At 42.0% G+C, this 115,343-nt stretch carries 109 protein-coding genes (1 of these 109 running past the window's edge); 45 read left to right on the top strand and 64 right to left on the bottom strand.

The features are described 5' to 3' along the window. From JEY82_RS16235 to JEY82_RS16225, 3 genes are all read left to right on the top strand, one after another. A protein-coding gene (locus tag JEY82_RS16235) for a DUF748 domain-containing protein (RefSeq protein WP_304087535.1) crosses the window boundary here: on the top strand, nt 1-2,123 show its 3' portion. Its footprint begins 1,555 nt before the window's first position; only the last 2,123 of its 3,678 coding nucleotides appear in the window; its start codon lies beyond the left edge, outside the window; its stop codon occupies nt 2,121-2,123. A 29-nt stretch (nt 2,124-2,152) separates the two neighbouring features. Beyond that, the gene (locus JEY82_RS16230) at nt 2,153-2,323 is read left to right on the top strand and encodes a hypothetical protein (RefSeq protein ID WP_304087533.1); all 171 of its coding nucleotides are present in this window, start codon (nt 2,153-2,155) and stop codon (nt 2,321-2,323) included. Between the two features lie 105 nt (nt 2,324-2,428). Then, on the top strand, nt 2,429-2,908 hold the full coding sequence (locus JEY82_RS16225; protein WP_304087531.1) for a hypothetical protein: 480 nt from the start codon (nt 2,429-2,431) through the stop codon (nt 2,906-2,908). An 88-nt stretch (nt 2,909-2,996) separates the two neighbouring features. Here JEY82_RS16225 and tkt read toward each other — a convergent pair whose 3' ends face one another. From tkt to JEY82_RS16190, 7 genes are all read right to left on the bottom strand, one after another. Beyond that, entirely contained in the window at nt 2,997-4,979 is a 1,983-nt protein-coding gene (gene tkt, locus JEY82_RS16220) for a transketolase (protein ID WP_304087529.1), read from the bottom strand. A 90-nt stretch (nt 4,980-5,069) separates the two neighbouring features. Then, nucleotides 5,070-5,501, bottom strand: a complete 432-nt coding sequence (gene rpiB, locus JEY82_RS16215; protein WP_092158227.1) for a ribose 5-phosphate isomerase B — start codon at nt 5,499-5,501, stop codon at nt 5,070-5,072. A 144-nt stretch (nt 5,502-5,645) separates the two neighbouring features. Further along, a complete protein-coding gene (locus JEY82_RS16210) occupies nt 5,646-5,969 on the bottom strand; it encodes a hypothetical protein (RefSeq protein WP_304087526.1) in 324 nt (107 codons plus the stop codon). Nucleotides 5,970-5,990: 21 nt separating this feature from the next. Continuing rightward, entirely contained in the window at nt 5,991-6,803 is an 813-nt protein-coding gene (locus JEY82_RS16205) for a hypothetical protein (RefSeq protein WP_304087524.1), read from the bottom strand. Then, the gene (locus JEY82_RS16200; RefSeq protein WP_304087523.1) at nt 6,800-8,554 is read right to left on the bottom strand and encodes a tetratricopeptide repeat protein; all 1,755 of its coding nucleotides are present in this window, start codon (nt 8,552-8,554) and stop codon (nt 6,800-6,802) included. Before JEY82_RS16200 ends, JEY82_RS16205 begins: the two co-directional genes overlap by 4 nt. Beyond that, nucleotides 8,551-9,339, bottom strand: coding sequence for a hypothetical protein (locus JEY82_RS16195; protein ID WP_304087521.1), 789 nt, complete (start codon nt 9,337-9,339; stop codon nt 8,551-8,553). The genes JEY82_RS16200 and JEY82_RS16195 overlap by 4 nt, the downstream gene beginning before the upstream one ends. Next, nucleotides 9,332-10,306, bottom strand: coding sequence for an RNA polymerase sigma factor RpoD/SigA (locus tag JEY82_RS16190; RefSeq protein ID WP_304087519.1), 975 nt, complete (start codon nt 10,304-10,306; stop codon nt 9,332-9,334). The genes JEY82_RS16195 and JEY82_RS16190 overlap by 8 nt, the downstream gene beginning before the upstream one ends. Before the next feature lie 181 nt (nt 10,307-10,487). On the opposite strand from JEY82_RS16190, the gene JEY82_RS16185 reads away from it, so the two are divergent. From JEY82_RS16185 to JEY82_RS16145, 9 genes are all read left to right on the top strand, one after another. Next, on the top strand, nt 10,488-12,908 hold the full coding sequence (locus JEY82_RS16185) for a homocysteine S-methyltransferase family protein (protein ID WP_304087517.1): 2,421 nt from the start codon (nt 10,488-10,490) through the stop codon (nt 12,906-12,908). A 117-nt stretch (nt 12,909-13,025) separates the two neighbouring features. Next, nucleotides 13,026-13,511: a TlpA disulfide reductase family protein gene (locus JEY82_RS16180; RefSeq protein ID WP_304087515.1), complete on the top strand. Its 486-nt coding sequence runs from the start codon at nt 13,026-13,028 to the stop codon at nt 13,509-13,511. 5 nt (nt 13,512-13,516) lie between these two features. Beyond that, nucleotides 13,517-13,975 (top strand): N-acetyltransferase, encoded by a 459-nt coding sequence (locus JEY82_RS16175; protein ID WP_304087514.1) that lies wholly within the window; start codon nt 13,517-13,519, stop codon nt 13,973-13,975. Between the two features lie 28 nt (nt 13,976-14,003). Beyond that, complete coding sequence (gene hpt / locus JEY82_RS16170) at nt 14,004-14,528, top strand: hypoxanthine phosphoribosyltransferase (RefSeq protein ID WP_304087512.1); 525 nt, start codon at nt 14,004-14,006, stop codon at nt 14,526-14,528. Nucleotides 14,529-14,602: 74 nt separating this feature from the next. Continuing rightward, on the top strand, nt 14,603-15,994 hold the full coding sequence (locus tag JEY82_RS16165) for a DUF3426 domain-containing protein (RefSeq protein ID WP_304087510.1): 1,392 nt from the start codon (nt 14,603-14,605) through the stop codon (nt 15,992-15,994). Nucleotides 15,995-16,126: 132 nt separating this feature from the next. Then, nucleotides 16,127-17,449, top strand: a complete 1,323-nt coding sequence (radA, locus tag JEY82_RS16160; protein ID WP_304087508.1) for a DNA repair protein RadA — start codon at nt 16,127-16,129, stop codon at nt 17,447-17,449. A 110-nt stretch (nt 17,450-17,559) separates the two neighbouring features. Continuing rightward, nucleotides 17,560-18,663 carry a non-hydrolyzing UDP-N-acetylglucosamine 2-epimerase gene (gene wecB, locus JEY82_RS16155; RefSeq protein WP_304087506.1) on the top strand — a complete coding sequence of 368 codons (1,104 nt, stop codon included), beginning with the start codon at nt 17,560-17,562 and terminating at the stop codon, nt 18,661-18,663. Between the two features lie 152 nt (nt 18,664-18,815). Continuing rightward, nucleotides 18,816-19,262: a thioredoxin TrxC gene (trxC, locus tag JEY82_RS16150; protein ID WP_304087504.1), complete on the top strand. Its 447-nt coding sequence runs from the start codon at nt 18,816-18,818 to the stop codon at nt 19,260-19,262. A 26-nt stretch (nt 19,263-19,288) separates the two neighbouring features. Further along, complete coding sequence (locus JEY82_RS16145; protein WP_304087502.1) at nt 19,289-20,965, top strand: mechanosensitive ion channel family protein; 1,677 nt, start codon at nt 19,289-19,291, stop codon at nt 20,963-20,965. Nucleotides 20,966-21,003: 38 nt separating this feature from the next. Here JEY82_RS16145 and JEY82_RS16140 read toward each other — a convergent pair whose 3' ends face one another. Then, complete coding sequence (locus JEY82_RS16140) at nt 21,004-21,978, bottom strand: ketoacyl-ACP synthase III (protein WP_304087500.1); 975 nt, start codon at nt 21,976-21,978, stop codon at nt 21,004-21,006. Nucleotides 21,979-22,256: 278 nt separating this feature from the next. Next, complete coding sequence (locus JEY82_RS16135; RefSeq protein ID WP_304087498.1) at nt 22,257-22,847, bottom strand: hypothetical protein; 591 nt, start codon at nt 22,845-22,847, stop codon at nt 22,257-22,259. Between the two features lie 212 nt (nt 22,848-23,059). Here JEY82_RS16135 and JEY82_RS16130 point away from each other — a divergent pair, with 212 nt between their 5' ends. The 8 genes from JEY82_RS16130 to JEY82_RS16095 all read left to right on the top strand — a co-directional run bounded on the left by JEY82_RS16130 (nt 23,060) and on the right by JEY82_RS16095 (nt 36,595). Beyond that, the gene (locus tag JEY82_RS16130; RefSeq protein ID WP_304087496.1) at nt 23,060-24,559 is read left to right on the top strand and encodes a hypothetical protein; all 1,500 of its coding nucleotides are present in this window, start codon (nt 23,060-23,062) and stop codon (nt 24,557-24,559) included. 266 nt (nt 24,560-24,825) lie between these two features. Further along, on the top strand, nt 24,826-25,860 hold the full coding sequence (locus JEY82_RS16125) for a glycosyltransferase family 9 protein (RefSeq protein ID WP_304087494.1): 1,035 nt from the start codon (nt 24,826-24,828) through the stop codon (nt 25,858-25,860). A gap of 32 nt (nt 25,861-25,892) precedes the next feature. Further along, complete coding sequence (gene mrtJ / locus JEY82_RS16120; RefSeq protein ID WP_304087492.1) at nt 25,893-26,345, top strand: JDVT-CTERM system glutamic-type intramembrane protease; 453 nt, start codon at nt 25,893-25,895, stop codon at nt 26,343-26,345. Between the two features lie 185 nt (nt 26,346-26,530). Next, on the top strand, nt 26,531-28,528 hold the full coding sequence (gspD, locus tag JEY82_RS16115; RefSeq protein WP_304087490.1) for a type II secretion system secretin GspD: 1,998 nt from the start codon (nt 26,531-26,533) through the stop codon (nt 28,526-28,528). Nucleotides 28,529-28,540: 12 nt separating this feature from the next. Further along, the gene (locus tag JEY82_RS16110) at nt 28,541-30,025 is read left to right on the top strand and encodes a GspE/PulE family protein (RefSeq protein WP_304087488.1); all 1,485 of its coding nucleotides are present in this window, start codon (nt 28,541-28,543) and stop codon (nt 30,023-30,025) included. A 64-nt stretch (nt 30,026-30,089) separates the two neighbouring features. Next, entirely contained in the window at nt 30,090-32,198 is a 2,109-nt protein-coding gene (locus JEY82_RS16105) for an STT3 domain-containing protein (RefSeq protein ID WP_304087485.1), read from the top strand. A gap of 128 nt (nt 32,199-32,326) precedes the next feature. Further along, nucleotides 32,327-34,411, top strand: coding sequence for a hypothetical protein (locus tag JEY82_RS16100; protein WP_304087483.1), 2,085 nt, complete (start codon nt 32,327-32,329; stop codon nt 34,409-34,411). 117 nt (nt 34,412-34,528) lie between these two features. Beyond that, nucleotides 34,529-36,595 carry an acyltransferase family protein gene (locus tag JEY82_RS16095; RefSeq protein ID WP_304087481.1) on the top strand — a complete coding sequence of 689 codons (2,067 nt, stop codon included), beginning with the start codon at nt 34,529-34,531 and terminating at the stop codon, nt 36,593-36,595. A gap of 231 nt (nt 36,596-36,826) precedes the next feature. On the opposite strand, the gene JEY82_RS16090 is transcribed toward JEY82_RS16095, so the two are convergent. The 42 genes from JEY82_RS16090 to JEY82_RS15885 form a co-directional block, all read right to left on the bottom strand. Then, entirely contained in the window at nt 36,827-37,807 is a 981-nt protein-coding gene (locus JEY82_RS16090) for an NAD-dependent epimerase/dehydratase family protein (protein ID WP_304087479.1), read from the bottom strand. Beyond that, nucleotides 37,795-38,790 (bottom strand): Gfo/Idh/MocA family protein, encoded by a 996-nt coding sequence (locus JEY82_RS16085; RefSeq protein WP_304087477.1) that lies wholly within the window; start codon nt 38,788-38,790, stop codon nt 37,795-37,797. The genes JEY82_RS16090 and JEY82_RS16085 overlap by 13 nt, the downstream gene beginning before the upstream one ends. Nucleotides 38,791-38,840: 50 nt before the next feature. Continuing rightward, nucleotides 38,841-39,617: a bifunctional 2-polyprenyl-6-hydroxyphenol methylase/3-demethylubiquinol 3-O-methyltransferase UbiG gene (locus tag JEY82_RS16080; RefSeq protein WP_304087475.1), complete on the bottom strand. Its 777-nt coding sequence runs from the start codon at nt 39,615-39,617 to the stop codon at nt 38,841-38,843. A 55-nt stretch (nt 39,618-39,672) separates the two neighbouring features. After that, entirely contained in the window at nt 39,673-40,413 is a 741-nt protein-coding gene (locus JEY82_RS16075; RefSeq protein WP_304087473.1) for a hypothetical protein, read from the bottom strand. Nucleotides 40,414-40,429: 16 nt separating this feature from the next. After that, complete coding sequence (locus JEY82_RS16070; RefSeq protein WP_304087471.1) at nt 40,430-41,014, bottom strand: acyltransferase; 585 nt, start codon at nt 41,012-41,014, stop codon at nt 40,430-40,432. 35 nt (nt 41,015-41,049) lie between these two features. Continuing rightward, nucleotides 41,050-42,213 carry a glycosyltransferase gene (locus JEY82_RS16065; RefSeq protein WP_304087470.1) on the bottom strand — a complete coding sequence of 388 codons (1,164 nt, stop codon included), beginning with the start codon at nt 42,211-42,213 and terminating at the stop codon, nt 41,050-41,052. 111 nt (nt 42,214-42,324) lie between these two features. Continuing rightward, nucleotides 42,325-43,485, bottom strand: coding sequence for a class I SAM-dependent methyltransferase (locus tag JEY82_RS16060; RefSeq protein ID WP_304087468.1), 1,161 nt, complete (start codon nt 43,483-43,485; stop codon nt 42,325-42,327). Beyond that, nucleotides 43,478-44,299 carry an NAD(P)-dependent oxidoreductase gene (locus JEY82_RS16055; RefSeq protein WP_304087466.1) on the bottom strand — a complete coding sequence of 274 codons (822 nt, stop codon included), beginning with the start codon at nt 44,297-44,299 and terminating at the stop codon, nt 43,478-43,480. Before JEY82_RS16055 ends, JEY82_RS16060 begins: the two co-directional genes overlap by 8 nt. Before the next feature lie 15 nt (nt 44,300-44,314). Continuing rightward, nucleotides 44,315-45,052: a GDSL-type esterase/lipase family protein gene (locus JEY82_RS16050; RefSeq protein ID WP_304087464.1), complete on the bottom strand. Its 738-nt coding sequence runs from the start codon at nt 45,050-45,052 to the stop codon at nt 44,315-44,317. A 4-nt stretch (nt 45,053-45,056) separates the two neighbouring features. After that, nucleotides 45,057-46,172, bottom strand: a complete 1,116-nt coding sequence (locus tag JEY82_RS16045; RefSeq protein WP_304087462.1) for a radical SAM protein — start codon at nt 46,170-46,172, stop codon at nt 45,057-45,059. Between the two features lie 26 nt (nt 46,173-46,198). Next, nucleotides 46,199-47,167 (bottom strand): ketoacyl-ACP synthase III, encoded by a 969-nt coding sequence (locus tag JEY82_RS16040; RefSeq protein WP_304087460.1) that lies wholly within the window; start codon nt 47,165-47,167, stop codon nt 46,199-46,201. Beyond that, a complete protein-coding gene (locus JEY82_RS16035; protein ID WP_304087459.1) occupies nt 47,160-47,399 on the bottom strand; it encodes a hypothetical protein in 240 nt (79 codons plus the stop codon). The genes JEY82_RS16040 and JEY82_RS16035 overlap by 8 nt, the downstream gene beginning before the upstream one ends. A gap of 76 nt (nt 47,400-47,475) precedes the next feature. Continuing rightward, the gene (locus JEY82_RS16030; protein WP_304087458.1) at nt 47,476-48,168 is read right to left on the bottom strand and encodes an SDR family NAD(P)-dependent oxidoreductase; all 693 of its coding nucleotides are present in this window, start codon (nt 48,166-48,168) and stop codon (nt 47,476-47,478) included. Continuing rightward, a complete protein-coding gene (locus JEY82_RS16025) occupies nt 48,165-49,166 on the bottom strand; it encodes an AAC(3) family N-acetyltransferase (RefSeq protein WP_304087456.1) in 1,002 nt (333 codons plus the stop codon). Before JEY82_RS16025 ends, JEY82_RS16030 begins: the two co-directional genes overlap by 4 nt. An 86-nt stretch (nt 49,167-49,252) precedes the next feature. Then, complete coding sequence (locus JEY82_RS16020; protein WP_304087454.1) at nt 49,253-50,119, bottom strand: polysaccharide deacetylase family protein; 867 nt, start codon at nt 50,117-50,119, stop codon at nt 49,253-49,255. Continuing rightward, complete coding sequence (locus JEY82_RS16015; RefSeq protein WP_304087452.1) at nt 50,116-51,528, bottom strand: hypothetical protein; 1,413 nt, start codon at nt 51,526-51,528, stop codon at nt 50,116-50,118. The genes JEY82_RS16020 and JEY82_RS16015 overlap by 4 nt, the downstream gene beginning before the upstream one ends. 40 nt (nt 51,529-51,568) lie before the next feature. After that, nucleotides 51,569-52,618, bottom strand: a complete 1,050-nt coding sequence (gene pseI, locus JEY82_RS16010) for a pseudaminic acid synthase (protein WP_304087450.1) — start codon at nt 52,616-52,618, stop codon at nt 51,569-51,571. A gap of 76 nt (nt 52,619-52,694) precedes the next feature. Beyond that, nucleotides 52,695-53,441, bottom strand: coding sequence for a WbqC family protein (locus JEY82_RS16005; protein WP_304087448.1), 747 nt, complete (start codon nt 53,439-53,441; stop codon nt 52,695-52,697). 24 nt (nt 53,442-53,465) lie between these two features. Then, a complete protein-coding gene (locus JEY82_RS16000; protein WP_304087446.1) occupies nt 53,466-54,113 on the bottom strand; it encodes a bifunctional 2-polyprenyl-6-hydroxyphenol methylase/3-demethylubiquinol 3-O-methyltransferase UbiG in 648 nt (215 codons plus the stop codon). Further along, entirely contained in the window at nt 54,110-55,177 is a 1,068-nt protein-coding gene (gene pseG, locus JEY82_RS15995) for a UDP-2,4-diacetamido-2,4,6-trideoxy-beta-L-altropyranose hydrolase (RefSeq protein WP_304087444.1), read from the bottom strand. The genes JEY82_RS16000 and pseG overlap by 4 nt, the downstream gene beginning before the upstream one ends. A gap of 24 nt (nt 55,178-55,201) precedes the next feature. After that, entirely contained in the window at nt 55,202-55,888 is a 687-nt protein-coding gene (pseF, locus tag JEY82_RS15990; protein WP_304087443.1) for a pseudaminic acid cytidylyltransferase, read from the bottom strand. 2 nt (nt 55,889-55,890) lie between these two features. Continuing rightward, nucleotides 55,891-57,039 (bottom strand): UDP-4-amino-4,6-dideoxy-N-acetyl-beta-L-altrosamine transaminase, encoded by a 1,149-nt coding sequence (gene pseC / locus JEY82_RS15985; protein WP_304087441.1) that lies wholly within the window; start codon nt 57,037-57,039, stop codon nt 55,891-55,893. Nucleotides 57,040-57,048: 9 nt separating this feature from the next. Beyond that, on the bottom strand, nt 57,049-58,041 hold the full coding sequence (pseB, locus tag JEY82_RS15980; protein ID WP_304087439.1) for a UDP-N-acetylglucosamine 4,6-dehydratase (inverting): 993 nt from the start codon (nt 58,039-58,041) through the stop codon (nt 57,049-57,051). A 24-nt stretch (nt 58,042-58,065) separates the two neighbouring features. Further along, nucleotides 58,066-59,757, bottom strand: coding sequence for an ABC transporter ATP-binding protein (locus JEY82_RS15975; protein ID WP_304087437.1), 1,692 nt, complete (start codon nt 59,755-59,757; stop codon nt 58,066-58,068). A 27-nt stretch (nt 59,758-59,784) separates the two neighbouring features. After that, a complete protein-coding gene (locus tag JEY82_RS15970) occupies nt 59,785-60,744 on the bottom strand; it encodes an NAD-dependent epimerase/dehydratase family protein (RefSeq protein WP_304087435.1) in 960 nt (319 codons plus the stop codon). Then, nucleotides 60,737-61,915, bottom strand: a complete 1,179-nt coding sequence (locus tag JEY82_RS15965) for a glycosyltransferase (RefSeq protein WP_304087433.1) — start codon at nt 61,913-61,915, stop codon at nt 60,737-60,739. Before JEY82_RS15965 ends, JEY82_RS15970 begins: the two co-directional genes overlap by 8 nt. Beyond that, nucleotides 61,912-63,057, bottom strand: a complete 1,146-nt coding sequence (locus JEY82_RS15960; RefSeq protein ID WP_304087432.1) for a glycosyltransferase — start codon at nt 63,055-63,057, stop codon at nt 61,912-61,914. The genes JEY82_RS15965 and JEY82_RS15960 overlap by 4 nt, the downstream gene beginning before the upstream one ends. A 7-nt stretch (nt 63,058-63,064) precedes the next feature. Beyond that, on the bottom strand, nt 63,065-64,222 hold the full coding sequence (locus tag JEY82_RS15955; protein WP_304087430.1) for a DegT/DnrJ/EryC1/StrS aminotransferase family protein: 1,158 nt from the start codon (nt 64,220-64,222) through the stop codon (nt 63,065-63,067). 43 nt (nt 64,223-64,265) lie between these two features. Next, a complete protein-coding gene (locus tag JEY82_RS15950; protein ID WP_304087428.1) occupies nt 64,266-64,793 on the bottom strand; it encodes a winged helix-turn-helix domain-containing protein in 528 nt (175 codons plus the stop codon). 71 nt (nt 64,794-64,864) lie between these two features. Beyond that, nucleotides 64,865-66,769, bottom strand: a complete 1,905-nt coding sequence (locus JEY82_RS15945) for a hypothetical protein (RefSeq protein WP_304087426.1) — start codon at nt 66,767-66,769, stop codon at nt 64,865-64,867. Nucleotide 66,770: 1 nt separating this feature from the next. Continuing rightward, nucleotides 66,771-68,075: an MBOAT family protein gene (locus tag JEY82_RS15940; RefSeq protein ID WP_304087424.1), complete on the bottom strand. Its 1,305-nt coding sequence runs from the start codon at nt 68,073-68,075 to the stop codon at nt 66,771-66,773. Between the two features lie 91 nt (nt 68,076-68,166). Further along, entirely contained in the window at nt 68,167-70,038 is a 1,872-nt protein-coding gene (locus JEY82_RS15935) for a nucleoside-diphosphate sugar epimerase/dehydratase (protein ID WP_304087422.1), read from the bottom strand. A 3-nt stretch (nt 70,039-70,041) separates the two neighbouring features. Next, nucleotides 70,042-71,181: a DegT/DnrJ/EryC1/StrS aminotransferase family protein gene (locus JEY82_RS15930; RefSeq protein ID WP_304087420.1), complete on the bottom strand. Its 1,140-nt coding sequence runs from the start codon at nt 71,179-71,181 to the stop codon at nt 70,042-70,044. A 134-nt stretch (nt 71,182-71,315) separates the two neighbouring features. After that, nucleotides 71,316-71,939 carry an acetyltransferase gene (locus tag JEY82_RS15925; RefSeq protein WP_304087419.1) on the bottom strand — a complete coding sequence of 208 codons (624 nt, stop codon included), beginning with the start codon at nt 71,937-71,939 and terminating at the stop codon, nt 71,316-71,318. Continuing rightward, nucleotides 71,936-72,541, bottom strand: coding sequence for a sugar transferase (locus JEY82_RS15920; RefSeq protein WP_304087417.1), 606 nt, complete (start codon nt 72,539-72,541; stop codon nt 71,936-71,938). Before JEY82_RS15920 ends, JEY82_RS15925 begins: the two co-directional genes overlap by 4 nt. A gap of 3 nt (nt 72,542-72,544) precedes the next feature. After that, a complete protein-coding gene (locus JEY82_RS15915; protein WP_304087415.1) occupies nt 72,545-73,654 on the bottom strand; it encodes a glycosyltransferase family 4 protein in 1,110 nt (369 codons plus the stop codon). Beyond that, a complete protein-coding gene (gene asnB, locus JEY82_RS15910; RefSeq protein ID WP_304087413.1) occupies nt 73,651-75,612 on the bottom strand; it encodes an asparagine synthase (glutamine-hydrolyzing) in 1,962 nt (653 codons plus the stop codon). The genes JEY82_RS15915 and asnB overlap by 4 nt, the downstream gene beginning before the upstream one ends. A gap of 6 nt (nt 75,613-75,618) precedes the next feature. Continuing rightward, complete coding sequence (locus tag JEY82_RS15905) at nt 75,619-76,620, bottom strand: SIS domain-containing protein (RefSeq protein ID WP_304087412.1); 1,002 nt, start codon at nt 76,618-76,620, stop codon at nt 75,619-75,621. Between the two features lie 12 nt (nt 76,621-76,632). After that, nucleotides 76,633-77,844 carry a type II secretion system F family protein gene (locus tag JEY82_RS15900; protein ID WP_304087410.1) on the bottom strand — a complete coding sequence of 404 codons (1,212 nt, stop codon included), beginning with the start codon at nt 77,842-77,844 and terminating at the stop codon, nt 76,633-76,635. 14 nt (nt 77,845-77,858) lie between these two features. Beyond that, a complete protein-coding gene (locus tag JEY82_RS15895; RefSeq protein WP_304087408.1) occupies nt 77,859-78,635 on the bottom strand; it encodes a PDZ domain-containing protein in 777 nt (258 codons plus the stop codon). Nucleotides 78,636-78,706: 71 nt separating this feature from the next. Beyond that, a complete protein-coding gene (locus tag JEY82_RS15890) occupies nt 78,707-79,612 on the bottom strand; it encodes a response regulator (RefSeq protein WP_304087406.1) in 906 nt (301 codons plus the stop codon). After that, a complete protein-coding gene (locus JEY82_RS15885) occupies nt 79,609-80,886 on the bottom strand; it encodes an ATP-binding protein (protein ID WP_304087404.1) in 1,278 nt (425 codons plus the stop codon). The genes JEY82_RS15890 and JEY82_RS15885 overlap by 4 nt, the downstream gene beginning before the upstream one ends. A gap of 180 nt (nt 80,887-81,066) precedes the next feature. Between JEY82_RS15885 and JEY82_RS15880 the strand changes: the two genes are divergently transcribed. The 10 genes from JEY82_RS15880 to JEY82_RS15835 all read left to right on the top strand — a co-directional run bounded on the left by JEY82_RS15880 (nt 81,067) and on the right by JEY82_RS15835 (nt 88,349). Continuing rightward, nucleotides 81,067-82,443 carry a WD40 repeat domain-containing protein gene (locus tag JEY82_RS15880; protein WP_304087402.1) on the top strand — a complete coding sequence of 459 codons (1,377 nt, stop codon included), beginning with the start codon at nt 81,067-81,069 and terminating at the stop codon, nt 82,441-82,443. A gap of 36 nt (nt 82,444-82,479) precedes the next feature. Beyond that, nucleotides 82,480-82,941, top strand: coding sequence for a type II secretion system major pseudopilin GspG (gspG, locus tag JEY82_RS15875; RefSeq protein ID WP_304087400.1), 462 nt, complete (start codon nt 82,480-82,482; stop codon nt 82,939-82,941). Nucleotides 82,942-82,964: 23 nt separating this feature from the next. Further along, nucleotides 82,965-83,393, top strand: a complete 429-nt coding sequence (locus tag JEY82_RS15870) for a Tfp pilus assembly protein FimT/FimU (protein WP_304087398.1) — start codon at nt 82,965-82,967, stop codon at nt 83,391-83,393. Nucleotide 83,394: 1 nt separating this feature from the next. Then, nucleotides 83,395-83,760 carry a type II secretion system protein gene (locus JEY82_RS15865; protein WP_304087396.1) on the top strand — a complete coding sequence of 122 codons (366 nt, stop codon included), beginning with the start codon at nt 83,395-83,397 and terminating at the stop codon, nt 83,758-83,760. Then, nucleotides 83,757-84,341 carry a prepilin-type N-terminal cleavage/methylation domain-containing protein gene (locus tag JEY82_RS15860; RefSeq protein WP_304087394.1) on the top strand — a complete coding sequence of 195 codons (585 nt, stop codon included), beginning with the start codon at nt 83,757-83,759 and terminating at the stop codon, nt 84,339-84,341. Before JEY82_RS15865 ends, JEY82_RS15860 begins: the two co-directional genes overlap by 4 nt. Beyond that, nucleotides 84,328-85,275 carry a general secretion pathway protein GspK gene (locus JEY82_RS15855; protein ID WP_304087392.1) on the top strand — a complete coding sequence of 316 codons (948 nt, stop codon included), beginning with the start codon at nt 84,328-84,330 and terminating at the stop codon, nt 85,273-85,275. Before JEY82_RS15860 ends, JEY82_RS15855 begins: the two co-directional genes overlap by 14 nt. An 82-nt stretch (nt 85,276-85,357) precedes the next feature. Next, on the top strand, nt 85,358-86,473 hold the full coding sequence (locus JEY82_RS15850; protein ID WP_304087391.1) for a hypothetical protein: 1,116 nt from the start codon (nt 85,358-85,360) through the stop codon (nt 86,471-86,473). Between the two features lie 21 nt (nt 86,474-86,494). Beyond that, nucleotides 86,495-86,992 (top strand): type II secretion system protein GspM, encoded by a 498-nt coding sequence (gene gspM / locus JEY82_RS15845; RefSeq protein ID WP_304087388.1) that lies wholly within the window; start codon nt 86,495-86,497, stop codon nt 86,990-86,992. 9 nt (nt 86,993-87,001) lie between these two features. After that, complete coding sequence (locus JEY82_RS15840; RefSeq protein ID WP_304087386.1) at nt 87,002-87,736, top strand: hypothetical protein; 735 nt, start codon at nt 87,002-87,004, stop codon at nt 87,734-87,736. Nucleotides 87,737-87,773: 37 nt separating this feature from the next. Further along, nucleotides 87,774-88,349 (top strand): class I SAM-dependent methyltransferase, encoded by a 576-nt coding sequence (locus JEY82_RS15835; protein ID WP_304087384.1) that lies wholly within the window; start codon nt 87,774-87,776, stop codon nt 88,347-88,349. A gap of 92 nt (nt 88,350-88,441) precedes the next feature. On the opposite strand, the gene JEY82_RS15830 is transcribed toward JEY82_RS15835, so the two are convergent. The 7 genes from JEY82_RS15830 to JEY82_RS15805 all read right to left on the bottom strand — a co-directional run bounded on the left by JEY82_RS15830 (nt 88,442) and on the right by JEY82_RS15805 (nt 93,404). Then, nucleotides 88,442-89,539: a DegT/DnrJ/EryC1/StrS aminotransferase family protein gene (locus tag JEY82_RS15830; protein WP_304087382.1), complete on the bottom strand. Its 1,098-nt coding sequence runs from the start codon at nt 89,537-89,539 to the stop codon at nt 88,442-88,444. Then, nucleotides 89,526-89,948 carry an FdtA/QdtA family cupin domain-containing protein gene (locus JEY82_RS15825; protein ID WP_092158402.1) on the bottom strand — a complete coding sequence of 141 codons (423 nt, stop codon included), beginning with the start codon at nt 89,946-89,948 and terminating at the stop codon, nt 89,526-89,528. Before JEY82_RS15825 ends, JEY82_RS15830 begins: the two co-directional genes overlap by 14 nt. Continuing rightward, complete coding sequence (locus tag JEY82_RS15820) at nt 89,945-90,700, bottom strand: glycosyltransferase family 2 protein (RefSeq protein ID WP_304087379.1); 756 nt, start codon at nt 90,698-90,700, stop codon at nt 89,945-89,947. The genes JEY82_RS15825 and JEY82_RS15820 overlap by 4 nt, the downstream gene beginning before the upstream one ends. 129 nt (nt 90,701-90,829) lie before the next feature. After that, a complete protein-coding gene (gene fliM / locus JEY82_RS15815) occupies nt 90,830-91,810 on the bottom strand; it encodes a flagellar motor switch protein FliM (protein WP_304087377.1) in 981 nt (326 codons plus the stop codon). Between the two features lie 211 nt (nt 91,811-92,021). Further along, nucleotides 92,022-92,237: a D-alanyl-D-alanine carboxypeptidase family protein gene (locus tag JEY82_RS19710; RefSeq protein WP_369681172.1), complete on the bottom strand. Its 216-nt coding sequence runs from the start codon at nt 92,235-92,237 to the stop codon at nt 92,022-92,024. Continuing rightward, nucleotides 92,194-92,868 carry a peptidase M15 gene (locus tag JEY82_RS15810; protein ID WP_304087375.1) on the bottom strand — a complete coding sequence of 225 codons (675 nt, stop codon included), beginning with the start codon at nt 92,866-92,868 and terminating at the stop codon, nt 92,194-92,196. Before JEY82_RS15810 ends, JEY82_RS19710 begins: the two co-directional genes overlap by 44 nt. Nucleotides 92,869-93,014: 146 nt before the next feature. Beyond that, nucleotides 93,015-93,404 (bottom strand): MucR family transcriptional regulator, encoded by a 390-nt coding sequence (locus JEY82_RS15805; protein WP_092158408.1) that lies wholly within the window; start codon nt 93,402-93,404, stop codon nt 93,015-93,017. Nucleotides 93,405-93,975: 571 nt separating this feature from the next. Here JEY82_RS15805 and JEY82_RS15800 point away from each other — a divergent pair. The 3 genes from JEY82_RS15800 to JEY82_RS15790 are packed head-to-tail and all read left to right on the top strand — an operon-like array spanning nt 93,976 to nt 95,820. Then, entirely contained in the window at nt 93,976-94,272 is a 297-nt protein-coding gene (locus JEY82_RS15800; protein ID WP_304087372.1) for a hypothetical protein, read from the top strand. 51 nt (nt 94,273-94,323) lie between these two features. Then, nucleotides 94,324-95,577, top strand: coding sequence for a response regulator (locus tag JEY82_RS15795; protein WP_304087370.1), 1,254 nt, complete (start codon nt 94,324-94,326; stop codon nt 95,575-95,577). 9 nt (nt 95,578-95,586) lie between these two features. Next, the gene (locus JEY82_RS15790) at nt 95,587-95,820 is read left to right on the top strand and encodes a hypothetical protein (RefSeq protein ID WP_304087369.1); all 234 of its coding nucleotides are present in this window, start codon (nt 95,587-95,589) and stop codon (nt 95,818-95,820) included. Here the strand turns inward: JEY82_RS15790 and JEY82_RS15785 are convergent. After that, nucleotides 95,817-96,287 carry an HAD family hydrolase gene (locus tag JEY82_RS15785; protein WP_304087367.1) on the bottom strand — a complete coding sequence of 157 codons (471 nt, stop codon included), beginning with the start codon at nt 96,285-96,287 and terminating at the stop codon, nt 95,817-95,819. The two genes, JEY82_RS15790 and JEY82_RS15785, sit on opposite strands and share 4 nt — an antisense overlap. 40 nt (nt 96,288-96,327) lie before the next feature. Next, a complete protein-coding gene (locus JEY82_RS15780; RefSeq protein WP_304087366.1) occupies nt 96,328-98,103 on the bottom strand; it encodes an N-acetylmuramoyl-L-alanine amidase in 1,776 nt (591 codons plus the stop codon). A gap of 285 nt (nt 98,104-98,388) precedes the next feature. Here JEY82_RS15780 and glpX point away from each other — a divergent pair, with 285 nt between their 5' ends. Continuing rightward, on the top strand, nt 98,389-99,372 hold the full coding sequence (gene glpX / locus JEY82_RS15775) for a class II fructose-bisphosphatase (RefSeq protein ID WP_092158416.1): 984 nt from the start codon (nt 98,389-98,391) through the stop codon (nt 99,370-99,372). Nucleotides 99,373-99,464: 92 nt separating this feature from the next. Here glpX and JEY82_RS15770 read toward each other — a convergent pair whose 3' ends face one another. Continuing rightward, complete coding sequence (locus JEY82_RS15770; protein WP_304087363.1) at nt 99,465-99,704, bottom strand: hypothetical protein; 240 nt, start codon at nt 99,702-99,704, stop codon at nt 99,465-99,467. A gap of 186 nt (nt 99,705-99,890) precedes the next feature. On the opposite strand from JEY82_RS15770, the gene JEY82_RS15765 reads away from it, so the two are divergent. From JEY82_RS15765 to JEY82_RS15750, 4 genes are all read left to right on the top strand, one after another. Continuing rightward, nucleotides 99,891-100,286 (top strand): YidH family protein, encoded by a 396-nt coding sequence (locus JEY82_RS15765; RefSeq protein ID WP_304087361.1) that lies wholly within the window; start codon nt 99,891-99,893, stop codon nt 100,284-100,286. Nucleotides 100,287-100,325: 39 nt separating this feature from the next. After that, a complete protein-coding gene (waaF, locus tag JEY82_RS15760) occupies nt 100,326-101,381 on the top strand; it encodes a lipopolysaccharide heptosyltransferase II (RefSeq protein WP_304087359.1) in 1,056 nt (351 codons plus the stop codon). Further along, a complete protein-coding gene (locus JEY82_RS15755) occupies nt 101,375-103,225 on the top strand; it encodes a C25 family cysteine peptidase (RefSeq protein ID WP_304087357.1) in 1,851 nt (616 codons plus the stop codon). Before waaF ends, JEY82_RS15755 begins: the two co-directional genes overlap by 7 nt. Nucleotides 103,226-103,327: 102 nt before the next feature. Further along, complete coding sequence (locus JEY82_RS15750; RefSeq protein ID WP_304087356.1) at nt 103,328-103,816, top strand: hypothetical protein; 489 nt, start codon at nt 103,328-103,330, stop codon at nt 103,814-103,816. Nucleotides 103,817-103,907: 91 nt separating this feature from the next. Here the strand turns inward: JEY82_RS15750 and JEY82_RS15745 are convergent, their stop codons facing one another. From JEY82_RS15745 to rimO, 3 genes are all read right to left on the bottom strand, one after another. Further along, on the bottom strand, nt 103,908-105,314 hold the full coding sequence (locus tag JEY82_RS15745) for a sodium:alanine symporter family protein (RefSeq protein WP_304087355.1): 1,407 nt from the start codon (nt 105,312-105,314) through the stop codon (nt 103,908-103,910). A 176-nt stretch (nt 105,315-105,490) separates the two neighbouring features. Further along, a complete protein-coding gene (locus JEY82_RS15740; protein WP_304087353.1) occupies nt 105,491-105,805 on the bottom strand; it encodes a pyrimidine/purine nucleoside phosphorylase in 315 nt (104 codons plus the stop codon). 34 nt (nt 105,806-105,839) lie between these two features. Continuing rightward, nucleotides 105,840-107,156, bottom strand: a complete 1,317-nt coding sequence (rimO, locus tag JEY82_RS15735) for a 30S ribosomal protein S12 methylthiotransferase RimO (RefSeq protein ID WP_304087351.1) — start codon at nt 107,154-107,156, stop codon at nt 105,840-105,842. A 198-nt stretch (nt 107,157-107,354) separates the two neighbouring features. Between rimO and JEY82_RS15730 the strand changes: the two genes are divergently transcribed. From JEY82_RS15730 to JEY82_RS15700, 7 genes are all read left to right on the top strand, one after another. Continuing rightward, entirely contained in the window at nt 107,355-107,681 is a 327-nt protein-coding gene (locus JEY82_RS15730) for a hypothetical protein (RefSeq protein ID WP_304087349.1), read from the top strand. Continuing rightward, nucleotides 107,608-108,732 carry a nitrogen regulation protein NR(II) gene (locus JEY82_RS15725; protein WP_304087347.1) on the top strand — a complete coding sequence of 375 codons (1,125 nt, stop codon included), beginning with the start codon at nt 107,608-107,610 and terminating at the stop codon, nt 108,730-108,732. Before JEY82_RS15730 ends, JEY82_RS15725 begins: the two co-directional genes overlap by 74 nt. Before the next feature lie 163 nt (nt 108,733-108,895). Beyond that, complete coding sequence (locus tag JEY82_RS15720; RefSeq protein WP_304087345.1) at nt 108,896-109,504, top strand: XTP/dITP diphosphatase; 609 nt, start codon at nt 108,896-108,898, stop codon at nt 109,502-109,504. A 54-nt stretch (nt 109,505-109,558) separates the two neighbouring features. After that, the gene (glmS, locus tag JEY82_RS15715) at nt 109,559-111,382 is read left to right on the top strand and encodes a glutamine--fructose-6-phosphate transaminase (isomerizing) (RefSeq protein WP_304087343.1); all 1,824 of its coding nucleotides are present in this window, start codon (nt 109,559-109,561) and stop codon (nt 111,380-111,382) included. Nucleotides 111,383-111,630: 248 nt separating this feature from the next. Further along, the gene (locus tag JEY82_RS15710) at nt 111,631-113,031 is read left to right on the top strand and encodes a sigma-54 dependent transcriptional regulator (RefSeq protein ID WP_304087341.1); all 1,401 of its coding nucleotides are present in this window, start codon (nt 111,631-111,633) and stop codon (nt 113,029-113,031) included. Between the two features lie 247 nt (nt 113,032-113,278). Continuing rightward, the gene (locus JEY82_RS15705; protein WP_304087339.1) at nt 113,279-114,337 is read left to right on the top strand and encodes an HD domain-containing phosphohydrolase; all 1,059 of its coding nucleotides are present in this window, start codon (nt 113,279-113,281) and stop codon (nt 114,335-114,337) included. A gap of 194 nt (nt 114,338-114,531) precedes the next feature. Further along, nucleotides 114,532-115,272, top strand: coding sequence for an HDOD domain-containing protein (locus JEY82_RS15700; protein WP_304087337.1), 741 nt, complete (start codon nt 114,532-114,534; stop codon nt 115,270-115,272). The last annotated feature ends 71 nt before the right edge of the window (nt 115,273-115,343 follow it).

Below are 115,343 nucleotides of genomic sequence, written 5' to 3'. Positions count from 1 at the left end.
GTTTTGCCGTATCCAACGGTACCATTGATGTCGGTGAAAAGTCGGTGTTCATAGGTTCAGTTGATTTGCATAAGGCTCTGATAAAATTGATGCGCGACAAGCAGGGGATTGACCTTCTAAAGCTTATCGAAAAACATCAGCAGGAAGTTGATGCTGAAAAGGAGATTAAGCCCGTCGCGGATGAAGATTCAGATAAATCCGATGCGGGAGGCTGGAAGGTTGCTGTAAATAGAGTAAATTTGACGGGATCATCTTTTGAACTGATTGATAAGGCTGCAACGAAAAAAACTTCAATCAGTATCAGTGAATTGAAGGGCGGTATTAAGGGTCTTAATTTTCCTGATAATAAACCTCTGAACCTTTTTTTAGAGGGGGTTATTAATAAAAGAGGAAAGTTAAAAGTTAGCGGACAGGGCGTGCTGTCGCCTGTGAAAGTTTCAGGCGATCTGTTTGTCCGCAAGCTCAGGCTGCGCGATTTTAACGGCTATCTGCCGCCTGAAATGCAGATGAATATAGCGCGCGGGCATATTGATGTGTCCGGGTGGTGGGCTTTTTCCGCTGAAGATAAGCCCGTGGCAACGTATAAGGGAAAGGCGCAGGTGAAAGATCTGCTGCTGCGTGATAATAAAGGAGATCGTCAGTTCTTTCATTTATATGAACTTGCTGTAAGGGACATAGATTTCGTTTCAGATCCTCTTAAGGTGGAAGTGAGGCTTATAGACGTGCTTTCGCCTGAGGTTAATGTTGAGAAAGAGGCTGACGGCACAATTAATATTTCCAGAATTCTCACAGGTCAGCTTGTGGTTCCCGTTGATGAGAAAGTGTTGGAGGAGCAGGCTGAAAAGGCTGCTGAAAAAGTTGTTGTTATGTCATCCGGAGCGGCTGAACCAACCGCTTTAGTTGCCAACTCAACAGCGCAGGGAACAAGGAATGGAGCTAGTGCTGATAATTTTATTTTTCTGAATAAAATAGCTATGGCTAACGGAACAGCTATATTCAAAGATCATACTGTTGAGCCTGCTTTCGAGCTTGATATCACTAAAATGAGATCTGCCGTGCGCGGGCTTGAACTTCCTAACGGCAAGCGGACGGAGTTGTCGTTTAATGCAACATTTGATCAGCAGGCTCCTCTTGTAGCGGAGGGTTATCTCCAGCCTACGGAAGACGGCGCTGATACTGATTTGAAAGTTACCCTCATCAATCTGGATATGACTCAGCTTTCACCTTATACCAGAAAATACATAGCCTATCCCGTCAGTACCGGAATGCTTAGTGCGGATGTGGGAGTCAGTCTTAGGGGAACACTTCTATCCACCAACAATGTGCTTGATATTTATCAGTTTGAGGTGGGCGAAAAGGTAAAGAGTCCTGATGCTCCGAATATTCCTATCGGGCTGGGGCTGGCACTGCTCAGAGACAGCAGCGGGAACATTCGCCTTGATATTCCTGTAGAAGGCAACGTGGATGATCCTCAGTTCCGGCTGGGCAGAGTTATCGGGCGTGCTATTCTTAATGTTCTGATTAAAGCCGTGACTTCGCCGTTTGCGTTGATCGGAGCAATGTTCGGCGGCGGTGAAGATATGGATGTTCTGGTTTTTGAACCGGGCATAGCTGTACCGAAGGAAGCATCAAACTCTAAAATTGAATCAGTTGCCAAGGCGATGAAATCCCGCCCGGGTCTTAAGCTTGAGATTAGCGGGTTTACTTCTCCGCAAGATATCCCTGCGCTCAAAGTAGCAATGTTCAAAAGAATGATCGCAAAGCCTAAGTTTCTGGAACTTGAAGCGGACAGCAAAGCTCCGGCATCGATTGATGATGTGGTTATAAGTGAAGAGGAATATCCTGATTATCTCGAAGATGCGTACGAGAACGCTCCTTTTGAAAAGCCTAAGAATTTCTTGGGAATAATCGAAAGTCGTCCAGTTCCGGAAATGGAACAGGCCATTCGGGATAATATAAAAGTGACGGATACGGATTTGGCAGATCTCGCAAGGGAAAGAGCTGAAAAGGTCCGTGTTATCTTAATTTCTGAAAAAGGTGTAGAATCCGAACGGGTTTTCCTTAAGAGCTCAGCAACCGGCAAGGGGGCCGGCCCGAGGGTAGAACTCGGGTTGCAGAATTAAAACCTTAAACCGATTAGGAGTGGTGTCTCATGAAAATTATGAAAAAATTAGTGTTTGTTTTGTGTCTGGTCGCGTTTTTGTCAGTCGCTTATGGCTGCGAAAAAGAAGGCCCTGCTGAAAAAGCGGGTAAGAAAATGGATCAAGCCTTAGATAATGCCGGGGATTCTTTGAAAGAGATGGGTGATAAGATTAAAGAGTAAGTATGGTTAGTTATTATGAAATTGAAAGGCCGCTGGAACTTTAGTTCTGGCGGCTTTTTTTATTATTTCTTATAACCTTTGCACGCTGTTGGGATTAATTAAAATATGACAAATGTGAATAATGTTTCAAATTATATAGACAGCATGCAGGCTTACCGATCTGTTAGTATTATCAATACTGAGTTGGTTAAAAGTAATGCTGAAAGGTATACGAGTACTTTGATTTTTGTTGGGTATGTTGGTTTTATAACGATCTGGTCTCAGTTATGGAATAAAATACCAAGCTGGAGTTTGAAAATTTCATCTGCATTAATGTTAATATCTGGAACTATTTATATTTTTATGGAAATATATTCTATACTGACAGGTTTTGGTAAAACTTCGAAGAGGCAACTTGTTCTTAAGGAAATGGGTCAAGCTTTGGATAATAAGGATTCTAAAAAAGTTTATGCTAAAGCTATGGAGTATGACTGCTTGCTAGAAGTTCGTCTTGGTGGGTGTTGGAAGATATCTTTTTGGTCATCTATTTTGACTCGATTCGGAGGAGCTTTAACCTTGGTAGTAGGTATCATTATATCTATTTAGATTTCAAACAAAAAAAGCCACTGAAACTCTCGTTCCAGCGGCTTTCTTAATTCTTAATCTAATTCTTAATTCTATCTAAAAATCAGTATTAGAACTGATTTTTCATAATCTCAGCGAGGTTTCCGGCGGTGAAGCCGTATTTCTCAGCGAGCTGGGATGCAGGTGCGGATGCGCCGAAGTGGTCGATTCCGAGCACTGCTCCGTCGAGGCCCACGTATCTGTACCAGATTTCAGGACGGCCAGCTTCTGCAGCAACACGTACTCTTACTTTCGGATCGAGAACGGAGTCTTTGTAAGCCTGATCCTGTTCTTCGAACAGTTCCATTGACGGCATACTAACTACTCGAATTTTCTTATCTTTGATTAGATCAGCCGCATCGATTGCAAGGGATACTTCTGATCCTGCTGCGATAGCGATCATGTCTGGGGTTCCTTCGCAATCTTTTACGATGTAACCGCCGCGTTTAACGCCTTCTTCAACCTGCGGGAATTCTACTTTATCCATTACAGGCAGTCCCTGACGGGTCAGCATGAGGCTGGAAGGACGATCGGTCTGGCTTATAGCAATCTGCAGACATGCGGCAGTTTCTCTTGCATCGGCAGGTCTGAGGATCAACATGTTCGGGATGAGTCTCAGGGAGGCTACATGCTCGATAGGCTGATGAGTCGGGCCGTCTTCACCTACATAGAATGAATCGTGTGTGTAAATGTAGAGAACCGGCAGTTTCTGTAGTGCGGACATTCTCATACCGTTTCTACAGTAATCAGAGAAGGTAAGGAAGGTTGCGCCGAAAGGAATTACGCCGCCGTGAAGAGCCATGCCGTTAAGGATAACGGACATCGGGAACTCACGAACACCGAAAGCTAAGTTTCTTGCGCCGTAACCGTCCAGTGCGAAATCACCCATTTTTTTGCGGAAATTCGCAGTCTGGTTGGATGGGTCAAGGTCAGCGGAACCACCTATCAAAGTAGGAAGTTCATCGGTGATAGCATCAAGGCATGCGCCCCATGCTTTTCTTGTCGCCATGGACTGACCTGATTCGAACTCTGGAAGATTCAGTTTAATTTCGTTGCGAGGCTTGAAAGCTTCTGCCCAGAAATCAGCGATTTCTTTGTTTCCGGCTAGGATGGATTCAAGCTTGGTCTGCCAGTCTGCGGCCATTTTTTTAAGTTCTGGGAAGCGTGTGCGGAAATGTGCAACAACATCTTCAGGAACGTAGAAAAGTTCGTTTTCAGGGAGACCGAAACATTTTTTAGTAGCGGCAATTTCTTCATTGGAAAGTGGGCTGCCGTGTGTGCAGTGGTCGCCTTCGCAAGTTGCGGCTCCGGCTGCCATTTTGGTCTTACCGATGATGAGGGTAGGTTTGCCGGTTTCAGCCTGACCGGCTTTAACCGCGGCGCGGATTTCATCGTGGTTATGGCCGTCTACTTCCAGAACTTGCCAGCACATGCCTTCATAAACTTTTTTGAAGTCTGTGCAGTCACAACGGCTGGTTGGTCCTGCCAGCTGAATGTCATTGCTGTCGTAAAAAACTATGAGTTTGCCGAGTTTCCAGAGTCCTGCAAGAGCAGCTGCGCCCGTGGATACAGGTTCCTGAAAATCACCGTCAGATGAAAGAACGTATGTGTAATGATCAACTACGTCGTCGTTTGTTTTAGCGTTAAGGAACGCTTCAGCAGTCGCCATACCTACACCGACACAGAATCCCTGTCCGAGAGGTCCGCTTGTTGCTTCAACACCGGGGGTGACATCATGTTCAGGATGACCGGGAGTGATGGAACCAAGCTGACGGAACTGCTTAAGGTCTTCAACTTTAATCAGACCGGCTAAGTGCAGTAATCCGTAAAGAAGTGGGGATTCGTGACCTGCTGCGAGTACGAAGCGGTCTCTGTTTTCCCAGCTTGGGTTGGTTACGTCGTAGCGTAAAAAATCTTTATAGAGGACGTATGCAAAGTCCGTAGAAGACATGGAGCCGCCGGGATGACCCGAGTTAGCCTTGCGGATAGAATCCATGATCAGGCCTTTAATAACGTTAACTGCTTTCTGGTCCATCTGACTGTTGTTACCCATTGTGAGTGTTCCTCATAAAGTAATGGTAATTTTTGGTAAGTTTTCCAAAGGGGATTATCTCCTTTGGCGGGGAAGCGAGAGGTATATATCTTATAGCTGATCGAAAAGATTGATTCTGCGCATGTGACGTTCACCTTCAAATTCGGTGGTCATATATGCACGGATAATTTCTTCAGCAAGGCCTTGTCCTATAACTCTTTCACCGAGACACAAAATGTTGGCATTGTTGTGTGCGCGGGCCATTTTAGCCATATATTCGTTTGTACACATAGCGGCGCGGACACCTTTATGTTTGTTTGCAGCCATAGACATGCCCAGACCTGTGCCGCAGACGAGAATTCCGAGCACATCGTCGGAAACTTTTGCAGCGACTTTTGCAGCATAGACGGGATAGTCGCAGCTGACGGCGGATTCAGGACCGGCATCTTCAACCTCGTACCCCATTTCAGTGAGCACTTTCTTGGCGAATTCCTTGAGAGCAAAGCCTCCGTGGTCTGATCCGATAACTACTTTAGCGGCCATCTTCATCTCTCCTGATTCTGTAGATTTATAGTCTGCTTAAAAATAGCATTTGTCCAAACGCCATAAAAATCTCAAGCGCCAGTAAGCCGTTAACTACCTGTCGATCTTGAGATTCTAAAGTGTCCGGAATCGATTTTTTTTGAACTACGATTCCATCTTACGTTCGTTGTCGCGATGTTTAACATCACGCTTTGCAGCCTGCTCTTTCTTGAGTCTGTTGATTTCTTCTTTGAAAAAATCAATTTGCTTTCTGCAAAGTTCAATATCGCCTTCTGCATCTTCGCAATTAAGCTTTCCGAGAAGGGCGTATTCTCTTTCGAGACGTTTTTCAAGCTGGCTGACTTCGAAATTTCCGAGCAATCTGCTGAAAATTGCCTTTAATTCTTGAGTCCAGACGATTAGACCCTTCTTAAAATTATCAATAAGTCCTGTAGCTTTGTCAGTACAAGAGCAGTTTTGGTCACTCATTTTATAGACTCCATAACAATGCTAATTATTTTTTGAAGAAATATTATTATTCGAGTTTTGATCAAGTTTTATGGTCTCTGTTCCATCAGGAATAGCCATTTCAAGAGATTTTTCGGTCCATTTACGGTTTGTAAAAGATCGGGACTTTATCCGCAGCACGGCTTTATTTCCGTTCTCTGTATAAACGGTAATTTTATCCGGCAGATTTTTACCGGAATCATTCAGTTCATAGGATTCCATTTTCATTATCCAAGGCAGCTCTCCGCGCCCGGTAATTTCCGTTGGAATTCCTTGTTCCGTAAGCGTTATTGAACTGACTGGCCCTTTATCATAAAGATAAAGCAACCCTTTGCGATTCTTATCAAGTGTAACTGTATCGAATGAGCTTGGAATAAAATCGGGATAACAGCCGGCGATAAGTCCTGCAAGATCTTTCAGGGAGAAAGGAAATGGCAGCCCCAACATTCTGACAGCTCTTTCGGGTGAGGAATGTGAATATGCTGTGTTTTGATCCGGGTAAAAAGCCGTCAGTCCATTTTTATCTTCAAGAATGTGAGCGAGATACGTTCCTATTCCGGCTCTTACATCAAGGCGTAAAGGAGATCCGAGATCTCCCCATAAGTTCATTATTGTCCGGTGTCCTTGTTTCTGCGCTGTATAATAGAGGCTGGCTGTGAAGTTCACTCCTGTGGCATTACAGGTGCCGAATTCATTTCTGAATTTTGAGTAAACTTTATCCGGGTCATGAAATTGTAAATTTCTGGAACTACATCCGGCGGCCATAGTTGCTACGGCCAGAATAAGGATTGCAGTCCTCCATAATTTGGAAATCATAAGGAATCCAGTTTCCTGCGCAGTTCTTTATTTTCAGGGTCGAATTTAAGGGCTCTTTTGTAGGCTTTTGCAGCTTCTTTTTTGTTTCCCATGGCAAGAGCTATATCTCCGTAATGTTCCCATAACTCCGGCTGCCTTGGCTGAAGAGAAAGAGCACGCCCGATGTTTTTCCAAGCTTCATCAAAATTTCCGAGGCGGTAATGAACCCATGCCAAGGAATCTATTATGAAGCCGTTGTCCGGCTCAAGCTTGTTTGCTCTGGATATCAAAACCATTGCGCGGTCAAGCTGTTCATTTCTGTCGGCAAGAATGTATCCGACATAATTGAGTGCGTCTGCGTGATCCGGATGTATGGATATTATTTTTTCCATGTATTTCAAGGTATTGTCTATGTTTCCTTTTCGCTCTTCTATTATGCCCAGCTGAAAAAGAATCTGAGGAGAATCAGGTATATTCTTGTATCCTCTTAAAAGAGTTTCTTCAGCTTTTTCAGGCTGCTTGAGTTCTATATGAAGAGATGCTTCTATCAAAAAGAAGTTCGGATTATCGGGAAATTGTTCCTGTCCTTTTCTAAGAACGGTCAAAGCTTCCTTATCCTTTTTCAGGTCGATAAGCAGGTGCGCCTTGAATTGCAGACTGCGGTCATAATGGTCGCTGCTTGGCTTTACTTTGTTCAGGAAGTTAAGAGCCTTAGCGGGATCTTCTTCTCCTTCGTAGGCAATTGAAGCTTTGAAAAAGTAATAAGCGTCAGGGATTTCTTTTTCCAGTACAAAAATATCAAGGATCGTCGAGGCCTGTCCGTAGAATTTGCTGTTCAAGAAAATCTGTGCCGAATCGAGTAGGAAAGCAGTGTTGCGCGGGCCTTCCAGTACCAGTGACAGCCCTCGGTCGGGGTTGTTCAGCTTAAGGCTCAACTCTATAAGGCGCAGGCGGATATGGTTGGATGCTTCAGGGAATTCCAGCATCTTTGTGTAAATTTTTTCAGCTGCGTCATAGTCTTTTCCAAGCTCATATAGATAAGCCAGTTCGCCCCATGCTTCAAGGTAGTCAGGCTTTACTTTAACAGCTTTTTGCAGAGCTCTGATGGCTTGCTTGGTCAGTCCGAGGCCTGCACTTGCTTTTGCGTAATAATACAGAATTTCGGTTGTCCGTTTTTCTGCCGGAATAACTTTCAGCGTATCAAGAGCCTGTGCAAATTTTTTCTGTTCAAGCAGAATACGGGCAAGCTGAGTTATGACAACAAGATCATTGGGATGCTTGTGTATATATTCTTGAAGAACACTCTCAGCGTCCGTAGTTCTGTTTTCAACAAGATAGGTGCTGGAAAGGCTCATGATCAGTTTTCGATCTTCAGGGAATTTTTTGAGGCCTTCCTTGAGAGCTTCCCGCGCTTCGTCAATTTGCTGGGCTGCCCAGAAAAGAGATGCTTTTTCAGCATAAAGCTGAGCTCTGGGGTCAACTTTCAGGATGCGGTCAACAACAACGATAGCTTCCTGCTGCAGACGTGCGGACTCAAGCGATGCTTCCTGAGACCTGTCCCCGCTGCGCATGATTTGACTAAGGCGTGACAGGTAATCCTGATAAACAAGGTAGTCAAAAGTCAGCTGAGTCTCGGGGGTTAATTGCGGATTTGCAGCCGAGGAGTTAATTCCGGTTTTTGCAGCACAACCGCTCAAAGCAATAACAAAGAATATAGCTAGAATTGCGGCAGAAGATATTGCTTTGCAATGTGTAGATGCTGGATAAATCATACAATAGGGTTTTGTTTTTTATAGGTAGAGTATTTGGGTGATTCTGATAATTCAATCAGACGCTTGTAAATCTTGGACCCGATAGTCATGCCTTGATCTATCATTTCCGGACCGTACTTTTTGCCGGTATTGGTCCTGAAGGTGGATTCAATGGATTTTATCATATCCAGACCTTTGGGGAATTTTTCAATAATTTCCTGTAGAGACCAGTCTTCGTAGTCACAAATTTCCCAAAGAGTTGTTGAAAAATTATCTGGTCCCCATCGGAATTTGTCAGCGTCGTAGAGTGCGCCGCTTAATAGTTCCAGTTCCGGGTCGTCGATGATGGGGCTTGCAGGTTTGAAAGCTTCGTGCCGGGCAATAGATTTGGCAATAAGATCTTTGCTGCGTTCTGAAAGCGGATATTGATTCAGGATGACCCGTGAGGTTTCCGCCCCGTGTAAAGCGTGGTCTTCATCCAGTCTGCAGCTGTCATGAAGAAGTCCGCAGAACTGGGCAAGCAGAACAAGTTCTCTCACAGTGTCAGGCGATAGATGATCTCCGTCTTTAAGGACTATTGCTCCGGCTTCTATGGCCACTTTTTTAGAGTGGTAAATGCCGTGAGCATATTCATCATAAAGAAATGGAAGAACATCTTCCTGTAATCTGATTACAAGCGGATGATCAAAAAACATGCCGTGTGAAAATTCAAGCTGAGTCTCAGCATCGCGGTAAAATTGCGGTGTAGGTAGAGCTGCAGCTAAATTTCTGGCTTCTTTTTTCAGTTCAGTAAGGAGTTTATTCATTATCAGGTATCCAATCTTCAGAAAAATCTTTTACTGTTTCGGCTAGATGGTCTCTCAGTTTGTTTAATAACCGAGCTTCAATCTGGCGGACTCTTTCTCTAGTCACTCCGAATTCTTCACCTATTTCTCTAAGTGTGCGCGGAGAGTCAGAGAGCAACCTGTCGTCTAAAATAACTTGTTCTTTTTCATTTAATTTCGGAGCTACTGTTCTAAGCTGTTCAAGAAGTAAGGTGGAAATCTCCTTATTAGCAAGAGTTTCTTCTATGCCCGGACCTAAATCAGGTAAAAAATCCATACGGGTGGCTTCTGAATCCTCTCCGAACTTGAGATTCAGGGAAAGGTCATTCTTCGCCAGCCTTTTATCCATTTCCGTAATCTCTTCTTCGGTCACATTGAGATTTTCGGAGAGCACTGATGTTGTCGGGTCGAAGCCAAGTGTTTGAAGTCTTTGGCGTTCTTTGTTCAGGTTGTAAAAAAGTTTGCGCTGGGTCTGGGTGGTTCCGATTTTAACCATGCGCCAGTTATCCATGATATATTTAAGGATGTAAGCTTTTACCCAGAAGGCTGCATAGTAAGAAAACTTGATACCTTTATCAGGGTCAAATTTATTTACCGCCTTCATAAGGCCGACATTTCCTTCCTGAATAAGATCCAGCACATTCTGCATCCAGCGCCGCTGGAAGTCCATGGCGATTTTAACCACCAGTCTAAGATGTGAAGATACAAGGCGAAATGCAGCTTCCTGATCTCCATTTTCCTGCACTCTTTTTGCCAGTCTGAATTCTTCTTCAGGCTCAAGCAGAGGAAAGCGGCTTATCTCATTAAGATAGAGATGCAGCGGATCTTTAGTGGCTACTTCGCCTTTTGCTCTCGGAGTCGGTAGAAAATCGGGTTTGACATCTATGATATCGTCCTCGTCTTCTATAAGTTCCGGAACTATTGGTTCATTTTCTTTTTTTGATTTCATTGACCGGGTAATTTTCCTGTGCGGCTGACATTATTTGAACTTTAGTTTACATTGATGATCATATTTAGAACTTATAAGGATATAGTTTTTATTTGTCCTTTTCAATGTTTTTAAGTAGAAGCTATTCGAAACAATTGTGATCAGATTTTTCGGGTTTTATTCATAACTTTTGGAGTACCTTATGCCGGATTTTCGTAAAGCTCTCAGCGACGATCGTGTTTATTTTTTCGATGGTGGATATGGAACACTTCTACAGGGAAGAGGTCTTCCCGCAGGAATGTCTCCTGAAATTTTCGGTCTTGAGAGCCCTGAAGTTATAAAATCTGTGCACAAGGATTATGTTTCTGCCGGGGCGAATGTTCTTACCACTAACACCTTCGGCGGCAGCAGGCCCAAGCTCGGCTCGGGTGCGGATGTCATCGGCCTGAACAGAGAAATGGCTCTTATCGCCAAAAGCGTTGCCGGAGATAACGTCTTTGTTGCCGGTAGTGTCGGTCCAACCGGTTATTTTGTCCAGCCTCTAGGTGAAATGACCTTTAAAGAGATGGTCGAGATCTATAAAGAACAGATCAAGGGACTGGTTGAAGGTGGAGTTGATCTGATTCTCGGTGAAACTCATTTTGACCTTGCTGAAGCGAGAGCTGTTGTTATTGCCGCCCGCGAAGTCTGCGACTTGCCCGTTGCTCTTTCCATGACTTTTGAATCTCCTGCCGCTTGTCTGACAGGTTCGTCTCCGCTGACGTTTATTGACACCATGCAGAATATGGGTGTTGAACTGATGGGGACCAACTGCAGTGCAGGGCCTGAACAGATATATGAAGTGCTGGAGTCCATGCAGCCGAGGCTTTCCAGTCCATTGCTGGTTGAAGCAAATGCCGGACTTCCTGAACTGGATGAAAACCGTCAAACAGTTTTTAGACTTCAGCCTGAGCCTTTTGCCAAACAATCCGTTCGTTTCCTTGAAGTTGGTGCTAAATTTATAGGTGGTTGCTGCGGAACAACTCCTGACCATATCAGAGCGCTCAGAAATGCTGTGGGTGACGCAAAATGGAAGCGTCCTGTTCCCGAGGATAATTGCCAGATGGTTCTTACGTCTCGTGCGCAGTCCGTTAAGATCGGATTTGATCAGCGCGGTGTAATCATCGGTGAGCGTATTAATCCCACCGGAAAGAAAGTTCTCAGTGCCGAGCTTCAAAAAGGGCAGTTCACCGAGGCTATGAAGTTTGCCGCAGAGCAGCTTTCAGCCGGAGCACCTGTGCTTGATATTAATGTAGGCGCTCCCATGGTTGATGAAGTTAAAATTTTACCGGCCCTCACCAAAGAAGTTATGGCGCAGTTTCCTGCTCCTTTAAGTATAGATTCTACTAATCCTGATGCTGTTGAAGCCGCTTTGTGGGCTTACGCAGGTTCTCCGCTTGTCAATTCTATCAGTGGTGAATCAGGACGTATGGAACGGCTTGGACCGCTTTGTAAGAAGTTCGGAGCTCCTTTTATTTTACTGCCCATAATCGGCAGCAAGCTTCCTTTCACCTGTGCGGAAAGAATTGAAGTGGTTTCCAAGCTTCTTGAAGAAGCGGATTCCTACGGTATTCCCCGCAGACTTATAATGGTCGATGCTCTTGCGTTGACTGTTTCGTCCAAGCCGGAAGCCGCAAGGCATTGCATGGACTTTATTCGTCACTGCAAAGAAGAATGGAATCTGCCGACAGTTCTGGGACTTTCCAACGTATCGTTCGGATTGCCCGCCCGCGAACTTCTCAACTCAAGTTTCCTGACTTTGTGTCAGGGGCAGGGGCTTTGCGCTTTTATCGCTAACCCTAACTCTTCCAGACTCAGAGAGAGCCTCTATTCCGCAGAAGTCCTGCTCGCCAGAGATCCTCAGGCAGAGCAGTTTATCGAGCAGTACTCCGGATGGACTCCTTCCGGGGACGGTGGACAGGCTACAGGTGGTGGACAGAATCAAGGAAAACCAAAAGCCGTAGCTGAGAATCTTTTTGACGCAGTCGTTTCAGGAGACAGGGGCGGAATCCTCGCTCTTGTTGAAAGAGATCTTGCAGGCGGACGTGATCCTTTTGCGCTGGTTAATGATGAACTTATTCCTGCGATTATGGAAGTCGGCGAGAAGTATGAACGCAAGGAATATTTTCTGCCACAGCTTTTACAGTCTGCCGAAACTCTCCAGAAAGCCTTTGAAAAGCTGAAACCTATCATGGAGGCAGCCGGAGGAACGGAGGAGCAGGACGTAATAGTTATGGCAACGGTTGAAGGGGATATCCATGATATCGGTAAAAATATTGTCTGCCTCATGCTTCGGAACCATGGTTTTGATGTGGTTGATCTGGGTAAAGATGTTTCGGCGGAAACTATCGTGAATGCTGCTCAGGAAAAAGGCGCTAAAATTATCGGCCTTTCCGCGCTTATGACAACGACCATGGTTAGAATGGAAGATACCATAAATCTTTTAAAAGAACGGAACCTTGATATCAAGGTCATGATCGGCGGTGCGGTTATAACCGGCGGGTTCTGTGATTCTATAGGCGCTGATGGCTGGTCTACCGACGCGGTTGCGGCGGTAAAAGTCGCTAAAGAGTTGTTGCAGTAATTAAATTATCCCAATAAGACCGCCGCAGATGAACAGGGCTTTTTTGAGTTCTATTAAAGAATCTGTTAGTGCAGACTGAAGTTGATCCTGACTAAATGATTTTATACTGGGAGTAGTATGAGATTTACAAATAAGATTTGCGTAATGATGGCGATGGTTTTGATGTTGGCGGTTGGTTGCAGCAAGGCTGAAACAACCGGTGAAGTTAAAACTTTGAACGCTCAGGCTGTTCAAGATGTTGTCGCGCAGTCAAAAGGGAAAGTTGTTGTTCTCAATTTCTGGGCAACATGGTGTCCTCCCTGTCGTGCTGAAATACCTGAATTGGTTGAATTGCGCAAAAAATTCTCTGATGACGATCTGATGATGATCGGAGTTTCAGTTGATCCTGACGTTGCAGATGTTAAAGAATTTATGAGTAAAGATGCTCAGTTTAATTACCCTATTTATTTTGCTGACAGCGATGTAGGAAGCTTTTTCAAGCTTGAAAGTATTCCTAGAACTCTTGTTTTTGACACTAAGGGTAAGAAAGTTTTTGATAAATCCGGTAGTTTTCCCGGTTCAATGTTTGAGGCTTTCATTAACAAGCTGCTTAAGGATCGGTAAAATCTGTGACAATTATTAGAAAGGCTCGGATGGAAGATGCCGAAGCAATCCATTCAATCATAAAAGACAGTACTAAGAATGCAATGGTTCTGCCTCGTTCCCGGGCTTCGGTTTATAATCATCTTCGTGATTTTTTTGTTGCCGAAACGGATGATGGCAGAGTGGTCGGATGTTGCGCATTGGCCATCAGCTGGGATTGCTTAGCTGAAGTTCGTTCTATGGTGGTTATTCCTGATGAACGCGGATCTAATCTGGGTGGCAGAATGGTTGAAGCGTGTATTCAGGAAGCTCGTGATTTGGGAGTTTGTGAAGTTTTTGTTCTCACAAACATTGAGGCATTTTTTGCCAAGCAGGGATTCGTTGTGACGGATAAAAACATACTTCCGCAGAAAGTCTGGGCGGATTGTATTAATTGTCCGCTGTTTCCTGATTGTGATGAAATTCCAATGATAATGAAACTTTAAGTATATTAAATTAATAAGGAACTTAGTTATGGGCCATTGCCTTAAAGAAGTATTCTCTTCCGAAGTTATTGCGGCTAGAATTAAGGAAATTAGTAAAGAAATTTCTGTAACATACGGGGATCAGCCTTTAGTATGTGTATGCGTGTTAAAAGGTGCCTATCTTTTTTTTGCGGATCTTACACGCAGTCTCGAAGCTGAGCCGGAAATAGATTTTGTTCGCCTTTCAAGTTATGGAAGCGGAACAAGCAGAACCGGAAGCATGAATTTTTCAAAAGATCTGGAAGGATCTATTGCCGATAAGCATGTTCTTATAGTAGAAGATATTGTAGATACTGGGCATTCTGTTGAATTTTTGAAGCATGTTTTCTCCAAGCGTAATCCGCTTAGCATTAAAACCTGTGCTCTGATTGATAAAGGAGAGCGCAGAGAAATTGATCTTAAAGTCGATTTTCCCGGTTTTGTTGTTGAGAATGGCTTCCTTGTAGGATACGGAATGGACTACGCTGAAAAATACAGGTATCTAAATGCTGTCTATGAATTAGAGAATGTCTAATTCTATAGTTTCATGTGTTATTTTTTTATGATTTGAGTTGATTTAAACCTCTTTAAGAGCAGGTAGAGCGGTCCATGATTATTACGTGTTCCAACTGTGAGACCAAGTTCAATTTACCGGATAGTAAAATTCCAGCAGGCGGAGTTAAAGTTAAATGCTCCAAGTGTGCGAATGTTTTTAAGGTAAGCCCTCCTGCTCTAGAGCCGGAAGACGAAGTTGCGTCTATGCTCGAAGAAGAGATTGTTAGTGAGCCGAAGCCGCAACCAAAACCAAAACCGAAACCTGAGCCAGAGCCCGAACCAGAACCGGAACCGGAACCGGAAGCTCCTGCTGAAGAAGATCTTGATGAAGATTTGTTTGGCGAAGACTCAAGCGAAGAAACTGAAGAGGATCTTGATGAAGATCTTTTCGGTGACCTTGGAGCCGATGATGAGGCTCCCGCTGTTGCCGGTACTGATGATCTTGAAGATGATCTTTTCGGTTCAGATGATAATGATGCCGACGCGGATTTAGGTGCGGATCTTTTTGATGATGATGAGCCCGCAGCACCTGCTGACGACGAAGAGGCTTTTGATATAGATGAGGAACTTTTCGGCAGTGATGAAGATGATGAATTTTCAGAAGAAGTTGCTGAAGAAGAAGCTCCCGAACCCGTAGCCGAAGAAGAGTCCTTTGATGAAGATGAACTCTTTGGCGATGACGAGGAAACTGAATCTTTTTCCGAAGACGAGCTTTTCGGAGATGATGAGGAAGTTGAAGACGAGGAATCTTACGAAGAGGGAGAATCCTTTGAAGAAGAGGATGATGATGACGACCACGGTCTTCCCCTTGACGATGGAGAGATAAACGGTTTTGACCTTGATGAAGACTCCACCCGGTCTTCTGCGGGTAAAAACGGTGGTAAGAAAAAAGGAAAAGGAATGATCATTACTTTGATCATTGTCCTGCTTTTTGCCGGAGGAGCCGGGGCAGCCTGGTATCTGAAACTCTGGGAAAGTGTTCCTTTCGATATTCCTTTTGTCTCTTCTACTGAAGATGGCGAGATGGACGCTTCCGAGCCTCCGTCCAAAAGATTCAGTAAGTTCTCTTTTAAAGATTTGCGCCAATTTTATGTGAATAATGACAAAGCTGGACAGCTTTTTATAATCGAAGGCAAAGTGGTAAATAATTTCAATACGCCTAAAGAGCTTATTGAAGTGGAAGCCCAGCTTTTTGATGATAAAGGGCAGGTGCTTGATTCTCAAAGACTTCTTTGTGGAAACACACTTTCACTGTTCCAGCTTGAAGTTCAGTCCCGTGAGGAAATAGATGCAGGGCTGACTTCGAAGGTTGGAGTTTTATCAAATAATACTCTGCTTAAGCCGGGCATGGATACTCCTTTCATGGTGGTATTCTTCAAACCGTCTCCTGCTGTTAAGGAATATGTTATCAATGTGGTGGAAGCCAAAAATCCGCCTAAGAAATAAAGATTGATTTGAAGCGTAATTCTTTAAATATAAAGGGCTGCGCAGATTAAATTGAATTGATAGATTTAAATATGAAAAGCCGGACTGCATGTCCGGCTTTTTGTTTATGGTTTTACCACTGCGGAGATATGTATGAAAACGAAAGATATTTTTGTTTGTTCGGGTTGCGGAGCTCAAGCCATTAAATGGCAGGGGCAATGCCCTCGTTGCGGTGAATGGAATACTTTGCAGCAAAAAGTGGTTGTTCGTAAAAAGGGAGCAGTAAGTCATACTTATGCAGGCGTAAGAACTACTGCTCTGGCTGACATTCCGACAGAACATACCGAGGCCCGTTCAACAGGGTTTGCTCCGCTTGATACTGTGTTGGGAAAAGGTTTTGTTCCCGGTGGAGCTGTCCTTGTCGGCGGTGAACCCGGTATCGGAAAATCGACCCTGCTTTTGCAGCTTGCCTGTGCTCAGGCACAGATGGGAAACCGGGCTGTATACTTTTCCGGTGAAGAATCTTTGGCTCAAATCAGAGGGCGCGCCGAAAGACTGGGGTTGCTCAATTCAGGAATGCTTGCCATTGCCAGCACTAATTCCGAAGAAGCTCTTGCTATTCTCGAAGCTCCGGAGAAACCGGATCTCTTGATAATCGATTCCGTGCAAACACTTAATTCTTCTCGTGCGGAAGGTATTCCGGGATGCGTCAGTCAAGTGCGTGCTGTTTCGTCTGAACTTGTCGAAGCAGCTAAAAAGACCACTGCGACGCTGGTGTTAGTCGGGCATGTCACCAAAGACGGACAGATTGCCGGGCCAAAGTTACTTGAGCATATGGTTGATACCGTTCTTTATCTTGAAGGCGACCGTAAACATATGATGCGCATTATGCGCGTGCTTAAAAACAGATTCGGTCCCAGTGATGAGCTGGTTGTCTTTTCCATGCGTGAATCGGGAATGGAAATAGTTGAAGATCCTTCAACACTTTTTCTCGGTGACAGGGACGATTCTTTTTCCGGTGCAGCTGTAGTTATGGCAATGGACGGGCACAAACCTTTTGCTGTAGAAGTACAGGCCTTAGCGAGCCGTTCAGTGCTTTCCATACCGCGTCGAACAGCGTTGGGATTTGACACAAACAGGCTTAATCTGATTCTTGCCGTACTTGAAAAAAGGCTCAATTTAAATCTCGGACAGCTTGATATTTACGCAAAAATAGGCGGCGGTCTTGCTATGCGCGATCCCGGCCTTGATCTTGGAGTCGCAGCCGCTGTTCTTTCTTCTTTCTATGATCGTCCGCTCCCGGCCGGCTCAGTATTTTGGGGCGAAGTTGATTTAAACGGCCGCATCCGTCCTGCTTCGGGCGGAGAAACAAGACTCAAACAGGCAGACAGACTTGGATATGGTCCAATTTTTCAGTCTGAATCATGTCGTACTTTGGATGAATTGCAGAATAAGCTTTTCGGACCAAATGGATAAAAGAACTAAGAATAGGTGATTTCGCCTTCGGCTGGACCAAAGGGGTCGAGGGCAGGTTTTAAGCCGCCGGAGGCATAAGTCTCCGAGTAATTTCAATTGAGAGCATATAAATGAAAAAAGTTTTTCTGGTAGCCGGAGCGCGGCCTAACTTGATGAAAGTAGCCCCTATTTTCAGGGCATCCCGCAATTTGGAATCCATTGAATGCGACATTGTTTATACTGGTCAGCATTATGATCGTCAGATGTCTCAGGTCTTTTTTGAGGATCTGGATATTGATGAGCCTAAGTTTAATATGGGTAAATCAACAGGTTCTCATGCTGAGCAGACCGGCGCGATAATGATCTCTTTTGAGAAGATATGTATTGAGCACAAGCCTGATCTGGTCGTTGTTGTGGGCGATGTTAATTCCACTCTGGCTTGTTCTGTCACTGCTCGGAAACTGCATATCCCTGTGGCTCACGTTGAGGCTGGTCTTAGAAGCGGTGATCTGGATATGCCTGAAGAAATCAACCGTATGGTTACAGATTCGATCAGTAATTTATTTTTTACTACCGAAGAGCACGGATTCGATAATTTATTGCGCGAAGGTAAAGACCCTGCTTCGGTTTTTCAGGTCGGCAACGTCATGATCGACAATTTGTTCTATAATGTGAAGAGGCTTGGAGACGATGTTACTTCCGATTATCAATCCAGGCCGCTCAAAGAAAAGCTTGGGAAGTATGCGTTTTTAACGCTGCATCGTCCTTCAAATGTAGATTGTAAAGATGTCTTGAAGGGTATTGTTTCCGCGCTTAATAAAATTTCAGAGAAATTGCCTATTCTGTTTCCTATCCATCCTCGCACAGCCAAGATGATGGAAGAGTTTTCTATTTCATTTTCAGAAAATGTGCATACTTTTCCGCCTCTTTCGTTTCGTGAATCACTCTATCTGTGGAAAGATGCACAGGTTGTCATTACCGACAGCGGCGGATTGCAGGAAGAAACGACAGCTCTTGGCGTTCCTTGTGTAACCGTTCGTGAGAATACAGAGCGTCCTGTCACTGTCGATCGCGGAACAAATGTTATTGCAGGTGTTTCTGAAGCTAAAATTCTGAGTGAAGTAGAAAAGGCTTTTGCTAAAACAGATGATCCTGCCCCTGAAATACCAGGTTGGGACGGGCACGCCGCTGAGCGTATTTGGGAAATTCTGATTGATTATTTGAATCGAGGTTAAGCAGTAAGATCAGTTTTTTATTGCAGGGATTGCCATAACAGGTGATCCCTTTTTTTTTGAAAAATTATCTTACACGTGTTGTTTTTTCATGGTATTAATCAGCTTAGTTAATTTGCTTTTTCGAATGCTCTGGATTTTAGAAGGAGGAAGTTATGGACGATACCACTTCAGGTGCCATACATGTTGTCTGTCCCAACTGCCGCGCTGTCAACCGTATATTATCTAAGCGGTTCGGAGACCAGCCCGCATGCGGGAAGTGTGGAGGGCAGGTGCTTATTCCAAAACCAGTCGAACTGACAGCTTCAACTTTCGATCGATTCATATCAAAAACAGATTTGCCAGTGTTGGTCGATTTCTGGGCACCGTGGTGCGGTCACTGCAAGTCGATGGCTCCGGCTTTTCAAAGTGCCGCCGCAGAAATTTTTCCTAAAATTCTGACAGCTAAAGTTGAGACAGAACATTCAAAAGAATTATCCGCCAAGTTCAACATACGATCACTCCCCACTCTGGTTCTCTTCAATAATGGTCGCGAACAAAAACGTATATCCGGTGCTATGACTACACAGCAAATAGTGGAGTGGGTTAAGCAATCGAGTTGATATTTCTTAAGTTTCACGGAGAAAATATGATTCGTTCTGTAAAATATTTATTTCTGTCAATTGTGCTCATAATGTTGATTCCTTCTGTCCTTTTTGCTTCCACCATGTTTCCGCTTGAACCGCCGGATACATCAAGCCCTCGGGCTACCTTAAAGAGTTTTATTCATTATACTAACGAGGTATATCTTGTTGCGTCGTCTCCTAATGAAGATTTTAAGCTTGAATTAGAGTACCTGCAGAGAGCTGCCCGTTGTTTTGATTTTAGCAAAGTTCCGCCCACTTTGCTAAGTGATGTGAGTGTAGAGTCGGTACTTAGGTTGCGCGAGATTCTTGATAGATTTGATTTGCCGGATATGAATGATGTGCCTGATAAAGAAGATGTAAAGAGTACCGGGATTGAGAAGTGGCGTATGCCGCATACAGAGCTTGTAATTGGTAAAGTAGTGAATTCACCAAGGTCAGGGTCATTTCTATTTACTCCTGAGACAGTAAGCAGGCTGGAAGAATTTTATAATGAAATTAGAGAATTACCCTATAAAAAAAGCGATTTAGATGAAAATTATCATGGCCTTTATGAGCAGTATATTTATTCATCAGGTTGGATGATTCCCGATGGGTTTTTAAGCGATTTGCCTGCGTGGATGAAGCGTGGATATTTTGGACAGGCTGTGTGGCAGTGGGCAGGTCTTTTTTTACTTTTGGGAGCAGGTTTATTTTTACTATGGGTGATGTGGCTGATTAATAAGCGTATGAAGTGTCGGTTTGATGACTGTTCGTGGGAGATCGGGCGCTTGCTTTTTCCGTTTTCCGGGATGTTTATGTGTGCTTTTTTGGAGTACCTTATAGCCAGACAGATTAATATTACAGGACAGGTGCTTGCAGTCTTTATCATGGGACTTGAAGCAGCTTTTCTTATCTTTTCAGGAATTGCAATAATTGTGACCGGGAATGTCATTATGCATGGAATTATCGCTTCTTCGAAAATCAACGAAGAAGCTCTTGATGCTGATGTGATTAAGCTTGTTGTCAGGCTCGTTACTTTCTTTCTGGTCTTTATTTTGTTTTATAACGCCGGTAGTTATTTCGGGGTTCCTGTTACAGCCGTATTCGCTTCAGCCGGTATCGCGGGTGTTGCAGTAGCCCTTGCCGCGCGGGAAACTTTAGCTAATTTTTTTGGTGGGGTTTCAATTTTTCTGGATCGACCGTTCAGGGCGGGGGATTATATCGTTCTTGAATCGGGCGAGCGCGGTGAGGTTAAGGCTGTCGGTATGCGAAGCACCCGTTTGCTTACTCGTGATGATATACTCATCACTATTCCTAATTCAGTTATTACTAATGTAAAAATTACAAATCAGAGCTTACCTGAACCGCATTTCAGGGTACGTATAAAGATTGGTGTCGCTTACGGTTCCGATGTGGATAAAGTTGAAGCTCTGTTACTTGAAGAGGCTCATAAAAATGCTCTGGTTGTCGATTCTCCTGCTCCTCGTGTTCGTTTTCGAGCTTTCGGAGATTCCTCATTGGAGTATGAGCTACTCTGCTGGGCTGACCATCCTCAGAATAGAGGGAGAGTCGTTCATGAAATCAGTCGTGATATTTATAAAAAGTTTAACGCGGAAGGTATACTGATTCCTTTCCCTCAGAGGGATGTGCATTTGCATGCTACGGACTGGAATTCTTTAAAAGAAAAAGATGAAGTATAAAAAAATAGGGACTTGCCCTCTGGCGAGTCCCTTATTTGTTAATATTCGATAATTGCGCCGGACCAGCTGAGTCCTATCCCGAATCCGAAGAGTAATACCTTATCTCCACGCTTAAGGACTCCCCGTTCTTCCGCTCTTTTCATGGCGATGGGGATTGAAGAGGAAGTTATATTTCCCACTTCTTCAAGGTCTATGATCAGTTTTTCTTCTGGAATAGCAAGTTTTTTACCCATTTCTTCAAGTACACGGCGGCTGGCCTGATGGAAGATGAATAGGTCAATGTCTTCCAGTGAAACCCCTGCTGATTCTGTCAGCTTTATTATTTCCGGGGGGATTGTTTTAATTGTGAACTGAAGTACTTTGTACCCGTCCATTTGAAATTCAGGATTAGGAATGGGAGTCTCGGGATCTTTTCCGGTTGTAACGCTTACACCTGAATTGCTACAGACAATAGATTGGTTACGGCTGCCGTCAGTTCCAAATTGAAAAACAGGGGAGGTTTTAGGTTTGTCAATAATGGTTGCAGAGGCTCCGTCAGAAAAGAGCAGGTAGGCTTTGTTGGTATCTGAATCGATTATTTTAGAGTAGTTATCAACCGTAACAAAGAGCACTCTTTTAGAGATATTTGCTGTCAGATAAGCGTAAGCTGTTGAAAGACCGTAACAGTATCCGCTGCAACCGAGGCTGATATCAAAACATTTGGTGGACGAAGGGAGTCCCAGTTCGTGTTGAAGACAGGCGGATACGTGAGGAAGAAGATTGTCCGGAGTCTGAGTACAAACAATCAGAGTGTCTGGAAGCTCTGATTCTGCGAGGCTTTTAAGAGCTTTCTCGGCTGCGTTGCGGGCCATTTGCAGAGTTGTCTCATCTTTATCTGCATGGTGAAGAAAACGGACGCCTGTTTTAGGCAAAGAATTGCGGACGTGCCATTCGGGTTTGGTTTTATCAAGTTCAAAGCAGTCAACCGTGTTCTTCGGGATATAGTATTCTATTGTATTGATAAGGGCTGTCATTATTTTATCCGTAGTTATATTGTATTTGCCACTAACTATGTGGGAGCACGACTGTTTCTAACAGGTGCTGCGAGTGTTAATAAAGGAGAGGAATCGAAAGATACATTCAGTGGTGTATTTAATCTCCAGCATTGCAAACACGGCTCTAATAACGATTATTCAGACAGGGCGCAAGTTAATAAAAGTTAATATTCTGATGCTTTTCAAAAAAGAAAAGCCCGATGTGATACAGTCACATCAGGCTTTTTACTAATTTTTATTAATATGAATATCAGTATTTAGTTGTTGTCATTGATGATTTTGATAGCTTGCGGAATAAACAGACTGAATGAATCATGGAGTCCGGCCATAAGCTTACCTGCATTTTGACCGGTATTAGCAAACTCTTTTTCTTGTTTAGAAATATAATTTTTTGAAAAAAGCAGCTTATTGTCTTTTGTTACCATGCCGTCAAGTTGGACTTTATATTTCATTTCCAGCTGTCCAGGGCGGGCTATGTATACTTTGTTGGCGACTCCGGTAATTATGAAGCTATTTCCTGCATCATCCATAGTTTCGAAGTATTCAACGTTGTAGCCTTGAGATTTAAGTTGGCTGTATAATGATTTTGCCATCCATGTGCCAACCTCAATCGAGGGAATGTATTTGAACAGTTTGCTTTGCCCTATTTCTTTAATGGGTTTGCTTTCTGTAAATTTTACTACTGCAATCTTGATTGAACAAGGAGGAGATTCTATTTCAATAGGAGTGTAATCAAGATTGAGAATAGTCTCTTTCATCTTTTTTTCAGACGCAAAACCGGATGAGGGAATCATAAGCACTGCTGCAGCAAGGAGCAGAACAAATATAGATAGAGTCTGTTTTTTCATGATATCTCCTGTTAGTTGTCGAATGTGAATGGAATAAAATTGGTACTATTTATAAGAGTAATGGAACCTTACGCTTATTGTCAAAGTTCTTTTAAGACAGAGATGGTTCTTTTTGTCTGCGGGTTGACCATGAACACTCACTTGATTACTGTTCAATAACTGCTGTTGATAAGTGGAATGTTTAAAATAAAAATTAGGATTGGTAACAATAAATGGCTGATAATCGCATGGATAATAATTTTTCAGGATTTACCATAAATATATTTTATGCAGTGAGCATCGCATTACTGGCTGTTGCTGTACGCGTTATATCTTTGGAATATATAGAAATTGGCGGAGACTCTCTTAGTGTATGGGAAAATGTAGTTAACCTTGTTAACTCAGGTAACTATATAGAATGGACTCATCATACTGTCAGGTGGGCCATAAATATGCCGTTAACTTTGGTTCTGAAGATGTTCGGCACGACTCAGGCTAATTATTACATTCTGCCTATTTTTTATTCCGCTATCAGTGCTATTCTTGCTTTTTATACAGGCACAGTTCTGAAAGACAGACGGTTCGGTTTGCTATCCGCTCTGCTTTTGATTTTATATCCCAAGATGACCACTATGGGCAGTCAGCTTTGGCCCGGTCTGTATGAAATGACCTATTTGTTAGGATGTGTTCTAGCTCTGCTGTGCTGGCGGAAGTATGGAGGCTGGTACTTGCTTGCCCTTGCCGGAATGCTTGCCGGATGTGCATGGGGTTCCAGAGTTACGAGTATTTATTATGGCCCGGGGATTCTGGCTCTGCTTTATCTGGGCAAAAGAAGAGTGAAACCCATACTCATTTTTACAGCTTTTTTCTTTTTTGTTCTCGGACTGGAATGGTTTTATTTTTATAATGCAACCGGTAACAGTCTGGGAAGGCTCGGAGTTATCACTCAGACTCATGTGACTCAGGATTTGTTGCTGGTAAGTGTCAGCCAATATCTACTTAATTTCTTGAAGCTGGTGAAGTTCAGAGGACTTCTGCTTGTTGTTTTGGCCGGGTTGGCCGCAGCGGTCTGGCTGCTCAAACGGGGCGACGAAAATGAAAAGTGTATAGCAGTATTATTTCTGGGCGGTTTGTTTTTCCACGTTTTTATGATTTGCAATTTGAATCCGCTTAAACTGGCGACTCCGGTCGGCAGCAGATATTTTACAGCTGGAACTCCATATATGATTATGGTTGTTCTTTTAGGAATTAGAAAGTGGCATGAGTTTTCTCCCCGAGCAGCAACTTTTTTCAAGTATGGACTGATTGTAGCTTTTGCCGCTTTTACTTTGAAAGAAGTTCCTTCGCAGAATACGTTCAGCCGTTTGCAGGAAGATACGCAGAATGCCCGTATAATTACGGAAGAAAAGCTTCCCGTGCTTATGAGGTTTAATGCGTGGGCTCCTAATATAATTGAACAAAGCGCTATGAGTTTGTTCGGTTTTGAAAAGCAGGAACGGCTTAAGTTAAACGAAGGCAAAAAGATGATAAAAAATGGACGCCGGATGCACATTATGCTTTTCGAGCAGCAGACGGATAAAGACTTTAAGCCTAAAATGATTAATGGATATTACTATTTCTATTCAGGGAATGAAAAGGATCTGGAAAGAGCCTCACGAGTAGGTGTTTCAGATTTCAGTCGTAAGGATCATAAGTTGATAATAATTCCGAAAGAATCATTACCACCGTTTTAATTCCACGCCTGAATGAATAAGCAACTACGAATGTTATGCCACAGTGTTGCTGCTGTGGCATAACACTTCAGTGGTGGTTTTGATTGCAAGTTACGGTTTATCAGTACGTTATGTTTTTCGTTGAAAGAGAATTGATAGATAAGCTTATTTTTTGAAGTAAAAGTGCATCTGGACTTTGTTAAGATGGTGTGCTTATTTCGACCCTTCAAAAAAATAAATTGATTTTCTTTGAATTATTATAATTTTGAAAGTGAGCTTTTTAAATAGTGAAAGATATAACTGCAATTAATCCTAAGCGTATTCTGGTTTGTCAGCTCCGGCAAATTGGTGACGTTGTTTTAGCAACCCCGTCTGTTTCTTTATTGCATAAAAAATTTCCGCAGGCAGAGATTCATGTCTACACAGAAGAAAAATGTGCTCAAGTCTTTGCTAACAATCCAGCAGTTCAACATATTTGGTCCATTAAGAAAAATGAACTTCGCAATCCATTTAAGGCATTAGCTTTTTATAGAAAAGTTGGGATATCCGGTTATGATTTGGTTGTCGATTTTCAGCAACTTCCCAGATGTCGCTGGATGCTCTTATTTTGCAATGCTCCGGTGAAGCTTTCTTTTAAGCCGCCGTGGTATAATCGTTTTTTGTATACGAATTGGCCGGAATCCATTCCCGGTGGTTATGCGGCAAAATATAAGTCCGGAGTTCTAAAGCCTCTCGGAATCGATTGGGATGACGAGAGACCTCATCTTTTTGTAAGTGACAAGGAACGTGAGGAAGCTCGCGTTTGTTTGTCTTCTCTGGGAGTAAAAGATGATGAATCGTTGATTACTTTAGACCCTTCTCACAGACGAGACACTAGAAGATGGCCCGCTGAGCATTATGGCAAATTAATTTCTTTGCTGGCTGAAAAACGAAAAGATTTAAAGTTTTTTATTTTGTATGGTCCGGGCGAAAAAGAAGTGGCGCTTAAAGTTAAAGCTGTGTCCGGCCTTGAAGGTCGGTGTGTTCTGCTCGATAAGCCCGGTTCATTGAGACTTATGGCTGCGATCATTGAAAGAGCTGTTCTGCATATAGGAAACTGTTCCGCTCCGAGACATTTTGCTGTAGGAGTCGGAACTCCGAGTATAACAATTCCCGGTTCATCAAGCAGTGCGTGGACTTTTCCTTCTTCTGATCACATAGAAGTTGTGCCTGACCTCGAGTGTCAGCCCTGTCGGCGTGAAAGTTGTGCCAGGGGAGATTTGGCGTGTCTTAATAATCTCGCTCCTGAAGAAGTGCTTGTGAAGATTTTGGATAAAATATAAATATTATAGATGACTATAAAAACAGGGCATTTATGGTTTATGATTTTTTCGTAAACAGAATTATTAAAGGAATTTGGCATCAGCTGAAGTGGGGCGTGTACAGTTTTACTGATCCCATTTTTTATCTGTTTTTATCCTTAGGTTTTGTCGGGCTGTACGTGCCAAGCCCGGATTTACGGCTTCCCCTTGCATTGCTACTGGGCAAAGCTTTTATAGAAGAATTATTTTTTAGGTTTCTTCTTCAAGAGGGGCTTGATCGGTTCTTTCACTATGGTTACAGATTCGGTCCTTTAAGTTTAGCTAATATTCTGGCTTCGCTTACTTTTTCATGTATGCACTTGATTAATCAGCCTTTGAATTGGGCCATGCTTACCTTCATTCCTTCTCTTGCTTTTGGCTTTATATGGCAGAGATATCGTAGTGTTGTACCCGGCACAATTATCCATTTTGCTTATAATGCCTTTTTGTTTTATCAGTTCATGTAGAACTGTAATGCTAAAGAGGACTTCGCTTGACTGATTTTTGCAAGTGTAGGATGATTCTTAAGATATGTATGAATGAAGCAACTGGTTCCTTAAATCGTTTTGGGGTTTTGGATTTATATCCGAAACTTCTTTTTAAGAAAATTGTTCTTTCCGAATTTCATTCGGTGGAGATTGTGAAGCTGAATATGCTTAAATTATTGTACAAAATGCTTATTGCACTGACTATATCCCTTACGCTTCTTTCTTCTGGAGCTTTTGCTCAACCGGAAGGAGGAGACGCCGTTCATGCTAATTTGGAAAGTATTTCGCTTGTTGAATTTATCAAGTTTGTCGGGCGCTATACTGGTCGGAATATTGTTTTTAATAAAGGCGCCTTGCCCGGGACTCATGTAAGTATTTACGCAGGCCAGTCTCTGACAGAGCCTGAACTTATGGCTGTTTTTCAGCAAGTTCTTTCAGGTGCCGGATTTTATGCCGTCACGCGGGACAATGTAACCTATATATTGCCGGCCCGAGATGCCAAGTTGATCTCACCTGATATTAAGTCTGATTCTTCAGGTGGCTCAGGGGAAGAGATTGTTACTTCAGTCTTTCAGCTTGAAGGTAAAATGTCTCCCGATAAGGTTACGGCCCTTTTGCGGCCTTTTGCTTCACAGATTGGACAGGTTACCGCAGTTCCGATGGCTGACGCAGTGCTTATTCGTGATTTACAGTCAAATATTGATAAGATGCGCAAGTTGCTAGGAATTGTTCGCAAGGTAGGAGCTGGACAGTCCACAGTCCTTTTTGACTTGCAAAAAACAAATGCAAAAGCCGTAGCCTCTAAACTGGACTCTTTTTATAAAAAACTTTCTGCTGTTGGAAAAGCCGGGGCTTCGCCTGTAATTGAACCTATTGAATGGGCGAACAGTATCCTTGTTTCTGGAAGTGAAGATCAATTAACCACGATACGAAGTCTTATTTCTAAACTTGATAAGGTTAGTGAATCATATTCTAAACTTAAAGTTTATCGGTTGCATAATATAGAAGCCATTGTTGCTGGAGATGTTCTTAAAAGCCTTATTACAGGTGGAAGTATCCCAACTGCAGAAGGTTCCACTTCAGGGGGGGCTGGATCTGCAAAAGCGCCTGTAAAATCATCCTCTGCTGGGGCTAACGCTGATGGCGGGGTTCAGGTTTCCGCTGATGAATCTACAAATACTTTAATTGTGATGGCTGATGCTGGTCAGATTCCTCAAATTGATAAATTTGTGGAGCAGTTGGATCAGGCTCAGGATCAGGTTTATATTGAAGCTCTTGTTTTGGAAACCACGTTGAGTAATTCAAAAGACTTCGGTGTGGAATGGCAAGGAGCCGTCAAGGTCGGCGGCGGCGTTTCTACCTTCGGATATACGAAGACAAAAGACAGTAATATGCCTGGTTATGCCGCAAACCCCAGTAATATGCCCGGTGGGTTTTCCATGGGTATTTTAGGGGATATTATTTCATATGGAGGGCAAAGTTATCCCTCGATTGGCGCTTTGGTTAATTTCACTAAAGCTTCCTCCGATTTTAATCTTATTTCAGCTCCTCAGATTATGACCCTCGATAACTCCGAAGCAGAAGTTTTCATAGGTGAGAACAGGCCTTTTAAAACTGGCGAGAGTACTACTACGGGGGGATCTATTGTGAATACTTACTCTTATAAAGATGTAGGTATAAAGCTTAAGGTTAAACCTCACATCAATCGTGAAGACGGCTTGGTGAAGCTTGAGGTTTATCAGACATACAATACCGTGTCGGCAGCATCAGCCGCGACCGCCTTGCCTGTTACAAATGACCGAACCACCAAGACAACTGTTATTTTGGCTGATGGATCTATTATGGTTATCGGTGGTTTAATTCAATCCGATCAGAACAGGGGACAAAGCGCTGTTCCATACCTTTCCGATTTACCATTGCTCGGCTGGCTTTTTAAGACTCAGAGTAGAAGCGGCAAAAAGCAAACTTTAATGGTTTTCCTTTCTGCTCGAATAATTAGGACAACTGAGCAGCTTGAAGCTATCAGTCAGGCAAAAATGGATAAATATCGTACTCAAAGAAAGCGGTTTGATGGTTTTATTGAAAAAGAATTCAACACCTATAAAAATAATGATGTACCGAAAGCTGAACCTGAAGCATCTTCAACCCAGTCAGATGGTTAGTAGGTCCGTAAATTGAGCATCTCATATGATCTTAGCAAGGTTCCGCGTGAAGTAGTGGATCTCTTTTTGACTTTTCCTCAGCGTAGTGAATTTATTCCCGTGGAGGTTGGGGAGCGCGAAATCAAAGTGTTGCTCCAGAATGAAAGCTCTTTGCCCATGGCTGATTTTCTTGCGTGGAAGTTTGGGAAAAAAGTTGTCACGGAAGTTGTAGATGAAGATCAATTCTTTCCCTTGCTCGAGCAGGCTCTGACAGAGTGGGAAGAGGAAAGCTCCATAGAATCTGAATCGGAAGAAGGCGGAGCGGGGGAAGACGGAGAAGATCTCCTCGGCTGGTCTCATGATGATGCTCCGATTGTTCGTCTTGTGAATAAAACAATGCATCAGGCAATTATATCCGGTGCAAGTGATATTCACTTTGAAGGGCAAGGTAACGGTTTTGTAGTTCGCTATCGGCAAGATGGAGTTCTTAAAGCTGTTAAGCGTCTAGATAGAGGGCTACAACCGACTATTATAGCTCGTATTAAAGTTATGGGCGAGATGGATGTTGCTGAAAGTCGCAAGCCGCAGGATGGTAGAATTTTTATTAAGCTCGGGCAGAAAGAAGTTGATGTCCGTGTTTCCACAATACCTACAATGAGTGGAGAGAAGGCCGTTCTCCGTATTCTTGACCGTTCAAAGAATATTCTTAATCTTGAAGATCTCGGTCTCAAAGGGAAAGATCTTGAACTTTTCCGAAAAGTACTTGCTCAGCCGCACGGTATTGTTCTTGTCACCGGGCCGACCGGTTCCGGTAAAACGACTAGTCTCTATGCGGGATTAAGTGAACTTCCACGTGAGGATAAGAATATCGTCACCGTTGAAGATCCGGTCGAATATCAACTTTCAGGCATAAATCAGGTTCAGGTCAATAAGGCCGCGGGCATGACTTTTGCCACTACAATTCGTTCATTTCTCAGGCAGGACCCGGACATCATTCTGGTCGGTGAAATTCGAGATCAAGAGACCGCCAGTACTGCTGTTCAAGCGGCGCTTACAGGTCATCTAGTTCTTTCCACCTTGCATACAAATGACGCAGCTACTGCCGTAACCAGAATGCTTGATATGGGGATTGAACCGTTTCTACTTGCATCATCACTTTCGCTGGTGCTTGGGCAGAGACTTGTCAGGGTCAATTGTCCTCATTGCTCTAAATCAATTTCTGTTTCTGAACATACCATTAAGCTTTTTGACGGCATGGAAGATCTGCCTACGACTCAAACCGCTGGAGCCGGTTGCGAACATTGCAATTTCACAGGCTTTAAGGGACGAAAAGGCGTTTATGAGCTTATCCCGGTGACAGAAGATATGCGCGGGTTGATCATGGATGTAGTTTCTGCCGACCGCATAAAAGCTTACGCCAAAGAACAGGGGCGCGAAACTATGGTAGATCACGGAATTCGTCTTGTTCGCGAAGGGGTTACGACCCTTGAAGAAGTTGTCAGGGTTACAAAGCTGTAGCTGACTCATTATACTCGTCTGATTTTTTTATCTAAGATATAACTATATTGGAGTGAAACTCATCATGAGGCAGGATTTTAAAAAACCCGCGTGGATGAATGATTGGAAAGTATTTTTACTTTTTTCGATGATAGCCTTCGCTTTTGCATTCGGGCTGAGATGTTTGGATCTGCCTAAGTGGGATAATCCAAATTTTATGGTCAACGGCGAATATATCATGGGTACACATGATGCTTATTACTGGCTTGCCGGGGCAAAAGGTGTCGGAAGTGCCTTAGGAAATCCCATGTCCGGGTTGATTCGTTTTCTTGGAAGCGTGACAGGCGCTCAATACGGAAATATTGCTTTCTGGCTTCCGGCTGTATTTGCGGGGTTTTGCGCAATAGCCGCCTTTGCGTGGGGAATGCTCGTTGCAGGGCCTTGGGTTGGTTTGGCTGGAGCTGTCTATGCGACTTCTATTCCGGCGTATTTTTTTAGAACTAGACTTGCATATTACGACACCGATGTAGTCACTCTACTGTTTCCGCTTCTGATTTCAGTTTTGCTGGCTCGCTGGGTCAGTCTGGGGATTAGAGGGTCCTGGGTTCCAATAAAAAACAGTAAAATAGAGTTTAATCCAACATTTTTTGATTATTGTCTTCCTGTTGTGGCAGGAGCGTTAACGTCATATGGCAACCTATGGCATGGCGATATGCAAACTTTCGGAATAGCGACAGTTTTTGTTGCAGTCGCCCTTGCTATGGTTTGTGGAACTAGAGATACGCGTGCTGAATTGATGCGCGGAATTGTCTTTTTCTGCCTAGTTGCTTTTGCTGGCTGGGTCGGATTTGCGGCAATTCTTTTGCTCGTTGCTTTGTTCAGGCTTCCAGTTATTAGAAACCATAAAATGTATAATAATGAATATTGTTATTTGGCAGCTTTCTTGGCGATTATATTTTTGAGTGGTGTTGGACTGGATTTTATTGTGGGAATTTCAGGGAAAATTGCTTCTTACATGAAGCCTGCTGCGGATATTTCTACAAGTGTATCGGGTCCTGTTTATCCTGGAATTGCCCAAAGCGTTATCGAAGCTCAGAACATAAGTATCAATGACCTTTTAACTAATTTGACTGGCAGTAATTTATTGGGGTGGCTCGGGATAATCTCATTCTCGATTATGTTGTTTAGAGTTACTTCCAGCTTGTTTTTGCTGCCTTTTGCTGTGGTAACTTTTGCCGCGGTTTATATGGGTGGCAGGTTTTCAATGTTCGGCGGAATAGCCATCGGAGTTGGGATAAGTTATCTTATAAATATGCTTATTGAGAAATTTGCTGTTTCAAAAGTTAAGATGGCAATGGGCGCATTGCAGGTTCTGTTGCTTTCTGCCGTTCTTTTTTCAAATGTCGGTGCAATGTATCTGCAGACTCCGCCTACCCCTATTATGGGTAATTCACATGCAGTGGCTTTGATTGAGTCCGGGAAGGTTATGCCTGAAGGTAGTACCGTCTGGACTTGGTGGGATTGGGGATACGCAGCTTCATATTATACAGGCAAACATTCTTTTGCCGACGGTAGTCGTCATGGAGGCTCGCTTCTATTTCCTTTGGCTTTCGCTTATACCACTCCGTATTCTATGCAATCGAGTCAGTTGATGCGCTTTAGCGCAGACAATGGTAATAATCCCGCTTCTGTGTGGGATAAGATGAAGGCTAAAGACGTTCAGAAGATGCTCCAGTCTTTTGGAGCAATAAAATATAAGTCTAAGACTGGTTCAAAGCAATATATTGTTTTAACATGGGAAAATTTAAGACTTGCGTATTGGATATTATATTATGGCTCGTGGAACATTATTGATGGTGGGGGGGTACATCCGAATTGTATTGCTATCAGGAATCCGTTTACTTTAGAGCCGGGGTCTGGAGTCTTGAATATAAAAAACGAAGGGTCTGTGAAACTCTCAGGGTATGCGGTTTTAAACAAGAACGGTTCAACTTTTAATAAATTCGCTAACAACATCGGGCCAGAGATGCTTTATAGCAGGACTGTCAATCAGGGGATGTTGGTAGATGATTTCTTACGGCGCTCAATGCTGGTCAAGCTTCTTATTGAAGACCCGGCTTCACCGCAGATTTCAGAATATTTTAAAATTGTTTATGATGATTTCCCAAATGTCAGAGTTTATGAAGTGTTATAAAAATCAAAATAAGCTTGAAATTTAAGAGTCTTTAGAGTAATGTTTAATTTGATTTTGACCAAGAGGTTGAAATGATTGGCATTTCAGTCTTCGGTTTTTTGTAATTTTAATATGAGGAGATTTTTTTAATGAAAAAAATCATTAGCCTTTTTACAGTAGCGCTTATGCTGGTGGCTTCCAGCGCATTCGCTGCTTACATTGTTCCTGCTAATACCCCTGCTGGTCTTTCCGGTGCTTTGGGTAACGGCATCTTGCTCTCTACTGGTTATGCTGAGCCAAGTTTCGTAATTACAGGATTTTCCTCTAATAGAACTATTAAAGTTGGAACAAGCAAACTTTCTACTTCTGCTTTTACATACTTTAATAGTACTGCTACAGGCGCACTTGTAAACGCAACCGGTATCAGTGCTGGTGCGCTTCAGTCTTCTGTTTCTTCTTTTAACTCTTCTGTCTCAGCCCTTTCTGACTGGACCTTCTTGCGCCTCAGAGCTAAAGGTACAGATGTAATCTGGTCTAACTGGAATGCCGTTCCAAAAACATACTTTACAAATGGTACATACCAGCTTGGAACTAATGCTCTTACTGGCAGCAACAATGCTACCAACTCCACTCTTAATTTAGTTCCTACTTCTGGTGCAAAATTGATGGTTGGTTTTACAAACGCAACAGTAAAGGGAACAGCTGGCGTTCAAAACGGAAAACAGTTTGGTAACTCCCTTGTTATGATGTACGAGCCTGGTACCTTTGATGCTAAGACTACTGTAAACGCTAAAGTTGCTGATATCTACAGTTCAACTTGGTCTGTTTATGCATACGGTGTAGAAGCAACAACAGCTACTCCTGGTTATGCTCTTGGTACAGTTACATTTGGTGATTCAGCAGCAACAACTGCTAGTGCAGAACTTTCAGCTGTAACTATTGATGCTGTTGCTACAACAACTGCTCCAGTTGCTTTCACCATCGAAAAAACATCTTCTTATTTAAGTCTTCGTAACGGCGATGCTTACCTTATTCAGAACGCAACCGTTAATAAAGATAATAACCTGATCACAGGTTACATGTATGATGCAAGTGAAGGCGACAGAGCTTTTGTTGTTATGACTAAATCTGCAACAACAATTCCTTCAAGCTACGTTGCTGATCACTCCTTCTTCCTTGTTTTTGCTGGTAACAACAAATCATACGCTGCGAACACTAAGGTTGCTGGTAACGCAACTGCAGGTCTTATGAACATTGCGGTCGACTCTTCATATGTTGTAGATGGTCGCATTAATGTTCTTCCTGGAACTGTCGCTAGCCCCACAGTTAATGGCTTTGAACTCTCTCTTGCTGGTGATACCATCTCTCTACAGGGTGGTTCCAAAGTATTTGCTTCTGGACAGTCTAACATGACTATCCTTGATGGAACTGATAGCAAAAATATCATCAAAGGTAGCTTCATTGGTAAGAAAGCTGCTGATGGTTCATACTGCGTAGGTATCTACACTCCTTATAACGGAACTGTTGAAACTGGCGCTGGCCTTGCATTTCTTATTCCTAAACCTGCTGTTGTAGGCGCTGCTGCTCTTTCAGGCAATTCAGCTTACCAGCACAATGCTTCCATGGCATGGCAGGTTACTGTTCCTGGTGCCGTAGCTTATTACTCAAACAACGCAACTGCTTACTCCAAAACACAGCTTAACGCTGCTTGGACAGGACTTCCTTCTTCTTTCGTTCCTATCACTGAAGTAAAAGGATTTAACGCAACAGTTGCTGGAACTCAGAGAAACAGTGAATCTGCGATTCTCACAATTCAGTTCGGTTTGACCGGAATTGGTGACAACGTAAACAACTTGCGTCTCTACAAGCTTATGGCTGATGGAAGCAAGAGCAGTCACTCTTTCAACTACGCATCTAAAGCAACTCCTTCTACCGAAGGTTCATGGTGGATTTCTACCCAGGTTGGTGACGGTTATGTTGGTCAGGGCACAAACCTTGGCGGAGGAACCCCTTACTTCGTAAACTACGTCATCAAAGATGATGGAACTTACGATTCCGCAAAGGGTACTAAGCTTGCGATTCTCGATCCAATCGTACTTGGTTCCGTTTCCACTTCTGACAGCAGCTCTTCTTCCGGTTGTGTATTCAACCCAGCTGCTGGATTTGGTATGGAATGGTTGTTGCTGATGCTAGCTCCTATGGTTGCTATCGTTCGTAGCCGTTTCAAAAAATAAGACTTTTAATTAAGTTTTAGTTTTTGGTTATTATGGAGAGTCGACCTTGTGTCGGCTCTCCTTTATTGTCGTGCCATATTACAATTCCACTCAATCCCGAATCCCGTCTTATAAATTATGAGTTCACTCCCTTACAGAAAAGATATTGATGGGTTAAGAGCTGTTGCCGTTCTATTGGTAGTCTTATCGCATGCAAAATTTTCTATATTTGAGGGGGGATTTATAGGAGTTGATGTTTTTTTTGTTATTTCCGGATATCTTATTTCTTCGATAATAATAAATGAAATTGATAATAATTGTTTTAGTTTTAAAAATTTTTATTTGCGAAGGATCAAAAGAATTCTTCCTGCTCTCCTGTGTATGCTTTTGGTTGTTTCTGTCACGAGTTTCTTCTTTTTATTTCCTGATAATCTCAAGGAATTTGCTGAAGCTCAGTTTGCTTCTATTACCTCGTGGTCAAATTATTTTTTCTGGAAGTTTTTTGGTGGGTATTGGCGTGGTTATGTAAAGGAATTTCCGCTTACCCATACATGGTCTTTGTCTGTTGAAGAACAGTTCTATTTTATTTGGCCCTCAGTTTTGTACGTAGCCTACAGATTCATCCATGCTAGATTTCATAAAATAATTTTATTTTTGCTCACTATCCTTCTGTTAGCTGTCTCCCAATATCTCGTTCGTTTTCCCGAGTTCGCTTTTTATATGATACCTGCAAGAGCTTTTGAGCTGTTTCTTGGGGGCGCTATTGCTATCAGTTTTCGCGTTCCAATTGTTTTTCCTGGAAAGTTGAGTAAAATCTGGCCGATTCTGGCTACTTTGGTGGGCCTTACTCTGATAATTGTTCCATCTGTTTTATATAAAGAAAATATTCCTTATCCAGGGATAAATGCTTTGTGGCCATGTTTGGGGGCTGCTTTGATCGTGTTGCCTAAAGCTGGGAATGGCAATTTTGCAACATCTTTGTTGACCTTCGGTCCTATGGTTTGGGTGGGTAAGCTTTCTTATTCTTTATATCTGTGGCATTGGCCATTTTTTGCGTTTTTAGCTTATACTGGATGTTCGATAGAAGAAAATAGGTGGGTTGCAATTGCATTGAGCTTTTTGCTGTCTATACTGTCGTATAAGTTTATTGAGGTCCCATTTCGAAAGAGTAAAACCAGTTTTAGAGTTTTGTTTGTTCGTCTTTTTATTATTCCAGCAGTTGTGAGTTTTTTATTTTATATAATTATACTGTTCGGAAATGGTTTTCCTTCTAGATTTTCAGACTCGGTTCAGGCTTTGCTAAGAACTTCAGGACCAGATGATAAATCTCTTTTAGTCGGTCAGTATGGGAAAAATTCTCCTTCCAATGAGCATATAGTCAATGAGGATACTTTGTGGGGCGACGAACTCTCCGGGGGGATTAAGGCAATTCTAATTGGAGATTCACATGCAACGCGGCTTCGTCCATTTATCGAAGTCCTTTGTGCTCAAGCGGGGATAAAGGGAATACAGGTCACGCGAGATAGCACTCCATATTTAAGAAATATTATTTATTATGACAGGAATTCACATAAAGAAAGGGTGTTACGTAAAGATAAGACAGCTATGAATGAGTATTGGAGCCAGTTAATAACTGACCCTGACTTGGAGTATGTCTTTGTGGCGGGGTTTTATTATTCTAGAATTTATGGCGACAAAATAAACCCAGAGATAATGAAATATAAAGATGAAGTATTGTCTGGCGATATTATAGAAGTAAATGAAAAGAACTTCGCCCGTGGGCTTCGTGATAGTGTTTCTTTTATAGTTGAAAATGGAAAGATCCCAGTTATCTTTAAGGATGTCCCTTTCTTACAAGGTGCTCCCGGATTAAATGTCTTAAAAAATGCAGTGTTCAAAACTGACTTAAAAACGAGCGTTGCGGTACAGACTGTAAAGAATAACCATAAGATTGAAGACGACGTCATTGATTCGTTAAAAAAAGATTATCCTACTATGGTTGTTATTGATCCAAAGCTCTTAATTTGTCCCGAGAATGCAGCGGGTAATTGTTCTTCTGTTGTGGATGGGATACTTTTGTATGGTGATACAAATCATCTTAATTATGTCGGAGCAAGGTATTTGGCTAAAAAATGGATTGAAAAGTATGGCAATCCTTTATTATCTCAGGATAAAGATGATATCGATTGCAAGTCTTCTGAGTAATCGTTTAGCAAAAAGTCGCGACTTAATATAAAAACAGCTATCGAGAAGGTTATTTTTAAGATTACGCCAAGCTGATGGGCTCATTCAAAATTTTGTTTAAATTCTTCCACGCGTGCCATCAGAAACGCATTTATACCTCCATTTTTTGCACGCCAGTTATAAAAACTTACGTTGCTTATTTTATGTTTCCGACAAAGCGTCGTAGCAACGGGAATCTTTTTGTGACTCTTCTCAGTTTTTAATAGCTGCAATATACCAATGAATACTTTTTTTAAGCCCTTCTGAAAATGGAGTTAAATTAAATTCTATTAATGAGTTTAATTTGTCATTACTTGCATTATGGCAAAAAACATCAGAGTTTCTAGCAGGTTTACGCAGAATTTCGCCCTTGTATTCCATTTCATGCGCGATTGTTTCAATTACTTCTTTAATACTCACCTGATTGTGAGTTGAAATGTTTACAGACTCACCCTTGGGAAGTTTATCATAAACATTAACAATCGCATCTACTGTGTCATGCACGTAGATGAAATCGCGACTCTGAGAACCTGTTCCGTGGATTTCAAGCGGTAGGTCATTAAGGACGCGAAAAGCTGTAATAGGGATAACGCCGGCCATTTCCCCCTTGAAATTCTGACGTGGTCCGTAGTTGTTGAATGGGCGGATAATGAATGCATCCAGATCATACATTCTAACGTATGTTTCAACAGCTAAATCCGCAGCAGCTTTACCCGCTGCGTAAAGAGTCGTTGGATTGCGAGGATGATCTTCGTCCATCGGTTCATATACAGCCGTTCCATAAACTTCAGACGTTGAGAAATGGCAGAGAGTAGAGAATGCTTTTTTGCGTTGAAGTTCAAGTAAATTAAGAACTACTTTGGTATTTGTCTCAAACGAATTTGATGGATTCATGAAAGAATAATTTAGAGCTTTTGTAGCGCAGTTGAAAACTATATCAATGTCATGACGCTCAAAAATATATTCGAGTGAGGTCGCAAATTCTGCATCATCTTTGTAAAGAATTGCCCCACGAGAAATTGCATCCGCTAAATTTTCTTCACTTCCAAGAAAGAGGTTATCAATTATGATAACCTCTTTTGCTTCCATATCAAGTAATCGGTCAACGAGGTGACTGCCAATGAATCCGGCACCACCTGTGACCAAAATTGTGTTTCCTTTGATTGATGGGCGCACTGTAATTACCTTTTGCATTTGCAATTGTCACCGCATTCAATAATTTTAAGAGCGAGAGTGAGAGCTTCAAGGCCGTCTTCTCCTGTAACAAGAGGAGTTTCGCCTTTTTTGCAACATTCTAGGAATGCTTCTATTTCAACACGTAACGGTTCCTTTTTTTCAACTCTAAAACTAGTGTAATCTCCTTCAGATACACCAAATTTAGTAGTAAACCATTCATTTTTAGTTTCATTTTGCTCTGCTGCATAATTTGAATGGAAAGAAAGAGTCTGGTTAAGGTAGTCAACAGTGAACATACCATTTTCACCTGTGACTGCTACTTTACGTACTTTTGTAGGAGTTACCCAGTTTACATCTAAAATACCAAGTATTCCGTTATTGAAACGAAGGAGTCCAAAAACAATATCTTCATTATCAGTGTTCATAACCTTTGAAACTTCAGCCGTCATGGTAGTGACTTCAGACTGAGATAAATTACGCATCATATCGAGTTCATGCGTAGCAAGGTCACTTGCAACCCCAACATCGGTAATTCTTCCCGGGTATGGAGATTGTCTGCGGGAATGAATTGTGAAAATATTTCCTAGCTGTCCATCGGCAATGCGTTCTTTAAGTTGCTGGATAGCTGGGTTAAATCTTTCAATATGACCAACTTGAAGTGTTTTCCCTACTTGTTTAGCTTTATCAATCATTTCTCGCGCTTCTTCTACTGTTTTAGCGATAGGTTTTTCAACTAAAACATGGATTCCTGCATCTAAACAATCCATAGTTACTTGTTTGTGCAAGAATGTAGGTAGCGCTATTGTAACAGCGTCAGGTTTTTCTTTTTCTATAAGTTCTTTATAGTCTGAGTATGCTCTTCCGCCGTATAATGAGGTTAAGCGTGAGGTTTGTTTGGCATTTTGATCCGCAATTCCAACGAGTTCACAACCAGATATATCTGAATAAAGACGGACATGGTTTTGTCCCATAGAGCCAGTTCCGATTACTGCAACTTTCATATTTTAGTTCCTATAAGGATGTAAGGTTTAATTGATATTGTTTATAGAAATTATTTTGATAATTTAAGTCCTAAAACTTCTTTGCTAACAATAAAAGATTCTTCATTTTTAAAAATTTCCTGAACTTCGGAAGCAACCTTTGCATCTATTTCTTTGATGTATGAACCATGATTTCTCCACCAGTCAAGAAACGTCTGTAAGTCTTGAAAAGAAATTTCATTATGAAGTCTAACAAGTTCACAGTAACTGAATTCTTCTTTTAGAAGAGTAAGTTGTTCAGAGGAAATAAAATCTTCAATATGAGCAGCCATATTGTGGGAAGTGTATTTGCTTGAAATAGTGGAGACTTCTCGATTTGTTCCAGCTCCAAAACCGCAAATAAATATTTCGCCTCCAACGGCTAGTTTCTTTTTTAGTTCACAAATAAAATTTACAAGATCATTGGCGTAATAAATAGCATACGCAGACATTATCAAGTTATAAGGTTCTTCGTCTGATATATCAAAATCATTAAAATTCATTTGTTTTGTAATGATTTTTTTGTAGTTAAGTTGCTGGGCGTTTTCTTCAACAATTTTTAAAGATTCGTTTGAAGCATCGAGAGCTGTAATTTGTACGTCACCTTCCAGCAAGGCAGCAAGGTGCAAGGACTGTTTTCCTCTTCCGCAACCGATGTCAAGAACTCGTATTCCTTTTTGATATGCGCAATGAGAAAAGATCCACTCCTCTAAGTTGTGTTGAGCTAATTTGTTGTTCAAATTTGCTCGATGTTCGAGGGCGGAGCTATTGGTATTAATGCTATTATCTGTGTAGTTGCTTTGACTCATAAGTCCTCAATGTTTTTTTAAGTAGTAATCTGGTTTTGTTGAAATAGTGCGCCAGTTAACTCTTCTTTATAGTATTAATATTAAATAAAGGAAATTTTCCTATGTCGCGAACAAACGCAGGACTAAGTGTAAACAGGTCGTTAAGTACGACATTACGTTGGTTAATAAAGTTTTCAAAAATAGATTGGTAATTGGGCGATTCAGTTTGATAATGTAATGGGTGCAGCAGCATTTGAACAGGTTTGGTTTTTGATAGATGAAGCCATTCTAATGGGTCTTTGCCTCGGAAAGACATGCAGGAGTCTGAGATATAGTTTTCATCTGAAAAAAAAGAGGGGTCATAGGCATTTATATAGTTTTTAAAAACAGGAAATTGACCATGTATTGATGGGCAATGTAGACTTATTGAGCAAATTTTTTGGTCAATAATATTTTCAAGAACTGCTGCTTCCTTTACAACGCAAGCAAGTAATTCTTCATTACTCGCTCCCGGGTAGCAAGTCGGGTCAAAATGTAGAGCTACTTCACTTCCTAACTCTACAATCTTTTGCAAAGATCGAGTATTATTTAAGGCAAGTGGGTTATAAAGTGGAGATGTTACCATTATAAAATTAGTAGAAACAATACCTAAATCATATTCCTTTTCAACTAATCGTAAACAATAGTCTATGGAAATGTCTACGTCGTGTCGAAGTATCAATCCTGGAACATTCCATGTAAAATTTTTAAAAAGGTGAGTCTTAGTTGTTTTGCTAATAGTATTCAAAAAATTTATATAATCACTGTGAGTAAACATTTGATTCCTGTACGTTTTATTTTTTATTTATTATGATGGATTTGTCACAAAACTTACAAGTTAATTTGACGTTTAGTTCATCAGTTGGTCCAATGGAAAATTTATTGCCGCAAGGACAGACGTAACCTTTAAGACGTGCTGGGTTTCCGTAAACTAGTCCATAATCAGGAACGTCACGAGTTACAACGCTTCCTGCTCCAATAATCGCCCATTTTCCAATTGTATTGTTGCATACAATGATGGAACCTGCGCCTATTCCTGCACCTGTTTTCACTAATGTTTTATAGCATTTCCAATCGCTGATATCCATTAAGGATCCATCTTTGTTTACTGCTCTTGGAAACATATCATTAGTAAAGGAGACAGAGGGGCCAATAAAGACACCATCTTCAAGGGTAACTCCTCTGAAGATATTGGAATAATTTTGAATTTTTACTTTGTTACCAACTACTGCCCCGAAGTCAATAAATGCTCCCTTGCCTATGATGCAATCTGATCCAACGATGGCTTGTGCTCGGACTTGAACATTTTGCCATATATAAGTTTTGTCGCCGAGAGTTGCCGTTGAATCAATATCTGCGGTTGGATGTATATAGCCCATATTTTACCTCTTAATAGTAGATAACTATAACGAAATTATGTGCGTTGAGAATAAGCGGTTTTTAACCACCCATAGTCTTTAATTGTTTTTCCTGTAAGCAAAGAAACATAAAACAAAACTTTCTCAAAAACTATATCTACTCTGTGTTGTCTGTTGACCCAAAGGTAAGATTCTTCAGCTTTGTCTTTTACAAAGGGTAGGCTTACACAATTCATGATTTGAGTATAAATTTCATCTTCGGACCAGCAATTTATAATTGGTGGAGTGTCTAATCCGTATTGAAGACGAGAACAATTGGTTTCAATGTATGTCATGACAGGACGGCCCGAAGCCATTGCTTCAACTGCAATTCCTCCAAGGCCACCGCAATCAAATTGATCAACAACAACGTGGCATTTTTTGATTTCAATGAAAAAATCATCACGCGTGAGATCTTTTTTCCATATAAAATGGTCCTTAACTCCAGATTTCTCAATAAGTTCTCTGGCAAGTAATCTATCAGATCCTCTATCTATGATAACACATTCAGCCCTTAATCCATTTTTTACGGCACGTATAAACGCTTTGAGGAATCTATCGTTGCCCTTGGTGGAAGTTCTTCCTTTAGTGTTATCAGAAGCTTGCCAGTCTAAATGCGAAGGGTGCAAGAAAATTATTTTGTCCTGATTTTGTGGGAGAGGCAATTTATTTTCAGGAAGCCGGAAGGCCGGGAAAGGCATGAAGTGTACATTTTTTATTTTGTATTTTTGGATGTTTTTAAGAGCATGCGGATACTCGACCATCCAGTTAAGAGGTGATGTGTTGAGATGTAAGCGGAATAAAAATGATTTAATGCTTTTTTCGTCAAGAAATTCAGCTATATCAGATCCAGTAGAAATGTTAATGATTGGCGGGAATTGAGGGAGAAATTTTAAAGGATAAATTTTTTTTAAAGGCCCAAGTATTGCTCCAGTGTAACTGAAAATTACGTGGCATAAACAAGCCATGCGGAAAAAATCTAAACTTCCAGTGGGACGGTATACATCGTAAAGTATATCTTCTTTCTTGTGAAAGTTATCAATTACCTGATTTTTTTTGGTCGCATTTGTTGTATCAAAGACGATAGTTTTTAATCCAAGGTGAGCTAAAGATTCAGCAGTGTTGAGATCTACAGAACAAATATTACCTATGATTCCGATATCATATTTTTTATCAATCATTGTAGCTTAATCCTTTGCAATCTAATTAAGTGCCGCTTTTTAATAAAAACATTTTGCGTGCTAAGTATAACTTTTTTTAGGCAATACAAGTTAAGTTGTTTTTGGAGTGTATTAAATTAAGTCAATAAATTTGAGTGATTGTGGTACTTTGGATTTGATAAGCTTACTGTGTGTGGGAGCAAAGTTTATAACAGCTTTTATGTTTTTATTCTGTAGAAAACTTGTTGGCTGAACTTGTACATCCGTTCCAGCTATATATTGACCAGCAAAAGACGTATTGTCATCTACAATATATGATAGATAGTTATTCAGATCAAATAAATACATCAGGTGCGGTCCCTTTGCTCCGGCTCCATATGCTACTATTTCATTTTTTGAATATTTTTTTATAAGAGCGTGAATTTTTTCTTTTTTTGTATCTAAATTAGACACGAATGTAGTAAGTTGTTCTGCAGTAATGTTGTCATCAAAACTGTTGTTTTGTTTATTTTGGCGAGATAAGTGGACCACTAAGGACCCTCCATCTGTGACGGCAGTTTCCTGATGGATAATATGGAAACCGTATTGCTTTGCAAGCACTGTAAGTGGCCTTATACTAAAGTAATTTAGGTGAGAGTAGCTTGTGTTTTCATACCTTTCATTGTCAATAATTGTCTTTAAGTATGGGACTTCGATCACAATTATTGTTTCATCTTGTGCTAGTTTTGCTACATTTGCAAAAAAGTCTTGAGGTTCTTTTATGTGTTCAAAAACATGCCTAAAAGTTATTATTTTAAACTGTTGATTAGCAAGTTCGGTCACTGTTTCGTCTGAAAAAAAAGTGTTTATAATATTTAGTTTTCTATCTTTCCAGATAGTTGTAAACGACGAGCTTGGTTCAATTCCTAGAACGTTACATTTAGATTGAGATTTAATTTCATGTAGCAATTCACCATCATTGCAGCCAATTTCGAGAATATTATCATCTTTCTGGATGTTGTACTTGGAAATTAGCGATTTACAAAAGTTTTTTATGTAGTCGCTTGCTCCCGACAATAGAGAATATGTGGAAGGTTGTGATGCATACATTTTATCAAGTAAAGATGAGGCTTCATCAAAATAATGGTAGCTTACCATGTTGCACATGCTACAGTGATTGAAGGTGTGTTTAAAAATAGGGTGCTTAATGCTCTCTTCAATACTATTACATTTTATGCCGGCGATTGGAGCATTGCACAGTGGGATTGCTGTGATTTCTGAATTACATATTTTGCATAAGTTTTTTTTAATCATTATGTTTTCCTTGTTGATTCATTGCGAAGAGTCTGTTTTGTATAGATATATTTTCTTCATAGCTTTTGTTGTTCATAGTATAAAAGTTTGAAGAGGTGTTATTAGAAATTTTAAAAACAGGGATTTTATTTAAAGAGGCCCCTATCTTTTCAGCAAGATTTTTAATGGTTACAAGTTCACTTCCACCAATATTAATTACTTTTTTGTTCGTATTTTCAAGTAAAGAAGTGATCTGTGAAATGAGATCATCAATATAAATTGGATTTAATTTAGGAAGACCTTCTTCTCCATTTAGCAAGATGGCTTCACCTGCAATAATTTTGCGGGTAAGTTCAGGGATCAGACGTGGTGATTTTTGTCCTGGTCCATAAGGGAAGAAGAGGCGCATGTGAACAGAGCGGCAATTCGCTTTACTTGAAATTATATTTTCGGAAAGAAGTCTACTCATTCCGTAAAGATTGGAAGGGCCAAGCTCACTTGTTTCAGTCAAAGCTGAATTCGAAGCGCGATAAACAGCTCCACTAGAGATATATGCTATTAATTGTATGTTTTTGCGCTCTTTATTAATAAAATCCACAAGGTCATAAGTGGCTTGAACACATTCACGCCAGTATCTGTTTTCGGCATGTTCCGGCCCCGCGGGACCGGCGGAATGGATCAGTATTTCCGTCTCTTTAGGAATTGAAGAGTAGGTTTTTGGTTTAGCAAGGTCAAACACTGGACGTGACAAGCCTGTGACCGATTTTTTGTCCAGTAAAAGTCTTGCCTTTAAAGCAGACCCTATAAATCCTGTAGTTCCAAGTATTGTGATCATTGTTTTTTCGTTAATTTAAGAATTGGGCAATTTTGATTTTAATAAGTATGTTAAAATCTTGTAACCTTCATGAGTCAGATGTACACCATCAACCGTATATGCTGGGTCAAGCTGGCCGTTTTTGTTGATAATATTTGAAAATATATCAACATATTTAACGTTTGAAAATTGTTCAGCTTCTTCTTGAAGTTTTAGGTTTATATTTTTAATTTCATGATTTTTACATTTTATAAAGTTTTCTGATAACTCTTCATTAATAGGCAGAATACTTATAATGTAGCCTTGTGTTTCTTGAGGTATCTCTTTACAAAAAGATTTAATATCAGACAGATAAGTATTAGTTTGTTGTTCATTTATCCCTGACTTTAAATTATTGATACCGATTAAAAGAACCATGACAGAAGGCTTTTTTACAGCTAACTTTGAAAACCAGTCCTTTAAAGCTGTTGTTGTTTCTCCTCCAATGCCTCGGTTTTTAAAGCGAGAATCATTAAACAGTTCTGACCAGTGCCCGCTTTCTGTAATGGAGTCTCCGACCATCAAAATGTCGGAGTCATTTGATGGAAGAGCTAGAAGTGATTCGATTTTGTTTTTTCTCATTTTAGCAAATGAATCACCAATGGCTTCATTTTGAACAACTTGTTTATATTTTGCCTTCAAATATTCTATTCCTCCACGCGAATGGACAAAATAGGCAGCAAAAAGCAGCATCACTGCGTTAATGCTTAACAAAGTATAGAACATCAACTTCATGAATTTAATCCCGTCCGTTAGGGCAATTTTTACAAAAAGCATAATCTCCATTAGCTTTTTTGTAATTGGAGCGGAAATTTTTTGCTCTCGTGCTGTTCCAGATTTCATCGAAACTATGTTCAAAGGCATTCCCATAACAAAGAGCTTCGGGCATAGATGGCTGGGCAACACAGCATGGAAAAATGGAACCATCGCTGTTTAGAAATGCTCCGGTATAGACTCCAGAACAGGAACCCGTAGGTTCATGAAATAAATTGTTTTCACGCATCAAGTTAAGCTTACTGTCGTAACGGTATTTATTGTATTCAGTGTACTTGCGCGGATGCCATTCTTCATATTTTTCAAGAGTAGTACTGCAAGGCATAGTGGTACTCATGCTTAAATTTTCCGGCGGAATGATAAACCCGTCGTAATATATTTTTACAAAATCATAGCCTTCAAATATTTTTTCAGCCTTGCCGTAGTCGTCTTCAGTATATTTGTTAATGAGAAATCTTAAATGAACAGTAGCAGGTTTATTTTTTTGAGAATTTAATTCGCAATAGGCTTTTATTCTTTTAATTACATTTTCAATGTTTCCGCCAATGCGGTATTTAGAATAGTTCTCTTGTGTAATACAATCTACGCCAAAATGAATGTTGTTAATGTCTGTCCGCGCTAAATTCTCAGGATCAAAGACACTTCCATTATTTTCTAATGTAATAAAAATTCCTTTATTTGCAGCATAGTTAATCATTTCATATATGTTCGGGTGTAGAAAACTTTCCCCTGCCCCTGTAAGGGATATAAACCAGATTTTTTTATATATTTGATCTATGAACTTCTTATATTTTTCAAAGTCCATAAATTTATCTCTTTTAGATAATATTTCTTTGCCGCCTTCTATCCCATGAAGACAAGACAGGCATCGGTAGTTACATGCCCTGGTCGGCTCTATAGAAATTTGTGTAGGGTAGTATGGAAGATTACCTGTATATTTTAAGTGCCTGTTTAGTTTAGAAAGAACTGCGTTGTAAATTTTTGATCCACTATGCTTTGATTCAATAATATATTTAAGCTGTTCAATGGGGGAATGTTTTTTTACAAGGGCGATGAATCCATTTTTAAAGCTAGTTTTCATTGAAATATCTCCTTATTCGGCTACAATTAGTAATCAAAAACAGCACCGCTCCAACTGAGCCCAATGCCGAAGCCGAAGGTTAATATCTTGTTTCCCTTTTTAAGCCTGCCTGCTTCTTCTGTTCTTTTAAGAGCAATGGGGATTGATGAGGATGTAGTATTTCCTACCTCCTCCAGATCTATAATAAGTTTATTTTCAGGTATATTCAGTTTTTTGCCGATGGACTCGAGAACGTACCTGCTTGCCTGATGTAAGACAAATAAGTCTATATCATCCATTGCAAGATTAGCTTTTTCTATTAATTTTGAAATTTCGGATGGTATGGTTCCCAACGTAAAAAGAAATACGCCGTATCCGTCCATTTCAAAGTTCGGCTTCTGAATCGGTTGATTTGCCATATCCCCGGTGACAACGCTGATGCCTGAATTTTTGCAGACAATCGCTTTGTTTCTACTGCCGTCTGTGCCGAAATGAAAGACGGGATCTTCATCCGGGCTATCTATAATTGTTGCACTGGCTCCGTCAGAAAAAAGAAGAAATGCTTTTTTATTCTCGGGGTTGATAACTTTTGAATAATTATCAACAGTAACCAGTAAAACTCTTTTTGAAATTCCAGACCGGAGATAGCTGTATCCTGTTGCAAGACCATACCCGTAGCCACTGCATCCAAGACTCAGATCAAAGCATTTTGTCGAGCGATCTAAGCCGAGCTTATCCTGGAGCATGGCGGAGCAATGAGGGAGCAGAGTGTCCGGTGTCTGCGTGCAGACTATTAAAGTATCCGGCAAGTCTGCAAGTCCTGTGAGAGCTTTGGATGCGGCTTTAAAGGCCATATCAAGAGTTGTTTCCTCGGCATCAGCATGGTGGAGAAATCTTACCCCTGTCTTTGGCAGGGTTTCAGAAATATTCCAATCCGGTTTTTCCTTGTCGAGCAGAACGCAGTCGACAATTTTTTCCGGTTGGTAATATTCAACTCTATGAATTAAATTAGGCATCAATCAATCCATGAGAGTCAAGAGTTCCGATGATTTCCTCTACGGAAAGGGCGATCGCTAGTTCAGGTATGTTTGCGGCTTTGCCGTCGGTTTCCTGATCAATACGTGTGAGAATTTGTAGCTGTGCCAGACTGTCCCATTTTTCAAGTGTTTGGTGGGAGTCCGTCATGGTGACGGCTTCTTTTTGGTCAAGAACTTCTTGAATGAGTGTGAGTACTTTTGCTTTATTCAAAATATTGTCCTCTGTTTTTAGAGTTCTGGGTTTGATAATGTATAGTTGATTGGTGCAAGCTACTTATTGTAAAAGCTTACATCAATCCGCCATCGATAGTAATTTCTGATCCATTTAGGTAGTCGGATTTAATTATGTATTCAATGGCATAAAAAATGTTTTTACATTCACCGAATTTTCTTGAAGGAATTCTTTCTAATACGGTTTTTTGTCTATTGCTATCAAGGGTTTTTGTTAGCCCGGTATTAAAATATCCGAGAGTTAATGTGTTCGCAGTAATCCCAAATCGTCCGTATTCATGAGCCATGGTTTTGGTCATGGCTGTCACACCTGCCTTGCTTGCTGCATATGCGGCAGCACCAACAACGCTGTTTTTTGCAACGACAGAAGAGATATTAATTATCCGACCCCATCCTGCGCGCATCATTAAAGGGATAGTTGTCTGTAAAATTTTAATTCCGCCATTGAGATTGATATTGAGCACTGTGTCCCATTCTTCGGAAGAATAGCCGAGGAATAGCTTGTCTATTGAGATAGAAGATAAATTTATCAGGGTGATATTTTCCTTAAGCTTTCCGATTTTTTCACAGAAAGAGTTGATAGACTCTTTGCAGGTAAGATCAAGTTCTGCACATGTGAATTTTTTATTATCTATAAATTCGGAGAGCTTTTCTCTGTTCCGTGCTGTGCCCAGAACTGTGTCTGTCTCAAGCAGCATGGGGAGCAATTGTTTGCCTATATCACTGGACGCGCCGATCAAAATAATCATTTGGCAGGCTCCTTAACCGGGTAAAGAATGCCATCTTTTTTGTTAAAGAAGGCTTTTAGAATCATAGGCTTTATTATTTTTTTAAAGATAAAGTTTTTTAGCTTGCTGGGTTCCGTGTGCCAATATTGTTTTTGTTCAACAAGGATTTTCATCGCATTTAATTGGTCGGGTAGATCAAGAGTGTAAAAATCTAAATTTTGGCCAAAGAAATGTTTTTGAGGTTGTGCCTTTGTTCCAATAAAAACATCGTAGTTCGATCTATAGTAAGCAAATCCATCTGTGTCTTTGAATGGTTTCCTAATTTCTTCGTCATTGATTTTTAATCGGCACATTATGGGGGTATCTAAGTCTTGATAGCCAGGGATATGTTTGGGAACAAATTGTTCAATGTAATGGAAGCTTATTGATGTTGGGTAAACTCCAATAGAAATTTCCTTTGCTCCCAATTCGTACAAGCGAGCAAAAGGGGAATTCGGAGAATAGCAATATTCTGATTTATGATGATCTGCAACAATCCATTTTGCATTTTTTCCAAAAGCACATACGGAGTGTGTCGGGTGAATACTCCGCAGAACTCCGGGCGTTCGTCTGAATAATTCGTTAACTAGACTAAGCTGATCGGTGGTGGTTTTGGAGTCGAAGAACGGGTTATCCGCTAGAAAAAGTATAGGGCTTTTATTGAAAGTGTAGGACGACATGACAAGAGTACCATTGGGCGTGAAATAATCCATAAGTGCTTTCAGAAAAGCTTGTACTCCGCCTTCAAAGGCTAAACCGGCAGAAAGAGAAATTCTTACAAACACAGTGTCGGTAGAGAGTATTCCGGCATTGGTTAATTGGTCGGATATTTCGGAGACAGGGATGCTTCCGGGAGCATAGTCCAAATTGTAACCGATATTTCTTTTGTGTTCCATGGCCTTACGAGAGTTCTTTTTTCTGATGACTCCGTAACGAGAGTAGGCAGCTAAAGCTAGTTTTCTATATATATTCAAAAACATTTATGTTCCAGATTGTTGTTCGGTTGTTTCCTTGTTTGTTAAGAAAAACTGAACAAACTGTCAAGAGTAAATGGGGCGACTTCTGTTCAATTGAATAGATCTCTGTAAAGAATGGTAGAAATATTAGACTGTTGCAGAGTTTCGAGAATTATGTCTATTTTGCCATTTTTTATCACATCATACGGGTCGAAATAGTGTGTTAAAAATAATTTATTTTCTACAATGACTTGTATTGTTTTTTGAAATTCCTGAACAAACTTAGCATCATCACCTAGAAAAGGTTTTTTTTTGCGTAACATGTTCCATGAATCAAAAATAGCTAATGGGAAGTTGAGACTGCACCCAGTGGGTATTTCCATTATTCCATGTGAGTGCATGGAGGGCGCTCCGAATCCTTTATAGCCGCAAGCGGCAGTAGAGCTGCTGTACTTGTATCCGAGTTCTGCAAGTATTGGATAGACTGATTCAGTATGCAGATTGCCGTAATGGGGCGTTCTGAAACCGATAGGGTCTATCCCTAAAATTTTATGGCAAATCTCGTGGGCTTTTTCGATTTCATCTTTTTGTTCTGTGTAGGGCAGTTTGTTAAAATACCTGTCTGGCGCCCAGTGCGGATTATCTGGATGGGTGTATGAGTGGTTAATAATCTCATGCCCAGCGTCAACAGCTCTTTTGTGAATATCAGGATATTTTTCAACAAACTTACCTATGACAGCAAATCCTGCCTGAATGTTATGTTTTTTCAGTACATCAAGCAGGTACGGAAATGCTTCAATGTCCTTTTCGAAGTCGAAATCGAACGTGAGGACATATGCCGCAGTGCCAAACGGGTTTTTTTGTTTACTCATGAATTTGAGGAAAAAATCAGCTGGCGCGGTTTTGTGGATAACAGTTCTCGCTAAAAAAGCTGCATAGCGATTCTTGTAAGTCCTTAAGAGTGGGCCCCAAATCACTTTAAAACTCCAGATTCATATAGTTTAATTTCATCATCAAGAGCTCTGGCAATGACATCACCAATTCCTTTAGCTTTTTGGTATTCTTCTGTAGATCCGAACTGTGGGTGTTCGTATGTGGCTTGATGGAGTGATGCAAGAAATTTTAGTTGTGCATCTTCAGTGAATTGTATGTTTTCAATCGCGCTCCATACATCTTGCGGTTTTTCTAAACGGATGTTGTTACCACAAAGGTTGTAATATGGTGCTCCGAGGCAAAGAACAGGTTTGCCGGTTGCAACTGCCTCAAGGCCGGCGGTTGTTCCTGTTGCGGTAATAACCGCTTCACTTTTTAGAATTAGATCACGAGTCGGATATGATGGAGGAAGCAAAACAACATTTGGGAGAAGAGCCAATTCTTTATAGAAAGATGGAGCTCTGTTACCATAGCAAACCGGGTGTTCTTTTATGGCAAGTGTATACCCGCATTTGCCATGAATCGCAATTTGTTCAAGCATGTGTTCTTGATTTGCATACTCTGGAGCCTGTGAGCACATAGTCGCTTCAGGTGTTAATTGCAGGAAATAGCATATTATTTTGCCATCAGGTATTTTTTTAGAAAAATATTTTGCAGAAAGTATTCTGTTTTTAAGCTTTATTATTGCAGGTAGAAGAGTCTCTCCATTGATGATTCTTTTAATTTTATTTAATATTTGGTGAAAAGAATAACGGGGAAGTAGTCCTGATATTTTTACATAGTAATCATCATATTTGCTTGTCAGCCTATCTTTTTTATATTTAGAGACAGTTGCAATTGCCCATATCATGGATTCTTCAGAAAGATGGCTGTTGTTAAGTATCCATTCAATTCTAGAGCTTCGTCTGTGTTGACCGGTCGCAATGTATAATCTTAACTCCCCTCCAACAGACATTACACCACGTTCAAACATTTTTTTTATAAAGCCTTTTTCCGCCATTCTGCTAATAATCATTGAATCTATTAAGTCCAAAGTTTCACAAAAAGCGTAGTCAACATTATGTTCTTGTATTATTTTTAAGAAGAAATTGTAGTAGAAATAAACTTGCTGAGGGATATGCTCGTTTGTTTCTTTGTGGATATTTGTTACACCATATCTGCTGACAAATTTTCTGTATAATAGGTAATTGATGTTAAACTCATAGCAGTTTAATCCTAGTTTTTTTTCAATAGTTTTAATGTCTATGAGTTGTTCTTCAGTTAGCTTTTTATAAATATCTTGCCTTTCTAGGGCTGGTATAATCGTGATATCTTTTATCTGTTGGTACCTGTTAATATTGGATTTATCCGCGATGACAATGATATTGTGTTCTTTTTTTAGCAGATGAATTGCTTCTATAAGAGCTGCATCAAGCCTTCCGCGGCTTAAAATAAGAATGGTAGTTTTTTCCATATTGTTCCCGATAGAAGATATAACTAATCTTATACTGTTTTTAGCTTAAGAGATTCCAATGTATAGGGGTGCCTTTTTTTATGTTACTCAAGGCAAGTTTACCAATTATTTCTTCGAAATGACGAGTGTGCAAACCATTGTTAGGTCTTACACATTTGATGTTTTGAGATGTTACTGACTCGCCTTGGGCTATATCTTTACTTGCAAAAATAGATTTTCTGAAAACCCTTCCGGCTTTTTCTTTTTCGGTTATTTGGTATTGCACTTTTCCTAAAGCTTTTTCTGCGTTCCTTATGGAGATGACCATTGCTTTCAGTTCTTCAGCTTCAAGTGAGAAAGAGCTGTCGGGGCCTCCGTCTGATCTTGATTTTATGAAGTGCTTTTCAATAACACAGGCTCCTAAAGCAACAGCCGCTACAGGAATTTCTATTCCAAGCGAATGATCAGAGAGGCCGCACGGAACTCCGAAAGTTTCCTGCATATTCATAATGGTATGCAGATTCATGGATTCAGGAGGAGCCGGATAGGCGCTGGTGCATTTTAATAAAATAAGATCTGTTCCGCCTGCTTGGCGAAATGCGGTTACCGCTTCATCTATTTCGGATAACGTACCCATACCGGTGGACATAATGACTGGTTTTTGGGTGGCGGCTACTTTTTTTATTAATGGAATATCTACAAGTTCAAAAGAGGCAATTTTGTAAACAGGTACATCCATTTCTTCTAGAAAATCGACAGCCGAAGCATCGAATGGAGTCGAGAAAAAATCAAGACCAAGATTGTCAGCAATTTTTTTAAGTTTAGGCTGCCACTCCCACGGGGTGTAAGCTGTACCGTAAAGAGAATGGAGTGTTTGTCCTTCCCATATGGTTCCTTTACCTATTTTGAAATATTCATTGTCACAATCCAGTGTGATGGTATCAGGCGTGTAAGTTTGTATTTTAATTGCATCGACGCCGCATTCTTTGGCGATATGAATAAGCTCAACAGCTGCATCAAAATTTTGGTTATGATTCGCAGACATCTCAGCGATTATATATGTTGGATGTCCTGGGCCGATGTGGCGATCTTTAATATTAAAAGTATTCATTTTATTTCTCTTTCGAAGTTTGTGGAGACCATATTTTTATAGGATAGTGGGTGATATGGTCTGTTTAGTTTTTAGCTTAATTAGTTGTATTTTTTTCTTGGCAATATTCTTCTAGCGCTGTGTTTGGTGATCTTCCTTGTCTAATTATTTTTAAACAATCAGGTCCGGCATTTAAAAGTAAATCTAGGGCAGATGCGTATGGAGTAAAGCCTGATACTGTCTGGCGATATTCATAAGGAACATAGTTTTGAACGTAGACATTTATGGAGTTTGAATCGAATATTTCTTTGTCTTCAACAATGTAATTAATGCTTCCGGGGGGAGTTATATATTCGTTGCTTTTGACCTTATTCAAGATGTCCACTAATAATTTAGACCTATTGCCTGTTGTGTTCAATTTTGATGATGTAATAAAGTTAGTCGTTATTCCAAATTTTGTGCAAAACCACTTTATTAGGCCGATATTTAGCTCTGAGAGGGATAAAGATTGTGAAAGATCTTTCATAACAATACAGAATTCATCATAAAAATCATTGTAGTAGGCAGCCTTAGAGTAGTTATTTTTTATTGTACGAAGATGTTTTTGTACAAAATGGGCTGATTCTATTTTTGTTTCGTTAATGAGTTGTTTATATGCTCCCTTTGAAGAAATAGGGATTGTTAGAAATTCTAATCCCCTAGGAGTTAATATCCTATTACGTTGTTGCCAGCTTCTTTTGTCAAAAATTACATTGTCAAAAAAAACAAAAGTATCGACTTGGTCTATTAAATCAAAATATCCTACCCATGAAAGGTAGGTTGGTTGCATTATCGCACAAATCAAAATATTATTCCTCCAAGCGAGTGCTTACAGCTTTTTGCCGTAAATGATTGTGTCAGCGTTAAAAATTTTCATTTCTTTTTGTATTTCATCAAAGGTACGCCTTAAAATAATTAAGCTTTCTTCTTTCAGTTTAATGTGTTTTTGAACAAGGTCTTTTATTTCCCATTCCTCAAAGAATAATTGAGAGGTACCTTTTTCGCCTGTCGTGTCTGAATTAAGTTTCCATTGGTTTTTTCCAATTTGATCACCGAATCCACATCTAAAATCTGAGGTATGGCGTGTAATTAAAAAGAAGAATCCATCTTTTTTTAGAACTTTAGAAACAAAGTCGAAAGTGTCTTTAATTTCTTTAATACTCATGTAATTAATTACGTTAGGTAGTATTACAGAATCATATTTATTTTCTAGTTTTGTAGATATTTCAGCTAAAAGTCCTTCTATAAAAAGAGAATTAACGTCAAATTGCTCAAAGTTGCTTTTGGCTGCAGCAATGGAGTTGCTGCAAATATCTGTACCGGTCACATTCCAGCCATTTTCGGCGAAAAGTCTAAGATTGTTACCATGACCGCATCCAATTTCAAGAACATTTCCTTTTTCGGTATGAAGTCTATTTTTATAAAAAAAGCGAATAAGATTAATATCTGGATATATAAGGCCTTGCCATTTTTTCATGATATTTTTCCTGACTGAATTGTTATTGCGTCGATTATTCTTTCTGTTCCTTTGCCGTCGACAATCTTTTTTGCTTTTTGTCCCATAGATGTATAAAGGTCTGGCGTTGTAAAAAAAAGTTTCAAAGATTCAATTATTCTTAGTTTAGAGGAAGCATCAAATTTACCGATATTTATTGATACTCCTGCTTTTTCTAATGCTGTAGCAAGGCCCGTTTGATTATTTGCAGTGATTATTGTGATTATTGGTTTGCCTTGTGAGCAGAATTCAAAGCATGAAGATCCTCCTGCACTAATTACGACATTTGCTTCTCTAATTAGCTTTGCCATATTGTTAACATTTGATTTTATGCGAAGTGTATTTGCGTGTTTTTCCGCATAAGTATTAAGTGCTTTAGTATGTGGGTTAGCAGGGCCAACGACTAATATTATTTTAATTTTGTCTGAGAAATATTGTAAAGCAGTAAGGACCTTAAGCGAGATGTTATCAATATCAGCTCCTCCCATACTTATTAATATTTGAGGTTTAAGATCTTGTGTTTCCTTTTTACATTGCACTTTTTGTCTAAACTCATCTCTGAGCATTGCGTATTTAGCGCCAGCTAAGACTATAGAATTTTCGTTTGTTTTGTATTTGATATCTTCAGAACCAAGATTTTGATTCAGAATTATTGACGCGAAGTATTTCTCCAAGTGATTGTAATCGTCTACTAAAATTATTTTTTTAAAATGCGTATAAAGCTGTTTTTGGTAAGCAGAATCAAAAAAATAACCATCTAGAATAATCCAGCTTTTTGAAGGTGATTTTCTCGCTTCTTTTAATAGCAGAGTCATATCAGAATCTGAATCAGGATATGATTGTTGCAAGGGTAGAAAGTCGACTTGAAATTCGTTAATTTTTTTAATTAATTCTTTACTCTCAATATTCCCGACAAGAATGGCTTTCCCGCCTCTCTTAACCCACTCCTGTGCAAGAGCAAGGCAACGCATGACATGTCCTATGCCGATGTTAGGATTTGCGTCGGCCCGGATTATTAAGTTTTCATCTTTAAGAGAAACAGTCATATTTACCTTTTGAGATTTGTTTTGTTAGCGGTTTAAAAGTTTATACATAAACTCAGCTGTTTCCCAATCCTCAAGAGTGTCAATATCCTGCACTAGATGTCTAGGAAGAATAACAGGGCGTGACTCATTAGTATAAAATCTTGGTTCTTTTATAAAGCTTTGGCAATTTATCCAGTAAAATTGCCCTGCATCGTGGTATGCTTCGGGTAAGTCCTGTGACCGAGTGTTCTCATGTTCGGGCCAAAACATTTCAAGCTGATCGTCAGATGTTATTTTTAATGCTCTTTGAATCGGAAATGGAAAAGATGTGACAGCAAAGGATGATGAAGTTTTTCCCTCTTTTACAAGTTTAAAGCCCTCAATCAGGTCTGTGGTTCTGACAAAAGGAGCTGTTGCATATATACAGCAGGCGAATTCTGGATTGAAGCCGTTTTTCAAGAGCCATTCAAGTGTATGGGTGATAACTGGAGCTGTTGCCGTGTGATCATCAGATAATTCGGCTGGTCGCATAAAAGGAACGGATGCTCCTAAATCTTTAGCTGTATTTGCAATAAGCTCAGAGTCGGTAGACACAATAACTTGGTCAAATAGCTTGCTGTCGATTGCAGCTTTAATTGAGTAGTGCATAATGGGATTGCCGGAAAACATTTTAACATTCTTATTTTTAATACGCTTGCTTCCACCACGAGCTGGTATAATGGCTACATTCATAATTAGAGATTTCCTGCAAGAAAGGTTTTAATTGTTGAAGTGACTGACCGAACATCAGCGTCTTCCATCAATGGAAACATCGGTAACGAAATGATTCCGTTGTAAGCTTCTTCTGCAACCGGGCACATGCCTTCATGGGTACCGAATGTTTTTTGGTAGTACGGGTGCATATGTACCGGAATATAGTGAACCTGAACTCCAAGGCCGTTTTCACGAAGATAGTCAAACAATGCCTTGCGTTTAGGAGCGCAGTCAGAGCCTTTTAGTCTGATCACGTACAGATGATAAGCGTGATGGGCTCCGGGTCTGAGGCCTAAAGGAGCTAACTCTTTTATTTCAGCAAATTCGTGAGCATAGAGGTCTGCTATTTCACGTCTTCTTTCTATCCATTGTTCAAGCTTTTCGAGCTGACTGAGTCCCAGTGCACACTGGAAATCTGTCAGTCTGTAGTTGAACCCGAGGTCTTCCATCTCATAGAACCAGCCGTCCCGTTGTCTGAAATCAGCTGTTATTCCATGATTGCGGAAAATGCGCATGCGTCTGTCATATTCTGGATTATCGGTAACGGCCATTCCGCCTTCGCCCGTGGTCATGTGTTTAACCGGGTGGAAGCTATAGAGTGAAATGTCCGCAAGAGATCCGACCATTTTTCCGTTCAGGTTGCCTCCGATGCTATGACAGGCATCGGCAGCGAGGAATAGGCCGTGTTTGTCTGCAATCGTTCTAAGCGCGTCATAATCGCAGGGCTGACCAGCATAGTCTACGGCAATAATCCCTTTGGTCTTCGGAGTTATGAGTTGTTCAACTTTTTCAGGAGAGATCAGCAGTGTATCCGGGTCGACGTCGGCGAAGATCGGAGTTGCGCCCATATATGCAACGCAGTTTGCCGAAGCTGCAAATGTCATAGGAGGAACAATGACTTCGTCTCCTTCTTTGACTTCAAAGGCATACATCGCGGCGTGCAGAGCGGCTGTTCCGCTGTTCACTGCAACTCCATGCGCAACATTGGAGAGCTTGGCAATGGCCTGTTCGAACTCAGAGACTTTGGGGCCGGTGGTGAGCCATCCGGAAGTTAGGGCGTCAGCAACAGCCTTCAAGTCGTGTTCGTCTATAGATTGACATCCATAAGGTATTTTTTTGGGATTACCCATAATTTTTCTCTATTTTTCAATCTGAAGGGTGGAGATCATCTTCAAAAGGTCTTCGCCATCAATCCATTCAGTGTTTTTATCCGAACTGTATACAAATTCTTCTTGAACCGGTTTTCCACCAATCTGATTATATTTGGTCTTCATGAATTCAGAGTCAGGTTTAATTACATAGTAATTATCAAACTCTGATGTATTTCTTGAGTCGTCAGCTGAGATCATTACTTCATGAAGCTTTTCGCCGGGGCGGATTCCGATATGTTTAATTTCGCAATCAGGACCCATTGCTTTGGCAAGGTCGACCATGTTCATACTGGGGATTTTCTGTACGAAAATTTCTCCGCCTACCATTCTTTCAAACCCATCAAGAACAAAGTTTACGGATTGTTCAAGAGTTATCCAGAAACGGGTCATGCGGGGGTCTGTAATGGTCAGGGTTCCGGTTTCTTTTTGTTTAAGGAATAAAGGAATAACACTTCCGCGACTTCCGACGACGTTACCGTAACGAACTACACTGAATTGGGTTTCGCCGGCACCTGCGTAGAGATTGCCTGCTACAAAAAGTTTATCAGAGCAAAGTTTTGTAGCTCCGTAAAGATTTGCGGGACTTACGGCTTTGTCGGTGCTGAGTGCAATAACTTTTTTAACACCCACATCAATAGCGGTGTTGATGATGTTTTGTGCACCGAGGACGTTTGTCTTGATCGCTTCAAAGGGGTTATATTCCGATGCAGGAACCTGCTTCATGGCAGCGGCATGAATGACGTAGTCTACGCCTTTAAATGCACGGTACAGTCTTTCTTTATCCCTTACGTCGCCGATGAAATAACGCATGCATGGGAACTCTTTAGCAGAAAATTTACGTGCCATTTCATACTGTTTAAATTCGTCACGGCTGTAGATAATGACTCTTTTGGGAGAGAACTTCTTTAAAAGCATTTCAGTACATTTATGTCCGAAAGATCCGGTTCCGCCAGTGATCAGGATACTTTTATTATTAAACATTATTGCTCCTTAAGAAATAGGGTTCTATGTTGTGACAAGGCTGATGCCTTTATTGTCGATTTTATATACTTTGTCGCACTGTTTTATTGTCGAAAGTCTGTGCGCGATTATTATCAGAGTCTTGTCTTCACTTACTTTGAAAATACGTTGCATAATTTTTCCTTCCGTCTCTTTATCCAACGCCGAGGTTGCTTCATCCAGAACCAGAACATCAGGTTCTCCGTATAAAGCTCTGGCAATAGCTATTCTTTGTTTTTGTCCCCCGGATAGCTGGGCTCCGTTTTCACCCACCTGCGTATTGATTCCGTTGTGCTTATTAAGGAACGTGGTCAATTCAGCCTTATCCAGCGCGTTTTTAACTTTTTCTTCATCATATGCTCGTCCAAAAGTTACATTTTGCGCAACTGTTGAGTCGAATAAGTAGATGGATTGCGGGATATACCCAATTTTTACCCGCCATGAAAGAAGATTCTTCTCTGTCAGAGGTATATCGTCAACTGCGAATTTTCCGGAAAAAGACGTATACATCCCGATAACGATGTCGGCTAAAGTGCTTTTTCCCGCGCCGCTTTCACCTATAAATGCAATCTTCTCACCTTTTTTAATGGTGAGATTAATATTTTCCAGTATGATATTTTCATCATACTTGAATGATAGGTTGTTTAGCGTAATATTTTTATTATATGTGAGAGGCGCAGATCCTAGTTTATGTGTGTCTATCTGGTAGTCCGCAAGCACAAGTTCTAGCGTTTTATTAAAGTAAATCATGTTGTTATATCCGCTTAGGATCCTGTTCACAGACGGAAGTAAACGGTACATTGCCAGAGCATAAAGCGAGAGAATTGGAATAATTTGTTGTACTTCCATATTGTAATGGATGGCACAGACAATGGCGGCAATGAGTAAAGAAAACCCGATGCATTCAAGCGAAAGGCGAGGAATTGTATTATAGGTGGCGTTCATTATTGTGGCTTTTGTCAGTCCGTCGCCTGCTTTGTCCAGAGATTTGATAGTGGAATCTTCGCAGGAAAGAAGTTTGATGAACTTCAAATTTCCAAAAGATTCATTAATGACTCTGTAGAAAACTTGTTGGAAATCGTTACGCTTAAGTCCTTCTTTTTTAATTAATGTTGAGACTGTTTTGATTAGAAAAAGAACCATTATTCCTAGAAAAACTGTGATTGCTAAAGTTATTTTGTAGTTTACAACTAAGAGAGTCGCATACAGAAATGTCGTAACAAATACTTCTGAGATAACCAGCAGGAGGGAGTAGTAGTAACCTCCTGCATATTGTGCTTCGGAAACAAGGTTTTTGGTCAGGTCGGAAGTATTCCTCTTCATCATATCTTGATATTTGATATGCATATAGTTGGAGAACAGCTTTGTTGAAATTGAACGGAATACGCCTTGAGAGAATTTTTGAATAAGGTAGGTGTATCCCAGATTCATGAACCCGCGTGCAAAGTAGAACCCGATAAGCGCTATACCGAAGCAAAGGACAAAGGTTTTGGGTTCAGTGAAGTTCAGAACGTTGTAAACATATCTGTAATACTCATTTGAGTGTACGAGGTTAAAGTCGTTCGCAAGCGTGATGAACGGTAAGATAGCCGAAATTCCAACGGTTTCAATGCAGGAAATAATTATAGAGATGAAGACCAGCGTAATCATTTTTTTGCGCTGCGATTCGTTTAATATGGTAATGATAGTTTTAAACATTATTTGCTTCTGACTCCTGCGTCCCTTTTACTCTTCAATCTTATAATCATTCATATACCAATCAACAGTCTCTTTAAGACCTATTTCAAGTGGAACTTCTGGGGTGTATTTTAGTATTTTGTTAGATTTTGAAATGTCAGAGAGGCGGTCTTTTACTGCGTCCCAGTCGCGTTTTTCAATAAATACTATTTCAGAAGAAGAGTTGGTGTATTTAATGATCAGTTTTGCAAGATCAATGATCTGGGTGGGTTTTCCGGTTCCGCCGTTGAAGACGTCACCATCTGTAACTTCAGATGTTGCTGCCAGAGTCAAAAGCTGAGCGGTATTGCCGACAAAAGTAAAATCTCTGGTTTCAGTGCCGTCTCCGGTGATATTAAGAGGTTCGCCTTTTATTGCGCGCACGATGAAATTAGGTATAACGTTGCGATATGCTCCGTGCGGTTCATACGGGCCGTATGTATTGAAAACCCTTATGGATACACAGGGTAGTGAATACATGGAAGCATAATATTTTACGTACAGTTCGGCGGTGTATTTGTTGATGGCATATGGAGTTTCATGGGGGTAGATATAGTCCTCTTCGCGCATGATAGCCGCGTCTCCGTAGACGCATGAAGATGATGTGTAGACGAACTTTTTAAGTTCAGTATTTTCTTTACATATTTCAAGCAGGTTCATTGTTCCGATGATATTTGCCTGAACATCTTTGAACGGGTGATCCACTGAGTTCTGATTCGCAAAATGGGCTGCGAGATGAAAAACATAGTTCGGCTTGAATTCTTCCATCACTGACCGATAAGTCTCGATTTTACCGATATCGGAATTATGAAAAATAATGCGCTCATCATCAGGAAGATAATTCTTATAGCCTGAGGAAAGGTCGTCGAGAACCAGAATTTGTCCGACGTCACAGCGAAGCAGTCTTTCAATTAAATTCAGGCCGATTGCTCCGGCTCCACCAGTTACAAGAATTTTGGCATTATTCATCTATCAAAGCCTCGCGTATTTTTTCGTAGTTATTATTCATGTTGTAGAATTCTTGGCAGTTCTCTTTGAGAGTGGAACCGTCGGTATTTTCGAGCCGATTCAGCAGCGCTGCTATTGCCGTAACATCTGAACTGTCCGCAATGAGCAAATCTTTTTGAATCTTTCTAACAATGTCGGTTGTTGTGGATGAAAGCGGAGTGAGTGCCGCAACCGGCTTTCCTGCTCCTATATAATCCGCAAGCTTAGATGGGAAAAACGGTGAATTATTCAGGGGGGCATCGATTACCAATAATATGTCAGCATCGGAAAGCACCTGAATTGATTTCAAATACGGAATAGGATCAAAAATTTTAATCAAATCAGGACATTTTTCCTGAGCCAGCTCGCGTTCGTCATCTTTCATGCGCCCGTAAAAATGAAATTCCAGGTTTTTAGGTTGAACCTGTTCAATCGCTTCAATAAGCGGAATTACTGTGCGCAGTCCGTAAATATTTCCTGTATGAGCAACTATCTTTTTGCCACTGTCAGATTCTTTTCGGCTGTAGAGCTCGGGGTCAAAAACATGAGGCAGAACTCTGATTTTTTCATTGTCGGCTTTAAGCCCGTTAACAAACATGTCGCGGGTTTTTTCAGAGGTAACGGTGATTTTGTCGACCTTTGAAATTATGCCTGATTCAAGACCCTTGTTGATCTTTTTCTGGAGTCCTGTTCTGTAGGATATGTATGGATTCATGGTCCATGGATCGGAAAAATGTGCGGTCCAGTGGATTGTCTTAATAACCTTTTTTACCTCAAATCCAGCCAGATGGTTAACCAGAGGAGTTGAGTGTGTGTAAAGGTTTTTGATTTTAAATTCTGATATAATTTTAAGCGCAGCTTTTACGGCAGGAAATTTCCACCAGAGTTTGCGGTCGGTAATTTCAAGTCCGCCGCAAATGTAGTGCAGTGCTTTTTCCGCGGGCAGCTTATTAACCCTGTGGATGGTCAGGTTTTCGTGCTCGCGGTTAAGCGTCGGGTCAATGAATTCGAAGTCAGGATTATCACAGGCGGTCAGCACATGAACGTTGTGCCCTTTCTGAGCCAAAGCAATAGCTCTGCGTTGAACCTGAATTGATTCCGGCGACAGAATCGGCGGGAAATCATATGCTATAAAAAGTATAGATTTTTTCATGAGTTTGTTAGTGTCCTGTGAATCTCGGTAAAAACAGATTCTGCATGATTGGGGTTCCAATGCGAATCAGCATACTTTGCTGCCATCTCTCCAAACTTTTTACGATTGTCTTCATTTGAAAAGAAATCAATTCCTTTGCTGTATCCTTCGGGAGAATCGTCAACCAGCATTGCCCAGCCGTTTTTATATTCGGGAACAGCTTTCCCCTTTCGTGAATTGACCAGAATAGGTAGTCCGCAAAGTGAGGCTTCAAGTACCGTTTTAGGGAGTTCGCTATATTGGGAATGTCCGGCGAAAATATCATATTCATGCATTGTGCGACAAAGTTCATCATTCGTCAGAGCCGGAATAAAGTGAATTTTATCGTTAAGCCCAAGAGTAGAGCTTAATTTTTTCATCTCTATTTCTTTTGTTCCGCTTCCGACTATGGTCAATTCAACATTTTTGCCCTGCATTCCCTTGATTATGTTTTCAGGGTTTTTGGCCGGGATAAGCCTGCCTACATATAAAATTTGTAGTGGAGATTTTGAGCAATAGCTTTGTTTGCGGGAAAGGGGCCCAGAATTAATAACATTGTACGCGGTAATTGGATTTTTTACTCCACGGTTGCGCGCATAATCAACAATTGAGCCATATACGCAACTTACTTTGTCTGCATATTTCAGAGTATACTTTTCAAGTGCTTTTGAAAGGTGATAAAATACTTGGGTTTTGAAGCCTACCTCTGTTCTTGAACGTGTTGCATCCGGCTGTGTGTGTAGGGATACAAACAGGGGAATGTTAAGTTCTTCCCGGATGCGGGCGCCGATATATCCGTTAAGAAAGTTGCCGTAACAGCGTACAAGCTGAGGCTTGATTTCTTTTGCTAGCTCAATGCCTTGTTCAGCCCATTTTTTAAGGAGAAATGGTCTCCATAGAGTTTTAGCGAGTAATGACATTCCTGAAGGGAGATTATGCAACGTAAGTTTGGCATCTCCAACGGTTCGCTGCAAAGCTTCAATATCCGGCTTGTCATCATTGGTCATCAGAATATGTACGTGCTTGAACAGGCCGCCGGGATTATAGTAGCGGTCTATCAGTTCGCCTTTCGCAATTATGTGCGAAAGGCGATCTGTTATTATGACAAGCAGTGTTTCTTGCACTCTTTTATTAAGCGTTTTTAATGGCGTCTGCGATGTATTCCTGTGCGTCCCTTTCGAGGTAGGGGTGCATGGGGATTGCAAAAATGCGTTTTGCAGTGTCTTCACTTATCGGACAATCGCCAGCTTTATAGCCGAGTTCTTTGAATGCGGTTTGTAGGTGCAGCGGAATAGGATAATAGATAGGAGAAGGAACACCTTTTTCTTTAAGTGCAGCCTGAATCCTGTCGCGGTGTGCGCTGTCTTTTGCAAGCGGGCAATACTGCGCCCATACGGAAAGGTCACCTTCGGGAGTGCTTGGAGGAGTCAGCCCTTCGATATCTTTCAGAAGCTCAGCGTAAGTTGCAGCAACTTTGTCGCGCAATTCAACTTCTTCGGGGAAAATATCAAATTTAGCATGGAGAGCGGCAGCTTGAAGAGTGTCCAGTCTACCGGTGATGCCGAGGCAGATATTGTCATACTTGTCTGGGCCCTGTCCGTGTACACGGTGTGAGCGCAGACGTTCGATCAGTTTGTCATCATCAGTGAAACACATGCCACCGTCTCCGTAACAACCGAGAGGCTTGGCTGGAAAGAAAGATGTGCAGGAAATATCACCGAACGTACCCGATTTTCTGCCCTTATACTCTCCGCCGAAGCTCTGAGCTCCATCTTCAATAATGAAAAGGTCATGCTTGTCAGCGATTGCTTTAATTGCATCGTAATCAGCAGGCAGTCCGAAAATTCCTACGCTGATAATGCCTCTGGCAGTGAGTCCTTTTACCTTAGGAAGAGGATAGCCGTTGTCGCTTCCCTTGAGAGCTTCGATAGTTTTTTCGAGCTTTGCAGGGTCGATGTTGAAAGTTACGGGGTCAATGTCTACGTATACCGGAGTTGCACCTAGAAGAGCGATAGCTTCAGCTGTTGCAAAAAAAGTGAAGGGGGTGGTGAACACAGCGTCGCCTGGTTTTACATCGAGAGCCATGAGCGCAAGAGTCAGTGCATCAGTTCCTGATGCGCACCCCAGTCCGTGTTTTGCTCCGCAGTATTCAGCGAGTTTTTTTTCAAGAGCTGGAATTTCGGGACCCATAATGTAGGCGCCATGTTCCATAACGGCGTCCATGTTGCTACGGACTTGTTTTTCAATACGCGAATATTGTTTTTTTAGATCGATAAAAGGAATATTCATGAGATTAATTCTCCATTTTTAAGCAGATTCTTATCATAGATATTTAGACAACCTTCCAATTAGGCCGTTTTAAATAAATATTACTAGTTGTTGTAAATTCTTCTGTGCCGAGGACCATGAATCTGATTTTACGTTGAATTGCTTCTTCCGCTTTGGCGCAAAGATCAACAATTCTGTCCGAGTCGATGTCGTCGCCGATAATGAGGACGTCAATCAGCCCGGAGTCAATGCCTTTGGCGTAGTCGTCAAGAACATAGACTGAATCAACATCTCCGATAGTGGAGAGTATGTATTCGAGGATCTGGTCGATTCCGATATATTTGCGGACTATTGAACTGATTTCTGGAAAGAAGGGGTGAGAGGAGTTGGCGTTGTAGAATATGTAACGCCCTTCTTTTTTCTTGTTCAGGTATCCTGCGTCACTTAAGCCGTCCAGTTCTTCCTTCATTGCGTTGGGAGAAACATCAAATTCGGCAGCTAATTCACGCAAGTAGGAGGAGACTCCCGGATTGAGGAATAACTTAAGCAGAAGTTTGATTCTGGTTTTTGATGTAAATAGTTGCTTTAACATGATGCTAGTTTGTTAGGTTATTCTGAACGAACTGTCAATATTAGAGGGGCTTTTCTTGACGGTATTGATGATTAGTCAAGAATCCAAATAGCGTTGTGCTGGTTCAGATTACCAACTAAACGACCTATATCTTGAAATATAGCTTGAAAATGTTGTTCGCGAGTGCCTTGAAAAGAGAGTTTATTTGCTTGAAATTTAGTTGTTTCTTCAATTAATTCGTAAACGTTGTTCAGAACATTTATGTGTTCATAAAGATATGCTTCTCGCGGTGTTAAAACTAATTCTGTCGTTCCAAATTTGAGAGTAGTTACGTTGTTTGATGTGGATACTTTTTCTATGTCCGTTCTATTTAAGTGAAGTCTCTGCATTAGAGGATTGCTGGAGTTATAGTATTTCCGGTTGAGAGCCGCCGCTTCCTTGAATGCGAGAGCATTGTCTGGGTGTTTATTCAGCTCTGCTAGTAGGATCGCATGTCTAGAGAGAGGGTGGTTAGGAAATTGACTTGTAAGAAAATTTAAAAGTATTTGGTTTTTTTGTTTTAAAGCAAGAGTGAACACAGACTGATTTAAATAATATCCAGAGCTTGCTGTTTTAGGAATAAAAAAAGGGTCGGCACCGGTTTTTAGAAGTATTTTGATAATTTCTGAATTTGGAGAAAAAACTGCCGCAACGAACAGTGGAGATGCTCCATAGGTATTTATGGAGTTGACGTCCGCTCCCAGAAGGATTGCACTTTTGATCATGTTGATATTGCCGGACATGATTGCATCTTGTAGTGATATTTCTTTAAAATATTGGTGATGAATCATACCATTTTTTTCTAAGATCGGTTTTATCCTTTCTGGTTTTGCATAGAGAATTGATTTACCGGTAAATAGCAATTTGGTTTGTCCTAACTTTTCGATATTTTCATATAATAAAATTATTAAGTCATTTCGGTGTGTTTCACAAATTGCTTGAATAAACGAATCTGTATCTAAGTCTTTATTCCAATTGTTGATTATGTCTAAAAGATCGGCCGAGGTTATTGTTTTATAGTTTGCCGGGTTGATCTTGTTGCTATTTTCAATGGATACTTTTTCTGTCTGTGATGATCGTAAAAGTTTTACAAAAAGTTTTAACCCGGAAGTATTTAAATGAGACGGATCATAAAAAAGTGAGGTTTTACCAATAAATTCTGGGTGCAACTGAAAATTTAACAACCCTCCACATGCAATTGCCGCATTGTTTAAAATCGACGTAACTTTGGTTTGCAACGATGATATAAAAGGTTGTTGCCAAGGTGTTGTGAAAAAGGTTGTTTCAATAGCGTGATTAGCGCTGAAGGAATTTATTTTTTTCAGTGAATTTAAAAAGTACGGGGTTACAACGTGGCTTGAAAAATGAGGTTGCCTTGTTTTGTAAGGGGTTTCTTGTTTATGCAACGTTCCATATGAATCTATGTAGTTAGGATAGTTGGATTCACTGAGTTTTTGGTTGTTTGCAGTAAGGCAGTTCCAGGCTTCTTCAATCTTTTTAGGCCCAAGGTTTTTAAGTGTTTCGAGTAGTAAGGTCCCTTTATTGAGCATTTCAGGGGCTGCACTTGTATAATGAAATCCGTTAATGTCCACTAAAAAATAGATATGGGTAATGTTGGCAAGTTGTTTTTTATTGAGCATTTCGAGGAGAGCAAGAATGTCTCCAGGGTTATTATATAGGGAGGTACTAAAATTTAAGACTGGTTCACCCATAATCTCAGAGGATAGAAGCATTGTTCTGCTGCTGCCAAACACAAGTGCATATTTTCCGTCATAGAGTTTCGAGGAGACTTGTAATGCGGTTGTTTTTTCAGCCTTAAGTTTCAGTTTGTTGTAATCTCCCTCGATTAAGCGAAACTCTCCGTAAGGGTCTATAATAAAGTTAACAGTGACGATCAAACCTATTACCAGCGCGGTAAGTATCGAAAGAGTCCGTATGGTCCATTTGCGTTCAGACATATTAAAAATCGAAGTAGAGAAAGGTTTGGTAAGAGTATAGTTTTATGAAGGAAATCACAAAGAAGGTTAACGTTAATGCTGATTCTTTGAAAGAAAATTTCATTTCGTGGGAGATTTCAACAGAGTTCTTGAATAGAGCTGTGAAGGCGATAAGTCCCATACATGCTCCAAGCAGTATAAAATCATCTGTAAGGGTAAGGGCTGTAGAAAAGCCAACATTGACCATGCCCATCATTCCTTTGAATATTTTTATTGCATCATAAGTAGTTGTGGCTCTAAACAGTACCCAACATGCGTTGACATACAGGAAGGTGAGAATCCACCCGGCATAAATTGGGAGTTTTCCACCTGTATTTTGCCAGATTCTGTGAATCACAATAGCACCGCCATGCAAGCCGCCCCATAGTACAAAGTTCCAACCTGCTCCATGCCAAAGTCCGATCAAAAGGAATGATGAAAAAAGGTTTGCCAGCGTTCTATAGCTTCCCTTGCGGCTTCCTCCTAAGGGAATATAGATATAGTCACGTACAAATCTACCAAGAGTTATATGCCATTTTCTCCAGAATTCTTGTATATTAGTTGATTTGTAGGGCGAATTAAAATTGTTAGGAAGTTTTATGTTGAAAAGCAATCCCAGTCCGAGAGCCATGTCTGTGTAGCCACTGAAATCAAAATAAAGTTGACAGGTATATGCAAGACTTGTTGCCCATGAATCCCAGAATGGTAATGCTAAGGCATTATCAAAGCCTTTTTCTACATATGGAGCTAAAGAGTCAGCAATAACTATCTTTTTGAATAATCCTATGCTGAAGAGAAAAAAGCCTTGCCCTATATTGTTATAATTTAAATTCCCGGCATCAGAGGCGTTAAATTGAGGTGTAATTTCGTGTTGATAGCTGATCGGTCCGGCGACAAGTTGAGGGAAGAAGGAAACAAAAAGGGTATAATCTAGCAAGTTGCATCTATCAGCTTTGCCGCGATAGGTGTCTACCAGAAAGGATATTTGCTGAAATGTATAGAAGCTGACTCCTAGTGGGATAATAACTTTTTCAGTTATTGATGGCATTCCTGTCAGTCCGGCGATGTTATCAAAAAAGAAATTTTTGTATTTAAAGTATCCAAGTACAGAAATGTTTCCACAAACAGCGAGTGAAAGTATGGATTTACTACGCCAGCGGTGCAAGGCTTCAGCCATCATAAAATTCCATATGATGGTTCCACTGAGCAGGAAAAGGTATTCTGTTTTCCACCATGCGTAGAAAATAAAGGATGCGCACACCAGAAAGAGCTTGCCTGCAAAGTGCAAGTTGAAACCTCGTAAGAGGAAATAAAATGCAAATACGAGAGGCAGAAAAAAAAGGATAAATATGTGAGAGTTAAATAGCATTTAAATTATTTCAACCTTCTTCATCAAACTCAGCAACAGTATCATGAAGTATCGCGCGGACTTTTTCCCCATCAAAATTATGAGCCGCTTCAGCCATTTGATTCAGCAAATTATTTAGTTCCGTAGCGTAGGCTGCGATATCGTTTTCTTCGGCTTTGAGGACCATTATTTTTTCGTGCTCGGTGGTGACAATATCTTCACCTTCGGTGATAAGCTCTTCATAGAGTTTTTCACCTTCACGCAGTCCTGTGAATATAATTTCAATGTCTTTGTCCGGTTCTTTACCGGAAAGCTTGATCAAGTCGCGGGCCATGTCTGCAATTTTAACAGGCATTCCCATTTCAAGGATGAAAATTTCTCCGCCTTTAGCCATTACTCCGGCTTGCAGTATAAGCTGGGCGGCTTCTGATATGGACATGAAATAGCGGGTAACGTTCGGATGAGTGACTGTGACTGGTCCGCCTTTTTCAATCTGTCTGCGGAAAAGAGGCACAACCGAACCTGATGAACCTACAACATTTCCGAATCTTACAGCCATGAAGGTTGTTTTGGAATTGTGGAAAAGACGCATGAGCAGTTCGGTTACTCTTTTGGATGCGCCCATAATATTTGTGGGTCTGACGGCTTTATCTGTGGAAACGATAACGAATCTGTCTACGCCGTGTTTATCTGCCGCAGTCATGACCTTTTTTGTGCCGCAAATATTATTATTAACGGCCTGCCAAGGATTACGCTCGACCATGGGGACATGTTTGTAAGCTGCTGCGTGGAAAACAGTATGCGGTTTATGTTCACCGAAGGTACGGTCAAGCAGGCTTGAGTTTTGGACAGAACCGAGAACCGTCACATAATCATTAAATTTAAGTTCGTGATGCAGTTCCATCTGAATGGAATAAAGGTTGGCTTCACTTGCATCAACCAGAATCAGCTTTGCAGGGTTAAAGCGCACCACCTGTCTGACCAGTTCAGAGCCTATTGAGCCTCCGCATCCTGTTACAAGAACAGTTTTTCCGGAAATATACTGACTGATACGGGTGGTATCGAGCTGAACCTGGGATCTGCCCAGGAGATCTTGATAGCTGACATCGCGCAAAGCTTTGATGCCTACTTTTCCGTTAATAATCTCATCCATACCGGGCAGTATTTTGTAGGGGAGTCCCGTGGTTTTACAGGCTTCAATGATGCTGCGCATCTGGGAACCGGAAGCTTCGGCAACAGCTATAAGAATGTTGTTAACGCATCTGTTTTCAATAATAACAGGAAGATCTTCAAGTCCGCCCAGTACAGGAATGCCGTGGATTGTTCTACCGCGTTTGTTGCGATCATTATCAATAAAACCGATTGGAGTGAATCGTAGCTGTCCACTTCCCATTATTTCACGGGCGACTTTTTCTCCGGCCCGTCCTGCTCCGATAATGAGGGCGTTATGTCCGTCTGCTGGGCACGAAGCTGGAGTGAATTGTAATGAATTGCCTTCATGGTAGGAATAAAAAGCTCTGATGAGAACTCTTACACCTCCGACCATAAAAATCGTAAGCATCCAGTCTATTATGAAAACTCCGCGGGAAAATCCGTCGAAGCCGAATTTATAAAGAACCAGCGTAACCAGGATAAGTGATTGAAGGAATGTTGCTTCAAGAATATGCCAGAGATCACGCAGTCCTGTATAACGCCACATTCCTCTGTATAATCCAAGTCCTAAAAATACAGAAAATTTAATTATAACGGTGTATTTTAAAAGATCTAAAAGCTGAATAGTTGCATACTCGGGAAGATTGAAATCAAAACGGAAAAGGTATGCAGCATAAAAAGAAACAGCGAAAATACAAAGGTCCAGAATGACCATCATGTAAAAATTAGCATTACGCAGGTTGTTGATCATTCTTTATTTCCTGCAAATCTTTATGCTTTCAACTGTTCTGTCCAGATCGGTTTTGCTCATAGCTGTGCCGGAAGGCAGACAGAGGCCCCGCGTAAATAAGTCTTCGCTAACTTTTCCGCCGAAAAATTTGCAATCTTTAAACAAAGGCTGCATGTGCATGGGCTTCCAGACTGGGCGGGATTCTATATTTTCTTTTTCAAGAGCTATGCGAATCTGGTCCGGGCTTGCGCCGAATTTGTTTTCGTCAATTAGCATTACTGTCAGCCAGCGGTTGCATTTGCCGTAATCAGCTTCCGGCATAAATGATATTCCGGGACAGTCTTCGAGAGCTTTTTTATAGTAATCAAAAACTTCACGTTTGCGTTCAACTCTGTCTTTAAGCACTTCAAGTTGACCTCGTCCAATTGCCGCCACAACGTTGCTCATACGGTAGTTATAGCCGAGTTCTTTATGCTCATAGTGAGGCAGAGGCTCTTTTGCCTGCTGAGAAAGCCAGCGGGCACGGTCAATGTATTCTTTATTATCAGAGGCGAGCAAGCCGCCGCCGGAAGTTGTGATAATCTTATTGCCATTAAAGGAATAAGCAGCCATAAGCGCATGTTTTCCGGCATGTTCGCCTTTATACATCGCACCAACAGATTCTGCAGCGTCTACAACCAGTGGAATACCATGCGGTTTCAAAATTTCCAGAATGCGGTCATAGTCAGCGCATTGTCCATAAAGGTCGGTAGGTATTACCACTTTGGGTTTTTTACCTATAGAAATATAATAATCAACGGCTTGAGCTAAAAGGTCAGGGTCCATGTTCCATGATTTGTAATCCGAATCAATAAAACACGGTTCTGCACCGAGAAATTTTACCGGAGTAACGCTTCCGATAAAAGTCAGCGAAGAAGCAAGAACCACATCGTCTTTTTCGACTCCCAGAATTCTGAGCGCAAGGTGCAGGGCTGCAGTTCCGCTGGAAAGAGCAGCACAATGCGCAAGTCCTGACATCTTGGAAAAATCCTGCTCAAACCCGTTAACCTGCGGTCCGAGAGGGGCGATGAAATTGCTGTCAAAGGCCTGTTTTACGAAGTCTTGTTCGGTCCCGCCCATGTGGGGTGGAGAAAGATATATGCGATCTTTATTGCTTGCGGACAATGTTCAAGCTTCCTTTTTATATGAAAATTATAGTCAACAACGGGTCTGATATTATAATTCAGAGCTTAAGTACAGTCTAGGATTAATGTGTTAAAACCAACTGTAATGATTGTTTAAATATGTTTGTTTTTTTATTAAAATTTTAATCTTTTTGCAGGCATTCCGGCGGCTGTAACTCCGTCGGGTATTTTGCGGGTAGCTGTTGAACCTGCTCCGAGCATGGCTTTATTACCAATAATTACCCGTGGAAGTACTGTTGCACCTATACCGACCATTGATTCTTCACCGACCGAAACTTCGCCGCCCAAAGTGGAACCGGGCGCGATGTGGGCATGAGGTCCGATCATATTATGGTGTTCAATGGTGCTGTTGGTATTAATGATTGTATTCTCTTTTATTTCGGCACCGGTATTAATCACCGCACCGGCAAGAATCATACATCCGGCTCCAATTTTAACGGATGGCGAGATTATTGCTGAAGGATGAATCACCGTAAAGAGGTTTTCTCCTGCTTCGGTAAGTTCCTCGAAGATTCGCTTACGCAGCGCGTTATTACCAAGCGCAAGAACAACTCCGTCATGTTCTATTTTTGAAAGATATGAATTATCGCCCGGGACAGGAATTCCAAGCACTTCTGTTCCGATTAAAGCGGGATTTTCATCCAAAAAAGCAACAGGCCCGGCTTCTTTCATGAGTCGCAGGGCATCCGCTACAACCTGACCGTGTCCGCCTGCGCCTATAACAATAATTTTTTTCATATATTCTTTTTCTTTCCCATAAATTCTTCAGCTGTTGCGTGCCCGGTCTGGCTGATTCCTTCCCGTTTAAATACACGGGCTACGGTCATGAAAAGTATCTTTATATCCAGCGGGATACTGTAATTCTCAACGTACCAGATATCAAGTTTGAATTTGTCGTCCCATGAAATGGCATTGCGTCCGTTAACCTGTGCCCATCCTGTTATGCCGGGCAGAACTTCGTGCCTTCTTGCTTGTTCAGGAGTGTAACGCTCAAGGTATTGCATAAGCAATGGTCGCGGCCCTACTAGGGACATGTCACCGAAGATTACATTTACCAGTTCCGGTAATTCATCAAGGGAGGACGAACGTAGAAAACGTCCAAATTTAGTGAGTCTCTGCGAGTCCGGCAGTAGATTGCCGTCTTTGTCTTTTGCGTCGGACATGGTCTTGAATTTAAGTATATTAAAAGGCTTACCATGTAGCCCCGGCCTTCTTTGTAAAAAAAATATTCCGCCGCCCATTTTGCGATGGATGGCAATGGCGATAATTATCAGAACAGGGAAAAATATTATGAGGGCAGGAACAGCCACTGCAAGATCAAATGCTCTTTTAAGTGTCATATTTTAGAGTCCCATTGCTTTCATTATGGTCGAGTTGACCTTGTTAACATCATATTTTTCTGCGGCAATATCACAGCTTTTTCCGCCCATAGTGCGAATAAGTTCGGGGGAGGTGATAAATTTTTCCATAGCCATCTCAAGGGCAGGAACATTTTTCACCGGAACCAGAAAGCCGTTACTTCCGTCAAGAACAGTCTCGCGACAACCGGGAGTGTCGGTGGTGACAATAGCTCTGCCTGTGGACATAGCTTCCAGCACTGAGCGGGGTGTGCCCTCTCTGTACGAAGGCAGTACATATACTGAGCAGTTTTCCAGTTCATCGCGCACATCATCAACAGGACCGACGCATTCAACCCCGCCGGATTTCCATTTTTCGATTATCTGGTCACTTATGGAATCAGGGCCCGGGTCGTGAGGCCCGACAAGTCTGAACTGCGCCTGAGGATATTTTTTCTTCAGGTGTATTGAAGCATGAGCAAATTCGCGTACGCCTTTTTCTTTCAGTAATCTTGATATGCACAAAAATACAGGCGCATCATGTTTAACAGGCATGGTACAAAAATGATTAAGGTCAACGCCTGAACCGTTTGTAATAAAAGTCGGCTTATTTTTTTTGATTATTCCAAGCTTGATAAATAGATTCCGATCATCGGGATTTTGAAACATAACCCCGTAATTCATAGCTAGGCCGAAACGGTACATGTTTTTAACCAGTTGGAAAAGCAGAGCGCGTTTTCCGCCAGTATCACCGAAGGCATAGCCGAGTCCGGTTATCATAGAAAAAATTGAGGGAACTCCGGCCATTTTCGCTGCCAGAGAACCGTAAATTACAGGCTTGATTGTGTAAGAAAGTACTGCGTCCGGTTTAATTTCACGTAATATACGAAATAAAGAATAGACGGTGACAGCATCACGCAAAGGGTTCATTCCCGTGCGTCTGATCGGGGCTGGAATATAGTTAACACCCATAGCAGCAAGCTTTTCGGCGACATCAGGGCTGTCTTGAGGTGCAATCCCATAAACCTCATGTCCTGCGCTTTTCATGGCGCGGAGCATGGAGCCTCTAAAATTTATAAGAGAAGGTCCATATCCACCTATAACAGCAACTTTCATGAAACATCCCAGTGATCCATCCATGACTGGAATACAAGGATATTCCAGATCCGGTAATGGTTGTCTTTTTCGCCGCTCAGATGTTCATGCCATGCTTTTTGTACGGTCCGCCCGTTGAAATAGCCGTCATCCGCTAAACGTTCCGGTGATAGCAGATTGTCAGCCCATTCGCGCAGAGGCCCGCGCAGCCAGTTGTCGATCGGGATACCGAAGCCCATTTTGGGGCGTTCAATGAGATTTTTAGGAACATATTTGTATAAAATTTTGCGTAGAGCATATTTGCCTTGTCCGTTCTGCATTCTGAGATGCATGGGCAGCCGCTGAGAAAATTCAACTATCTCATGATCAAGGAAAGGAGCTCTTGTTTCGAGGCTTACAGCCATTGCCGCGCGATCGACTTTGGTCAGGATATCATCGGGCAGATATGTAGCCGCGTCCATGAACTGCATCCATGCGGTAAGGTTTTTTGTGCTCGGCTGCATAGAATAATTCTGGAACGGACTGACTATTTCCCGACCGCTCATGACGGTTGTTTCAGGATTCAGCCAGTTTGACGTGAGGGCTGTGTAATAATCCGAAGCAGAATCTGCGTCCATAACATGGGCAAGTTTATGCAGCTTCTGTCCGGGCAGTCTCATGCGTAGCTTTTCCGGTATGATGGGCTCGAGTATATCAAAAATTTCGTTCAGTGTTTCTGGTGATACTCTTAAGATGGCTTCTGCCATAATTGAACGCAATGATACTGGGAAATGTTCAAGCTTATTCCATAAGGAACAGCCTCTGAAATGGCGGTTGTAGCCAGCGAAAAGTTCGTCACCGCCATCGCCTGAAAGGGCAACGGTTACATGTTCGCGGGTCATGCGCGAAACAAGGTGAGTCGGAATCTGCGAGGCATCGGAAAAAGGTTGATCCCATATTTGGGGAATCGAAGGGATAATTTCAAGTGCATCTTTCGGCGAGACATATAGCTCGGTGTGCTCTGTTCCGATATGTTGTGCTACCAGCTTTGCATCGTTCGCCTCATTATATGCTTCGTCATCAAAACCGATGGTGAATGTTTTGACTGGCGACAGCGCACACTGCTGCATTAAAGATACGATAAGTGACGAGTCAATTCCGCCTGATAGAAATGCACCGAGCGGAACATCCGAAATCATTTCACGCTCGACAACTTTTAAGAGCAGATCTTCCAGAGTATTGATTATGTCGGAATCGGGCGCTGTGAATATTTTGCTTTCAGCTTCGCGTGCGGAATCAAGAAGAGACCAATACTCCGCAGGCTCAGAAATTGTTCCGTCATGAGATATGCTCAGCCATGTGCCGGGCATGAGGACGTGAACATTTTTAAAAATTGTGTGCGGAGCCGGGACATAGTGGTAGCGCAGATATGATGAAAGAGAATTACGGTCGACTTTTTTCTCAAATCCTTCATAAGTCATGAGCGCTTTAAGCTCTGATCCGAACAGAAAAGTATTGCCTTGCGTTGAATAATAGAGCGGCTTTTCACCCATGCGATCACGGGCGAGAAACAGTTTGCGTTCCTCACGATCCCAGAGAGCTATGGCAAACATGCCACTGAAAGATTCCAGTGCCTTTTCCAGTCCCCACTGTTCGATAGCTTCGAGCATTACCTCAGTGTCGGAATGGCCTCTCCAGCCTTGGAATGTTGATGTTTTTTCAAGTTTCTCGCGTTGATCGCGGTAACTGTAAATTTCACCATTGTAGACCGTTACAAACCGGCCCGAGCGGCTGGTCATGGGTTGAACGCCTTCTTCGGTCAGGTCGATAATAGCAAGGCGACGGTGATCAAGGGCTATGCCGGATTCCGGATCTGCCCATTGTCCTGAACCGTCCGGTCCCCGTGAGCGTTGTGCATACCCCATGCTTTTGGCCATTTGGAGTAGCTGTTCAGAATTCGTACTTTTGGAAAAATCAATAAGTCCGGCGATACCGCACATGCAGGGTTACCCTCTCGTGGTTTCCGCGAATTTGAGTCTGCCTTTACCAAGCAGATCATGGAGATGGATCATGCCTGAAATTTTTCCGTTCTCATCCACAACGGGAAGAACTGTAATTTCTTTAGCTTCCATCAAATCAAGCGCTTGTGCTGCTGACATATCAGGCGTTACCCGCAACGGGTTTTTAGCCATAACTTCGGAAGCAGGTTCAGATGAATTCAGTTTGCCTGCACATACTAATCTGCGAACATCTCCGTCGGTGATTACTCCAGTCAGCTTGTTTCCGGCTGAAGTGAGGGCAATAAGACCTAGTTTTCCCGTATCAAGGATGTTCAGAGCTTCGGAGAGTAGACTGTTTTCAGGCGCAGAAGGAATATTATCAGTGTGCATCAGTTCGCTTATGCACAGAGTAAGTCTGCGTCCAAGTGTTCCCCCGGGATGGAATTTTTTAAAATCTATACTGTCAAAATCTTTGTGATCCATGAGGCAGACAGCCAGAGCATCACCTAGTGCCAAGGCGGCAGTGGTGCTGGCGGTGGGAGCCAGTCCGTGGGAACAGGCTTCGCAGGGAACCTTCGCCTCGATGACAACATCGGAGAGTCGGGCCATTGTGGATTCACCGTTGGAAGTAATGGAAATGATCTTTGTTTCAAAGGACCGGATTGCAGGGAGCAGGGAGTTCAGCTCATCTGTTTCTCCGCTGTTGGAAATGGCTATAACCACGTCATCTGACCGGACCATTCCTAAATCACCATGTGCTGCTTCGACCGGATGCAGGAAAAAAGAAGGGGAGCCGGTGCTGGACATGGTGGCGGCAATTTTACGGCCGACAAGACCTGATTTTCCAAGTCCGGTAATGATTACGCGTCCTTTGCATCCAGCCAGCATTTCGACAGCTTTAGCAAAGCCGAACCCCAGATTTTTTCGTATGGAAGCGAGTCCTTTTTCTTCAATAGCAAGGACTTCACGTCCCCTATCAATGAAATCAGACAGTTGTTTATCCGTCATTATTTGAAATTCCTATTTTACGAGGGTTGTCAGGTCGAAGATAGGACCCATGATTGCGACAACGATAAAAGCGATGAGCATACCGATGAACAGCAGAAGCATTGGTTCAGCCAGTGCAACGACTCGTTTCATAAAGTTATCCACATCGCGCTCAAAAATGGTGCCCATGCGTTGTAGAAACTTACCGAGCTGGCCTGATTTCTGGCCTGCAGTGAGGGTGAGTATGTAGATGTCCGGGTAAATTTTTTGTTCTGCAAAAACAGAGCTTAAGGTCCGTCCTGTGGCTACTTCTTCTTTTGCTTCTGCAATTTTTTTCTTGAAAAAAGATGATTTTACGGCTTTGGCAGAGCTTTCCATTCCTTGAACAAGAGGAATCCCCGCATCAAGCTGAAAGCCCAGAATGCCTGAAAAACGGGCAAGAGTGCTTTTTTGAACCAGCGGAAGTTTCCAGAGCATGGCATCAACTTTTTCTCTAAATGCAGGCACAGATTTGTATGCGCTTATAAGTACGAAAATTATGGCGGCAGGAACAATCAGAGCCATGATTCCAAGGTCTCCAAGAGTGTTACCCAGTGCAACTACGATCTTGGTGGAAGTTGGCAGTTCGCTCTTTGAAGCTTGGAAAATTCCGGTAATTTTAGGGAGAACCGCAGAAAGAAGAAAGTATACAGCGCCTAGGCCGATCATAAGAATTACGCATGGATAAACCATGGCAGTCATAAGCCTGCCGCTTACTTCAGCCCGTTCTTCTTCGTACTGGGCAATGTTCTCCAGAACATCACCGAGCTTGCCGACCGACTCGGCAACTTGAACCATCCCGACATAGACTGGAGGGAATAGTTTCGGATATTTATTCAGACAGGATGAAAAGCTTTCACCGGATTGAACTGCATCTCTGATTTCCATCCATATCCGGCTGGCAAATCCGGAAGTCATGCGGGACATCATATCAAGTGACTGAGCCAGAGCTGTTCCGCTTTGGATCAAAATTCCTAAGTAATAAAAGGATTCACCAAGTCTTATCTTACCGCCGATTGTAAGTGAAGAGGTAATTGATTTGTTAGAAGAAGCATCCTTTTGGGTGGATTTTACCTGCTCCAGCCGCAAAGGCATAAGCCCTTTACTTTGCAGGGTGGCAAAAGCTTTGGATTGCGAGGAGGCTTCGACGAATCCCTTCTTTTTTTTACCTTCGTTCGTGACTGCTCTATATTGATAAGTCGGCATTCCTGCTTAAATTCCTACTTGAGTTCAACTACGAGTGACAGGATTTGGTCATTACGTTCCACGTCAATATAAATAGCAGTTGCTCCGGCCATTGAGCCGTATACCTGAAGCAGTTTGGTTGGTCCGTTGATCATTTCTCCGTTGATGCGCATAAGGACATCACCATTTTCAAGACCGAGTTTGCGGAGCATTGAATTCTGCTTGATATTAGTTATGCGGAACCCTTGAGTCTTGCCGTTTTTATTATTGGGTTTAAAAAGAGCCTGACTTAAAAATGCGTTAGGATCTTCAAGTACCGCGGATGCTTCGGTTTTATCAATAATAAGCTTATTAGTTTTACCGCGGACAAGTTTCAAGCTTTGAACCTGATCCCACATGGCAACTTTCTTTTCTTCACGTCCAAATTTCCAGAGTACATATTGAGGCTTAATTTCATCAAGAGTCCAGCCTTCGTGATCTTCTCCTTCACGTAGAATAATAGTTTCATCTTTTATTCTGAACACAGCCATGTCCACTTCGCCGGTTATTATGCCGACCAGAGCCCATGTGTTTGGGGTCACGGTGGCTTTTTTCTGGATTTCAGTAGGGTTATCAAGGCTTAAGATGTTGCGTTCAAGGATAACTGCTGAATCTTTTGAAATTTTATCGGCTGTAGATGTCGTAAAAGATTCACCCAGAATAGGAGCTGTGGGTGAAGGTTTTGGAATGTATGACGAAACAAGGTATGCAACAGCAAGCCCGAAAGCTAGCGGCCATATCCATGCCGGAAATTTAGTGTCTTTAAGCTCCATGTCCAGTGAATATCCTGTTCTTATGTCGGTCGTTATTCTTTGTTCGAAATAAACAGCTTAGTGCACGGGCACTATTCTTCATTTTCAGCGTAAGAATGGTAGTTGTTTTTAATCCACTTGTCCATCCCCTTGGTGTCGTGGTAAATATCTAATCTTATTAGTCTTTTTCTGGCGGTCTTGGCTGAGCTATAATAGAAAAGGCGTACTTTTCGTGACAATCTTGCACTGAATACGTTCTGAGTCCCTTGAACTTTGTGAATATTCATGCCCGGAGTGCCGGAGTCCTGTACATCAAAGCGGATAAGAGTTTCAATAACTTTTTTGAATAGTTTGAACTGGGTTGAATAGAGCTTTTCAAGGTCTGCAATAAAGCTTGGCATAGGCTGACTTTTAGTCAGCAGAGATTCAAGAATGTCCGAGACTTTTTCAAATCCTTTACCGTCGGATTTTTCACCTTTGGAGAGAGATTCAAGCCTGCGTTGTTCCGTCTGGAGTTCTTCAACTTCCTGCTCCAGGAGTTGATGATATCCTTTGACCTCTTCCATTTCATCCATGAGGGTGCTGATTTTTTCTGCACTTTTTCTGCTCTTGCCGAGGTAAAAGTGCAGCATTCTGAGGAGATGATCCTCAGTAACCGGCTTGGGGATGAAAAAAGTGAAAACATCAGACTGAGCTTCATCTGTTGCTTCTGCATCCATTCCTGTCAACAAAATAACTGGAATATAGGGATATTCTTCACGGATAAAGGGAAGTATATCAACTCCGCTTAATCCTGATCCTTCGAAGTGCACATCAAGTAGAATTACATCCGGTTCTTCTTCGGATTCTTTTAAGAATGCCAGAAAAGAAACCGGATCATAGAAAGATTCATGCTTTTCGAGAAGTCCGGCCTCGCGAAGAATTGAAACTGTGTATTCATGCAAGCGTGGGTCATCGTCCGCCAATACAAAGAAGAGTTGTTCCTGAACCGGGCTCATGCTGTTTCTCCTGCGGGAATAGCCCCGGCGGGACCGAATGTCCCGAGGGGGATAAGTATGGATACTTCGAGTCCTTTTGAACCGAGAGCTTCAGTATTTGAGGCTGAGATGTCAAATCCCATGTTATCTCCGAAAAATTTTACAAAAAGAGTTCCTTGTCCCATAGCTTTGCCTTGTCGTTTTGTTGAAGGGACAGCCCTTTTAAAAAGATCCTGCAAACCTTCTTCAGGAACGCCGCCGCCCGTATCCATTACTCTTATTCTTGCGTTTTTACCTACGATATCGGCTATTATAGCAAGTCGCGGAATATAGGCTTTGAACTCTTCGCTTCCTTTACGGAGAAGTTCTATCTGCCTAAGTTCCATTGCAGTTTGGCTGTTTCTTAAAAGATTTAGCAATATTTCCCATGTCTTGTAACGGTCAATGAAGATTTCTTCTACTCTTGTTTCCCAGCCTTTGAAATTGAAGGCGGCATCCAGTTTTTTCTGGAATCTTTTTTTGTCATTATCCAGATTCTGTTCCAGCAGTTTTGCCAGTTCATCAAGTCCTATCAGTTGAGGTCTAAAGGATAATCTGTTTTCAAGTCCTCGTAAATGTTCCACGATGCTTTCTTCAAAAGGAGTAACTATCTGGTTATATAGTTCTCGTTCTTTTACTTTGGGCAGATCATTAATTATAGTATGAATTTGAGATTTCCATGAATTCTGAAGTACCATTAATTCATCTTTTACCATGTTTGCCTGTACTATCATGTCTCCGGTAAGTTTTTCGGTGGCGACCATGAGTTCCAGTTGTCTGCGTTTTTGCTGCTCTTCCCGGATGGATTTTTCTCGGGTTATTTTTTCTATGTCTGCCGGAGATTTCCGTTTGGTCATAATAAACATAAAAATAATCGCCGTGACGTACAGTACCATAAAAGAACGGCTTAAAAATAATTTTGATGAAAAACTTCCTGTCATGTAAAGCAGGCGCGAAAAGATAAAGGCAAAAAAGATATTAAAAAAACCTACGTAAGTCATGGTTTCTCTGCCACCGATGCGCCATGAAAAATAAAGACTCGAAACCACCAAGACTATGCAGAAAATATAGTGGCGGATGGGGTTGTCTACCATCATGTCGAAAAAAATATACGCAAATATATAGAAAACAGCGAGAATAGGCAGTCGCCATCCTCCATTTTTAGTAGGGCTCAGTAACTTTTCGCAAAAGTTGCGGATGGTTTTCCCATAGCTGTTTTTTCTCTTTGATTCGGGATTATTTTTTTTGCTTCTCATGTGACCAGTCGGAGGTTATCCTTTTTTTTAGTAAGCCTGATGGGTTCTTTTGCCGTAATACAGCTTTATGAGCAAGGGGGAGTTTTAGATCAGGCTTGACTTTTATAAGCACTCCTCTAGAACCGTTATCTAATATCTAATACCTGCTGTTTAATAGAAGTAAAGGATCGGTTGCTTAATATGAAAAAAAAATCTGCGCTGTTTTTAATAATGTCTTTCATGTTTCTTTTTTCGGGGTGCTTCGGTTCAGGAAGACCGTCTTCGGCGATTGATGAACCTTCCCTCATTTCAGATGACAGCCTTGATGTTGCCCATCTTGTCGGGAACAGGCCTGCCTCTCTTGCTGAGTTGGTGCAGTACTCTGCGTCCCAGCAGTACTCTTCACTGGATAGTATTTATAACCGTCCTCCCGAAGGTATGACCGGAAATTATTTTGTCCAGCTGAGCGAAGGGAATGAAGTTGTTCTCCTTTCTGAAAATGTAACATTCCTTGTTCAAAAGGAAAATGTTCTTGCTGAAGGTTTTAAAAATGGGCTTATCAGAATTTATGGAGGCCCGGGCTGCCCTTCGGTGCAAACTTCCTCTGAGCCGGTTAATGAAATTTCATGGTTTCCAGGGTCTGCAGTTTTGGCTGCAACCTCAGGGAATAACAGCTTTGTAGAAGTGTTTAAAGTAGACAGCTGTTCACGCGTTTTAGTGGCAGATGTTAACAGTACGGTTGATAAGTTTGCTATATCCCCCAAAGGTTCATGGCTTGCTATTGTTGATAAGGCCCGCAGACTTTGGGTAGGTCCTGCATCCGGTCCTTTTAACCAGATCTACAGGTTTATGCGTGAGCCGCTTATGCTTTCCTTTTCCGATGAGGAAGGAATTTTAATGGCCGTTGATGTAATCGGCGAACTTAATATGTGGAGTCCTCTCAAAGGAGTTCAGATTTTCAGTAATAAAATAAAGGGCGGACCTTTTTCTTCTGTTAAGGCTGATGGCCCTTATCTCGATATGATAACGGAGGCGGGAGACCGGTTTCGTTGGGATGTCGGGCAGCGCACACGGTCTGCATATAATGAGAGTGAAAACAGTTTTTATTTAAAAAATGGTGTTGTGTCGTACCGTTCGCCTAGAAAACGACTTTCGAGGAAGGTTTTTTTCAGACCTGTTTCTATTGAAGTTTCCAGATCTCCTTCAGCCAAAGCTTTTCGGGTTAATGACATCGACGGTGAGATACGTTACTACTCCTCCGTTACAGGAGAACCTCTTGAAGGTATTCAGGATCTTGCAGATTGGAAGAAAGTCAGTGTAGGCAGAAATTTTTCTTTTTCGGAAAGAGGGCGTTCTTTTGTTCTTGCGGAGCCTATTGCACAGCGAGAATTTCAACGGTTGTATTGTCGGTTCATACCAAGTAAAGGGTATTTTTTATGGTGGGATAAAGTAGCAAGGCCTGATGATTATTTCAGGTCTCGCGGCATGGTCCCCCGCCGTGAGGGCATTTCGGAACAATCCCCTCTTAAGTGGGAACCTCTTGAGGTCGGTAAAATAGATATTCGGGATATTCATTAATAGTTTCAACTTTTCATCTTTAGATTAGAGGCAAAAATGGAAGAAAGAAAAATTCGTATTTTAGATCGCAGGAAAAATCAGCGTGGATTCAGTCTTATCGAGCTGATGATTGTTATCGTAATTTTAGGTCTTTTGGCGTCGATGCTTGTGCCTAAAATTATGGACAGGCCGAATGAGGCAAGAGTGACTAAAGCCAAGATGGATATGAAAGCTCTGGATTCAGCATTGAAGCTTTATAAGCTTGATACAGGCAGATATCCTTCCACTGACCAAGGGCTTAAAGCTCTGATAACTAAACCTGATACCCGTCCGATTCCCCGTAATTATCGTAAAGGCGGCTATCTTGATTCTACCACAGCTCCTGTTGATCCTTGGGGATATGAATATATTTACAGAAGTCCGGGTGAGGATGATCGTGATTACGAAATTATTTCGCTTGGAGCTGACGGAATGGAAGGCGGCGAAGACTTTGACGCAGATATTAATAGCTGGGAATAAATATTCGTATTCAGGATTCATACATGCCTAAGCATTCAAAGCGAAACCGTTTGAGCGGGTTTACATTTATTGAATTGCTGATTGTACTTATTATTGTGGGCATAGGCTGGTTTACGCTTATGCCCAATCTTGATCTTGCGGGCAACGGGGAAGAGGATACTCTGAACCTTGTTAATGCTTTTGTTTATAAAGCACGTACCGATGCTGTTGAAACTGATTCCAGACAGACCCTTTATATCGATTTTGAAAACGGTATTTTGAGATGGAAGGAAGAAGAGACTGCCCTTCCCGGCAAAGTCGTCAGCGGGCATCTGAATGAAGAACCACTCGGCGGAGAAGGTGTTGATTTTTCCATTTATCCGGAAGGATTCAGTGACGAGGTCAGGCTTGTTTTTACAGATGGCGTGACTTTAGTTCTGGATCCTTTGTCTGTAAGGTTTTTGGAGATGTAATTTGCCGGATAAAAATGGTTTTTCACTCATAGAGATTATAGTGGCTTTGACTATTGCTGCAACTCTTTCCATTACATTTCTAGGGGTGCAGCGGCAAAGCGCTTTGATGGCTCAAATTTCTAAAGATTCATGGAATGTATTGAATCTTTCTCAGGATATTCTCGCCCATAAGTACCCCGAAGGTCTTGCAGTGGTTTCTTCAGGATGGATTCCATGGCCCGGTCCTCCTGAGGGGCATTTTAGAGTAGGACTTGAAACAATTTCCTCCATAGGTGTCGGTAATTATTTAATAGAGACCCAAAGTGGAGACTATACTATGGGCTGGAAAGTCTACCGGGTTTCTCACAGGAATCAGAACAATCGATGAGTACTCCTTTTGCAGAAATGGAGCATCCCGATATGCTACAGAGCGGTTTTTCGCTTATCGAAGTTTTAATCGGTCTGATGCTTTCAGGGTTGCTGATGAGCATGGTGGCGATGGTTCTTGGTCAGTCCATTACTAATAATGAAGTTATACGCTCTAATGTCAGTCTTTCTTCTCGCATGTTCACTCTTAGGCGTATTCTGCATCGCGATTTGCAGAATAGGCTGATAGACGGAGGGATAAGTGTAAAGGCTGACGGTTTTGAATTTGTTTCTACAAATAATTATCTTGAAGATGGAGCTGTTCCGGTAACCGTTTTATGGGATTTTTCCGGGAACATGATTCGTAGATTTGAACAGTCTGACATGCTTGAATATGAAAATTCATTTCAACTGATGCGCGGTGTAACTTCTTGGACTTTGGAATTATTAGATGGAAATAATGGTTCATGGATTTCTTCAGCTCAGTACAAGTCGAGGGCTTTAAGTTCAAAATCTTCAATAAAAGCTTTAAGATTAAATTTGACGTTTGAAGATGGTCAGCGCATTTTGATTGTTGAAAGGGTTCCCTATGCCTTTGAATAAAAGTAACGAGAACTCAAAAGGGGTTGTGCTGGTACTCGTGCTGGTTATTTTTATGGCTCTTTCAGGACTCACTTTGATGACCATCGAGGTTAGTTCTCGTGGAGCTGTGGAAGCATCCCGGATGCGTGGTGAGTATGAAGCTCATTTTGTTGCGGAAGAGATATTGTATCTTGTTTATCAGCGTCTTCGAGATGACAAAACTCCTTTTTCAGATTCCTCCAAAGAGTCATGGGTCGGAGCATGGGAGTCAGATGGTGCTTCTTATGTTATAACTCCTTGTAATTCAAAAATTAATCTTAACGAACTTTCAAAAGTTTCGGACCCCAAAAAGATTCTTACCATTATGAAAAGAATCCTTCCAAGCGGGGTTGATGTTAATAGATTACTGGGAAGTTTGGGCAATTGGGTAGGTAAAAGCGTAAATTCTGTGCTCATAAAGATGGACAGGTTTTATTATGCTTCCCAGTCTCCTTCATATGCTCCATCAAATGATGAACTTAAAACTCCTGAAGAAGTGATGCTTGTCAGTGGCTGGCGAGAGTTTGACCCCACATGGATTGGGGACACTTTTACGGTGTGGGGCGATGAAAAGCTTAATATAAATTTTGTTTCGCGAGAAACTTTGCTGGCCTATTTTCCGAAGCTTGGACAGAATGTTGATAAAATTATTCATTGGCGTGACACGAGAGGCTTTACGGATTTGAGTCAGGTTCTTTCTGTTGCCGGAATTCAGGCAGATTCGAATCTTTATCGCGATATGCTGAATTATCTAACTGTCAGATCTAGCTATTTTGAAGTTCTGGTTACTTCTGAGGTGGTAGGGTGTAAGGTAGTAAAAAGGTATATTCTTTCGAGGTCGGAGAATTTTCAGGATCAGCTTCCAAAACTTATTTTTCAAAATGATGTGTCGGTTACTTTTACGGATAATCGTTAATTAATGATAAATTGTCAATTCAGCGGCTACTTTCTGATAAATAGACAAACAGCTTGCTTACGGGTATAGGACAAAGCCATAGATGGCCGCAATAAAACATATATATATACTCTCTTTTACAGGACAAGAGCATCAGTGGATGTTGTTTGACGGTACGAAACTTTCCGAATCGGAAGAGCCGGGCCCTAAGAACAAATATCCGGTTGTTGCGCTGTTGCCTGATCCTCTTTTTTTCTTTTTTAAGCCCAGTGGTGTAAATAAATCCCGTCACGCCAAGTCTGCAACTCTTATGCAGATGAATTATTCTTTTCCGGAACAGAATGGCGGCTTTAAAGTACTGCGTCCTTCCGGGGGAGCTGTGCTGGGTTATACCTCCCATGACCTTCTCAGTCGCTTTACGGATCAGCACAGAGAGGTCCTTTCCAAGGCGACAGTTCTGACTTCTGAATTTGCTGTCTGTTGGCGGGCTGCGGTGGCAGACGGTTTGTCTGTATGGAGCTGGAAAGGTCAGAGCGGAATGCGTCTTCTTGCTTCTGGAGATGCTCTTACATATTTTCGTGGTGGGGATGAAGAGTTTCACAATCGCTTCGATCGTTTGAAGCTTGATGGTAAACCTGAAGAAATAGAGCTTGAAAAAGCCTGTAAAGTTCTGGCTGAGAAAAAAATTCGCTGGGCTCGATTAAATCTCTACTCAGATGGAAGCTCCAAAGAAGATAAAAGTGCTGTTATTGATTTTAAACCGTTTATTATTGCAGCGGTTCTTACAAGTTTAATAGGAATTTTATTTATTGTCGGTCAGTATCATCGTTGGCAGTTAAGTCAGGTCGCGGCCAAAGAATGGCGAGGCAAGTTGCAGGAAGTTTATGTTTCCGCGCTAGGACCGGCCCCCGGATCAGATCCTTACGGAAAGATCCTATTCAAGCTCGATCAGCTTAAAAGCGGCGGTGGTAACAAGGGCGTTGATGTTATTGGACTGCTTGCCCTGATGAGTGATAGTTCTCCCGTTGGAATTGAAATAGAAAGCATTAATCTTGGTGCTGATTCCGGTAATATTCGGGGAAAAGTCAGTACTTACGAAGAGCTTGACGGTATGATGGAAAAATTAACTGCGAGCGGTCAGTTCAATTTTGTTCTTGAACAGGCTAATAACGTTGAAAGTGGTATTAGTTTCAGCTTGAGGGCTGAGTATAATCGTTGATTTTTTTTAAGGTACTTTTTTATGGAACTGGAAAGATTTTTTATCTGGCAGGATTGGCCTGCTGAAAAGCAAAAGTTATTCTTCGCTGCTCTTGTTGCGGCGTTGGCCTTTGTGTTTTTTATGATCTGGTCCGGTTTGCATGAAAGTCAGTTAAGCGCAGGGCGGATAGTTCTTCAAAGTAAGCTGCAATATAGTAAAACGGTTCCACTTGTTGAGCAGCTTAAAGCTGGAGAAGCTTCACGTGGAGCTCTTATCGACCGTGAACCGATGACCGCCGCTCAGCAGGTTGCCCGGGACTTGGGGCTTGATAACAGGTTGACTTCTATCAGGCCTCTTCAAGCTGGAAGTAGCTCCGGTGAAGGCGTACAGGTTGTTCTTGAAGCTTTGAACCTGCCTGAAGTTGTTTCTCTCATGCGGGATTTTAATGTCCGCGGTGGTTTGAAAGTTACTTCGTTTACAATTAATCACAGGCTGGACTCGCCGGATTTGGCAGATGTACAGATTATTCTTGTCAGGTAGGCCGTCCATATGAAGTTTATACCAAAATTTTCGATTAAAAAAGCATTCGGCAGATTTTTTCTATTTCTGTCCGGACTGATACTCGGTATTTTTTTGTTTATGCCTTGGGAAGTTGTCTGGTCTCAAATTTTCAAACAAGTAGACGCAAAAGTTTCTCAAGCGACCATTCAGTGGGGAGATTTTGTCAGTGCCGGGCCATTGTCTTTTGAAGTAACCAATTTATATGTTACTACGAATAAAGGGCTTATTATTACTATTCCGCAGCTTGGTATGTATTTGGGACTTTCTCCCTTGGTTGAACTCAGAGTTAAAACCGGGCCGGTTCTTTCTGCGAAAGTTTTCAAATCAAAGTCACTTACTTTAAGCGGCGGGTTGGATCTGAGTAAAGTTTTGAAGCTGGATGGCCTCGGCGGAATAGTTAAGATAACATCAGATGTCGGTTTCCCTGAGTGGGGCGCTCCTCCTAAAACAGGAAGTCTTGTCGTACGTTCAAAACAGATTGAAATTCCCGGCGGGCTTGTTGCCGAAGATGTAAATGTTAATGCCATTCTTTCTGGAAATCAGTTTCAGTTGAATTCTTTTAGCAGCGGGATGCCGATACCTACAAAGGCTAAAGGTTCTGCAACTATTAACTGGGAGAATTTGCAGGGTTCGAGTTACAATATTTCCGGCAGTGCCACTTTCGGTAACACCGAGCGTCAGTTTGCCAAATCCGGAAATCTTTCTAAGTATTTAAATTTCTAGCATTGATTATGCTTACCCCTCTTTCCAAAGAGATAAAATGATTCTTAATAATATTCTATCCTACGCAAAATGCGTTCTTCTTGAAGTGCTCGAATCTGGCTCTATCGCTATTGATGCCACTGTCGGGAATGGGTATGACACAGTTTTTCTTGCTCAGCAGGTGGGACGCGAGGGGCGCATTTACGGTTTTGATGTGCAGGAAGACGCTATTGAGCAGACTCGTGAGAAGCTTAATGAGGAATGCCTGCCTAAGAATTGGAAGTTATTTCATACCGGGCATGAAAATATGCTGGATGTTATTCCTGCAAAATATCACGGTAAGGTCAGCGTTGTAGTCTTTAATCTCGGTTTTCTTCCTGGTAGTGACAAGAGTGTTGTTACTAAAGCAGAGACGACTTTAAAGGCTCTTGAATCTTCTCTGAAGATGCTTGCTGTCGGTGGGCTTGTTTGTATCGCTATTTATGCCGGACATCCCGGTGGTGAAGAAGAGGATGTTGCGGTCCGGGAATTTTGCAGCACTCTTGATTATCATTCAGTGCGGGTAATTCAGAGCGAAATGACGAATAAACCCGGATTTCCTATCAGGTTGCTGTTCTTGGCAAAGCTTAAGTAGTTCGCAGGTGTATGAATTTAAAAAGGCCGGCAGAGATTTTCTCTGCCGGCCTTTATTTTTGATGGTGCCTAATTAATGTCTGATCCGGTTGGCTAGTGGTAGAATTCATTAATAGAGTTTACGACACGCTCCGCTTGTTCGGCGGTCATGTGCGGTCCGATGGGCAATGATACAACTTCGCGATGGATAGCTTCACTGATCGGTAAGGATAAGTGTGCCATGTGCTTGTATGCACCTTGTTTGTGTGGCGGAGTTGGGTAGTGAATTCCTGTATGAATACCATTCTCTCTAAGGTGTGAGATTAGTCCTTCTCTACCTTCACAGCGTACGACAAAAAGATGCCATACCGGTTGTGCCCATTCTGCAACAACGGGTAGAATCAACGGGGTGTCTTTTAGTCCCTGCAAATAAATATCTGCAATATTTCTTCTGCGCCAGTTCCAGTCGTCGAGGACATCAAGTTTAACGCGCAGAAAAGCAGCCTGTATCTCATCTAACCGGCTGTTGAATCCAAGAGATTCGTGTACGTATTTTTCAGATGAACCGTAGTTCCCGATTGAACTTATTTTTTTAGCAATGGTTGCGTCCGTGGTTGTAATGGCACCGCCGTCACCGAATGCTCCGAGATTTTTGCCCGGGTAGAAGCTGAAAGCCGCGGCATGGCCGAGAGTTCCACTCATTCTGCCTTTGTAGAATGAGCCGTGGGCTTGCGCGGCGTCTGTTACAACAAAAAGAGAATGCTCTTCAGCAAAAGCCATGATGGGGTCCATGTCTGCGGGTTGCCCGTAGACATGGACAGGGATGATGGCTTTTGTGTTGGGAGTTAAAGCCTGCTCAAGATTTTCAGGGTTCATATTATAAGTGGCTTCAATAGGTTCCACCGGAATAATATTTGCCCCGGTGCGGGTAACTGCGAGCCATGTGGCAATAAATGTGTTTGAGGGAACAAGAACATCGTCTCCGACTCCCACTCCTGCCGCTCTGAGTGTTAGTTCCAGCGCGTCCAAACCATTTCCGGTACCAATGCAGTGCTTGGCTCCGGTATAGTGCGCAAATTCTTCCTCAAAAGCTTTTACTTCAGCACCTAATACATACCATCCTGATTCAAGAACCCGTTTGGCTGCAGCATCCATTTTGGCTGCAAGAGTTGTGTAGGTCCAGCCGACATCAAGAAATTTAATTTGATTCACGTTCGTTCACCGCCTTTAAGAAGTCTTCGTAAGTGTAGTAATAGTCAGTAGGGTCATAGTATTCCGAGGCCAGAACCAGACAAACGGATCCTGATGAAAAATTTTCAAGTTCGCGCCATGTCATTTTGGGAATATACAACCCGTAGTAGGAACGATTTAGCGAAAATGTCGTTTTGTTTTTTCCGTCATCAAGGACAACATCGAAGCTGCCTGATGCTGCAATGATATATTGCCTTAACTCTTTATGAGCATGCCCGCCCCGGGACTCACCACCCGGAACATCATATAAATAGTACACCCTTTTGATATCAAAGGGAATATGTCGGCTGTTTTCAATGAAAGTCAGGTTGCCACGGTTATCTTCTATTTTGGGAAGATCTATAATGTGGGGTTTGTCTTCATTTATCATTTCTTATCCTTCAGTTCCAGTTCGGTCAGCCGGATATATTTTTGAAAGGTGTAAAAGAAGCCGTGAACAGCAATAATAAATCCTGCGCGGCCATCCAGAAATCCCATTTTAAGCAGGTATTGCTTGAAAAATTTACCGATCCCATGTCCTACAGCTCCGGCTAAAGATCCTCGTTTACCCCGGGAGTAAAGGTCTTCAGCTGCGTCCTGAGTATAGTAGTTTATTTTCTCAAGGTGCTGGTTGAAGTTTTCATATGGGTAATGAATTATATCTCCCGCAATATTTCCCGCCTTTGTTTTAGGGCGAAGTTCCTCATGCGGTCTGATGCCTCCGATGGTGATTCCTTCCGGTCTGTATATGCGGAAAAGTTTGTCGGGATACCAGCCGCTGTGGAGAATGAATCTGTTAAAGTACCATGATTTTCGTGCACAGTAAAAACCGTCTACATCTTCGGGATTATTAAGTTTTTTAATTATGTTTTTTGCAAGTTCCGGGGAAATTATTTCATCCTGATCAATGGTCACGACCCACGGAGTTGTGATTTGAGTGACCGCGAATCGATGCTGTTCAATTGCTCCGCTCCAGTCATTGTGAACGATGCGGGCATTATGTTTTTTGGCAATTCCCAGCGTGGAGTCTGAGGAGCCTGAATCAATAATCAGTAGTTCAGAACAAAAAGAAAGGCTTGCTAGAGCTTCATCTAACAGCCGTTCTCCATTATAAGTCAGGACTAATCCTGTAATGCGGTTCATTTGAGCCTTTTCTTTGATGGTAATCACGAAATAAGTATTTTTAAATACACTTAATAGTCAAAAAATAATAATTTGATTGTAGATAGGGGTGAAGAGAGAGTCAAGCGGGTGTTGATTGAGTACAGGACGTTAGGTCATCTTAGGCTCAATGGCCTTGGTTATTTGTAATGCCCGGTTGGCTTTTACTCTTCCTGGAATTCCGTAGTATTTTAAAACTCCTTCAACTTCACATTCAATCATATCTTCTTCGTCAGTGTTGAGAAGCAGGAGATCGCCTTCTTCGAGGTTTACAAGCTGGCGGCCTGTGATTTTTGTTCTGCCGAGGCGGACAACTAATTCAACAGGAGTTTCAAGAAGTCTTTCTTTAAATCTGCTTACCCAGACATGGTCGATTTCAAGTCTTTCTGACTGAAATGATGCGTGGAGTTTTGAGCGGATAGGCTCAAGCGTTGAGTAAGGCAAACAGACGATAAGTGAGCCGATTGCGTTTTCAAGCTCGACTTCAAAAGTGATGACGATAACAACGTCAGAGGGCGGAACGATTGCTGCAAACTGCGGATTAACCTCGGAGCGGATAAGCTCAAGATGAACTTCATGAACAGGGCGCCATGAATCCTCAAGATTTGAGAGAGCAATTTTAACAACCCGGTCAACAATAGCCTGTTCAATGGGAGTGAAGTCACGCCCCTCGACTTTCGGTTGTGAACCTGATCCTCCGAAAAAACTTTCCACAAGGGCAAAAACAAGGCGTGAATCAACAACCAGAATGGCATTACCGCGCAACGGGTCCATTTTAAAAATAGAAAGTGAGGTGGGGACTGGCAGTGAGCGCATGAAATCCCCGAATTTGGACATGTCGATAGATATGGGGTTGATATCAACCCTTTTGCGCATGGTATTGGCAAGATTGTTGGTTGCCAGACGAGCGAAACGATCGTTGACAATTTCGAGCACGGGCATACGGCCGCGAATGATGCGGTCCTGATTCGCAAGGTCGAATGTAACTACGCCGGAATCATCATCCGGTATATATTGCTCAGCTTCAACTTCTCCACCGGAGAGGCCTCTAAGCAGTGCATCGACTTCATCCTGTTGAAGGATTTTGCTCATTCTTATGCGATCCGTGTTTTAACGTTTTGTTCCGGGTGTTTCTGTCGAAACAGTTCCATTGCCATTCACCTTATTAATTAACTGCTTTATACGACAAAGTAAATGAAAGCTACAGTCGGTATATCAGAAATGAGATGATATCTCAGGTGTGCTGAGTATATATCATATCGTATTATTTGATATAATCTTTAGGTTCAGCCGTAAGCCCTTGTTATAGCTTGATATCCTTTACTTTGATATGCCAAGGCTCAAACCGGACTCCGAGCATATTCTCCCTCGGGTAGCGCAGTTTCAGGTAACCCTGTTCGCGGAGTTGCATACAAGTTTCCGTTCGGGCGAATTTTATGCTGAAATTTGCCACGCCAAGTCCCGCCTCTCCGACATCAAAATCTCCTACGCCATGAAAAGAGTATCCGGGGGGGGGCAAGAGAACGCGAAGCCAGTGAAAGGTTGCCTTTATTTGCTGCTGCTTTTGAAAGAAAAAGTATGAATTGTTTCATAGTCCCTCTGACCCCGGAGGTCAGATAAACTTTTTTGCCAAGCAGCTTTTTTATTGATTTGTAGGTTTCATGCGGTTGACCCCGGTATAAAAAATTTCCGCTTCCCTGGATTTTGACGAGATCTTTTTTGGATACACGCGAGGTTATGTTGGAGATAGTTCTTTTCCCGTAGAAACCGTAATTGGAGGCATCAAAGCTGAATGTATAGTCTAAAAAAGATAGTTCTTTTTTGGTGAAGCTGCCGATAGATGGATTTTGGCGGGCATAAAGCAGCGCCTCGTCAAAGCTGAGTATACAGAAATTTCCGAAGCCGACAGAGCGCTGGATTCTTCGCAGTCTTTTGAGTGAGGATTTTAGCAGGGCAAGTTGGGTATCTATTAGGATAATGTCGCCCATATGCGGCAGGTCGAAATTTGCCATGCTGTGAAGATAATCTTTCAGGTCTTCATCATCTACAGTCCGGACAGCTCCTGACGCACAGGCAATCGTCTGCGAACCACACAAGGTGGTCGCAGCAGCAACTGCGCAAAGCGTTTTAATAAACGTTCGTCTGTTCATGTCTTAACTGGTTTCAGTCCCGTTGTGAGTTTATGAACCCGTTGTTTTTTTATAATGTTATAACAGATTGGCCTTGGTGGGAAGCATTTGAAAAGGCCACCCACAAACATGGATGGCCTTTTAGTAGTCATTTTGGAAAAAACGGATTATTTTTGGCCGCGTTTTGTCCAAAGCTGCATTTCTTTCATTTTTTTGCGACGTTCACGCTGAAGCGATTTACATACAAGAGGAGTTTTCTTTTTCATGCCGTGTCTTTCCCGGTATTCGTCAGGTGTCAGGTCATGTGAAGAAAGGTGCTTTTTAGTTATGATCTTAAAAGACTTACCGCATTCACAGCAGACAATAGTTTTTTCTTTAATAGACTTTTTGGGATCGCATGCGGGAGCGTCTTCTTTCGCTGGAAGTGTATTTTCAGCAATTGCCTGAATGCCGGCAGACAGTTTGCGAACCATTGAAGTCATTTCTTCTTCATTCATGGTTCTGACGCTGGCTTGTGCTTTGACTATTTCCAAAGCTTCTTTAAGATAGTCTTCCACTGGATATCTCCTTTGGGGATTATTTTTATACTAACGACTATACTGGAAAGACAAGGGATAAAGTAGATTATAGATGGTGTCAAATGTATTACGTCTTTTTTAGAAACATGTTTTGTTCTTTTTATGTATAACTGCAAAAAATTGCACTGTTTCATACGATACGATCACGTGAACGGTCTTTTTATACATCTTTTAGTTAATTTTATATTCTTTATGCATAGAATATGTGTGGCGTAAAAAAGTATAAGTTGATTTAAAGTTGTAAATTAAGGGTATATGTGGTCAAATTTAAAACTGTTATAACAATTTGCTTATGTATAATGGTATTAACGTTGAAATTTGTTTGATTTTTAAAGAGTGAATGTGAGTACTTCCATATGGATGTCGTTTAAGTCATAATCTATGACAGTTATTCATTGTAGAAAATTGAAAATAGTGAATTTTTAGAATATAAATCAAGACAGAGCAGTCTGTTGTGTTTAAGATTATCAGGTTGAAGTTTTTAAGTTCATGGAGAAATAGTGATTATGCCGGTAAATTTTTTTGACAGACGAGAGGATAATACTGACTCGTGAAAAATGCACTGATTACTGCTTTATGCATTCTTGTGTTTTCTTCTATTTCTACCGGATGTTTGTGGGTTGTGGCAGGGGCTGTCGGGGTTGCTGTAGTAAGTGCAAATCTTGATGAGTATGAGCATTCAAAGACCAACAGTACCGGAGTAGAGGCTTTGAACGAACATCTTGCAGATCAAAAAGCTGTTGATGATGCTTTGGCAGGAGTTGATTCTGAAAAGATTGAAGTAAAAGAAAATGTTACAGTTGATGATGTTCTGATAAAATATGAAGGTGAAATAAGAACTGATTGATTTGGATCAGTTTTGGTTTGTCTTTACCTTGTTATAAACAGGAGAGATTTTATGTCCGAGAGCGCAAAAAATACAGTACTCGTAGTAGAAAGTAGTCATACACAGGTTCGGATTATTACAGAACATATCGAGAGCCTTACTCCGTTTGATACAATAACAGCTTCTTCTCTTGATCAGGTTGAAGAGATGCTTGAAAATAACGGAGAGGACATTTTTATTGCTGTACTGAATCTGAATATTAAGGGAGCTCCGGACGGTGAGGCTGTAGATTATGTTCTTTCCCGTAAGATTCCCTGCATTGTCTTAACTTCAACTTTTGATGAGAAAATACGCAATCGGTTCATTGAAAAGAATGTGCTTGATTATTTCAACAAGGGGAGTCGTACTGACCTTGACGAAATGGTGGATTTAATAAGCAGAATTCATTCTAACCGCGATATTAAAGTTGTGGTGGCTGAAGATAACGGCACAGCCAGAAAGATTATGTGCAAGCTTTTGGAACGTCTTAATTTTAATGTTTTTGCTGCTGAAGACGGAGCCAAAGCTCTGGATATTATTCGTGCTAATCCCGATGTGAAGCTTTTGCTGACCGATTATGAAATGCCGGAACTTGATGGATTTGAACTGGTCACCGAGGTTCGTAAAACTCATTACAGGGATCAGCTAGCCATTCTCGGAGTTTCTGCTCATGATTCGGGTGCGATTACAGCCAAATTCCTTAAACGCGGGGCTAATGATTTTCTTAAAAAACCGTTTGAGGTCGAAGAATTTTCATGGCGTGTCACAAATAATATTAATGAGCTGGAACGCATTTCTTCAATCAAAGATGCTTATAGCCGTGACCCTTTGACTGGGTTTGGCAACCTGAATACTTTTATTGAGCAGGGGCGTGAGATTTTTGAAAAGTACAGCAAGCAGGAACGTACTCCGGTTCTGGCTGCATTTAACGTGGATAATATGCTGGAAATTAATTCCAGATTCGGATGGGACGCAGGAGCTGCTGCTCTTAAAAAGGCTGCGGCTAATTTGGAACAACAATCACTCGGCTGGTTGCTTTCCGCCCGTTGGGATGGCGGTTTTATTATTTTAGCCGAGGATTCCGAGATTTTGAAAAATGATCTTGTAGCCGCGCAGGCCGGATTTGCAAAAACTGCAATCGGTTCCGTGGGCGAACGCTTCAAGGGAACCGCGTCTTTTGCGGTTTGCAAAAAGGGTGAAAAAGATCTTGATATCACGATGTCTAAAGTTGTTGCTGTTCTTGAAAAAATGCAGAGTATCGGAGTGGATTCTTACCGCTTTGTGTAAACGTATATCATGTTAATTCTTAAATGCGCCGCTTGCCGGCGAAAGCTCTTGAAGTATTATAAAATCGGGCAAGGCGAAGTGCATCGCTGTCATAAAGAGCGGATTAAAAAAATATGGAATCTGGAAGAAAGAGACGGGAAGATTTTCTGTTCCTGCGGTAATTCTTATGGAATAGACCGGGGCACTTATTACACTATGGATAAGAAGGCTTTTACTTATTCAGGAACCAAGACGAACGGCTAATATCTTAAAGTGGTCATGAGTCTGATGGGGTGCGTGAAAAGTCCCAGTGCGTGAATTATATCTGAAGCAGCTATGTCTGCTGAACGTGCGGCTGTCATCGACATACATTCCGGTCCTGAGATTACAATTCCCAGAGCTGCTTCTTTCAGCATAAGTGTGTCGTTGCGACCGTTTCCGATGCACGCACATTTTTCAACTCCCACCGAGTTTATATAATCGAGTTTTGCTTTGTCTTCTTCAGTTCCGCTTATGATATGTATTGAGACGGGGAGTCCTAGCAGATTTTCTTCGCATTGGCCGAAAGTATCGGCCGTCAGTACATGGACTTCAATATCCACAGAAAGTTCTTGTATTATTTTACCGATTCCGGGCAGCAGGTTGCCATCAAGGGCGATTGTGCCGTTGTAGTCTAGAACGAGATGTTCAATATTAAGAGCACCGAAGCCGGGAATATTAAGGCTAATCATGATCAGTTCCTTCCTGTTCTCGAATTTTAATTCTTAATATCTAAAGACTGGCGTATCTTTCAATTTGTTTTTTGTATTCCAAAACACCCTTTACTATTCCGTCGGCAACGTAGGCAAGATATTTGTCGGATTTGAGCCTTGATGCCTCGGTTTTATTGGTAAGATATCCAAGCTCTACAAGTACTGATGGCATTTTTGCGCCCATAAGAACATAGAAGGGAGCTTCACGTACTCCTTGATCTTTTACAGACCATTTTAGACGAATATTTGCCAATGATTTTGTATGTATATTTTTAGCTAAGTCTTTGCTTTCTTTCATTTTAGAATTAAGCATAAGGTCTGTTAGAATAACTTGAAGATCGCTGATACGTTTCGCCGAAATAGAGTTTTCACGAGCTGCTACGCGGACAGCATTACGGTTACGTGCAAGGTTAAGAGTGTAGGTTTCAAGGCCGTTTATTGCTGAATTGCGGTGTGCATTGCAATGGATGGATATAAACATATCCGCCTTTTTAATGTTGGCCATTGCTGTGCGCTCTTCCAGAGGAATGAAGACGTCAGTTGTTCTGGTGTAGAGAACGTTAAATCCGGCTTTTTTTAATTTTGCGGCCAGAATTCTTGAAAAGCGCAGGTTGATATTTTTTTCTTTGATCCTGTTCGCACTTGCACCTGGGTCTTTTCCGCCATGTCCCGGGTCGATCATAATGGTTTTAAAGGTGAGTCCCAGTTGCTCAAGCAGATCTCCGGCCATGGCTTTACTGTTTGCGGGAGGAGTGTACTTGGTTGTGGTTGTGGTTGTGGTTGTGGTTGTTCGTTTCTTTTTAGTTGATTTGTTTTGTCTAACAACTGACCCTGCTTCGGGGGCCTGTACATCCACGACCAGCCTGAAAGGATTTTCCAGCGGAAAAATTTTATAATCCTGCATGGCATTGAAATCCAGCACAACGCGGGCTGTTCTCGGGTCTTTCTGCGCGGAGCGGATGTCTTTTAAAATACCGTCGGCAACATCTGTAGCCTTATGTACATTTTTTCCAAGTATTGTGTTTTCCAGATCAATATAAAGTCTGTGCGGACGGTTAACACTCTGGTTCGGATTTAAAAGCTGGTAACGAAAACGGACTTCATCATCGAGGTCCAGAACCACGCGGGTGTATGAGTCACTGCTGGTATATCGGACTGATAAAAGCTTGGCGCGTCTGCTTGATGAATCTTTTACTACCGGAGCAGAGGTCGGAACTATGGTGCTCGAAGGTTTTGTACGCTTACTTCGTTTCTGCTGTTTAGGAGACATGCCCTTGCGGTCCATGGAATCAAGCCTTGCACGGGCTTTGGAATACATGTCAGATTTGGAGTGACGGTGAACTATTGTCAGATAATCGGAATAGGCGAGGTCTTTTTCATTTAATTTTCTAAGTCTTATTTCCGCTCTTCGGAAAAGGCTGTCATCGGTCCATGCATGGGATGGAAAGTTTGAGACCATACGTCCGTAGTAATCAACTGATTTTCTGAAATCTTTTTTCAATCCGCTGTGATAACCTAATTCTTCATATGATCTGCCTAGATAATAAAGGGCCTTAGGAGCATATTCTCCACGGGGGGATCTTTTAAAAACATTTCTGAATTTTTTAGCAGCCTTGTCCCATTCTGAGCGATATTGAGATTTTTTCTTATCTTTTGAAAGAGCATGGAATTGTTTCCATGCGACAGTGAATTGATCTTTAATACTTGCCCCGAATGCGCTGGCAGGAGTCACCGAAACAAGAAGTCCTGCAAGGAAAAGGCCCATAACAAGGTTTTGAAAGAAAAATTTGCGCATATATTCCATGGAGTGTTTTTTTTATTAGTTATCTTAGAGGTTTTTGAAACCTTAAAGATGGACCTGTTGGTTCTAAAAAAAGTTTAGACGTTTTCTTAATAAGCTTGCATCGGCTAAAAATCAACCATGTATATATTAAGGTAACAAAATAGGATTGCAGACCGTGCTTTTTTATACTTTTTAGGGTAACTATGAAAACTGGACTGACAGCTGTTTTTATGTAATTGCCATGACTGTTGTCGGTGGAAATCGAACCAATCAAACACTCATTTTGGAGATAGGCGAATGGAAGCTCCCCAGAGAAATTTAGCTCTTGATCTTGTCCGCGTAACCGAAGCTGCTGCACTGGCTTCTGCCAGATGGCTTGGACGTGGCGATAAAAATGCCGGCGATCAGGCTGCTGTAGATGCTATGCGTCTCAGTTTTAACAGTCTTGCAATCAGCGGAACTGTTGTAATCGGTGAGGGAGAGAAAGATCATGCTCCCATGCTTTATAACGGCGAAAAATTAGGTGCGGGCGAAGGCCCGGGAATGGATGTCGCTGTTGATCCGGTAGAAGGAACCAACCTTCTTGCTTACGGTCGCCCTAATGCAATTTCAGTCGTCGGAGTTGCTCCTACAGGCATGATGCTTGATCCCGGACCGAGTTATTATATGCAGAAACTGGTTGTTCCAACTGCTGCGCGAAATATGGTTGATATTAACGCACCTGTTAAGGACAATCTTGCGAAGATAGCAAAGGCTCTCAATAAAGATGTTGATGATCTCGTTGTTTTTGTTCTTGAAAAACCACGCCATCACGGCCTTATTCAGGAAATTCGTGATGCCGGAGCCAGAATCCAGTTGCATACCGACGGTGATGTAGCCGGTGCACTCATGGTTGTTGATCCTCGTTGTCCCGTAGATGTAATGATGGGAACAGGCGGAACTCCTGAAGGTGTTCTTGCTGCATGTGCCATCAGAATTATGGGCGGAGAAATGTTCGCTAAATTCGATCCTCAGGACGAAAGCGAAAAAATTGCCATGGAAGAGAAGGGATATGACCTGCGTGATATTATGACTGTTAACGATCTCGTTAAGAGTGATGATATTTTCTTTTCCGCAACAGGTATTTCAGGTGGAACATTTTTGCGCGGAGTTCGTTACCTAGGGTACGGCGCAGAGACAACTTCACTTGTAATGCGCGGTAAGACAGGAACTGTCCGTCAGATTGAAGCTGTTCATACATGGGATAAGCTCATGAAGATCAGTGCAGTTAAATACGATTAGCAGTTTGTTTTTTTAGCAGAAATATTGAAATGAAAAGTAAGCGGCCCTGATACAATAGTTTTCAGGGCCGTTTTTTTATTTTTTTAGAAGTCTTAAGATTCAGCTGCATCCAGTTTTTCGCGGATTATTCCTGAATCTTCAAGGCGGGTTTTAGTGTTTAGTTCTTTGCATTCACCGTGACAGGAAATCCCTTCGGACCTGATTTGCACGTATCCTGCGGAAAGAACTTTTGTGTATGGAATTTGTTCTCTGAATTCCAAAAAGCCGATACGGTTCGGGAATAGGATCGGAAGAGCTTCGCCCGAAAAGTCCTCAAACATGATGTATTTCATGGAATATCCTTTTTGCGGCACAGAGCCGGAATTTATTTATAATTATTTTGAGCGTATTCCCGGAATTCTTGTGAACTTAATTCATGAAATATTCCGGCAACGGTTGTTGCCCGCAGTCTTGTAACATACTATAGCGATATATCTTCTAGATCAAGAACAGCCTGACAGCAATCCCGGAGTTCTGAGATGACAGATGAAAAAAAACCGCTTCCGCTTGATACCAACAGTCTTGCCGTTATGAGAACTTTGCTTGCAAATGAACGGACTTTTCTTGCGTGGTGCCGCACTGCGCTGGGTCTTCTGGGCTTTGGTTTTGTGCTTGAGAAAGCCGGTCTTTATTTGAAACATTTTGTTCCTGATGCTAATCCGCTGATGTCAAAAGATTTAGGTATGCTCAGTCTTTTTGCTTTGTTTTCAGGGATGCTTGTTCTTGTGGGCGCTGCGGTCAGATTTTTCAGCATTGAAAAGCAGATCGGTTCTAAGCTTGGCAGAATGACCCCTTTTCCTGAGGTGCTGGTTTTGTTTGCTGTTGCACTTGTCCTGATCATAAGTGTTCTTTCCGGAAAAATGATATTTAATTAGAAATATAAAATTCAAAAAAATAAAAATATACAACTGGTAATGAAAGATAATTATAAAAAAATAGCTTTGTGGCAGACTGCATTTCTTGGAGACGCCGTTCTTACATTGCCTTTTATCAAAGCTCTTTCACTGCGTTTTCCGGAAGCTGAAATTCATCTTTTTGTTCGTAAGGGTGTTGAGCCTCTTTTTGAATCTCAAAAGGAACTCACATCTGTTCATGGTTTTGCCAAACGAGGCGATCAAAAAGGAATGGGAGCGGCTTTTCGTCTGGGCAGAGAACTTGGTGCGCAAGGTTTTGACCTTTGGATTTCAGCTCATACAAGTATGCGTTCCGCCCTTGTCAGCCGCGCTACGGGGATTCCTGAACGTATAGGTTACGATCAGCCGTGGTTTAACCGTTTTGCCTATACTCACAGGGTCATGCGCAGGTTCGATCAGTTTGAGGAAGTGGAAAGGTTGATGGCGCTTGGCTTGCCTTTGGGAATCAGCGGCACTGCTCCTTCCTTTGAACTTAATTTGTCTGAACCAGCACTCGAAGACGCATCAGCTTTTTTTGAGAAATTTTCGGATACTCCGGTAATAGGCTTTCACCCCGGCTCAACATGGGAAACAAAGAAATGGCCTGAGCAGAATTTTGCATCAACTATTGCAAAATCACTGGATGCGGGATTTCGGGTAATCCTGTTTGGCGGGCCCGGGGAAGAGGACATTTGTTCACGGATTGCAGAGCAGTCCGGCAACCCTTCTGAAATAATTAATCTTGCCGGAAAGTTGAGTCTTCCTCAGCTTGCAGCCTATATCAAAAATCTAGATGTATATGTCACCAACGATTCCGGCCCGATGCACATTGCATGGGTTCAAAATGTTCCCCTTATTGCCCTTTTCGGACCAACTGTCCGCAGATTCGGATTTTTTCCCAGAGGTGAATACTCTTCTGTTCTTGAATCCGGTGAAGTGTTGGATTGCAGACCTTGCGGTCTTCATGGCAGTAGTAAGTGTCCAAAAAACCACCACAAATGTATGACAGATATAAGTGTGGAAATGGTTTGGGAGGAACTGCTGAAAAAAGTGGAAATTCGGAGGGTCGGGTGTTGATCAGTAAAATTAAATGGATCACATTGCCGCTTGTTTTTATCCTCTTATCTGTTCTTATGTGCGGCTGTAAGTTGCGATCCTTTTCTCGTAATGTTCAGGTCGCTCCCGTTGTTCCGTTAAAGGTTTCTACTGCGGACCTGACGGAGAAAGATAAATGTATAATCGTTTACACTGATGAGTTTAAGCAGGCGGCTTTGCTTTTTTCATATCTGCATCGAGAATATGAAGGTGTGGACTCTATCCTTCTAAATGCCGGAACAGTGAATGGCACTGCTGAGTCCAGCAGGGCTGTTGTTGTTGGCATTCAGAAGGAAATTACAGAACTGAATAAGAACGGCTCGATCATGTCAGTTCTTATTTTAGGTAATAAATTTGTTATTCCTGTTTCAGAGTTTCAGACTGGAAATGGAACTTCTGTTTATTCTTCTGATTACGGCTATGGAGGTCTAGCGGATTCTCCTGAAAACGTTGTACCTGTCGGTAGAATTCCTGCTCGAAACGCAGCCGAGGCTGTGGTTGTGGCTGAGAAATATGAGCGCTGGTACGTGGATCGTGCTTTTCGTCCGGCTTGGCCTGTTTCGTTTATAGGCGGAGAAGGGTTTTCAAAAAATTATTTGTCTGATCCTGAACTTTTGTTTTTCAGTTTACAAGAGGAAGGCATGGCCGGACCGGAAGCTATACGTTATCTCGGCGGAGCCGGTGGTTGCCAGCCGGAAAGGCTTAGTCAGAGCCTTACTGAGGATGATGCTTCTGTTCAGTGGCTGGCTATTGATTCTGTCGCTGACGGTTTCAGAATTGGGAACGGAACTTTGCCCACATCTGCTATTTTAAGTCTCGATTACAAACCGGGATTGCCTATTGTTCTTAATCCTTCCTGTGAACCTGCGAGGATTAATTCAGCTTCTATCACCCCTGCCGAGGCGATAGTGCTTTCAAGGGGGGCCGGACTGGCTGTGATGACCGGGTGCGGTGATTCTGGTAAAATAACGGCTGAACTTGATGACGGGCGGATTTCGCGCGTTGATTTTGACGGAACCTCACGGATTTTGATTGAGTTCCATAAGGCATATTTCAGCGGAAAGTATAGAATTGCCGAGGCTCTGTCAGAGGCTCGTGCTCAGTTTGTGCAGAACCGTCGTCGCGGAGAAAAGCTGGGGCCGCTATATGATCTGATTTTTTATGGTGATCCAGTAATGAGTCTACCGCTTCCAGTTCGCACGGAGTCTCCTGCGTATACGGGGTTAAAGCTACTGACAAAGCCTGAATCTTCTAAGGGGGTAGCTGTTTTTTCCGCTAACTCTACTATCTCTTTTGCCATGGAAGAAGGTGGAATATACCCCGGAGTTCAGCTTAAAGTTGTGGACCGAAAGACTGGTAAAACTGTTTCCTCCATGAAAGTTCAAGAAGATGATATTTTTAATTTTTTATCAGACAGCGAAGGAAGTTATTTAATTTATTCCAGACCGCTTGATGGGCCTCTCGCTTGGCAGTTTTTTGATGTACGTGATAAAAAAATCAGCAGTGCAAAATTACAAAAAACTGTTATTCAAAGTAAATTATCCAAAAGCTCTCCTATTGTTAAGGCCGGACTTGAACCTGTCCGATATTCTGTACAAGTCAGTTCGAACAGGCGGGAGTCTTCGGCTTTGAAAGTTAGAAGAAATCTGACGAAACAAGGGTATTCGGCATATGTTGTGACTGTTCCATCCTCCAATAATAGACAGTGGTATTGCGTGCGGTTCGGTGAATTTGATTCGTGGGCGGCTGCGGTTGAAGCTTCCGCAGAGTACGAGAAAAAACAACAGGCTGATGTGAAAATAGTAAGGTGCCGTATGGGCAGTTGATTTGTTTAATATATTGATTGACTGTTCAATTATAAAGTTTATAGTAATTTCAGGGGTGTGAGGGGTAAACTTTGAAACTTTCTATTTGATACAGGCAATATTTTGGATAGTAAAAAATCAAAAAAAATTTTGTGCCTTACTGTGGCATTGGTTATTTTCGTTTTGATAGGTACTGGGTTGTTCTTTGTAAGCAAGATGTCTATAGCCAAGCCTGTTCTTAACGTTGGATATAAATTTTTTTTAGGTGTTTCAGCTAAAAATTTAGATCTTAACAGTTTTGAAATTAACAAATTAAATCGATGTCTTGTCTTAAATAAAAATGTAGTAGATAAGGCAGTCCTGATTATTGTAAATGATGATGTTGCGATCAGTGGTTCACCAGGTATTATTGGGCAAGATACGAAACTTAAATATAAAGTCGTACTTGAGGGGAAGGGGGGAATAAAATTTACTCCGCAGATGTGTAGTTGTTCCCGTAAAAATCTGGTTGGAAAAATAGTCTATAATTTTGACCGGGGAGCTGAGGCCATATCGCAATATCTAGATAATCCAGCTTTTAAAAACCGATCTGTTGAGATTCTGGATATGTAAATAGTCTCAATAAGTTGACGGTATATAGATTTAAAAAAGCCCCTGAAGGATATTTCTTCAGGGGCTTTTTGGGTTTTAGATCAGCTGATATTTATTTTGATTTTCTTCCGGATGCTTGAAATTCACCCAGAGGAACGTCGGTATTCTTGTCCGTTTCTTTGTTTTTAAAGTACTTGTTTGTTTCTGAGACAACCACTGGAGTTAATAGAAGCAGCCCTATAAGATTAGGGATAGCCATTAATCCGTTCAGCGTGTCTGAAATGTTCCAAACCAGACTGAGTTTGGCGATAGCTCCAAGGCCTACGAAACATACGAAAACCACTCGGTATGGCAGTACAGCCTTGATTCCGAGCAGGTATTCAATGGACTTTTCACCATAGTAGCTCCACCCGAGAATTGTCGAATATGCAAACAGGATTAAGCCGATTGTTACAACGTGTGCACCGCCGGGCATGCCTTCAGCAAAAGCGATGGTAGTTAATTCTGCTCCTGTTGCACCGTTTGACCAGGCTCCTGTAAGGATCAGAACGAGACCTGTCATCGTGCAGACTACGATGGTGTCGATAAAGGTCTGGGTCATGGAAACCAGAGCCTGCGTTATCGGGCTTTTGGTTTGTGCCGCCGCCGCCGCGATAGGGGCACTACCTAGGCCGGATTCGTTTGAGAATACGCCGCGGGCAACACCCATTCTGATACACATCATGATTGATGCCCCGGCAAATCCGCCGATAGCCGCAGTAGGATTAAATGCCTGCTCAACTATGAAAATCAGAGCCGCTGGAACTTCCGCTATTTTGGTAATGATGATGTAGGATGCTCCGGCCATGTAAAACACAATCATTACCGGAACGAGTAATCCTGTTACTTTTCCAATCTTTTTGATTCCGCCGAGAATAACTGCGGCAGTACAAACCATCAGAATTATACCGGTTATGGTCGGTGAAATATTGTAAGTGCTTTCCACTGCATCCGCTACGGAATTGGATTGTACCATATTGCCTATACCGAATGCAGCTACAGAGGCGCAGATAGCGAAGATAGTTCCAAGCCACGGCATTTTCAGCCCGGCGGAAATATAGTACATCGGGCCGCCACTCATTTCGCCATTTTCGTCCACAACTCTGTATTTTACCGCCAGAACAGCTTCTGCATACTTAGTGGCCATACCCACAAGTCCGGTAACCCACATCCAGAACAATGCTCCGGGACCACCCATGGCAATAGCTGTAGCTACTCCTGCGATGTTACCGGTTCCGACTGTTGCTGAAAGAGCAGTCATTAGGGCTTGAAAGTGGGTGATATCGCCCGGTTCATCGGATTCTTCTTTTCGTTTAACAAGGGCAAGGTATAGAGCGTGCCATAACTTGCTGAATTGAATTCCGCGTAGTGAATAGGTGAGCCAACAGCCTGTTCCAACAAGCAGAATCAACATTGGAGGGCCCCATGCGAACGCACCAATTTTACCAATTACGATATCCAGTGTACTCAAAAAATCCATAAGCGTATCCTTAGGCTTTTATTAGAAATAAAAGCCTTTTGTGAAATTAATTAGAAACGTTTACACGCTAAAATCTATTGCAGTATTTTTTTACCGGGACGTGTTCAAGGTCAAAAACATTAGCAACTTCCATATAGGTGAGTATTCCGTTAACAATAAGCGGGATGAAACTTTATCTAATCTATGTATGAACAGCAGTAGTCTACAAGAGTTTCAACCACCAGTTTGAATTTTGAGTCGGCGGGTACATTGAAACTTTCTCCGGCGGTGACTGTCTGCCAATTTTCTGTGCCGGGCAAGAGAACTTTCATGGTGCCCTGCAGGATTTCCATCACTTCCGCTTGATTTGTTCCGAATTCATATTCACCGGGAAGCATGATTCCCAAAGTTTTGAACGATCCGTCTGTGAAAGAGACTTTGCGGCTGGTAACCTTTCCGTCAAAATAAACATTGGCCATTTTTGTAACTGTTACATTTGAAAATTCAGACATGAGTTCCTCTTAGTCTTTATTTTGTTTGATTATATTATGGAAGAACCAAGGTGACAAGGTCGTAGTCGGTAACGCTTTCTATTTCAGCTTCAACCATCATTCCGGGAGCAAGTTCAACTCCGCCTTCAGGTGCGCTGATATAGGTGATTCCATCCACTTCCGGGGCTTGGAACCAAACTCTTCCGGTAAACAGACCATCCCATTCTTCGTTCGGTTCCTCGACCAGAACCTGAATGGTTTCGCCAACTTTTTCTTCCAGAATTTCATGGCTTATGGAAGCCTGCATTTCCATCAAAATTTTACGTCTTTCTTCACGCAGTTCTTCAGGGAGTTGTTCCATGTCCCCGGCTGGCGTTCCTTCTTCAGCTTGATATGCGAAAACTCCCAAGTTTTGGAATCTGGTTTCTTTCACAAATTTTAGAAGTTCTTTAAAGTGTTCATCCGTTTCACCGGGGTATCCGACTATGATACTGGTGCGCAGGACTGCATCAGGAATGTGTTTGCGAACCCTGTCGATTACTTTCCGCGGATCACGGGCAAAGGGGCGGCCCATTGAGGATAGTATATCCGGATGAGCGTGCTGAATCGGTATATCGAAATACGGCAGAAAGGGTTTGCCGGTCTTAGCCAGAAATTCCAGCATTGAGTCGGTTAATCCTGCCGGATATAGGTACATAAGTCTTAGCCACTCAAGACCTTTAAGAGGCAGAAGCTGTTCAATCAGATATTTTAAATTTGCATCAGGGTTGCTTAAGTCTGATCCATAAGCGGTGGAATCCTGTCCTACTATGACGATTTCCGGCACGCCTTGTGCGAGAATTTGTTTTGCTTCGGTTATTAAGCCTGCAGGTTCACGGCTGACTTGAGGTCCACGAATCGAAGGAATTGTACAAAAGTTACATGAATGAGAACATCCTTCACTGATTTTAAGGTAAGCAAAAGCAGGTCCTGTGCTAAGTGCTCTCTGGTGTTCTTGAGGCAGTTCCCTTTTGAGGGCTTTGGCAGCAAGAGCAGGCCATGTATCCAGATCAAATGTTGAAAGCCACAGATCCACTTCGGGCATCTCTTCTTCCAGTTTGCCATATCTGCTGACAAGGCATCCGGCTACGGCAAGAATAGGTTTAGGAGTAATATCTGCAATGGCATCAGCGGATTCTAGAATGGACTGTACGGATTCTTCGACCGCCGGCTGGATGAAGCCGCATGTATTTATAAGAACAAGATCGGATTCTTCCGGAGATTCGGCTGCGATCATGTTGTCACCCAAGGCTCCGAGCATTCTTTCGGTATCTACTCTGTTTTTTGGGCAACCAAGGCTGATGGTGAAAACTCTGATTTTTTTAATAGACATGAAATTTGTTCCATTTGAGAAAAATATTTTAGATTTGTAATGATTCGGCGGTAAATTGTCTGCTAACTTGTGTTTCGCAATGTTTACCCGATTCTTTTATATCTGCAAAGCTGGAAATACATCGTTTCTCGATTGTGCTTTTCGTCGAAAATAGTTTATTCTCAACACGGATTATCTATCTATTGAAATGGAGAGATTATGTTTGAAAGCCTATTGCGTGAAACTCATTGCGATTACATCGGGATTCTTGGAGATTCTGCAGTGGTATCTTCACTTGTCCAGTTGTTGCGGGAGAGCAAAAGGGAAGAGGACGATATCAAGTTGATTGCAGGGGTTCTTGCTGATTACAAAGCAAACGGCGCCGCTGATGATTTTGATATTCCTATATATGAACAGGTTGAGGATATGATTACGTCCCATCCTGAAATTACCATGGTTTTTGAACTTTCCGGTGACCACTCTTCGTCAAATTTTGCCTGCTCATATTTCTCTGGTGGAGCTTCCTGCTGCCCGTTTCTTCCTTAAACTTCAGGCCACTGATCGTCTGTGGGTCGCTTGTAAAGTAGACCTCATGCAGACTCAGGCTTTGTTTAAATGCGTGGTGGATCAACTTCCTGAAGAGATCATGATAATTGGTTCCACAGGAATGATCGTTGATTGTAATAAACATTTTTCTGATTTGGTCGGGGAAGAAATAATAAAAATACGGAATAAGAATCCGTTGAAATATTATGAATCGATCGCAACGGTTTGCCCTGTAAAGAATGGTGTTATTGATGTCGGGGCCATGGAGAAAGGCAAGCGTGGGGAATTGATGCTTTCGGAAGAAGATTCTGAAGGTAAGCTTAATTTTTTTAGAATTTATATTTATCCTATTTCAGATGAACAGATCGGGCGGGTTGTTCAGCTTGTTATTATGCGGAGAAATATTACCGAAAGAACGCTCATGGAACAACGATTGCGACAGGCTGAACGTATGGCCACTGTCGGTGAGCTTGCTGCATATGTTGCACATGAGATTCGTAATCCTCTTGTGGCTATGGGGGGATTCGCAAAAGTTTTAATGAAAAATATGAGTATAGATCATGACGGGCATGAAAAAATAGAGATAATTTATGAAGAGGCCAAACGTCTGGAAACCCTCTTAAAAGATATATTGAGTTTTGTAAGGTCACATGACACTGAAATAGCAGCTTTTAATGTCAATGATGAGGTTGAGAGTGCTATGCGTTTGCTGTCTTTGGAATGTAAGCAGCAGGGAGTTGAAGTTGAATTTGATTTGGACTCACAGAATCCGGTTGGACAAGGGACTGCGGAGCAGGTGAAACAGTGTCTTATAAATTTGGTTATGAATTCGATGGAAGCCATGCCGAACGGCGGTCTGATCAGCGTTGCAACCGGAGTAACCGATGATCGGGTCTGGCTGAAAGTGAGCGATAACGGCCCCGGAATTCCTGCTGCAAAGCGCGAGCGGGTTTTTGATCCTTTTTATTCTACTAAAATTAATGGAAATGGACTGGGGTTGTCGATGGTTAAAAAATTATGGAAGACTTCGGCGGAGAAATTGAACTGGTAAGCCGTGAAGGCGAAGGAACAAGTGTTACTTTGTTTTTGCCTCCGCGTATGGCGGTTGCGTAAAAAACTGCTAGCGAGTATTAGTCTCTCATCATATTATTGATGAACTTAATGGTGCGGATTTTTTCATCCGTAGATTTAAATATATTGCATGGGAGACGGGTTTGAAAACAGTAGTGCTTGCCACCAGTAATAAGGGAAAGATAGCTGAATTTAAAGAGCTTCTTAAAGATTTCGAATTAGAAGTAAAGGGTCTTGATGAGTATCCTGAGATCGGTGAAATACCTGAACCGGGTGAAACTTTTCTGGAAAATGCGATAATCAAGGCACAGACTGTCGCTAATATCACAGGGTTTATTGCTGTTGCTGACGATTCCGGCTTGGAAGTAGACGCCTTAGACGGCAGGCCCGGTGTCTATTCTGCAAGATATAGCGGTGAGGATGCAACTCCCGCAAAAAATAACAGCAAGCTTCTTGATGAACTTAAAGGTGTGGAAGAAGCAAAGCGTACAGCCCGTTTTGTGTGTGTGATGGTTGCCGCCACTCCTGACAATATCCGTATACAAAGTCGTGGCGAATGGAACGGGCGTATCGCTTTTGAACTTTCAGGCGATGAAGGTTTCGGTTATGATCCTTTGTTTTTTGATCCGGAACTGGGTTGCGTTGCTGCAAAAATGACTCGTGAAACTAAAAATTCACGTTCACACAGAGGCAAGGCTCTACGAGCACTTATGGCTCAGTGGCCGGAGTTTCAAAAGAAAGTTCACGGTTAGATAAATTTTTTTGATATTTGCCTACCGAATATAATAATCAGGAGACATTTATATATGTGTGGAATCATAGGATATGCCGGGCATCGTCCCGCTGTGCCTCTAATCGTTGAAGGATTGAGAAGACTTGAGTACCGCGGATATGATTCTGCGGGGGTTGCAACCGTACAGAATAAGGAAATTGATCTTGTTCGTGCAGAAGGAAAGCTTGCGGCTCTTGATGAAAAACTGTCTCATATCAATGTAACCAATTCCACTTTCGGAGTCGGGCATACCCGCTGGGCTACTCATGGCGTTCCTGTAGAAAAAAATGCTCATCCTCATCTTGATCATGATAAAAAAATAGCCATGATTCATAACGGAATTATTGAGAATTACCAGGAAATAAAGGCCGACCTTGTTACTAAAGGGTATGAATTCCGCTCTGATACAGATTCAGAAGTTTTGGTAAATCTTATTGCTGAGGGCCGTAAGCATACTGAAACTATGCTTAAAGCCATTTCATGGGCTCTTAATCAGGTTGAAGGGGCATATGCAATTGCTCTCGTCAGTGTGGATGAACCCGGAATAGTCTATGCCGCCCGTGTTTCCAGTCCTTTGGTAATGGGTGTCGGTGTTGGCGAAAATTTTGTGGCTTCCGATATTCCTGCATTTCTTCCGTATACCCGCGAAGTTGTTTTCATTGAGGACGGAGAATTGGTCAAGATTACTTCCTCTTCATGGGAAGTTTTCAGGGCAGACACTCTTGAGCCTGTTGAAAAAGAAGTTCGCACTATCAATTGGGATGTTCAGGCCGCACAGAAGGGCGGACATAAGCATTTCATGATCAAAGAAATTTTTGAGCAGCCTAAAGTCATTTCAGACTGTCTGGCCGGGCGTATAGATACGAATAACCGTGAAGTTATTCTGTCGGAAATCGCAGACATGACGCCACCCGAAAGGTTGCACATTATAGCTTGCGGAACTTCGTATCATGCCGGACTTTGGGGTAAATACCTCATAGAACAGTGGGCTAAAATTCCTGTTGATGTCGAAATTGCTTCGGAATTCCGTTATCGTGATCCAATTTTGAGCAAGGGAGGCCTCGCGCTTGCTATCAGCCAGTCCGGAGAAACAGCTGACACCTTGGCAGGGATCAAGCTGGCAAAACAAAAAGGGCTTCCGATTCTTGGACTGTGTAACGTGGTCGGTTCCAGCGTTGCCCGTGAATCAGACTACATTATGTATACACAGGCCGGGCCTGAGATCAGTGTTGCTTCCACCAAGGCCATGTGCAGTCAGCTCACAGCATTGCTGTTGCTGGCTCTTTACTGGGGAAAGCGCAAAGGAACAATCGACGAGGAAACTTACAGCCGCGCTGTTAAAGATTTACGCAATCTTCCTTCAATTTTGGACGCAGAACTTCCCGCCATGCGCCTCAGAGCTAAGGAGCTTAGCCGCGAATATTCCGAAGCAAGCAGCTTTTTTTATCTGGGTCGCGGACAGTACTTCCCGCTTGCCCTTGAAGGGGCTTTGAAACTTAAGGAAATTTCCTATATTCATGCAGAAGGTTATGCTGCCGGAGAAATGAAGCACGGCCCCATCGCGTTAATTGATTCTAATTTCCCTACTTTTGCTATGGCATTGAAAGATGATCTTTTCCCCAAAGTTAAATCTAATCTGGTGGAAGTGCAGGCCAGAGGCGGAGAAATTATAGCTCTTACCAATCCCGGTGTAGAGCTTGATGTTGAGCACCGCTGGATTCTGCCCGAAGTCTGGGGGCCGTTAAACGCGTTTATGGCTCTTCCTGCTTTGCAGCTATTTGCATATGAAACAGCGGATTATCTGGGTAAGGATGTTGATCAGCCCAGAAATTTGGCTAAGAGCGTCACTGTTGAATAAAATGAAATAAATTAGATATTTATATTGTAGATATGTGGTAAAGTTTTTTACTAAAGCCGTTCCTGTTAGACTATTAATGCAGTCTGACAGGAGCGGCTTTTCTTATGGCAAAAAGCTACGGTGGATTATCAAAGGTAAAGATTGCGAAGTGGATTAAAGTGGAGCGTGGGCTCAAGCAAGGATTGGTTGCTTTATCTTGGGTTTAGTTTTCGGTATTGTTTTGCTACGATTTGAATATGCAATAGTTGATGAATGGGCCTTTATGGTACTCTGCAATAATCAGGACCCCTATGGAAAATAAGAAGCCGAGACTTTTGTTTGTTGACGATGATACGCTGTTGCTGGAAACGCTCAAGGCTACTTTTTGGAGAGGCCATGTTGTGGAGACCTGCACTTCGCCTTTGGCGGCTCTTGAGTTATTAAAGAGCGGAAAGCGTTATGCGGTTATTGTTTCCGATATGAGTATGCCCTTCATGAACGGTGTCGATTTTTTGCGTCAGGCCGCCGCGCTTGACAGGGATGCCGTCCGTATCATGCTGACGGGGTATGCCGACCTTGATACGGCAATGGCGGCGGTGAACGATGGCGGGGTTTCGCATTTTCTGACAAAGCCCTGTCCCACGACGAACCTGAAAGAGGTCATCAACACTTGTATCGTGTCGTATATGGAACGCACGGCTGCACCGGATGACGATATTGTTTTTTCTGCTCCACTAGATCGGTTTGTAGGAGTAAGCGATGTCGTCGTCAGGCTTCGTGCCATGCTTCACCGTTTGGGGCAGGTCGATGCAACAGTCCTGTTCACAGGGGAATCCGGGACAGGAAAAAGCTTGGCGGCCGAGGTGCTGCATGCCGTCAGCCCAAGGAGCAAAAAGCCGTTTGTGCGGGTAAACTGTCCGTCTCTTTCGGAGGGAGTGTTCGCCGCTGAACTTTTCGGAAGTGTGCGTGGAGCTTACACCGGAGCTGTTCGCGATTCCATGGGGCGTTTCATGGCGGCTGATGGAGGGAGCATTCTGTTGGATGAAATAGGCGATGTGCCCGTTGAAATGCAATCAAAGTTGCTACAGGTCATTGAGCGAAAGGAGTTTGAACGTGTCGGTGATCATAAAACTATTAAGGCCGATGTCAGGATCATCGCAGCAACCAATGCGGATCTTGGGCAATTAGTTGAGCAGGGGCTATTTAGAAAAGACTTGTTCTATCGGCTTAACGTAATGCATCTGGAGTTGCCTCCGCTCAGAGAGCGACGGGAAGATATTCCTTTGCTGGTCAAAGCTTTTCTGGACGAACTTGCAAAGCAGTTTGACAGCAAATCCATTAAAATTTCTGATAATGCACTGAACCTGCTGAAGCAGTATTCATGGCCGGGCAATGTGCGGGAGTTGAGGCATTCTCTGGAGCGCGGCGCAACGCTGTGTGTAAACGGAGTTATTCGCATGATCGATTTGCCGAATTCCTTGCTCGCTGGAGCCAAAACGCAGGTTTCCTCTCAATACGAGGAAATGTCGGAGCGGGAGATGCTGCTTGCAGCACTGAAAGGAGCCAGCTGGAATAAGGCTAGAGCTGCCCGTGAGTTGGGTATGAGTAGAAGTTCCCTGTACCGGAAGATGAAAGAGTCCGGCATTCAAAAAGACGAATCCGCAAATTGATGTGTTTTATGACACACATGTGTATCAGACACATGTGTGTCATGGAACATTTTCCTGATTTCTTTTTTTTATATTTCACATCATAATTAATCATAATTCATTGTAATTACTGTTTTATTAATTATTAATATCTTCCTCTTCGTGTTGGCATTCTCATTGCTTAATAACTTCTGAATTATGGATCGCCCGATTTATGTAAAGCGGGTTCCAGAAGAAGAGCGAGACTATCCACTCGACAGGAGAAGCTGTGGGAATAAATTCGGAAAAGATAAAAATTAATGAAACTGACGTAAAGAATAAGGCTGATTTTAAAGTAGCTGTCACGAACGAGTATTCCATCTTGTTCGTGGATGACGATAAACTCCTGCTGGATAATTTTGTTTTGCAGTTCGGAAGGCAATACACGGTGTATGTCGCGGACAGTATGTACGCTGCTATACGGTCTTTTGATCGTCTTTCCAATATTGACGTTGTCATTTCTGATATGCGGATGCCGGGAGGGAGCGGCCTGGACCTCTTGTCATGGGTCAAGAAGAATCATCCACGTACAAGCAGGATTCTATTGACAGGTCACGCTGATTTAGAAATAGCGATCCAATCTGTCAACGCAATTAATGTATTCAAATTGTTGACGAAGCCCTGCTCACTGGATGCACTTGGTGAAGCTATATTGGAAGCATGTCTTTCCCATAAAATAGAAGCTGTGCGTAACGAATTAAACACATGTGGATCTCAAGACTTAGCAATGGAGGAGATCATTCAGAGTCTTAACCATCTCGTTGAGCAGAGGGATTCTAATACTGCGGAGCACCATAAGCGTACGGCAACTTTATGCAAGGCTATCGCTACTCAAATGGAACTCCGGGAGGACCGCGTAAAGGTTTTGGAGTTGGCGGCGATGGTTCATGACGTAGCCAAGATTTTAATTCCGATGGCATACCTTAACAAGAGCGGTAAATTGTGTGATTTGGAACAAGCGGTGATCCGGAAACATCCGGAAAGCGGCTATCATATGCTTATTCATATTAAGCAGATGAAAAATATCGCGATTATAGTGCAACAGCACCATGAAAGAGAGGATGGGTCGGGGTATCCTATGGGGCTCATCGGGAAACAGATGCAGCTTGAAGCCAAAATACTTGCTGTTGCCGATACGGTTGATGCCATGGCTTCTCACCGCCCTTATCGATCTAGCCTCGGACTGGACGCCGCCATTAATGAGCTGCATATAAACAGGGGTGTATTGTACGATCCTCAGGTTGTGGACGCCGCTTGTAAAGTTCTGGCTAGGAGGCTCCAAGGATAGTATTAATTAACACATTAAAAAAATGGCACTACTGGAATCCTGTGAGTGTGCACTCTCTAAATGTGGGGCGCCTATTTCAAGCCGACACTGAATCTATTTTTTATTCTTACGTGAAGATCGGTCACCGGATCGTTTAAGCCCTTTTTAGGGGATATTGTGCCAGCCGAAGCAGTCGGCATGAAGGAAATGTTGTTATGAAATTGAAGATACTATTTGTAGATGATGACGAGGATATTCTGGCCAGTTTTAAAGCCATGCTTCATTCAAAGCGTAAGGAGTGGAAATGTCAGTTCGTTTCCTGTGCCAAGGAGGGATTGAAACTGATTGAACAGGAGCCTTTTGACGTTGTTCTTTCGGATATGCGGATGCCTTGTATGGACGGAGCTGATTTTCTTAAAATAGTAGAAAAGCTTCAGCCCGGTGCTGTCCGAATTATTTTCTCAGGCTATTCAGAAAGTCAGGCGTTGTTGAAATCGGTTAAAAATGCGCACCAGTTTCTCAGCAAGCCTTGCAGTTCTGAAGCTGTCCTCGGAGTGATTCAACGAGTTACTGAATTGCGTCACATTCTTACTGATGATTCGATCAGGACTTTGGTCACTTGTCTGGATACCTTGCCAGCCATGCCTGAACTATTGGTTAAGATAACGCATGAACTGGAAAGTCCTGAGCCGGACTTAAAACGAGTAGCTGATTTTGTTCAAAAAGATGTCGGGGTTTCTGCAACATTGATGAAGTTGGTTAATTCGTCCTTTTTCGGTTTTTACGGGGTAATTTCTTCTCCACATCATGCCGTGACTCTGCTGGGCGTTGAGGCCCTGAAAGGGCTGGTGTTGGGTGTGCAGCTTTTTAAAAAGCTGGAAACGGAATGTCTAGGTGATTATTCGGTAGAAAAATTATGGGATCATTGTCTGCAGACGGGATACTTCGCCAAGTGATCCTGCTACAATATTGTGGACACACGGTTAAGCCGCTATCCTGACTTTAACAGGAGAAGCAAATGACTAAT

The organism is Maridesulfovibrio ferrireducens, from assembly GCF_016342405.1.
Lineage (GTDB): Bacteria > Desulfobacterota > Desulfovibrionia > Desulfovibrionales > Desulfovibrionaceae > Maridesulfovibrio > Maridesulfovibrio ferrireducens_A.
The sequence above is the reverse complement of the archived record's forward strand: the minus strand, read 5'-3'. Positions and strand labels throughout refer to the sequence as shown.

What these genes read in the sequence shown, in the direction of transcription:
- JEY82_RS16230 (WP_304087533.1), top strand. Translation starts at nt 2,153, where the DNA reads ATGAAAATTATGAAAAAATTAGTGTTTGTTTTGTGTCTGGTCGCGTTT.
- JEY82_RS16225 (WP_304087531.1), top strand. Translation starts at nt 2,429, where the DNA reads ATGACAAATGTGAATAATGTTTCAAATTATATAGACAGCATGCAGGCT.
- tkt (WP_304087529.1), bottom strand. Translation starts at nt 4,979, where the DNA reads ATGGGTAACAACAGTCAGATGGACCAGAAAGCAGTTAACGTTATTAAA.
- rpiB (WP_092158227.1), bottom strand. Translation starts at nt 5,501, where the DNA reads ATGGCCGCTAAAGTAGTTATCGGATCAGACCACGGAGGCTTTGCTCTC.
- JEY82_RS16210 (WP_304087526.1), bottom strand. Translation starts at nt 5,969, where the DNA reads ATGAGTGACCAAAACTGCTCTTGTACTGACAAAGCTACAGGACTTATT.
- JEY82_RS16205 (WP_304087524.1), bottom strand. Translation starts at nt 6,803, where the DNA reads ATGATTTCCAAATTATGGAGGACTGCAATCCTTATTCTGGCCGTAGCA.
- JEY82_RS16200 (WP_304087523.1), bottom strand. Translation starts at nt 8,554, where the DNA reads ATGATTTATCCAGCATCTACACATTGCAAAGCAATATCTTCTGCCGCA.
- JEY82_RS16195 (WP_304087521.1), bottom strand. Translation starts at nt 9,339, where the DNA reads ATGAATAAACTCCTTACTGAACTGAAAAAAGAAGCCAGAAATTTAGCT.
- JEY82_RS16190 (WP_304087519.1), bottom strand. Translation starts at nt 10,306, where the DNA reads ATGAAATCAAAAAAAGAAAATGAACCAATAGTTCCGGAACTTATAGAA.
- JEY82_RS16185 (WP_304087517.1), top strand. Translation starts at nt 10,488, where the DNA reads ATGCCGGATTTTCGTAAAGCTCTCAGCGACGATCGTGTTTATTTTTTC.
- JEY82_RS16180 (WP_304087515.1), top strand. Translation starts at nt 13,026, where the DNA reads ATGAGATTTACAAATAAGATTTGCGTAATGATGGCGATGGTTTTGATG.
- hpt (WP_304087512.1), top strand. Translation starts at nt 14,004, where the DNA reads ATGGGCCATTGCCTTAAAGAAGTATTCTCTTCCGAAGTTATTGCGGCT.
- JEY82_RS16165 (WP_304087510.1), top strand. Translation starts at nt 14,603, where the DNA reads ATGATTATTACGTGTTCCAACTGTGAGACCAAGTTCAATTTACCGGAT.
- radA (WP_304087508.1), top strand. Translation starts at nt 16,127, where the DNA reads ATGAAAACGAAAGATATTTTTGTTTGTTCGGGTTGCGGAGCTCAAGCC.
- wecB (WP_304087506.1), top strand. Translation starts at nt 17,560, where the DNA reads ATGAAAAAAGTTTTTCTGGTAGCCGGAGCGCGGCCTAACTTGATGAAA.
- trxC (WP_304087504.1), top strand. Translation starts at nt 18,816, where the DNA reads ATGGACGATACCACTTCAGGTGCCATACATGTTGTCTGTCCCAACTGC.
- JEY82_RS16145 (WP_304087502.1), top strand. Translation starts at nt 19,289, where the DNA reads ATGATTCGTTCTGTAAAATATTTATTTCTGTCAATTGTGCTCATAATG.
- JEY82_RS16140 (WP_304087500.1), bottom strand. Translation starts at nt 21,978, where the DNA reads ATGACAGCCCTTATCAATACAATAGAATACTATATCCCGAAGAACACG.
- JEY82_RS16135 (WP_304087498.1), bottom strand. Translation starts at nt 22,847, where the DNA reads ATGAAAAAACAGACTCTATCTATATTTGTTCTGCTCCTTGCTGCAGCA.
- JEY82_RS16130 (WP_304087496.1), top strand. Translation starts at nt 23,060, where the DNA reads ATGGCTGATAATCGCATGGATAATAATTTTTCAGGATTTACCATAAAT.
- mrtJ (WP_304087492.1), top strand. Translation starts at nt 25,893, where the DNA reads ATGGTTTATGATTTTTTCGTAAACAGAATTATTAAAGGAATTTGGCAT.
- gspD (WP_304087490.1), top strand. Translation starts at nt 26,531, where the DNA reads ATGCTTAAATTATTGTACAAAATGCTTATTGCACTGACTATATCCCTT.
- JEY82_RS16105 (WP_304087485.1), top strand. Translation starts at nt 30,090, where the DNA reads ATGAGGCAGGATTTTAAAAAACCCGCGTGGATGAATGATTGGAAAGTA.
- JEY82_RS16100 (WP_304087483.1), top strand. Translation starts at nt 32,327, where the DNA reads ATGAAAAAAATCATTAGCCTTTTTACAGTAGCGCTTATGCTGGTGGCT.
- JEY82_RS16095 (WP_304087481.1), top strand. Translation starts at nt 34,529, where the DNA reads ATGAGTTCACTCCCTTACAGAAAAGATATTGATGGGTTAAGAGCTGTT.
- JEY82_RS16090 (WP_304087479.1), bottom strand. Translation starts at nt 37,807, where the DNA reads ATGCAAAAGGTAATTACAGTGCGCCCATCAATCAAAGGAAACACAATT.
- JEY82_RS16085 (WP_304087477.1), bottom strand. Translation starts at nt 38,790, where the DNA reads ATGAAAGTTGCAGTAATCGGAACTGGCTCTATGGGACAAAACCATGTC.
- JEY82_RS16080 (WP_304087475.1), bottom strand. Translation starts at nt 39,617, where the DNA reads ATGAGTCAAAGCAACTACACAGATAATAGCATTAATACCAATAGCTCC.
- JEY82_RS16075 (WP_304087473.1), bottom strand. Translation starts at nt 40,413, where the DNA reads ATGTTTACTCACAGTGATTATATAAATTTTTTGAATACTATTAGCAAA.
- JEY82_RS16070 (WP_304087471.1), bottom strand. Translation starts at nt 41,014, where the DNA reads ATGGGCTATATACATCCAACCGCAGATATTGATTCAACGGCAACTCTC.
- JEY82_RS16065 (WP_304087470.1), bottom strand. Translation starts at nt 42,213, where the DNA reads ATGATTGATAAAAAATATGATATCGGAATCATAGGTAATATTTGTTCT.
- JEY82_RS16060 (WP_304087468.1), bottom strand. Translation starts at nt 43,485, where the DNA reads ATGATTAAAAAAAACTTATGCAAAATATGTAATTCAGAAATCACAGCA.
- JEY82_RS16055 (WP_304087466.1), bottom strand. Translation starts at nt 44,299, where the DNA reads ATGATCACAATACTTGGAACTACAGGATTTATAGGGTCTGCTTTAAAG.
- JEY82_RS16050 (WP_304087464.1), bottom strand. Translation starts at nt 45,052, where the DNA reads ATGAAGTTGATGTTCTATACTTTGTTAAGCATTAACGCAGTGATGCTG.
- JEY82_RS16045 (WP_304087462.1), bottom strand. Translation starts at nt 46,172, where the DNA reads ATGAAAACTAGCTTTAAAAATGGATTCATCGCCCTTGTAAAAAAACAT.
- JEY82_RS16040 (WP_304087460.1), bottom strand. Translation starts at nt 47,167, where the DNA reads ATGCCTAATTTAATTCATAGAGTTGAATATTACCAACCGGAAAAAATT.
- JEY82_RS16030 (WP_304087458.1), bottom strand. Translation starts at nt 48,168, where the DNA reads ATGATTATTTTGATCGGCGCGTCCAGTGATATAGGCAAACAATTGCTC.
- JEY82_RS16025 (WP_304087456.1), bottom strand. Translation starts at nt 49,166, where the DNA reads ATGTTTTTGAATATATATAGAAAACTAGCTTTAGCTGCCTACTCTCGT.
- JEY82_RS16015 (WP_304087452.1), bottom strand. Translation starts at nt 51,528, where the DNA reads ATGGAAAAAACTACCATTCTTATTTTAAGCCGCGGAAGGCTTGATGCA.
- pseI (WP_304087450.1), bottom strand. Translation starts at nt 52,618, where the DNA reads ATGAATACTTTTAATATTAAAGATCGCCACATCGGCCCAGGACATCCA.
- JEY82_RS16000 (WP_304087446.1), bottom strand. Translation starts at nt 54,113, where the DNA reads ATGAAAAAATGGCAAGGCCTTATATATCCAGATATTAATCTTATTCGC.
- pseG (WP_304087444.1), bottom strand. Translation starts at nt 55,177, where the DNA reads ATGACTGTTTCTCTTAAAGATGAAAACTTAATAATCCGGGCCGACGCA.
- pseF (WP_304087443.1), bottom strand. Translation starts at nt 55,888, where the DNA reads ATGAATGTAGCCATTATACCAGCTCGTGGTGGAAGCAAGCGTATTAAA.
- pseC (WP_304087441.1), bottom strand. Translation starts at nt 57,039, where the DNA reads ATGGGTAATCCCAAAAAAATACCTTATGGATGTCAATCTATAGACGAA.
- pseB (WP_304087439.1), bottom strand. Translation starts at nt 58,041, where the DNA reads ATGTTTAATAATAAAAGTATCCTGATCACTGGCGGAACCGGATCTTTC.
- JEY82_RS15975 (WP_304087437.1), bottom strand. Translation starts at nt 59,757, where the DNA reads ATGTTTAAAACTATCATTACCATATTAAACGAATCGCAGCGCAAAAAA.
- JEY82_RS15970 (WP_304087435.1), bottom strand. Translation starts at nt 60,744, where the DNA reads ATGAATAATGCCAAAATTCTTGTAACTGGTGGAGCCGGAGCAATCGGC.
- JEY82_RS15965 (WP_304087433.1), bottom strand. Translation starts at nt 61,915, where the DNA reads ATGAAAAAATCTATACTTTTTATAGCATATGATTTCCCGCCGATTCTG.
- JEY82_RS15955 (WP_304087430.1), bottom strand. Translation starts at nt 64,222, where the DNA reads ATGAATATTCCTTTTATCGATCTAAAAAAACAATATTCGCGTATTGAA.
- JEY82_RS15950 (WP_304087428.1), bottom strand. Translation starts at nt 64,793, where the DNA reads ATGTTAAAGCAACTATTTACATCAAAAACCAGAATCAAACTTCTGCTT.
- JEY82_RS15945 (WP_304087426.1), bottom strand. Translation starts at nt 66,769, where the DNA reads ATGTCTGAACGCAAATGGACCATACGGACTCTTTCGATACTTACCGCG.
- JEY82_RS15935 (WP_304087422.1), bottom strand. Translation starts at nt 70,038, where the DNA reads ATGATCAACAACCTGCGTAATGCTAATTTTTACATGATGGTCATTCTG.
- JEY82_RS15925 (WP_304087419.1), bottom strand. Translation starts at nt 71,939, where the DNA reads ATGAAAAAAATTATTGTTATAGGCGCAGGCGGACACGGTCAGGTTGTA.
- JEY82_RS15920 (WP_304087417.1), bottom strand. Translation starts at nt 72,541, where the DNA reads ATGACACTTAAAAGAGCATTTGATCTTGCAGTGGCTGTTCCTGCCCTC.
- JEY82_RS15915 (WP_304087415.1), bottom strand. Translation starts at nt 73,654, where the DNA reads ATGAAAGTTGCTGTTATAGGTGGATATGGACCTTCTCTTATAAATTTT.
- asnB (WP_304087413.1), bottom strand. Translation starts at nt 75,612, where the DNA reads ATGTGCGGTATCGCCGGACTTATTGATTTTTCCAAAAGTACGAATTCT.
- JEY82_RS15905 (WP_304087412.1), bottom strand. Translation starts at nt 76,620, where the DNA reads ATGACGGATAAACAACTGTCTGATTTCATTGATAGGGGACGTGAAGTC.
- JEY82_RS15900 (WP_304087410.1), bottom strand. Translation starts at nt 77,844, where the DNA reads ATGCCGACTTATCAATATAGAGCAGTCACGAACGAAGGTAAAAAAAAG.
- JEY82_RS15895 (WP_304087408.1), bottom strand. Translation starts at nt 78,635, where the DNA reads ATGGAGCTTAAAGACACTAAATTTCCGGCATGGATATGGCCGCTAGCT.
- JEY82_RS15890 (WP_304087406.1), bottom strand. Translation starts at nt 79,612, where the DNA reads ATGAGCCCGGTTCAGGAACAACTCTTCTTTGTATTGGCGGACGATGAC.
- JEY82_RS15885 (WP_304087404.1), bottom strand. Translation starts at nt 80,886, where the DNA reads ATGAGAAGCAAAAAAAATAATCCCGAATCAAAGAGAAAAAACAGCTAT.
- JEY82_RS15880 (WP_304087402.1), top strand. Translation starts at nt 81,067, where the DNA reads ATGAAAAAAAAATCTGCGCTGTTTTTAATAATGTCTTTCATGTTTCTT.
- gspG (WP_304087400.1), top strand. Translation starts at nt 82,480, where the DNA reads ATGGAAGAAAGAAAAATTCGTATTTTAGATCGCAGGAAAAATCAGCGT.
- JEY82_RS15870 (WP_304087398.1), top strand. Translation starts at nt 82,965, where the DNA reads ATGCCTAAGCATTCAAAGCGAAACCGTTTGAGCGGGTTTACATTTATT.
- JEY82_RS15860 (WP_304087394.1), top strand. Translation starts at nt 83,757, where the DNA reads ATGAGTACTCCTTTTGCAGAAATGGAGCATCCCGATATGCTACAGAGC.
- JEY82_RS15855 (WP_304087392.1), top strand. Translation starts at nt 84,328, where the DNA reads ATGCCTTTGAATAAAAGTAACGAGAACTCAAAAGGGGTTGTGCTGGTA.
- JEY82_RS15850 (WP_304087391.1), top strand. Translation starts at nt 85,358, where the DNA reads ATGGCCGCAATAAAACATATATATATACTCTCTTTTACAGGACAAGAG.
- gspM (WP_304087388.1), top strand. Translation starts at nt 86,495, where the DNA reads ATGGAACTGGAAAGATTTTTTATCTGGCAGGATTGGCCTGCTGAAAAG.
- JEY82_RS15840 (WP_304087386.1), top strand. Translation starts at nt 87,002, where the DNA reads ATGAAGTTTATACCAAAATTTTCGATTAAAAAAGCATTCGGCAGATTT.
- JEY82_RS15835 (WP_304087384.1), top strand. Translation starts at nt 87,774, where the DNA reads ATGATTCTTAATAATATTCTATCCTACGCAAAATGCGTTCTTCTTGAA.
- JEY82_RS15825 (WP_092158402.1), bottom strand. Translation starts at nt 89,948, where the DNA reads ATGATAAATGAAGACAAACCCCACATTATAGATCTTCCCAAAATAGAA.
- JEY82_RS15820 (WP_304087379.1), bottom strand. Translation starts at nt 90,700, where the DNA reads ATGAACCGCATTACAGGATTAGTCCTGACTTATAATGGAGAACGGCTG.
- fliM (WP_304087377.1), bottom strand. Translation starts at nt 91,810, where the DNA reads ATGAGCAAAATCCTTCAACAGGATGAAGTCGATGCACTGCTTAGAGGC.
- JEY82_RS15810 (WP_304087375.1), bottom strand. Translation starts at nt 92,868, where the DNA reads ATGAACAGACGAACGTTTATTAAAACGCTTTGCGCAGTTGCTGCTGCG.
- JEY82_RS15795 (WP_304087370.1), top strand. Translation starts at nt 94,324, where the DNA reads ATGTCCGAGAGCGCAAAAAATACAGTACTCGTAGTAGAAAGTAGTCAT.
- JEY82_RS15790 (WP_304087369.1), top strand. Translation starts at nt 95,587, where the DNA reads ATGTTAATTCTTAAATGCGCCGCTTGCCGGCGAAAGCTCTTGAAGTAT.
- JEY82_RS15785 (WP_304087367.1), bottom strand. Translation starts at nt 96,287, where the DNA reads ATGATTAGCCTTAATATTCCCGGCTTCGGTGCTCTTAATATTGAACAT.
- JEY82_RS15780 (WP_304087366.1), bottom strand. Translation starts at nt 98,103, where the DNA reads ATGCGCAAATTTTTCTTTCAAAACCTTGTTATGGGCCTTTTCCTTGCA.
- glpX (WP_092158416.1), top strand. Translation starts at nt 98,389, where the DNA reads ATGGAAGCTCCCCAGAGAAATTTAGCTCTTGATCTTGTCCGCGTAACC.
- JEY82_RS15770 (WP_304087363.1), bottom strand. Translation starts at nt 99,704, where the DNA reads ATGAAATACATCATGTTTGAGGACTTTTCGGGCGAAGCTCTTCCGATC.
- JEY82_RS15765 (WP_304087361.1), top strand. Translation starts at nt 99,891, where the DNA reads ATGACAGATGAAAAAAAACCGCTTCCGCTTGATACCAACAGTCTTGCC.
- waaF (WP_304087359.1), top strand. Translation starts at nt 100,326, where the DNA reads ATGAAAGATAATTATAAAAAAATAGCTTTGTGGCAGACTGCATTTCTT.
- JEY82_RS15745 (WP_304087355.1), bottom strand. Translation starts at nt 105,314, where the DNA reads ATGGATTTTTTGAGTACACTGGATATCGTAATTGGTAAAATTGGTGCG.
- JEY82_RS15740 (WP_304087353.1), bottom strand. Translation starts at nt 105,805, where the DNA reads ATGTCTGAATTTTCAAATGTAACAGTTACAAAAATGGCCAATGTTTAT.
- rimO (WP_304087351.1), bottom strand. Translation starts at nt 107,156, where the DNA reads ATGTCTATTAAAAAAATCAGAGTTTTCACCATCAGCCTTGGTTGCCCA.
- JEY82_RS15730 (WP_304087349.1), top strand. Translation starts at nt 107,355, where the DNA reads ATGTTTGAAAGCCTATTGCGTGAAACTCATTGCGATTACATCGGGATT.
- glmS (WP_304087343.1), top strand. Translation starts at nt 109,559, where the DNA reads ATGTGTGGAATCATAGGATATGCCGGGCATCGTCCCGCTGTGCCTCTA.
- JEY82_RS15710 (WP_304087341.1), top strand. Translation starts at nt 111,631, where the DNA reads ATGAATGGGCCTTTATGGTACTCTGCAATAATCAGGACCCCTATGGAA.
- JEY82_RS15700 (WP_304087337.1), top strand. Translation starts at nt 114,532, where the DNA reads ATGAAATTGAAGATACTATTTGTAGATGATGACGAGGATATTCTGGCC.